We start from the raw sequence: 112,702 nt of genomic DNA, 5'->3' as shown, positions 1-112,702 counted from the left end.
CTCGCGTCACTGCGCCCGGCACCGGCACCCGCCTGAGTCGGCGGGCGCCCGTCCAGCGCTACGACCGTGCTCCTCCGCCCGCCGCGTCGAGCCGTTCAGGAAGGCGGCCTAGGCGCGGCGTTGCGCTTCCTCGCGGGCGACCTGCCGGGCGAGGCGAAAGATCCTGCGCCATCCGCTGATGAGATCGACTCCCGCCTGCCGATCACCCTGCTGTGCGTCTCACCACCTGCTGCGCTCGTCTACTGACTCGTCTCCCAACGTGGAACACGTCGAAGGGGCTCACAACTTCGAGCCCTGGAAGGTGGCACAACGGAGGCGGTGCCCTTCCGAACCTCGCCTGTCAGGGACGCGGACCGACAGGACCCGGTGACACACAAGCTGTCGCCATCTGCACCTCGCCCAGCGCGGACACTCACAACCCCACGCAGCCCAGGCAAGAAGTCACCCCGAAAGCAGTGGCCCTCATTTCGTTGCCGATCATGAACCAGCAAGGGTGACCATCGCGCGACTTTGACCCTTGCCATCCGACCGAGTCGTCGCAGATGAGCCGGTCGTGTCAGTGCCCGGTCGCATACTGACGCGCATGCAGATATCGGAGTACACACTCAAGCAGGCCTGGCACCAGGTGGTCGCGGGTTCTGACGTGCTCGACGACGCGATGCTCCCGCCCACCGGCACCTCGCCTGACCAGTACGAACAGCGCGTGGGTGAGCCGGACGGTCGTCTCTTCCTCGTCCTGGACGACGATGGCACGGTGCGCGGCCACATCGGTCCCTACCGGGAGGTCTTCGCCACCCAGGACCTGGACCAGGTGCTGTACTTCGCCGCCGAGGACGCCGTCCGTAAACTCGCCGAGCACATCGCAGCCCGCTCCCCGGGCCGCGGCCCGGTGGCCAATCTCGTTGCCGGGCAGGCCGAGTTGCTGGACCGGATCGACCCCGCCTGGGGCATCAGATTCCGCAACGGCGGCGTGGACGGTACGCAGCCCTCTCAGCCGTGCGGACGCGACCCGCTGGAGCGCCTCGCCTGGATCGCCGGCAGCTGGCGCGAGCAGGACCCCTACACTCACCTCGTCTTCTTCCGCGGCGAGAACATCAGCGCGGAACAGATCGCCCTGCTCCACGGAGCCGACCCCGCACAGATCGCCGCCGGAACCTGTCTTGCGGACCTGCGCAGCATGGACGGCGGGACTTTCGACTACTGGGACATCGTCTGGGAGACCTGCTGCTTTGGCCAGGCCGGCAGCTGGGCGTTCCTGATGTACCACGAGACACCCGGTTTCGGGCCCGATCTTCAGGCACTCGCCCGGCTCGGCGTCACCGAGACGGTGCATCTGAGCGCCACCTCAGCGAAGGCTATCTACACCTTTGACTACATGCGCGACGGCCGCCGCATCGACGACGACTGGGGCGTCCTGGAGCTGATCTGGTACGACCGCGGCCGTGCGCCCTACTTCCGAGGCGGTCAGCTCGACTTCCTCAACCAGGCCATTCGCCGCGCCGAACTGGATCATCCCGAACTCACCAGCGAGTTCGAGCTGTACTTTCACGCCCTGGAGGACGCTTTCGACCTCCAACTGCCCCGGCAGGACATTCAGGAGGGAACGGTCCGGGCTGTTCAGTGGGCAGGCCTCAAGAGTTGACAGTCCCGTCCTCAGACCTGCCGAGGGCCGTGGCAGCTCATCTACCCGCGTGCATGGCCCCACCTCGACAGCCACGCAAAGACGAAAGGCACAAGGCAGCAGTCCACATCCCTCACATCGCCTCCCATCAGTTGATGCAGAGCGAACGCCCCTGCGTCAGCGCACAGAAGCGAGCGCTCCCGCGCACCCAGGTCTGAGCCGTCACGCTCGGAACGATCCGTTTTGACAGCCAGCCCGGTCCGCGCACCTCGGAGATATCGACCGGACCAGGTTGGCTGTCAAGAGACATCTGCGGTGTTGCAGGTGGCGAGCTGAGCCGACTGGGTCGCGTTCTGTCGGCGTGTGGCAGTGTCGTCCGCATGTCGCTCCCCTTCTGCCAGCTCATTCGCGACGACGGCGCCCACTGGGTGACCCGGGGGTTGTCCGCCTGCGCGTTCGCCCCTCTCAACCCGCTCGCTCCAGGACACACTGCGGCGCGCCACCACCAACCCGGTCCGTCGTTCTGGGGTCCGAGAGGTCGGGACGGTGACGAGGATCCGGCCGCCAGGCATCTCAGGTCCTCGACGAGCCGGTCCAGCGCGGCGACCAAGGGCGTGCTGGCATTCCTGGGCTGTGGTGGACGTGCGTTCCTGGACTGTGGCGGACGCAGGGCCGTCATTCGATCCTCCCCTGTGCTCGGTGGCGGGGCGGCTCACGCCGCAGCAGGCGCGTGCGCCGGCCGTAACGGAGGCAGTCCCGCCACGCGTCACGCCGGTGCTTGGACTCCTGGGCAGAAGCGCAGTAGCGATACTGGCGATCGCCGTGCACTTCACGGGGCACAGGACCACATGCGGTGTCGCAACCGGTCCTCGGGGATGCCCGTGTCCTCACCTGCGAGCACCTGGCGTGCTGGGGGAAGCCGATGAGGACGGAAGGGGGGCTGATGGTGAACTGGGTGACGGGTGCGATGATGTGTGCTGCAATGCCGCGACGACGGGTCTTTTCAGAGGACTTCACGCCTCCTCGGCCATAACGCGCTACGCCGAACCTGGGGTTGAGTACCCAGATCGCAGTAAGCGGCCGAGACAGTAACAGGCCCCCCTTTCGCAGACCCTTCTGTCTGGAGCTTGTCGACCATGTTTAACCGGTTCCTCCGCCATCGGTCCGTCGCGGCGCTCGTCGTGTCGGCCGCCGTCACCTCGCTTCTTGCCGCCGCTTGTTCAAGCGACGGCAACGGCGATACGGGGAAGGCACCTTCCGCGACCGCCTCGCCCGGTGCGGACTCGCCGTCAAGGAAGCCGGCCGAGGGATCGAGCAAGGTGACGCTTCCGCCGGTGCACGCGGGCTTCGACTATCAGCTTCAAGAGCCCTACACCCCGCCTGCCGGGGTGTCCGTCGTCGTCCGTGATCACACCGCGCCGCCGGCGCCGGGGATCTACAACATCTGCTACGTCAACGCCTTCCAGGCCCAGCCGGGCGCACAGAAGGAGTGGGACGCCGATCTGCTGCTCCGAGACAAGGCAGGCAAGGTCGTCATGGACGAGCAATGGGGAGAGGCGATGCTGGACGTCCACACCGACGCCAAGCGCGAGCGGATCGGGCAGAAGGTGAACACGTGGATCGATCAGTGCGCGGCGAAAGGCTACAAGGCCATCGAGCCGGACAACTACGACACTTACGAGCGTGCCCCCGAGGGGCTGCTCACCGCGGGCGACGCGAAGGCGTTCCTGTCCCTGCTCGTGGCTCACGCGCACAGCAAGGGCCTGGCCATCGGCCAGAAGAACACCTCGGCTCTGGCCGCGGACCGCAAGAAGATAGGCGCCGACTTCGCCGTGGTGGAAGAGTGCGGCCAGTACGACGAATGCGGTGCCTACGCAGCCGCATTCGGCACCCACATCATGGACATCGAATACACGGAGATAGGCATGCAGAAGGCGTGCCAGGGCTGGGGCGACAAGATCAGCATCGTCCGGCGCGACCTGAACCTCGAACCCACCGGAAACAAGGACTACTACCGCGAAGCCTGCGGCAAGCCCTGATGGGAACCAGCTACTCGCGTAGTCAGGAGCGGCGTGTTCCCCAGCGTGTAAGGACTCGGGCTCACGCTTCAACGTAGGCCACGATCGTGATCTGACGAAGAGCGGTCACATAGCAGATCACGCTGCCCCATCGACGTTCATCCACGCAGTCGGGCACCAGGGTGTCGGGCACCGGGGTGCCCAGCTCGGGCTTGACGCTGATCACGGCGACCGAGTGGTCCAGGCAGTGCGTCTCGGCCGTCGTCAGCTTCGCCCCTGACTCAAACGGGCTACAGCAGGACGACTTGGAACCGGCACGGCCCGTGTTCAGGCGACACGGGGCTGCTCGCCGGCGCGGCGCTCCAGGCAGGCGTCGCGGGCTTCCTCCCACAGCACGCCGGACTCTGCGGCCGGGTAGCCGTGCTCCGCGAAACCTCGCGGTGGCCGTCTCCGGATCAAAGGAGTCGGCGGCCAGCAGTTCGGCGGCAGCCCGCGCACACCCGGTCACGACGGCGTCGCGGCTCGCGGCGGTGACCCACCCCTCCTGGAGCGGGAGAGAGCTCGGACCCGAGCGCCGGGCTTGCTCTGCCGGGCCCGCTCTGGGGTGTCAGCCGCAAGGTGCGTTCACCGCAAGGCAGTGTTGCCCTGGAGGAGAGTTTCTCCCAAGAGGCTGAGGGTGTGCAGAACGGCACTGCCGGTGCGGGTGGTGGTGACCAGGCCGGCGTTGCGCAGGACGATGATGTGCTGGCTGGCCGAGGGCACCGAGATGCCCGCGCGTTCGGCGACCATTGTGGTGGTTGCGTGGCGCATTAGCCGGGACCGAGTCCAAGACCGGCCAGATCGTCCGGCTGTGGCTGCCGACGCCGCGGGCGGCCCGACAGGGGGATTCCGACCCCGGGTAAAACGGCTCACCGCAAAGCACCTCGAGCCCGCTGATGCCTTCCCCTCACCGGATGGAACGGGCGCCGTCTGTGATGGTTGCTGTGCCTGTCAGTGGTGGCTGCGCCCGGCTCCGGTGAGGGTGCGCGGCGTGGAGTTCTCGGTACCGGGCGGGACGATGACGAACTGTCCCATCATGCCTTTGTCCTCGTGCTTGAGGATGTGGCAGTGGTACATGTACGGCGTCCATGGGTCGGTGTGGCGGCCGAATTCGACGGCCAGTCGGACCTTTTTCTTGCCGGGCACGTATACGGTGTCCTTGGGGCCGCGCAGGTGCTCCGGCGGTCGCTCGCCGTCGATGTCCAGGACGCGGAAGACGACTTCGTGGATGTGGAAGTTGTGGGAGAAGGTGATGTTGTCCACCTCCCACACCTCGCGGGCGCCGGCCGGCACCACCTCGTCGATGCGGGTCATGTCCATGTGGTGCTTGTTGATGTGGCTGCCGTAGAGACGGAAGGTGCGGGTCCGTTTGCCGGGGGGCGGTGGCACGAGGGACGTGAGGCGGGCGGGGAGGCCAGGCGAGGACGTAAGGCGGGGTGCCGCGGCCAGACGGAGCAGGTCGTACGTACCGTCCTCGATCTCGGTGTCGCCGTCGAAGGACTTGAGCAGCACCTCCTCGCCGGGGTCGAAGGCGGTGACGATCTCGAACCGTTCACCGGGACTGATCCGAAGCCGCCGGACGGCGACCGGGCGCTCCAGGAGGCCGGCGTCGCTCGCCACCACGTGGAACTCACGCTCGTCCGCGAAGCCCAGTGTGAAGACATGGGCGTTGGCGCCGTTGAGCACGCGGAAGCGGACCATGGTGGTGGTGACGCGGAAATACGGGCCGTACGTGCCGTTGATCAGGACGTCGTCGGCGAGCGGGCCGAACGTTCCGCCGAAGTCCTCGTCGAGTTCACCGTCGGACCGGAACTTACGGTCCTGGACGATGAGGGGGATGTCGTCCACACCGTAGGTGTGCGGCAGGCCGGGGTCGTGCGTGTCGTCGAGCAGGAAGAGTCCGGCAAGGCCCCGGTAGACGTGGAGGGCGGTCCGGCCGTGCGGGTGCGGGTGGTACCAGGTGGTGGCCGCGGGCTGGTCGACGGTCCACTCGGGGGTCCAGGTGGCGCCCGGTGCGACCATCTGGTGCGGTCCGCCGTCCATCGCGGCGGGCAGGCGCATGCCGTGCCAGTGCAGGGTGCTCGCCTCCTCGAGTGTGTTCGTCACGGTCATGGCGACACGGTCGCCGCGCCGGGCGCGCAAGGTGGGGCCGAGAAGGGTGCCGTTGATGCCCCAGGTTCTGGCGGTCTTCCCCGGCAGCAGTTCCGTGCGGCCCTGGCTCAGGCGCAGGCCGAACCGCTTCACGCCGTCCTTGCCCGGCGCGGGATCGAGGACCGGAGGTATGCGGAGCGGCGTGGTCAGGGAGACGGTGCCCTCGTTCCCCTGAGCGCCGCCGCACCCGCCCAGGGCGAGGCCGGTGGCCCCGGTCGTGGCGGTCATTCCGGCAAGGGCGAGGAAGCTGCGTCGTCTCATGGCATCAGCCTGCTGCTCCGAGGTGCCCTGCTGCGTCCGCCTGGAGCGGCAACTGCGGTGTACATCCCGGGCGGTAGCGTCATTCTCCGGTGGCAGGCGAAGGTGTCGCCGGGTGGCCGACGCGGCGCAGGGCGCCCGAGCGGCACATTGTCGTCATGAAGCGAACCCCGCGCTTTCTCGGCTTTCGTCCCTCCTCGCGCCCGTCCCCGGCCCGGCCCCTGGTACGCGCGGACGTGGCCGCCGGCCGCAGTCCGGATGGGGCGTCGTTCACCGGCGGGCCCACCGGTGTGGTGCCGCTGTCGCCCGGTCAGCCGATGCTGCTCGCCACCGAACTCCCTGGCACACGTCGCGCGTTGATCATCTGGGTTCGTGACCTGGAGACCGGCAGAATGTTCGCGGCGCACGCGATGCGCGCGCTGGTCACGGTGGTTCGGGGGTAAAGGGGTGCGGGTGCCGAAAGCGGCCGACATGGCATGGGGCACGATCTTGGTGCTGCTGGTGTTCGGGGGCGGTCTCCTGGAGTTGGGGCCGCCCGGGCCCACCGGGCGCCTGGACGGTGGCGCGCTCGCGCTCGCGGCGGTGGCCGCCGCGACGGTCGCGTACCGGCACCGTTTCCCCGTCCCCGCGCTGGTGCTCGCCAACGCGGCGACGACTGTGTGGTTCCTCCTCGACTACCACGGGCGGCTCATCACCCTCGCTCCGCTGCTCTGCTGTTACGCACTCGGGGCGGGCCGGGGCTGGCGGGCGGGTGCCGCCGGTGGTCTTCTCACGGCCGGATGCACCCTCCTCTGCGTACGGTTCGCGCTGGACGGGGGCTGGTTCGGCGATCAGGTGTTCAACGCCGTGCCCCTGGTTGCCGCCGCCACCGCGCTCGGTGCGGCGGTGCACTCCCACCGGGCGTTCGCCGCCGGGGCGCGGAAGAGCGCGGAGCGCCTTGCCCGGGCGCGTACCGACCAGGCTCGCCGGGAGGCGGCCGAGGAACGGCTGGAGATCGCGCGTGAACTCCACGACGTGTTCGGCCATACCATGGCGGCGATCAGCGTGCAGGCGGGTGTCGCCGTCCATGTGATGGGGCGGCGGCCCGAGCAGGCCGCCGAGGCCCTGGACACGATCAAGCGGATCAGCGACGAAGGGCTTTCCGAGGTGCGGCTGCTGCTCCGGGCGTTGCGCTCCGAGGGCCTGCGCACTGCCGCGGGTGGGCTGGCCGGGATCGACAAACTGCTGCCAACCGCAGGCGTTCCGGTCCAGGTGAGGGTACGGGGCGAGGACCGCAGCGTTCCGGTGGCGGTCGACCTCGCCGCGTACCGGATCGTCCAGGAGTCCCTGACCAACGTTCGGCGCCATGCCCAGGACGCCACGAAGGTGCGCCTGGAGATCGACTACGGTGCGCGCCTCGAGATCGTCGTCCGTGACGACGGGAAGCCCGGCGACGGGTCCACGACGGTCGGTGGACACGGTATCGAGGGGATGCGGGCGCGAGCCGGGAAGCTCGGCGGAACGCTCACCGCCGACCCGGTGGCCGGCGGTTTCGAAGTACGGTGTTCGCTGCCGATCGAGAAGGATCTCCCGTGATCAAAGTGCTGATCGTCGACGACCAGGCGCTCGTCCGCGGAGGCTTCCGCGTCCTGGTCGAGAGCGAGCCGGACATGACAGTCGTCGGCGAGGCGAGCGACGGCGCCGCCGCGGCCGAACTCGCCTCTCGGACCAGGCCGGACGTCGTCCTCATGGACGTCCAGATGCCGGGGGTGGACGGTATCGAAGGCATCCGCAGGATCATGGCGGACCCGGACCTCTCCTCCGTGCGCGTACTGGTCCTGACCACCTTCGACGAGGACAAGTACGCGATCGAAGGGATGACCGCGGGCGCAAGCGGGTTCCTTCTGAAGAACACGGACCCGGCCCAACTCCTGCACGGCATCCGGGCCGTCGCGGGCGGGGAGGAACTCCTCTCCCCCGGTTTGACGAAGCGTTTGCTTGCCCGGGTGCCCGCGGCGGGTGCCCGGCCGAACGACAATGTCTTCGCCAAGCTGACGACACGCGAGCGGGAGATCGTAGCACTGGTCGCGCAAGGCATGAGCAACACGGACATCAGCCGTGAACTGGTCATCAGCCCGGCAACAACCAAGACCCACGTCAGCCGGGCCCTGACCAAGCTCGGCGCCCGCGACCGCGCCCATCTCGTCGCCCTGGCCTACCAGCACGGCCTCGTCGACCCGGGCTGATCCCTCACGCAGCACCGGCGTGGGTCACGCCGGCAAGACTGCGACCTCGTCGAACTCGCTGCCGTGCACACCTCACAGAGTGCACACCTCGCCTTTCTCGCCCGGTAGCGGGGCTCGCCGGGCCGGGTGGGCGACCTGGTCGCCCACCCGGCCCGCGCGATTGGGTCCTCAACTCATCGAAGCCGGCGCTGTCTCACTCGCCCCCACCCTGCTCCAGCTCGCCGGCCGGCCCCTTTTTGCGAGCCCCCGCCGCGTGCTGGTGAGCGCGCACGATGGTGGAGTCGCCCGAGACAGCCCAGCAGAGGCCTTCTTCGGCATCCGCCTGCGCGATAAGCGCTGACGGGCGCGGCAGGTTCCGGCCGCGCACCGAGCGCGATGGCCGGCCGCCGTCGCGGGTGCGGATCGAGGCCGCCCGCGCCGGTCCCCCCTTTACATAAACTATGAATATAAAAATGTTATGCTTCGAGCATGAGTCGTCAAGACACCACTCCTGGCGCGTCCGCCGCCATCGGGGCAGCCCTCTACGGCCTGGCCACCAGGGCCGCGAGACGCCTGCCCCGGGACATGAGCCTGACGTCCGCCGCCACCCTGGCCACCCTGGACCGGACCGGCCCGCGGCGCATCACCGATCTGGCCGCGGTCGAGGGCGTCACCCAGCCCGCGATGACCGCCCTGGTCCGGGTGATGGAGGAGTCCGGCCTGGTCGAGCGGCGGGGCGACGCGTCCGACAAACGGGTCACGCTGGTGTGCCTGACCGAGGCCGGCGCCTCCTATGTCCGGACGCGGCGCCAGGCGGGAGTCCACGCGTTCGAGCGGTTGATCGGCGAGCTCACCGGCGACGAGATCGAGGCGCTGGTGGCGGCCCTTCCGGCGCTGAAGCATCTGGCAGAGCTCGAAAGCCAGGACCGCGAAGGGCCGAAGCAGTGACCGGGCAGCCGGTCAGCGGGGTCGCAGGGAAGGCGTTCCCGGTGGCGCGTTCCGAGGCGCGGCTGCTGGTCCCCGCCCTGATGTTCATCGCTCTGGTCGTGGCGGCGGTCGCCAGCCTCGGGACGCCGCTCATCACCAGCGTGGCGACCTCGTTCCACGTCTCGCTCGGCAGCGCGCAGTGGACACTGACCGTCGCGCTGCTCAGCGGCGCCGTCGCCACGCCGGTCCTGGGCCGACTCGGAGCCGGCCCGCACCGGCGGGCCACGATCCTCGCCACGCTGGCGGTCGTCGTCGCCGGCGGCGCGCTCACCGTGCTCCCGCTGCCGTTCGCGTGGCTGCTGGCCGGCAGGGCGGCCCAGGGCGTCGGGCTCGGGCTGACGGCGCTGATGATGGGCGTGGCCCGGGACCACCTCCCCGAGGAGCGCAGCGCGGCCGTGATCGCCCTGATCTCGGTGGTCTCGATCATCGGGGCCGGCGTCGGCTACCCGCTGGCCGCACTGCTCGCCGAGCTCGGCGGGGTACGGGCCGCCTACGGCCTCGGCCTGGTCGTCACCGCCGCCGCCCTCCTGACCGCGTGGCGCTCCATGCCCGAAGCCCCCGAAGGCCGCTCCGCCCACGTGGACGTGGCAGGCGCGGTCGTCCTGGCCGCTGCGCTGCTCCTGGTGCTGTTCCTCGGCGGCGAACGGAATCTGTGGAGCCGGCACCTCGCCGTGGCGGCGGGCCTCGCCGTCGTCGCGGCGGTGCTGCTCTGCGTCTGGGCCGTCATCGAGCTGCGCAGCACGACGCCCCTGGTCGATGTGCGGGCCGTGCGGCACCCGGCGGTCGCCGGGGCGAACCTCGCCATGTTCGTCGGCGGGATCGGCATGTACCTCCTACTCACGCTCATCACCCGGTACGCGCAGACGCCGCACGGCGCCGGCTACGGCTTCGGGCTGACGACCTTCGTCGCCGGGCTGGTCCTCATCCCGTTCTCGCTGCTGGGGTTCGTCGCCGGCAAGCTCATGCCGCGGGTCCGGACGCGGATCGCCGACCCCCTGCTCCTGGCCGGCAGCGCCGTCGTGGTCGGCGGCGGGTTCGCCCTGTTCGCGGCGGCCCGGTCGGACCTGGCCGAACTGTTCGCGGCGATGGGCGTGCTCGGCTTCGGCGTCGGCGGCTTCTCGGCCGCGATGCCCGGCGTCATCCTGGCCGTCACCCCCAAGAGCGAGACGTCGAGCGCCATGAGCTTCAACTACGTCGTCCGCAGCGTCGGGTACTCCCTGGGCAGCGCCATCGGCGGCCTGATCCTCGCCGCGGGCACCGGCCCCGGCCACCTCTTCCCCGACGACAGCGCCTACACCACCGCGGCGCTGGTCGGCATCGGCGCCATGGCGATCACGACGCTGACAAGCCTCGCTCTCGCCCGCCGACGCTCGTCCGAGACCAACCCGTAAGTCACATGCACTCATCCCAACACTGGAGGTTCCATGCCCAAGGGCTACTGGGTCAGTGCCTACCGCACCATTTCAGACCCTGAGAAGCTGGCTGCTTACAACAAGCTGGCCGGTCCGGCCGTCGCGGCCGGGGGCGGTCGGATCCTCGCCCGTGGCAGTCGGGTCGTGGCGCATGACGCCGGAATCGCCGAGCGCACCGTCCTGGTCGAGTTCGACAGCTTCGAGCAGGCTGTCGCGGCGCACGAGAGTGCGGCCTACCAGGAGGCGCTGGTCGCCCTCTCCGACGGCGTCGAGCGCGACTTCCGCATCGTCGAAGGCATCGACTGACCGAGGTCCAGTCGGAGCTTCACTGAAGCTGTCCGCGCTGCGGGACTGGGGCGCGGGCCCCCAACCGCGGCGGTGTTGGGCATCGCCCGCAGCATCATCCGGTTCACGGTGAACGTCATCCCGGACCCCGACCACCCGGACACCACCGACGCCCTGGAGGCGATGCGTGACGAGCACCTGGTGCTGGCGCACGCGGTGCACCACGCCCCCGGTGCTCACCGTTAGCCGCACCACCGTGGGAGTGGATACGCATCGGTGCGGTCGACGGCGCGGGAGTGAGCCTCCGCCAACTTGAAATTGCAGGTCAAAGCGCTGGTCTGACGGTCGTTCGGAGTGCCCATGCTGGTCAGTGGCGGCAGCCTGCGCAGTAGATCATCCGTCAGCCCGCGCCGCGGCCTGACGGGTGATCGGGGGCTGTAGAGCGAGGGTTGCCAGGGGCGCGGAGGTCTTGGTACTTCGGCTGCGTTGGGCCGCCACGGTCTCCCGCGCCCTGGTACGCACAGGTTCCGTACTCGGTCACCGCGACGGGCTTGCCGTGGGCGAGTTGCCCACGCAGCTCCTCCCGGAAGCTGTCGGCGTTGTAGCAGGCCCGGTAGGCATCGATGCCGACGAGGTCGAACGGACGCCAGTCGACGAACTCCCAGGGGGCCGAGGCGTAGGTGACCTGCCCGCCGAAGTGCGTACGGACGGTCGCGGCGATCTGGGAGAGGAAGTCGTTGAGGCGTTCTTGCACCGGTCCGAGGGAGGACCACCGGTGGATTCCAGCGGTCGTCGCAACACTTTGCCTGGCGCGATGAGCGTGGTGGTTCAGTCCGAATAGTGCTCACCAGCGTGCCTACGTCTCTTCCAGTGCTGCGGAGGCCGCGTCAACGAAGGGCCCAATCAGTCGGATGTAAGCGCGCAATGTCTCTTGGAACTCACGACGGTTGTCGCGGCTGGCACTCTCGGTCGTGGCCGCCAGAGCGGTGGAGAGTGTCCCCGACATGATCAACAGGTTCGATGCTGCGACTTTGACCGTGGAAGGGCCCTCCAGATCAATCAGTGTCACCGCCCGACGCAACTGCTGATGGCGGTCGCGGTGAGCGGCTAAGGCCGCTTCGCACTCGGGAGTCGAAAAACCATCGACTCCCCGGAGCCCGTCAGCGACGACCTGGGCCTGCTCAATGAGGCCCAGATAGGCGGCCCGTCGAATCTGACGGGTACCTTCACGGCGCTGCGCCTCAGTGGTGGCATCTACCTGGATCCGAGCAGTGTGGGCGCTGCCCCTGCTGGTCAGCCAGCTCGCCAGCGAGCTGGCCACGATCGCCGTCACACCAGTGAGGCCGGCGATGAACAGCGAGTCGTCAGGCATGCCGAGAAGTCTCTCCAAGAAGGCCCCACGGAAGCCACCGCTTCCTTGTAAATACCTGTGTGATCTCGGCGTTGTGTCCGCATGTCCTCGAACAACGCCCTGAGCGGGTTCGCTCACCAGGCAGTTCGACGCACGTGCTCCGGATGGTCTTCAGACGACGGGGCCTCGCGCCGGTGTTCCGCGCCTTCAGGCGCTGCAGCTCGTCCAGTCGGAGCGACGTCTGTCGCCAGGGTGCGGGCCGTACAGCGCGCTGGCCGCCAGGCCACGCGACAACTCGGTGGACAGGGCTACGTCGTCGTCGACTTCTTCCGGTCGCCAGCCGGTGACGTTCAGGAGCAGCCCGTGCAGCGGCCGGCCGTCTGCCACGGTCGTGGTTCCAGGTCGGGGTCGCCGTGGTCGTGGCCGTACACCCGGCCGCCTAGCAGCTGCATATCGCCGTTCAGCTGACCAGTGTTCCAGCCGCGTCGCACCAACAGGTGCGGCGCTCCAGCAGTCCCGCGTCCAGGCGCAGGGTGAGATGGTGCTCGCCGACCGCGGCCGTGTCCGGGGTCAGCCAGTCGGCGCCATCGGCCGTCGGCCCGAACCGTAGCGGGAGCCGGTTGGGCAGGTTGACCATGTCCTCGTTCTCGACCCGGCGGCCCCCGATCTCGGAGGTGAGCCGGTTGTAGCAGCCGGCCGCGTAGGTGCCCGGGTAGTGGATCTCGTCCGCGGTGCACTCGGGCAGCGCCCCTCGGGTAGCGAAGTAGCCGTTGTCCAGGGCGCACAGGGATTCCCGCAGGGTTTCTCGCGCGGGCTGGCATCCCTCGTACTCCCAGGTCGGATCCGCCACCGTCACCCCGCGGACAGCAGACCGGTGAGGATCCGGTCGGGGGTGAGGGGCAGTTCGCGGCAGCGGACGCCGGTGGCGTGGTGGACCGCGTTACCGATGGCGGCGGCGGTGCCGACGATGCCGATCTCACCGATACCCTTGGCGCCCATGGGGTTGAGGTGGGCGTCGTCCTCGTCGACCCAGTGGGCCTCGACCGCGGGCGCGTCGGCGTTGGCGGGCACGTGGTAGGAGGCGAGGTCGCACTCGGTGAAGTCGCCGAACGCCGGGTCCATGGTGCTGCTCTCGGTGAGTGCCATTCCCAGGCCCATGATCATCGCTCCGGTGAACTGGGAGCGCGCGGTACGGGAGTTGAGAATGTGCCCGGCGGCGAAGACGCCGAGCAGTCGGCGCACCCGGATCTCACCGGTGACGGTGTCGACGGCGACCTCGGCGAAGTGGGCACCGAACGCGTGCCGAGCGAAGGGGACTTCAGCGTCGGCTCGGCCCTCGGTGTCGGCTTGGACTTCGAGGCCAGAGGCGGGCAATGGGCCTTCGTGTGCGGCGAGTTGGGCGACGAGTTCGGCGCAGGCGTCGTGTACGGCCCAGCCCCAGGAGGCGGTGCCGGTTGAGCCGCCGGCCAGCCAGGCGGAGGGCAGATCGCTGTTCCCGATCTCGATGCACACCCGGTCCAGGGTGGTGCCGAGGACCTCGGCGGCGATCTGAGCGAGGACGGTACGGGCCCCGGTGCCGATGTCGGTCGCGTTGATGCGCACCGTGCAGGTGCCGTCGGGAAGGGCGCGCGCGGTGGCCGCGGCCGGGACTGCGGAGGCCGGGTAGGTGGCGGCGGCGACGCCGGTGCCGATGAGCCAGGGGCCTTCACGGTGGGAGCGGGGGTGCGGATCGCGGTCCTCCCAGCCGAACCGGCGGGCGCCCTCGCGCAGGCACTGCACGAGATGCCGACTGCTGAACGGCTTGCCGGTGCTCGGCTCGCGCTCGGGCTCGTTGCGGATGCGCAACTGGATCGGGTCCATGTCCAGCGCCTCGGCCAGTTCATCAACGGCGGACTCCAGGGCATACATGCCGGGCGACTCGCCGGGGGCCCGCATCCACGAGGGGGTCGGCACATCGAGGGCCACCACGCGGTGGACGGTGAGGAGGTTCGGCGTGGCGTACATGACGCGGGCGGGCACCGCGGCCTGCTCCACGAACTCCTTCACCCGAGAGGTGTGGGTGGTCACCTCGTGCACCAGCGCGGTCAGCCGGCCGTCCGGGGCGGCGCCGAGGCGCAGCCGGTGCAGGGTGGGGGCGCGGTGGCCGACGACGGTGGGCAGATAACGGCGGGGGTAGGCGAGGGTGACCGGGCGGGCGGTGCGCAGGGCGGCCATCGAAGCCAGGACGAGGTCGGGGCGCGGGGTGCCCTTGGAGCCGAAGCCACCGCCGACGTGCTCGCTGACCACGGTGATCTTGCCCTCGGGCAACTCGAACATCTGCGCAAGCACAGACCGGGCCGTGGTACCGCCCTGGCTGGAGGTGTACACCGTGAGCCGGTCGTCGTCCCAGTGGGCCGTGGTCGTGTGCGGCTCCATGGGGTGGTTGTGCAGCGGTGGCACCCGGTAGGTGACGTCGACACGGGTCGGTGCGGCGGCGAAGGCGCCCTCCGGGTCGCCGTACTCGATGCGGCCGGGCAGGCCGGCGTTGGCCTCCTCCGGCTCATACACCTCCGGGTGGTCCTCGGTCAGTTCGACGTCGTACGGCTCGCTGTCGTAGCAGACCCGGACCAGCCGGGCGGCTGCCCGTGCGGTCTCCAGGGTCTCGGCGACCACGAGGGCGACGCACCAGCCCCGGTGCGGGACGCGCGGGTCCTGGAGGACGGCGAGGGTGGCGTCCTCGAGTGCGGCGACCTTGGGTGCGTCGCCCGGAGTGAGGACGGCGAGGACGCCGGGCAGGGCGCGGGCGGCCGAGGTGTCCGCCTCGGTGACCCGGCCGCGGGCCACGGCGGCGGGCACGGGCCAGGCATGGGCGCGGCCGGGCAGCGGGTGTTCGGCGGCGTAACGGGCGGCGCCGGTGACCTTCTGCCGCCCTTCCAGGCGCTCGGCGGGAGCGCCGAGGGCGGCGCCGGTACGGGGCATCGGGTCTCCTCCTGTAACCGGTGGCGTGCGGGTCAGGCCACGGCCGGGGCCGGGGTGAGGCGGCCGAGGACATCGAGTGCGAGGCGCCGGGCGAGGGGCACCTTGTAGGCGTTCTCCCCCAGGGGCCGGGCCTCGGCGAGTTCGAGGTCGACGGCGCGTTCGAAGGCGGCCGGGGTGGGGGCCGCGCCGCGCAGGGCCTCCTCGGCCCGGCTAGCCCGCCAGGGCTTGTGCGCCAGCCCGCCGAAGGCGAGGCCCACGTGCTCGATCGTGCATTCCGAAAGCCGCAGCACGACGGCCACGGAGGCAAGGGCGAAGGCGTACGACGCCCGGTCCCGGGCCTTGCGGTAGGCGGAGGGCATCCCGGCCGTGGTGGCCGGCAGCAGCACGCCGGTGATGATCTCGCCGGGCCGGATCTCGGTGTCCCGCTCGGGGTGCTCGCCGGGCAGCCGGTGGAAGTCGGCCACGGGCACGGTGCGGGTGCCGTCGACACCGTAAAGCTCGACCTGCGCGTCCAGCGCAGCGAGGGCGACGGCCATGTCGGACGGGTGGGTCGCAATGCAGCTCTCGGAATGGCCGAGGACCGCGTGGTCGCGGTGGACACCCGCCAGAGCCCCGCAGCCGCTGCCGGGGTCGCGCTTGTTGCAGGGCTTGTCCACGTCCTGGAAGTAGGGGCAACGGGTGCGCTGGAGCAGGTTGCCACCGGTGGTGGCGGCGTTGCGCAACTGGCCCGAGGCGCCTGCGAGCAGGGCCTGGGAGAGCACGGGGTAGCGGTCGCGTACCCGCGGGTCGGCGGCGAGGTCGCTGTTGCGGACCGTGGCGCCGACCCTGAGGGAGCCGTCGGGCAGCTCCTCGATGTTGTCCAGGGGCAGCCGGCCGACATCCACGAGGAAGGCGGGGCGTTCGACGCCGAGCTTCATCAGGTCGACCAGGTTGGTGCCGCCGGCCAGGTAGCGGGCGCCGGGATGGGCGGTGTACGCCTCGGTGGCCTCCTGGAGGGTGGCAGGCCTGAGGTATCCGAAGCCGTTCACCGGATCACGTCCTCCAACGCCTCGACGATGCCCGGATAGGCGCCGCAGCGACACAGGTTGCCGCTCATGCGCTCGCGGATCTCGGGCCGGTCCAGCGGGACGGGGCGGCCGGAGGGGGCCGCAGGGTCGGTGACGTGGGAGGGGTGGCCGGCCGCGGCCTCGGCAAGCATGCCGACGGCCGAGCAGAGCTGGCCCGGGGTGCAGTAGCCGCACTGGAAGGCGTCGCGGTCGAGGAAGGCCCGCTGGAGCGGGTGCGGTTCCTCGCCGTCGCCGCCCAGGCCCTCGACGGTGGTGATCTCGGCACCATCGAGGGTCACGGCCAGCAGCAGACAGCTGTTGAGCCGGCGCCCGCCGACCAGCACAGTGCAGGCCCCGCACTGGCCTTGGTCACAGCCCTTCTTGGCGCCGGTGAGCCCGAGGTCCTCGCGGAGCAGATCCAGGAGGACGCGGCGGTGGTCGACATACAAGGTGTGCGGTTTACCGTTCACCCTCAGGGTGATCTCCGATCCCGGAGCGGGCGCGCTTTCGCTGGTCATGGCATGGGGCCTTCTGGGTGGACCGTCGTACCGTGCACTCCGCGTATCCAGTTTCGCGGGCCTCACACGTAGGCGGGGGTCGGCAACTGTTCGCCAGGGAGTGTGCACAAGGTCGCTTTAGACCGACCGGCAAATGGATCACTTGAGGCGGCGTGTGGTGGGGCGACCGTCCCAGCGGTAGTGGGTGGTGGCTCGGCGGATCAGCATGCGGAGCGTGACGAGCGCGGCGGCCAGGTGGAGGTAGAACTCCACGAGCGTGCTGTTCTTCTCGGTGCAGCGCCGCAGCTTGCCGTAGCCGTTCATCTACGAACGGGTTCGTTCCACGACCCATCGCTTGCCAGCCTGGATCGGGGCGGGCACTCCCTTGCGGGCGACCTCACCCGTGAAGCCCAACTCCTGTAGCAATATGCCTTGCTCAGCCCACTCCTTGACACGTCGACGGATGGTGCGGTCGGAGCATCCGGGGCTGGAGATCCGTTCGTAGCCCGAGCCGTGGACCAGGGCAAGCAGCACGTGCTCGAACACGGTCCGGTCGGGGATCCGGCGGCGATGGCAGCCGAGCGGGTGACCCGCGGCGAACTCCTCCCGGGCGGGAAGAAGCGCCGCGAACTGGTCCCAGAGGGGTTCGAGCAGGCAAGATCGCAGCGCGGGCACGGCCGTCCTTCGTGATCACTGAGCGTAGAGAACTCCATGATCACCTGGACCCGTGCCCGTTCTGCTGCCAGCCCCGCCACCCGAACGCCTATTGCCGGTCGGTCTTATCCGGTTCAGCCCGCGACAGCACGGCGTACAGATGTGCTACGACACTCGGGCCCCCGACGCCCTCGGAAGGCGCCGCCACACAGGGACCACGGAGCGGTCGCGCCGACCGCTCCGTCTCACCGGGATTTCCTGTCCTGCAATCGGATGTTGATAAGAACCGTGTCACCAGCCGTAAACCGCGGCGTTCCGGCGTGCGTACCGGTCCCACCGGAATCGGTGGGCCTGCCGCCCGCGCTACAGCGGCGCCGACGGTGAACTTGCTGGTCCCGGTGCGTGGGGCGTGATGAAGAGACAAGCACGGCAATCATGCGGATCTTGAAGCTTACACCTCCGTGATCCACATGTGCCGTGCTCGTTTTCCCCTCCCACCCCCCGTGATCAAAACGGGCGAAGCGGACTCTCCTCGGGGTCTTGAGCCGAGTTGAGTTAACGGGTCACGGCTTACTGCCCGTTGTTCGGCACCGCGTCCATGACGGTCAGCGTCATGCTGTTGTTCTTGTAGGACACCCGGAACAGGTAACCGCCCACGCTCAGGGCCCGGTTCTCCGGCAGCGCGTGGAAGGCGCCCTTGATCGAGCTACCGCTCATGATCGTGAACACGGTGCCCGGCGTCAGCTTGCCCCGCACGTGCAGGTCCAGCTCACCGTCCAGCACCAGGTTCCCCGCCGCCCGGACGCTCGTGTAGTCCCGGTCGCCGGAGATCGTGATGGCAACGCGACCCTGCTTGCCGATGGTCGCGTTCCCGCCGACGTTCAGGACATTGCCTGCGACGCCGGAGGCGCCGGTGATCTGCGCGGCCTCGTCGGCCGTGAGACCGGGCCGCAGTACGCCGCGGCCGACGTTGATGCTGTCACCCACAGTGCCGCTGCCGCCGAGCGTTCCGCCACGCACGTCGATAGCGCTCGCGTGCGAGCCGACGACCGAGAGTTTGCCGTCGAGGACGGTGCTCGTCCCGTGCCAGGTCTCGCTGCCGGTGAGGAACAGGGTGCCGGCGCCACGCTTCGTGAGGCTGCCCTCGTAGGCGCGGGCCTCGCGGGCTTGCTCACGGCGGACCCCGATGGCGTAGTCCGACTTGTCGGCGTCGCTCGCGCCGGCCGGCAGGCCCTTGGTCCAGCCCTTGGCGGCCTTGGTGGCCGCCCAGGCGGCCGCCTCGTCGGCGTCCTCCTGCTGGCGGGCCTGGATCGCGACGTCCGAGATGTCGTTCGACCACACGTCGTCGCGCCCCTGGGTGTCGACGACGAACGGCCCCAGGAACTGGCCAGGACCGTTCATCGCCTCCCGCAGGCTGACCGTGCCCCAGCCGTTGCGGCTGTCCGGCACCTGCACGATCTGGCCGCCGGTGGGGTTCAGCACGGCGTTGCCTGCCGCGTCATTGATCGTGTTGTTCTGCCGGCCGGTGGTGAACATCGTGTAGAGCGCCTGCTCGTTGGTCATGTACGGGAAGCGCTGCATGATCAACGACAGGGCGGCCGCCGAGTGCGGGCCGGCCATCGACGTCCCCGACGCACTGCCGTAACGGGGCTCGGGCACGCCGTCGACGACCGACACGGTCGTGCTGTTGATGCCGTTGGCCGGCGCCGTCACACAGGACCACTTCGCGACGCCACACTGGTTGAACGTCTGCTGGCCGGGGACCAGGACGGAGCCGTCAGGGTTGAACGTGCGCCCCACGGTGGGGTTGATCCCCGACGTCGTGTACCAGCTACCCTCCAGCTCAGGCATGAAGTACGGCGCGGCGCCTCGCGGCGACGGGTTCACGTAGCCGCTGTTACCGGCGGTGAACTGGACGACCGTGCCGGTACGCGCGGCCTCGATGGCACCGTTCAGCCAGCGGGCGGCGCTGCCGTTCGCGTCGACGACGCCGTCCGGAGTGGACCACAGGCGCCATGCCGTGTTCAGACCGAAACCCGCTGGGCTGCCGGACGGGGTGTCATACGTGTTGTAGTTTTCCGTGTTGGGCTGGCTACCCCAACTGCTGGTGATGATCCTGATGGGCTCGCCGTTCGCCGTCTTGGCGGAGTTCACAGCCCGGTAGACATTGCCGATGTAGGCGTCGTCCGGCTTCTGCGCGGCGGTCGCGTTCGCCGGCAGGAGACCGTAGAGCACGCCGTCCGTCTTGCCGGTGTTGCCCGTGTACACGTTGCTGTTGAACGCGACGCCGTGCATGTTGGCATCCGGCCCGGCCGGTTGCGTCTCGCCGACCCCGTCGCGGCTCGCACCGATGGTCCCGGTGACATGGGTGCCGTGGCTGTCGTTGATCGCCGGGTTGTAGAAACCCGGCGTGGGGCCCGTCTTGCCGCCCTGGGCCTCCACTGAGAAGTAGCGGTCCCCGACCGCGTAGTTCGTGTCCAGGCTTCCGTGCTCCCGGACGTGCCCGGCGAAGACGCCCGAGTCGACGACGCCGATGTTCATCCCGGTGCCGGAGTAGCCGGCGGCGTAAGCGAATTCGGCTCCCATCGACACCAGGCCGGCATCCCGGTTGAACTCAGGAGTACGCCAGCTCGCCGCGTCGCCGAGCCGGCCGGGATCTCCCTCGTAGGTCTTGATCGGCGGTGGCACAGCCACCTGCCCCATCGCCGGCTGCGCGGCGACGCCGAGCACCACTATCGGTATCAGCGCTGCTATCAGCACCGGCTTCACGCGTTTTGTGTGCGGCACTCCGACCCCTTTCAAGATCGATTGCGCCGGATGCTAATCCTCCTTTCGGATCGGATCAAGGCGTCGGCGGGCACGTTATCCACCTACGCTGGAAGTAGGCGCGATCAATCAACTTGGCTGGATCCGGGACGACTTGACTCCGAGGGCATGGTTTGTACAGGCTGACCTCCGATCCATCAGGGCGTTGCCATACGCATCTCCGACTGATCCACTACTCGCCGCGCCGCCGTCCGCGTCGAGGTGTTCTTCGGCGAGCTTGAACGACGTGTACTGGGCGGATGCAACTGATCGCCGCGACACCTCGATCGAGGAGGATTTCGTGGCGCAGGGAAGGGCGCGTGCGGAGATTGTGGCTGGTCGCCCGCCGTTTCGGTTACCGGCACGGCCCCGGTCAACCGGCGCGAGGAACGACAGCGTTTCTGGCGGCTGATCGCCAAGGGGCTGCCGAGCGAAAGAACCGCTGTCGCTTGCGACGTCTCGATGCCGTCAGCAAGCCGTCCGGGGATGTACCACGCCATGAAAGCCGCCAAGTCGCGACGTACCACCCTGTGTCAGCTAATCACCTTACGAACCGCCCTCCCAGACAAGGGAGCAGCACCCTTACGCCCGAAGGACCGCCGAAGTCACCACCACGCCGCGCTTTACCGAAAGCGTGGATACAGGCGCGCTTCAGTTGGTCGATCTGCTGCTCATGGACGCCCCGGCCATTTCACGAAACTGCGGGAAACGCTCGGCCTTTGGATCCAACACGTCGATCAGAGCGATGAGTTTCTGCTGAAGCTCGACGATTCGGGACATGGCCGGTGCAGTGTCCTCTGCGAGCCGGTCGACGTCCCGAAGGAGCGGGGCGAACCACCTTTGGAAGACCTCGTCCCCATCGAGCTTCTCGCAGAACTCGGCGTAACCCAGGCACCTGCGACGCCCAGGCTCTCCTTCCGGAAGCACCATCAGTTCACCGACGGCCCGTTGCTCGACGCGCCAGAGGCGTAATACATCGTTGGCCTCCGAAGTACGGTTCAGAACCGAGCCGATGGACGAGATCGCCGTCACGGCACGTTGGTTGACGCGTGACTGGCCAAGATCGAGGAACTGGATGTCCCGCCGCAGGATCTCCACCCATCCCAAGTACTCGGCGAGCACGAACACCGTGCTGCGGCGCACGTACTCCCGTTGCTCCGGTGTGCCCTGCACGTGAAAGGCGGTCACGAAACCGCGGCCAGGACCCGGTGAGAGATCGACCTGATGACCGCGCAAGATGTTGTACAACCTGGCCTGTAGGTCATACGCAGCCCAAGCCAGCGAGGCCCCGTAGGAGTCCATCAGGTTCCGCTGCTCCATCAAGCGCAGGCGCCGCTGGGTCCAGTAGCCGAGCACCACCGTCGTCGCCGCGCCGGCCAGCGCCACGAGCGCGGACACCACCGCCAGTGCATCCACCGTTCCGCCCCCTGAATTCAGCCCCGATCTCATGCTTGCGTCAGCCAACTCGAAGGGATGACGAGTGCCGAGGGTATCCCGGCCTGTCCCCGCGCTCCGGGAGCCCGCCTGACCCTTGTATCCGGCTCTTCCGGCCTCTGGCGCAACCGGGGGTCAGAAGTCCGCGGCCAAGCTTCCCGTTGCCAATAACCGGCTTCATCGGCACCTCATCCGGGAACCCCGAACGTCCGCGGCCCCTCGCGCGGCAGCAGCTTCGCCGCTCGCCGCGTGAGGGACTGCGACCCCTGCGCGGGCCGGCAGCCGCGGTCCAAGGCGGCAGCGAGGCTGCTCGCGACACGCAGCAACCTCGGGGCGCGGCTCACCGAGCGCGAACGCGAAGTACTCGCGATGGCGGTCACGGCTGCGGCTGATCGCGGTAGTACGTCAGGGCAGTGCCGCCCACGGTGGTGCCTTTCGCCGGCGGCCTGCCGGGGGGCAGCCCGGGGGTGAAAGGTGCGGGCGAGTGCCCCGCCGGTAGGCATCTGCATGCCGGTGCGCAGGTCGTTCTCGGTTCAGGCGCCTGCGAGGTGGCAGCCGACGGCTCCTTCGGCGCCTCACATGTTGATCATGTGGCCCGCCAGTCCGTGCACAGCCTCCTTGACAGCCTCGCTCAGGGTCGGGTGGGCGTGCACATTACGGGCGATCTCGTGCACGGTGAGGTCCCACAGCTGCGCCAGCGTCAACTCCGGTAGCAATTCGGTGACTTCCGGGCCGATCAGGTGGCCGCCGATGAGCTCGCCGTGCGTGGCGTCGCTGATGAGCTTGACGAAACCGGTGGTGTCACCGAGGCCGTGCGCCTTGCCGTTCGCGGCGAACGGGAACTTGGCCACCTTGACGTCGTATCCGAGGTCGCGGGCCTGCGCCTCGGTGTAGCCGAAGCTGGCGATCTGCGGCTGGCAGTACGTGGCCCGCGGGATCATCGCGTAGTCGAGCTCCATCGTCTCGGCGTCGGCGATCGTCTCGGCGGCGATGACGCCCATCGCCTCGGCCGCGTGCGCGAGCATCAGCTTGGCGGTGACGTCGCCGATGGCGTAGAGGTGCGGGACAGAAGTGCGACAGTGGCCGTCGACGTCGATCGCCCCGCGCTCGGTGAGCGTCACGCCCGTGTTCTCCAGGCCGTAGCCGGTGACGTTGGGGGCGAACCCGATGGCCTGGAGCACCTTGTCGGCCGTGAGGACCTGCTCAGCGCCGTCCTTGCCGATGACGGTGACGCGGACCTGGGGACCTGACTCGTCGATGGCGTCGACACGAGTGGAGGTCAGGACGTCGATCCCCAACCTTCGGTACTGGCGTGCCAGTTCGGCTGACACCTCGGCGTCCTCGAGGGGAGCCATACGGTCGAGGTACTCGACGATCGTGACCTTCACGCTGTAGTGGTGCAGCACGTAGGCGAACTCGACACCGATGGCTCCGGCACCCGCGATGACGATCGACCGCGGCAGTTCCTCGGCGAGGATCTGCTCCTCGTAGGTCACGACGCTTGCACTGCGCTTGGTGCCGGGCAGCAGCCTGGGGGTGGCGCCGGTGGCGATGATGCAGTGGTCGAACCCGATGGTGCGGGTGTCCCCGTCGTAGCCGGCCACCTGGAGGGTGTGCGGATCGAGGAAGGTGCCGCGCCCGTCCAGCTCGGTGATCTTGTTCTTCTTCATCAGGTAGTGAACACCCTTGACCCTGCCGTCTGCGGCCCTGCGGCTGCGGCGGAAAGCCTCGCCGTAGTCGAAGGTGACCTGGCCGTCGACCCTGATGCCGAAGGTCTTCGCCTCCCGCGTGAAGATGTGGGCCAGCTCCGCGTTGCGCAGCAGGGCCTTGGAGGGGATGCAACCCACGTTCAGGCAGACGCCGCCCCAGTACTTCTCCTCGACGACAGCGACGCTCCGGCCCAGCTGGGCGGCCCGGACCGCGGCCACGTAACCGCCGGGCCCGGCACCGAGTACCACGACGTCGAATCGCTCGTCCTGCTCGACCATGTCTCCGTCCTCCTCAACGACCTTCATCAGTCTTCATCGACTTCGTAAGTTTTGCCCGTTTCATCGGTTCGTCGGCTGCCCGGCTCGACATCCTGAGCTTGTTCAACGACCGCTGTGCCGCCGAGCGAGACCGATCGGCGGCCGTAGGGGGTCTGGCCCTTGCGGGGCCGGACCCCCACGGTGTGCTCGGATGATGCCGCCTCCATGGAGGAATTTCCTGGAGAACCGCAGGGGCATTCACACTTGCGTCAGGCCGATGTCGGCGCAGCCGCTGTGAAGCGCGTCGAGCCCGAACGCTTCGATCGGCCCGGCGACTCCAGGGGCCTGGCCGTTTCCAGAGGCCGGCGGGTGGCCTGCCCAGGCGATGAGTTCACCGGTCAGGCTGCAGACAGGAGTACGAGGGCAGCGTGCATGGCCGGGAGTGCCTCCGAGCACCCTCCGGAAAAGCGCCGGGCGGTGTCCAGCTCGCCTGCGATGGCCAAGTGCGCGTGGCCGTCCGGTGAGAGATCGGCCGACCGCGAAAGTGTGAGGCTGGCGACTGGCCTGCGGCGGGAGGAAGAATGCCGGAGCAGGGGGCGGGTTCCGGCGGTGAGGGGTGGAGCGCCGCCCGACACCGGAACGAGGAGGTCGCGGGTGCTGACTGCGCTGGGACTGGCAGACGAGGAGGACGTGGTCTACCGCGCCCTCGTTGCACACCCGGGAGTGCGGGCCGCCGAACTCGTACGGGCACTGGCCGCCGCGCCCGTCGACGCGACCCCTGCCGTCGCCTGGTCGGAGCACGAGGTGGCCGCGGTGCTACACCGGCTGGTCAGCACCGGCCTGGCTCTCGCCGACACCGACTCCGGCGAGGAGCCCCGCTACCGGGCCACACCACCGGCCCTCGCCCTGGAGCCGTTGCTCACCGCCCGGCGTGACGGCCTGCGGCAGGCCGAGAGGCTCATAGCCTGGCTCACCGAGCAGTACCAGGAGGCCCAGAGCAGCCAACCCGGGGCGCCCGTGGAGGTGGTCTCCGGGCGGGAAGCGGTGCGCCACCGGTTCCTGCAACTGCAGCTCGCGGCGCAGCGGGAGGTCCTGGGCCTCATGATGCCGGTCAGTCGGCGACAGAACGCCGTGGTACCGGTGGAGGAGAACGACGCCGAAGCCGAGGCCATGCGGCGCGGCGTGCATTATCGGGTGGTCCTGGAGCGGGGGTGGCTCGACGAGCCCGGGATCGGGGGACTCGTGGAGGAGTCACTGCGTGCCGGGCAGGAACTCACCGTGGTGGAATCCGTGCCCGTCCAACTGGCCATCGCGGACGGCAAGATCGCCATGGTCCGGCTCTCGCCCATGCCGGGCAGCCGCGATCCCGGAGCGTTGATCATTCATGAAACCGGGCTACTGGAAGCCCTGGTGGCGCTCTTTCACGCTTACCGGGAGCGCGGCTGGCGGCTGGTCGGCCCCGAGCAGACAGGGCCTGCCCCTGGTCCGGCGGACGGGCCGGACGAAGTGGACCGGTCGATCCTGGGGCTTTTGCACGTGGGGCTGACGGACGTCAGCATCGCCCGGCAGCTCGGCCTCGGTCATCGCACGGTGCAGCGCAGGCTCAGTCGGCTGATGCAACTGGCCGACGCCCGAACGCGCTTCCAGCTGGGCTGCCAGGCGGTGCGGACGGGCTGGCTGAGCAGCGATGCCCGCCTGTCCGCAGTGGCGCCGAACCCTGTGGTGGAGGTCGCTGACCCAGCAAAGCGGGCTGAGCCGCGCACCTGACGACCCCGGGTGCGGCCGACGGGCCACCTCAACCGCGCACCGGGACGCGGACGTTCGTTGCGGACGATCAGCGTATCCACGAACTCCTCGTCGAGCGTCCCTACAGCGAACGTGCTGCGTTGGCAGTCCAGTCGGTGGGCACTGCAGCGGAAGTGGCGTGCGCCCTCGACAGTTTGGTCGCGCACAGCCCGCCTGCGCTCCCCCACGAAGCAAAGCGACATGACCACGTGCTTCCAGCCGGGCCGGTGCACGGTCCGGCTGGCTCACGGTGACGACAGCCACCCAACCGGTCTGAATCCGGCATAGCTTGAGGCGTAATTACGCCAAGGCGCATTCACGCCTGTGATGATCCCTTGTCCGCGGAACGATGCGTACCGAACCATCGAGCCACCGAACGCGCAGGACCACGGACCCTGCATATCGGTGCCAGTCCACGTACCCGTGTGAGATGGGGAGAGTTCCCGTGTTCCCGACAAGAACAAGACGGCTCCGCCGGTCCCTTGCCGCCGCAGCGGTCGTTGCGACCGCGGTATCGGCACTGCCCGGCGCGACGGCCTGGGCCGAGGACGAGGTGCCGCAGCCCGCGAACGTCACCGCCGGCCAGGTGCCGGTCGCACCGGCCATGACCGAGGGCCTGGACAACGCCACCCGCAAGGGAACTCCCGCCGAGGCAGCCCGCGCGCATCTCAAGGCACACCAGGACAAGTACCGGGTCCCGGTCTCTGACCTGCAGACCCTGAAGACCACCAAGGTCGGCAAACAGTCCGCGGTCCGCTTCCAGCAGAAGCACAACGGGGTGCCGGTTCTTGGCGCCGAGTACGCGGTGCAGACGGAGCCGGCCGACGGCGGTCAGAAGGTCACCTCCGCCACCGGCACGCTGTACACCGGCCTCACCGTCTCCACCACCCCGAAGGTCACCGAGGCCACCGCCAAGCAGCGGATGTTCTCCCTGGACTCGCACCTGGGCACCGTCAAGGGTGCCAAGACTGCCGAGCACGGCCTGGTCGTCCTGCCCGACTCCCATGGCGGCACACTGACCTGGCACTTCACCGTGACCGGCGCCCGAGGTGACGGAAGTCCGGTGCGCCAGGAGGTGTACGTCGACGCGAGCGTCGGCGGCATCGCCCTGTCGTACAACAACATCGACGCGGCCGACGCTGCGCCCGTGACGGGGACGGGCGTACGCGTGGACGGCTCCGAGGTGCAGCTGAACGCCAATCAGGAGGCGGACGGCTCGTACACCCTGGTCGACTCCAAGCGCGACATGTACGCGCGGACCGGCGGCCAGATACGCACCTATGACGCGCAGCGCAAGAGCTACACGCTCGTCGCGGGCGGCCCGGTCACCGACGACATCCCGCTGGTGAAGTCCTCGACCGACCGCTTCGACGGCGCGAACACCAGCTCCGGCGCGGTCGACGCCCACGTCAACGCCGCCAAGGTCTACGAGTACCTCAAGGACCAGCTCGGCCGTGACGGCGTCGACGGCAAGGGCGGCAGCGTCTACTCCGTCGTCAACGTCGCCAGCAGCGGCAAGGACTACGCCAACGCCTTCTGGGACGGCTCCAAGATGGTGTACGGCCACATGAACGGCGTGCCGCTGTCGGTGGGTCTGGACGTGGTCGGCCACGAGATGACGCACGGCGTCACCGAGCACGCCGCCGGACTCGTCTACCTCAACCAGTCGGGCGCCCTCAACGAGGCGATCTCCGACTACTTCGGCAACGCCATGGAGACCGCCGACAAGGGCATCGCGATGAGCGACCCCACGTCCGGTCTGGTCGGCGAGTACCTCTGCAACGGCACCAAGCCGCTCGAGGACTGCGCCCTGCGCGACCTGAACGACGGCCGCAACGCGCAGAAGGACTACAAGCCCATCCCGCTCGACTTCGACAACGGCGGAGTGCACTCCAACTCCACCATCGTCGGCGGCGCGCTGTGGGACCTCCGCAAGAGCATCGACACCAAGCTCGCGGACCAGATCATCTACCGGGCTTCGGAGAACTACCTCACCCCGCTGTCCGGCTTCACCGACATGCGTAACGCGGTGACCCTCGCCGCGAAGTCCATGAAGGTCTCCACAGCCGACCTCGCCGCGATCGACAAGGCCTTCGGCGCCCACGGCATCGAGCAGGGCTGGGAGCAGAAGGGCGGCACGCACGACGGCACCACCATCGGCGCCGACGTCCTGCCCGCCTACGAGGTCTACGGCGGCGTCGACGAGCAGGCCGCCCAGATCAACGGCGACGTCTACGCCATCCCCCACGGCGACGCCATCGCCTGGGGCGAGGGCAGCGCCGCCTTCGGCATCACCGTGGGCCGCTTCTCCAAGCACCCGCAGCACGAGCTGGCCCAGAAGGACGCCTACCTGCTCGACCCGTCCCTCGACAACGACCGGATCGTCTTCACCCGGATCACCGCTGACGGCGTCGGCATCTACCAGTCCGGCGACAAGGGCCAAGGCGAGATCAAGAAGCTGGTCGACGAGCCGGGCGTGGACGAGACCGAGCCGGTCACCGAGAACGGCGCCCTCGCCTACATCCGCACCGCCTCCGACGGCGAGCAGGACGTCATGCTCCGCAAGGCCGACGGCACCACGGTCAACGTGACGCCCGAGCCCGGCACCAAGGCCTCCCACCTCGCCATGAAGAACGGCACCATCGCCTGGGCCGGCGGTGACGGCACGTACCTCTACCTCTACGACATCGCCACCGGCACCACGCAGAACAAGCGGATCACCGGCTTCCTGTTCAACTACATCTCGGACATCCAGCTCACCTCGGACCGCGCCTTCTACCGCGTGACGGGCGGCTTCCTGATCCCGAGCACCACCCTGGGCTCGACCCCGGTCAACGACGTGAACCAGATGGCCAACCTGCGCTACCCGGCAAGCCTCTACGTCGCCCAGTTCTCCGTGAACGACAACTACCTGGCGTACTCCACGTACGACATCTGGGGCGCCCTCGGCTCCTGGAACGGCCCCACCAAGGTGAAGGTCGCCAAGACCTCCGACGTGCTGGCCGGCCTGAACGACTTCAGCCGCGTCTCCTGCTCCTCGGGCACGCAGCTGGCTCCGTCCCTCGGTGACGGCCAGCGCGTCGTGTGGCTGGACACCACCGCCGCCGCAACGGACGTCGTGACCCGCTCGACGTTCGCGGGCACCTGCGAGTAAGCCGCGGCGGCACCGAACCCGAGAGCGATACGGCACCAAGGGCGGCCACCGTCGAACGGTGGCCGCCCGTGCCTTGCCGCGGCGTTCTGTCGCCCGCACCACGGCGAGGTCGGCCTTGGCCGCCAGGGGGTGGAAGGGGCACTTGCGCAGCCTCAGCAGGGTGGGGAGCATGCTCCGGCTCCTACCCGAAATCCGCGAGCGTGTCGGCGGCCAGTGGATGGGCCGGGCGGGCCTCTTATATGGCAGGAGTCCTGGGAGGGGTCGGTTCGCAGGCCATTCACTCGTTCACGCGAATCGGCTGAACGTATGACTGCGGGGCCTTCTTTGCTGGGTAACGTGCGTGCTCGACCGGCCTGGCAGGGCCGGTTCGGAGCGGGTCAGGGGGTGCGGGGATGACGGAGAGTCCTTCAAACCAGAGCGGCGGGCTGTCGCGGCGCAGGCTGCTCGCGTCGTCGGCCGCCGCGGGCGGCGCTGTCTGGTTGCTGCGAGGGCTGGTCCGGCCGGGCAGCGCCTACGCGGCCTCGGCGCCGCCACCGGGCTTCCCGGCCGGGACCTACGTCTATCAGCGCGCCTACGAGAACTGGGCCGGTGAGATTCGTACCGACCAGTTGTGGACGTGCGCACCGCGCAGTCCTCAGGAGGTGCTCGACGTCGTCAACTGGGCCTACAACGCTGGCTGGACGGTACGCGCGCAAGGGCGGCGGCATGGCTGGGCCCCTCTCACGGTGGCCGACGGGACACCCGCCGCGGCTCGGGTCGTGCTGCTGGACACCACCGCACACCTCACCGCGATGTCGCTGGGGCAGCGGGCCGCCGACGGGTCGGCGGGAGTCCGGGTCCAGGCCGGCGCCTCTCTGGAGACGCTGCTCGCTTTTGCCGGCGCGGCCGGATACGGGGTGGCCTCCGCGCCGGCACCCGGCGATCTATCGGTTGGTGGCGCGCTCGCCATCGGCGCGCATGGCACGGCCATCCCCGCCGTCGGCGAGAGACCGTCACCCGGCCACGGCTACGGCTCGCTGAGCAACCTGGTCACCGAGCTGACCGTGGTCGTCTGGGACGACGGCGCCGGCCGCTACGTCCTGCGGACCGTCGGCCGAGCCGAGCCCGACTGTGCTGCGCTCCTCACTCACCTCGGCCGCTCGCTCGTCACTGAGGCCGTCCTGCGGGTGGGCACCGACCACAATCTGCGCTGCCAGTCCTTTCTGAACATCCCCGCCACCGAACTGTTCGCCGCCCCCGGTGCTTCGGCCGGCGCGCGGACCCTGGCCGGCTTCGTGGACCGCACCGGCCGGGTGGAGGCGATCTGGTTCGCTTTCACCGACCGCCCCTGGCTGAAAGTCTGGAGTGTCTCCCCGAAGCGGCCGCTCACCGCCCGCGTGGCCGACGAGCCGTACAACTACCCGTTCTCCGACTCCCTCCCCGAGCCGGTGGCCCGGCTGGCCGGGAGCCTGGTCTCCGGGGCGTGGGCGAGTGCGCCGCTCTTCGGGCAGGTCCAGTACCTGATGACCAAGGTCGCGTTGACCGGTGACATCACCGACGTCCTGCTATCGGGGACCCTCGTGCGGGACGTGCTGACCGGCGACGTCCTCACCCACCTGCTGGCAAGCGGCCTGCGCTCGGACCTGTGGGGCGCCTCCCGCAACCTGCTGCAGTACGTGCGGCCCACCACGCTGCGCGAGACCGCCAACGGCTACGCTGTTCTCACCCGCCGCACCGATCTGCAGTGGGTGGTAAGCCAGTTCGCCGGTTTCTATCGCACGCTGCTCGCGCAGTACGCGGCGCGCGGCGAGTACCCGGTCAACGGCCAAGTGGAGATCCGGGTCACCGGTCTGGAGGACCCGTTCGTGTGCGGTGTCCCCGGCGCGCGGCCTCCGCTGCTGTCCGCCCTGCGGCCGCGTCCCGACCGGCCGGACGCCGACACCGCCGTGTGGATCGACGTCCTCTCGCTACCGACGACACCCGCCCTGCACCGCTTCTACCGCGACATCGAGCAGTTCCTCCTGGCCCTGGACGGGGACCGGGCAACGGTTCGCGTGGAGTGGTCCAAGGGCTGGGCCTACAGCGACACCGCCGCGTGGTCCGACCCGAACGTCCTCACCCACGCCATCCCCGCCAGCCAGCGCGCCGGGGGCGGCCCAGGCTGGGACGAGGCGGTCACGCGTCTCGATCAGTTCGACCCCCACCACGTCCTTTCCAGCCCGTTCCTCGACGCGCTGCTGCGCTGAGCGGGCGGTCATATGAGCTTCATCCTGCATTGCCCGTGACCCGCGCCTCCGGCAAAGCGTGGTGACCTTCCGGGGCGCTGACGCGAACAAGACGGCGCGGAGGGGCACGCGGGTGTGCGCATCCCTCGGCGCGGCCCACCCGAGACGCACCGCCAAGCTGCCCAGGAAGCCCGTCTGGTTCAGCCCTGGATAGTGGCAAGCCAGTCGGTCAGCAGGCTGTTGACCTCGTCTGGGCGTTCCTGCTGGACCCAGTGGCCGCAGCCGTCCAGGAGGTGGGAGGCGGACAAGGCGGGGAGAGTGGTGGAGAAGGCGTCGATGGCGTCGGCCATCCAGGTGGTGGAGGCGTCCAGTGCGCCGCCGACGAACAAGGCAGGCTTGTTGATCGGGGCTCCGTGGTAGGGGGCGAGGTCTTCCCAGTCACGGTCCATGTTGCGGTAGCGGTTGAGGGCGCCGGTCAGGCCGGTGCGCTCGAACTCCCCGGCATAGACATCGAGGTCGTCCTCGGTCAGCCAGGCTGGGAGCGGGCCGGCGGGGAAACGGTCGCGCAACTGGCAGCCCAGGGCGACGAAGTGCGGGTCGGGCTCGTCATGGGCGGGCATGGTGTCAGCGGACAACGCGGCGTAGAAGCCGGCGAGCCAGCCGCGTACGTCGGGCTCGAACTCTGTCTCGGCGCGGCCGGGTTCCTGGAAGTAGGAGACGTAGAACTCCTGCTCGGGGCCGCCGATCTGGCCGAAGATGTCGGTGGGTCGGGGGCCGCCGTGCGGCGCGTAGGGGACGCTCAGCAGGCCGACGGCGCGGACAATCTCGGGGTGGAGCAGGGCGGAGGCGGCGGCGATGTTGGAGCCCCAGTCGTGGCCGACGATCACCGCGCTTTCCTCGCCGAGGGCGCGCACGACGGCGACGTTGTCTTCCACCAGGTCGAGCATTCGATAGGCGTCGGTCGCGGCGGGCTTGGAGGAGCGGCCGTAGCCGCGTACATCGATCGCCACTGCCCGGTACCCGGCCGCGGCGAGGGCCGGGAGTTGGCGGCGCCAGGAGTACCAGGACTCGGGGAAGCCGTGCACGAGCAGGACAAGCGGACCGGAACCCTGCTCGACCAGGTGCAGGCGTCCGGCCGGGGCCTCGACGGTGCGGTGGCGGAGCGCAGCGGTCGGCTCGGATTGCATGGGGCTTCTCCTCGGTTCGGTGGGCAGACGCGGCTACCCATCGATCATGCGGTGCGAAGCCCGCCCGACGCGATCATCCTTGCCATTCTGGCAAACTCGCAGGTAGGACGGTGGGAGCGGTGCGGTCGGAAGGAACGGTCACGGTGGCAGTCGACGAGGTGGACGACACGTTGGCGGCGATGGGGCTCAGGCTGCGAGCCGCGCGCGAGCAGCACGGCGCCACGCTCGCCGGTATCAGCTGTGCGACCGGCATTTCACCGAGCACGTTGTCGCGGCTCGAGACCGGCCGGCGCAAGCCCACCCTGGAGGTGGTGCTGCGGCTGGCGAAGGAGTACGGCGTCTCTCTGGACGAGCTGGCCGGTACCGCAACCGTCCCAGCGGCCGAGCCGCGCACCTCGGCGCCGCTGAGCTTCGGCGACGGCAAGGTGGTGCTGCCGCTCACCCGGTACGTCGGCGGCCTGCACGCCCACAAGCATGTCCTGCCTGCCGTTGAAGGGCCGCCCGCGCGGCCCCGTCAGGTCTCCCACGAGGGCTACGAGTGGCTGTGCGTCCTGTACGGGCGGCTACGGCTCTCACTCGGTGACCAGGACCTCGTCCTGACTGCCGGAGACACCGCCGAGTTCGACACCCGCATCCCCCACGGAGTCGCGAACGCCGGATCCGCGGGACCGGTCGAGTATCTGATCTTGTTCGGGCCGCAGGGGGAACGTCTACGGCCGCGCAACCCTCCAGCCGCCGACCGCGGGACCGATGAGAGAAAGGCTGCTGAATGAGCATTTGCGGCAAGCCGCGTGCCTCATCGGTGACAACCACGCTGCTTCAGTCGGTCTCATCAAGCGCCGCCAACTGGCGTCCGGCCGTGCTGTTCGCCCGGGCCGGTGATGGTGCTGAGGCTTCCCTGATGCGATGTCTGCTATGAGCTTTATTGCCCCGGAATGGCCGATAGGCTCGTGCAGTGCGGAGTCGGCATGAGGCGTGACTGAGGCCCCCGGGGGTGAATCCGGAAGAGGCCGCGGAGCTACTGCTGCGCGATCTGCGCAGTTCGCGCCGGGGGCTGTCGAGCGCGGAGGCGCGGCGGCACCTGGTGCAGCACGGGCCCAACGAGCTGCAGCGCAGGCACGGACGGCGCTGGCCGCGGGAGCTGGCCCGCCAGCTCACCCATCCGCTGGCCTTGTTGCTGTGGCTGGCCGCCGCGCTCCTGTTCGCCGTCGGCTCGCATGTGGTCGCAGCCGCGGTGGGGCTGATCATCCTGTTGAACGCGGCGTTCGCCTTCGTCCAGGAGGTGCAGGCCGAGCGAGCGGTGGAGGCCCTGGCGCGGTACCTTCCACCGCGGGCCAAGGCGGTGCGTGACGGTGTCCAGGTGGAGATCGACGCGGCCGAGCTAGGCGGCGATGCCTTGCGGAGGGGCTTCAAGGCGCGCCCCGCTTCTCAGTGGGACCTACGGGCAGAGCCCTGTGCCACCACTGGTCCATGCCCTCGTCGCCTCTCGAAGCGGTGACGAGGGCCCAGTGCAGTCTGCGCACAGAAAGAGGAGGACCACCCGCTTCTCGCGGGTCCCGATTACGCGGCCCCAGGCGCCACCGGGCGCGGTGCCCGCAGCAGCTTTCTGTCCCGCTCTCCGCATCACCGCGGAATTCCACAGTCCAGAGTGAACGTTCCCATAAGTAGGAGGACAGAGAGACGCGAGGGAAACGGCGAGAGGCCGTGCAGGTGTCGCTGGCATCGGGGACCATCGGCCCCAGCAACGATCGGAGGAAGAAGGAGCACAGTAGAAGGAGGGGAGTCGGCGTCGGCGTTCATCGGCGCGACAGCTGCGGCCGCCCGCGCCTCCCCCGCAGCGGACACTGGCGCGGGTGGGAGGCAGCTATCGATGCCCTGCTCTCGCTGGGTGAGCAGCGGCCCGTCCCGGTGGTCATCGACGAGTTTCCCGACCTCGTACGGCAGAGCCCCGCGCTGCCCTCCATCATCCACAACGCCTACCGGCGAACTTCCGGCAGGCCGCACGGTTCTGGGGCATCGACGAACCCCGGCTCGCCCTTTTGGTCCACGCCGTCGTCGGCGGAACACCCGCCTACAGGCGTTACGTCGGCAACCACTCCCCCATCAGGCCGGACGACTTCGACGCCTGGGTGTGCAGAACCGTCCTCAGCCCCCGAACTCCTCTGTTCCTGGAGGCACACCACCTGCTGCAGGAGGAGGCCGACCACTGGGACCGTGCGCTGTGCCACTCCGTACTCGCCGCCATCGCCTCGGGCTGTTCGACACAGGGCGAAATCGCCGAGCGTCTCGGCGCGTCGCTCACCGACGCCTCCAGCTGTTTGGTGCTCCTGCAGGACAACGGCCTACTGGAGGGCGAGCCCGACGCCTTCCGGCCGAACCTGATCCGGCTTCGTATCGCGGAGCCGCTGCTGGCCTTCGAACACGCGGCAATCTGCCCCTGCCGCACGATGCTGGAGCAACAGGACGCCGCCGAGATCTGGCGACGCGCGCGTCCCGCCTTCGACTCCGCGGTGGCCGGCCCGCATTTCGCCCAGATCTGCCGGGACTGGGTGATGGACTTCGCCGACCCGGCGCTCTTCGGGGCGCACCCAGCGGCGGCAGCCTACGGCTCACTTCCCGACCCCGCACGCGGTGCCGGCGCGGACGCAGAAGCGGAGGTGGTCGTACGTGGCCGGGCTGACGCCCATTCCGGGCCTCTGTTGTCGGTGGGCGTGGCCCACTGGAACGAGGTAATGGACCTGCACCACCTGGAACGCCTCCGTCACCTCCTCGCCCTGCTCGCCACCCGTGGCGAGGACGTCACCCATACACTGCCCGCTTGTTACAGCGGCGTCGGCTTCACTCCCGAGCTCCGCGCGGCCGAAGCCGACGGACAGGTGGTGCTGGTGGGCCCGACCGGCTGTACCAGGGAAGGTAGCCCGGGCTGCAGCGCAATGAGCCGGTGCTGGACCGTAGTCCGGTTCGACCAGGGACGCCACCGGCCCCGGCGAACTGCAGCAGCGCCTCGACCACCGACTCGCCGGTCGTCTGGTGGTAGGTGCCGCCTGAGTGTGAGGCGCCTCGATGCGGTCGGGCGGGGAGACGTCGCCCTGCGCCAGGCGGCGGCGCACCACCTCGGGCGGTAGGTCGACGAAGAACTAAGAGGCTGCGCGGATAGGTGCGCCGAGTCAGGTCAGGGCAGCCGTTGTAGTGACACATCGTCCAGGCAGGATGAGGTCACGCGGACGGTGATGACTCTCGTAGAAGCTCCACGCGGCGGCTCTGTTGTACGGCCGCCGCAGTGCAGGTGCGCAACAGGTCGGCTATGCGGCCGCTGTATAAGGTGATCTTTCCCTTCGACGAGAGGAGTCAGGGTGGAGCCGCGATTGAGCATCGCTGTGGCGCAGCCGAGGTGCGTGGCTTACGACGTGACGGCTAACGCGGTGGCTCACGCGGAGGCTGTTCGGGCGGCGGACGCGCGGGTGGTGGTCTTCCCCGAGATGTTGCTGACGGGATACGAGTTGGACGCGGCGCCGGTCTCGCCGGACGATGAACGGCTGGCTCCGATCGGCGCCGCGTGTGCCGAGACCGGAACGCTCGCCTTGGTTGGTGCGCCTGTGTCGGGTCCACGCATCGGCATCCTGGCTGTGGACGGTTTCGACCGTACGTCTGGCCGCTCGGGAATCTGGTCGGCCGACGGAGAGCTGATCGCCGAGGCGAGCGTTACCCCTGATGATGTCGTGCGGGCGGTCTTCAGCAAGAGGTGGCACTGATTGGGGGTTTGTTCATCGTCGGCGTCGTGGGCGGTCGTCCCGGCGGCGGGTGGTTCACGCGCGTCGGATCAGGCTGCGGACGGTGATGCCGGTGTCGGCGAGGTCGAAGTCGGGCACCGGACCGGACGTCGGGCGGAGGCCGTCACACTCCCCGCCCGACGCCCGGAGCGTACGACTACCAGGGAAGAAGTCCCGGCAGCAGGCGTCAAGGTCACGGATTTCGGGTCAGGCCGTGGGGTCGGGCGCTCGACCCCACCGCCGTTGCTGCTTCAGCCTTCGGTGATCTCGATGTGGTGCGGCTTGGCTGCCTGAACCTTGGGCACGGTGACGGTCAGTACCCCGTCGGCCAGTGTCGCTGTGTTGTCTTCGGCTCTGACGTCGGCCGGCAGCAGCGCCTGGCATTCGAAGTGACCGGTGCGCCGGGTGCTGCGACGCAGGACGCCTTCTCGCTCGCGTTCCTTGAACTCTCCGGTGATGCTCAGCTCCCGGTTGCTGACCTCGCCGTCGATGTCCTCTCGCTTGATCCCGGGCAGCTCCGCCTCGACCACGTAAGCGTCGTCCGTCTCATGCAGGTCGGCCGGTGGTGACCAGGCCCCGACGGCGGGCGTGGTGCCGGCGGTTGCCTCCAGGAACCGGTTTATCCGCTCGAAGAGGTCGTCGAACTCGGCGGTGATCGGCTGACCCCAGCTCAGGGCTGGGAACGGCCGTTCCAGGAGTCGGCCGTGGTGGTGTACGGGCAGATTCACCTCGGCGAAACGACGGCATTCGGGTTCATTTCCATGCTGCGCGTCTCCGTATCGCCCCGCGAATCGGGCCGTCTGCGACCAGAGAAGGCCACGGTCACCTTTGGTGAAGATGTCACCGTTGCCGGTCTCATCAGCCAGCCCGGAGCCCTCGCTGTCAGGGTCGGCAGGACGAGGTGCCGGCCGGGGGTGGCGCCTCAGGTCGCTGGGCGTGTTCGGCGGCGGCGACGTTGCCTTTGACGAGCAGGAAGCTGTCGGGAGTCACCGAGACCGAGTCGATACCGGCTTCGACCAGAAGGCGCGCGAAGTCGGGGTCGTCGCTGGGGCGCTGACCGCACAAGCCCACCTTGCGACTCTTGAGATGAGCGGCGCCGATCAGGGTCCAAATGCTGGTGGTGACGGCCGGGTCGCGCTCGTTGAACAGCGCGCGCAGTTGTTCGGGGTCCCGGTCGACACCAAGGGTGAGCTGGGTCAGGTCATTGCTGCCGATGGAGAAGCCGTCGAAGCGGTCGCTGAAGTCTGCGGCAAGGATGATGTTGGAGGGGATCTCCGCCATCACATAAGCCTCCAGGTCATTGCGGCCACGGACGAGGCCGTGGCCGGCCATGGCCCCAAGGACCTGGTCGGCCTCTCCAAGGGTGCGGCAGAACGGGATCATCACGACTGTGTTGGTGAGCCCCATCTCGTCGCGGACCCGGCGCAATGCCCGGCATTCCAGGCCGAAGCCTTCGCGATAGCCCTCGCTGTAGTAGCGGCTGGCACCTCGCCAGCCCAGCATCGGGTTGTGCTCCGCGGGCTCGAACTGCCTGCCGCCGATGAGTCGTGCGTACTCGTTGGTCTTGAAGTCGCTCATCCGGACGATGACCGGCTTGGGCCACCAGGCGGCGGCGATGCGCGCTATGCCATGGGCCAGGCGCTCGACGAAGTATTCCGTCTTGTCGGTATAGCCCCGGGTCAGCTCGGCGATCCGGTCACGGGCGGCCTCGTCGACCAGCTCGTCGAAGCGCACCAGCGCCATGGGATGGATCTTGATGTGAGTGTTGACGATGAACTCCATCCGGGCCAGTCCGACGCCGTCGGCGGGCAGCTGCCACCACCGGAAGGCAGCCGAGGGGTTGGCGATGTTGAGCATCACCTTGGTCGCCGTGGACGGCACCTCGGCCAGGTCGATGTCCTGTTCGTCGTAGTCGAGCACGCCGTCGTAGACGACGCCTTCCTCGCCCTCCGCGCAGCACACGGTGATCTCCTGGCCGTCGGAGAGCACGCTGGTCGCGTTGGTGGCGCCGACGACGGCGGCTACGCCGAGTTCCCGGCTGACGATGGCCGCGTGTGAGGTGCGCCCGCCGTGGTCGGTGACGATGGCGGCCGCTCGTTTCATGATCGGTTCCCAGTCCGGGTCGGTGATCCCGGTGACGAGCACAGCACCATCCTCGAACCGCCCGATCTCGGCGGCGCTGCGCAGGTTGCACACCGGCCCGGCTGCGATGGCGTCACCGATGGCCAGGCCGGTCGTCAGCTCTTCGCTGCGTTCCCTCAGCCGGAAGGAGCGCAAGGTGGCGGCCTGTTTGCGGGCCTGCACGGTTTCTTGCCGCGCCTGCACGATGCACAGCTCACCGCTGTCGCCGTCCTTGGCCCACTCTATGTCCATCGGATGCCCGTAATGCTCCTCTATGAGCACCCCCCACCTGGCCAACTGCAAGATCTCGGCATCGTCAAGCACACACGCCGCCCGCTCCTCCTCGGTGGTCGCCACGGTCGCCGTCGGCTGCTGCGCGCCGCCGCCGTAGACGACTTTGGTCTGCTTGCCGCCGACCGCCTTGGAGATCACCGGGTTGGTGCCGGCCTGGTCGAGCAGCGGCTTGAACACCTGGTACTCGTCCGGGTCGACCCGGCCGCCCACGACGGACTCGCCCAGGCCGAACGCCGCGTTGACGAGCACCACGCGCGGAAACCCGCTGTCGGTGTCGAGAGTGAACATCACCCCCGCTCCGGCCCGATCGGAGCGGACCATCTGCTGCACGCCGATCGACAGGGCCACCATCAGGTGGTCGAATCCGTGGTGCTCCCGATAGCTGATGGCCCGGTCGGTGAACAAGGACGCGTAGCAGCGCTTGCAGGCCGCCATCAGGGCCTCCTCACCCGTGATGTTGAGGAAGGTCTCCTGCTGCCCGGCGAAGCTGGCCTCGGGAAGGTCCTCGGCGGTGGCGCTACTACGCACCGCCACGTCCGGGTCGGACCGCCGCAAGCGGTCACCCAGCTCCCGGTACCTGCAGCGGACGGCCTCGGCGAGGTCGGGCGGGAACTGGGCGTCGATGAACATTCGCCGGATCGCCTCGCCGACGTCGGCCAGGTCGGCGCCGCGGTGCAGCGCATCGATCCGCTCCGACAGCAGGGGGCGAAGGTCGTTGGCGGTGAGGAAGTACCGGTATGCGTGCGCGGTGGTCGCGAAGCCGCTCGGGATCCGTACGCCTCGCGGCGACAGGTTGCGGATCATCTCCCCGAGTGAGGCGTTCTTCCCGCCGGCCACGGCGGTGTCCGCCATCGAGAAGTCCTCCAGCCATCTGGCCAGGTCCTGCTCAGCCATCGCACCCTCCTTCCCAGGGCGGGCGCCGCCTGTTCGGGAGGTGGCACCCCGGGCGGGAGAGGCGTTCTCCGCAATTGGCGCGGCACCGCTCGCCGCTGAAGCGGTCGGCATCCGGCGCGGCCTCCCCATTGGCTGCAGGGCGTTCGCCGCGTAGCAACGGCGGCCGTTTTGGCGAGTACCGTCGGCCGGTGTGTCTCAAACGGGGCAGGACTCAGTGTGGCCCGGTAACCCGCCGGGACTGGTGCGCAGAACTACGGAATCCTGACCGGCTGCTTCGGTGTGTTCTGGAAGTAGGGAGTGACCGCCGAAGTCTCACCGTCCTCCGGCCAGGGGCACGGAGCTGTCATGAGCCAGTGCGTCCAAGTTGCCCGTTAGCGCGAGCGCAGCTGCGGGCTGCGGACCTCAGCGCGAGCGGCTCGAGCCCAGCGACAGCCAGGCTCACCTCCACCACCGTCTGCCGTCCGACGTCGGCATCAGCCGAACAGACGACGCACACGTAGGGTGTCGACACGTCGCCACCCGGTCTTGGGCAGCAAAAACTCTTCCCGGCTCGCAGGCGGCTGGTCACTGCTCTCCCGGCTTGGATGCCTGGGCGACGCATCGGGTGCCTGCCGGGTCTCGATCACGCATCCGAGACCGGGAAAGATCTACGCCTCGTGACCGTCGTCGTAAAGCACCCGGTAGGACGGTTCTCCGTTCCGGCCGAGTACTTCCACTGCGACCACCTACTGGTCGGCGGAGCCGATGCGGCGGCCTGTGAGGCGCGCGGGCTGGATCGACACCCACATCACGCGTCCGCCCCCGGCCCACGGCTCGGTATGGGCTCGATCGGCCAGCCGCAGCACGGCGTCGGGCTCCGAAACGATGCGCGCCGGGCCGACGACGAGCACGCTCCAGCCCTGACTCATGGCCTCGTCGACATGGTCGACTTCGAAGGCGATGTCCGTTCCCACAGCCGCCGCGGGAGCCGAGCCGGGGGCCGTACGGAAGGCAATCGCGCCGTCGACGACCTCGTAGTTCACCGGGATGATCGCCGGGCCGTCCGGAGTGGATACCGCAACGCGCCCCACACCATGGGTGGAGAGCCGGGCCCAGCACTCGTCAGGGCTGAGGACCTGCAGTTGCGGGTGGAGGAGCGCCTCGCCCTGGCCGGGCGGCGCCTCGATGCCGACTCCGCGAAGGGACGCAACGCTGGTACCAAGGGCGCCAGCCAGCCTGATGAGAGTCGGCAGGCTCGGGTCGGCCGGCCGCTCTTCAAGGTAGGCGAGGTAGTTGGGTGCCATGCCGGCCCGGTCGGCGATTTCCTCACGGGAGAGCCCCTGCCGCGTGCGTTCGGCGGCGACGCGCCGTCCGATGTCGCCAGCGTGAGCGGTCCGGTCGGGAGCGGTCGCGACGGGCACGGCTCCGGCCTCGCCCAGGCCGGGCCTGGGAGGCGCGTGGCGTCTGCCGGCCTCGTGCTCGAGGTGACGGACATGCGCGTCCGGCCCGGGGAACACGAGCGTCACCTCGCCCGTGTCCGACCAGCGCACGTCGTAGGGCGGAGTTCCGTCTTCGTGGTGGAGTCCGACGATCTCGCCGTCGCGCCGGGCAACACCGGTCGCCGGACTCTCGATGACGAGTTGGTCGCCGAGGTGAGCTCGCATGATCGCCACCATCTCCTCACAATGCTGCTGTAGCCAACGTGCCACGCGTAGCGCGCCGCTGCATGCGATGCCGCTTGGAATCCGAGGTGGCCGAATGGACCGCTCCGCATCCACGTCAGTCGGTCCTGAAGGAACGTGCCGACGCGGCCCTGATGCACGCGGTGGGCTCGCGGGCTGAGCTGGTCGTGGTGCCGAAACAGCAACTGCGCTGTGTGATGGGTAGGTGTCCTGATGCGCTACGCCGACCCCGCGCGCCGGGACATGGGCTACCGTTTCGTGCTCCGGCCTGAGGAGCCCCTTACTGGTGCGTCGCAGGCTACTGGTCGTACGGGACGGTGATGACCGGGCAGCGCGCGTGGTGCAGTAGGCCCTGACTGACCGAACCCAGCAGCATTCCGGTGAAGCCGCCGTGCCCTCGTGTGCCCAGGACCAGGCCGAGGGCGTGTTCGGACGCCGTGGCAAGGACCTGTACCGGGTGCCCCTGCACGACCTCATGGTGCAGTTCCACCCCCGGATGGGCAGCGGCACGCCCGGCCACCGTCTCCGACACCGGGCCGGCGTCAGCTGTAGTCGGCGGTGTTCCGCACCGCGCCGAAGCGCGCGAAGATCCGTTCTACGGTGAACTCGTGCTCGTCCGCAGCCAGTCCGGACATCGCGTCGGCTACGAACTCCAGTTGGTAGCCGTGGTCCGCCGCGACCCGTGCGGTGGACTCGACGCCCATCGTGATGACCAGCCCGGCGAACACCGAGTTGTCCGCACCCAGTTTGCGCAACTGCTCGTCCAGATCGGTGCCGTAGAACGCGCCGATGGCGCGCTTGACCACCACGACGTCGCCACCGTGTACCAGGCCGTCGGCGAAGCCGCTGCCCGGCGGCTGCTCGGCGACGTTCGGGCGCTCCACCCGGACCAGCACCACCGGCCGCCCGCTCACCCGGAACGACTTGGCCAACTCGCGGCAGCGCGCGAGGACTTCGTCACCGGTGTGCGGGGCGAGGGGAAGGGCGATGATGCACGGCATCAGGTCGATGAGGATCAGTGCGGAGGCCGTGACGAACGATCGTAGGGCGTCCGGCGCACCGGGAGCCGAGTCGCCCGTCGCCACCAGTGTGTGCTTGGCGGCGCGGACGGCACCGGCACCAGCCTGGGCACCGTGCATCACCGGGTGCGGGGCCACCCTCGCAGGCGCACGGAGCACAACGGACAGCCGGGCCCCCGGCGGGTACAGGAGACCACTTGTGGACCACCTCGGGGGTGGGATGATGCACTGAGGCGTCAATCGGCGATAACGGGAGGCCACTTGATGGGCGAGGAACGCGGTTCTCAGGCTGCGGCAGTGTTCGATGCTCTGGGAGCCGACTACGAGAAGGCGTTCGCCGGGTCGGCCGCGCACCGGTCGTCGCTTGAATGGCTTCTTGGTCGGCTCGTGCCCGGCAGTCGGGTGCTCGACGTGGGCAGCGGAACCGGCCGGCCCACGGCGGAGACGCTCGTTGGCGCGGGACATGAGGTGCTGGGCGTCGATGTCTCCCCGGGCATGGTGGAACTCGCCACCCGGCAGGTGCCCGGGGCTTCTTTCCGGTGTGCTGACATCCGTGAAGTCGCCCTGCGTGAAGCCTCGTTCGACGCGGTCTGCGTGTACTTCTCGCTCCTGCAGATGTCGCGCGACGACCAGTCTCGGCTCCTGCGGCGGCTCGTGCAGGCGCTGAAGCCCGGCGGCAGCCTGGCCGTCGCTACGGTGCCCCTGGATGTGGAGGGCGTCGAGGGTCTCTTCATGGGGCAGAAGGTAACGGTAACGAGCTTCGCCGCCGAGGACTTCATCGCGATGGTCACCGAGGCGGGCCTGTCTGTCGTGTCCGCGGAGAGCTTTCTGTTCACCCCGTCTCATCCGAACGCCGCGCCTGAGCCTCATCTCTTCCTCCACTGCCGCCGCGGAAAGATCGGAGCGGCCTGAGTCCGGTCGACGAGGCGCGCATCTGTTCAGGAACACAGGCGGAGCGGCGGTGGTGGCCGGCCTGACCAGGGAGGTGCCGAGCAAGACCGGAGTTGTGGCCTCCATCACACGCACGTGATCCACCCTCTGGTGAGGTGATCGAATGCGAAGACCTGCTTCCCTCCTGTCGACTCTCGCCGCGACCGCCCTGCTGCTCACGGCCTGCGGGACAGAACGCGCAGGCGTCGGAAGCACCGGCGGCGCCCGTGCGTCCGTACCGCCGTCCCAGACGCAGGTCGAGGATCCGGGCAAGGACGGTGTACAGATCACCTCACTGACCCTCCCGTCGGCCTCCCCCTCGCCCACCCGCAGCACTTCCGTCTCCGCCGACAGCCTCGCCACAGACTCGGGAGCCTTTGCCGCCTACGAGGTCACCAATGAGGGCACTGAGGCTCTGACCTACTCGGTCGTCTTCACCTTCATGAGCAGTGATGGCGGGGCGGTTGCCAATCAAACCGTGGCAGTGCGCGATGTCGGCCCCGGGAAGACAGTGCGGGGCACGGTGCAGGTCGGAGAACTACCGTCCGCCGCGCCGCGGGTGACACAGGCCAAGGTCCTCCGCGTGACCAAGGTGCCCGCGGGCGAGGCTCCGGCTGATCCGGGCACATGTCCCACCTCTGGGATCCGGGTCAGCGCCGACCGGGGTGACGCGGCAATGGGGCTGCGTGTCGTGGGCCTGCATCTCGACAACTGCGGCACACGCGACTACACCGTCGACGGCTACCCGCTGCTGGAACTTCTGGACGACGACCGCAAACCCGTCGGCGGTATCAAGATCCTCCGTGGCAGCGGTGAGATCACCACCGCTGCCGGGCCTGACGAGCAGCCCCGACCCGTCACGCTCGGGCCCGGCGAGTCGGCGACCGCCAGCCTGGTGTGGCGCAACACAACCGAGTCCGGTACGCCAGTGAACGTGCCCTACGTGCGGGTCCGGGCGAAGGCCGGCGCCGACCCGGTCACGGTCACCCCAGACCTCGACCTCGGAACCACCGGAAAGCTCGGCGTCAAACCGTGGGCAAAGGATGACACCGCGGGCGCAGGCGCCCACGATTGACGAGCGATCCTGACGGCTGGCTGAACACCTACAACCACCACCGCGGACACACCGCGTTGAAAGGGCAACCACCGGCCATTCGTGCCCCCGACCTGACAGTTCGACCCAGAGGACTACAAGGCCCGGCACGCGGTCGAGTGCGGCATCAATCGCCTCAAGAGACATCGAGCCGTGGCCACCAGGTATGACGAACTCGCGGTCCGCCAGGAGGTTACCGTCCTCGTTGCCGCCATCAACGAGTGGTTGTGACGTACTGGTCCGACGACAACTCGAACACCCGTACTCGACGACCGCAGGTGGGGTTGACGGTCTCACGGACCGGATGCATCCCCAGTTTGGTCATGATCCGTTCGGATGCGTCGTTGCCCACTTGAGTGATGCTGACGATCCGCTCCAGCCCTCGCTCTTCGAACCCGAACCGTACAGCGGCCGCAGCAGCTTCGGTGGCCAAGCCCTGCCCCCAGTGGGAACGTCCCAGTCGCCAGCCGATCTCAACCGCCGGCAGTACCTCCGGCAAGAAGTGGGGCACCGAAAGGCCGGTGAACCCGGCCATCTCGCCAGTGGACCGGATCTCCACGGCGAACAGGCCGAAGCCCTGTGACTCCCACTCGCTCTCCCATGCGTGGATCCCGTCGCGAGTCTGCTGTTCGTCACGGACGCTGCCGTCACGGATCCACCGCATGACCTCGGGGTCGGCATTGACGGCAGCCATGGGCGCAACGTCTTCCTCGCGCCAGCGACGCAGGACCAAACGGGGAGTCTTAAGCGTGACCATCCCATCATTCTGGATCACGAATGGTGGGCGGGACCATCCCCGCGCGTGCGAGGAGCACAGGCCGGCGTGATCAGTGCAGTGCCCGGTCGGCGGCCGGGCGCGTCGCCGGGCCGAATCCGGGGCGAGGCCCGACGCCGGCCCCGGGACCGCCCGTCGCCACTCTGGGGCGCGTCACGCGCGAAAAGTTGAGCAAGTGTCAGGAAAGTACGTCGCGGAGTCTTGCGATAGCGCACGCCTTTGGCCAGGATCGGCACCCGTCGGGCAATTCCGCCCCCTTTGCCGACCGCCCCGGAGGCACCATGCGTCTGCGTCGCATCGCCACCACGCTCGCCTTCGGCACCGCCGTCCTGTGCGCGCTGCCCGCAGCGGCTCAGGCTCAGGCTCACAGCACGCCCACCAGTATGGAGGCGCCTTGGGCCGCTGGGGACACGGGCCGGCCCACTGGCACCGTCGCCATGCCCGACGGCGTTGTCCACCTCGCCGACAGTCGGGGCCGTGTGTTGCGGCTGCACGGTTTCAACCTCGGCAAGAACGACACCGTCACCCGCGACCGCGTCGCCCGGCTCGCACGCGACGGATTCAATCTGATCCGGCTCGACATCCAGTGGGAGAAGGTGGAGCCCCGCCTGGGTCGGTACGACACCGCCTACCTGCGCTACCTCGACCAGGTGCTCGACTGGGCCGACCGGTACCACGTCCTGGTCCTCGTCGACTGGCACCAGGACGTCTTCGGCCCCGCCTTCGGCCACAACGGCATCCCCGCCTGGGCCACCCGCACCGACGGGCTGCCCTTCGAGTCCAACCCGGACGACTGGTTCTCCGACTACTTCCAGCCCGCCGTCCAGGCCGCCTTCACCCATCTGTACGACGACCCCGACCTGCGCACCGCCCAGGCCGCCGCCTACGCGAAGGTCGCCACCACCCTGCGCGGACACCGCTCGCTGCTCGGCTACGACCTGTTCAACGAGCCCTTCGGCCCCGTCCCCGGGGACCCGACCGACCCCGCCGACCAGGTCGCCGCCTCCACCGCGCTCGAACAGGGCCGACTGCCCGCCATGTACCGGCGCCTCATCCAGGCCGTCCGCGCTGTCGACCGCGACGCGTGGCTGTTCGTGGAGCCCACCGTCCTCGTCGGCCAAGGCGTCCCCACGAGCCTCCCCGGCTTCGCCGACCCACGTCCCGGCGCCGCCCGCATCGGCTACGCCCCGCACGCCTACGACACGGCCGTCGAGGCGGGGCAGGACTGGGACCCGTCCGGGCAGTTCATCGAGCGGTACGAAGCCGCCATCGGCGCCTACCCGACCGCGCACCGGCTGCCCGTCATCGTTGGTGAATGGGGGCCGCCCAAAGCCACCACGCCCGGCAACGCCCAGCTCGTACGCCGTCAGCTCCTGTCGATGCACGGCTTTGCCACCGGCTGGGCCATGTGGTACGACTGCGACGCCACGGACGGCGGCGGCTACTGCGCCCGTGACCGCAACGGCAGCCCCGCCCCCGGCAAGGAACCCGCCTTCGCGCCCTACGCCCGGGCCGTCGCCGGCTCTCCGGGAGCCGAGACCTACGACCCGTTCACCCGGACCTACACCCTGACCCTGACCGCCACCCGCGCGACCCGCGGCGCCTTGACGACGCTCGCCCTCCCCACCGCCGCGTTCCCCCGGGGCGCGCGCATCACGGCGGAGGGCACGCGCGCCGCGGTCGTCCACAGCGCCCCCGGCGAGGCGGACGTGCTGCTCCCCGCTGTGCGCCCCGGCACCGCGGTCACCGTGACCGCGACGGCACGCTGAGGCCACGCACCGTGGAGACGAGCGGTCCCCTCGGCCGTGCGCCTGCTCCTGGTGTCCGACACTCGTCTGCCCACCCGGGCCAAGGCCCTGCCGTCTGAACTCCTCGCCGATGCCCCGAGCCCCGACGTGGTCGTCCACGGGGCGACTGGGTGGACACCGCCACGCCGGACCTGCTGCTGGGCCGGTCGCGGCGGCTGATCGGCGTGTACGGCAACAATGACGGCCCCGTGTGCGCGCCCGGCCGGAAGGCACCCCGTCCCGAGGCACTCTTCAGAACACCGACAGGCCGGTGAGGGTCGTGAAGCGGTCCAGGGCCGCCACGCCGGCCACGGAGTTGCCCCGCTCGTCCAGGCCGGGGCTCCACACGCACAGCGCACACCGGCCCGGTACGACGGCAATGATGCCGCCGCCCACGCCGCTCTTGCCGGGCAGGCCCACACGGTAGGCGAAGTCGCCGGCCGCGTCGTACGTCCCGCAGGTCAGCATGACCGCGTTGACCTGCTTGGCCTGGCTGCTGGCGAGCAGTCGGGTACCGTCCGCCCTTATGCCGTGCCGGGCGAGGAACGTGGTGGCCAGCGCCAGGTCGGCGCAGGACGCCGCGATCGAGCACTGGCGGAAGTACTGGTCCAGCAGGACCGGCACCGGGTTGTCGACGTTGCCGTAGGACGCCATGAAGTGGGCGAGGGCGGCGTTGCGGTCGCCGTGCGCGGTCTCGGACGCGGCGACCTCCTCGTCGAAGTCCAGCTCCGGGTTACCGCTCTCGGCGCGCAGGAAGCTCAGCAGCTCGCCCGCCGCGTCGCCGGTACGGGTCTGGAGCCGGTCGGTGACCACCAGGGCGCCGGCGTTGATGAACGGGTTGCGCGGGATGCCGTTCTCGTACTCCAGCTGTACCAGGGAGTTGAAGGGGTTGCCGGAGGGCTCGCGGCCCACGTGCTCCCACAGTTCGTCGCCCTCGCGCGCCAGGTCGAGGGCGAGAGTGTACACCTTGGTGATGGACTGCGCGGAGAACGGCTCCTGCCAGTCCCCCACCCCGTACACCATGCCGTCCAGCTCTGCGACGGCCATGCCGAAGGCGCGGGCGTCACGGGCCGCGAGCGCCGGGATGTAGTCGGCCGGGCGCCCGCGGCCGGGCGTGTGCCCGATCTCCTCGGCGATGCGCTCCAGGACCGGCAGGTAGGTCGGGGACGGGGACGACATCATGATCACCATTCTGCCTCCGGGCCGGTCCCGGTGCGCAGGTTTGATGCTCGGCAACGGCTACTGCACACGCCCCGTCGAGGTGGACTGCCACTTCGAGCCGATCTGCGAGTCCTGCACGTTATTCATCACCGTGATCGAGTTCCGTTCCAACCTCCAGCTCCAGCTCCAGCTCCAGCTCCAGCGAGACGACTCGGCAGCCAAGGGGCAGGTGTCGCCGGAACAGATGCTCGAAACTCCTCCGCCGACTTGATGACGAAGCCTCCCTCGACGTTCAGCGACGCCGGTGAACAGCTCCCGGCTCTCGGCGGCGCAACCCGGACACCAAGCCCGAGCGCCGGCCGCACCCTCGTCGAGGCGGCCGGAGCGTGGGAGCCACCCGCCCCGATAGGGTTTCGCCCATGCGTGATCTAGGGGCGGGCTTCGGCTACTTGGTGAAGGGGCAGCGCTGGGCTGCCGGACACGGCAGAGCGTACGGCTTCGGGCTGTTGCCCGGGCTGATCACCGTTGCGCTCTACGCGGCGGCACTCGTGGCCCTCGCCGTGTACGGCGACGACCTCGTCACCTGGGCCACCCCCTTCGCCGACCACTGGTCGTCCCCATGGGGCGGCCTGTTCCGCGGGTTCCTGGCCGCCGTCCTCTTCGCGCTCGCGCTGCTCCTGGCAGTGCTCACCTTCACGGCGGTCACCCTCCTCCTCGGGCAACCCTTCTACGAGTCGCTGTCGGAGAGGGTGGACCGCTCGGTGTCCCCGGACGGCGGCGCCCCGCAGTCCCCGCACTCGCTCTGGCGCGAGCTGTGGATCTCGGCCCGCGACAGTCTCCGTGTCGTCGTCCGAGCGGCACTCTGGGGAATTCTGCTCTTCGCGCTCGGCTTCCTTCCTTTCGTCGGCCAGACCGTGATCCCGGCGCTCGGGTTCTTCGTCACTGGCTTCTTCCTGACCGAGGAGCTGACCGCGGTCGCGCTCCAGCGCCGCGGGGTCGAACTGCGCGAGCGCCTCGCGCTGTTGCGCGCCCGTAAGACCCTGGCCTGGGGCTTCGGCACCCCGCTCACAGTCGCCTTCCTCGTCCCGTTCGTCGCGGTCTTCCTGATGCCGGGCGCCGTCGCAGGCGCCACCCTCATGGCACGCGACCTGCTGGACGAGGACACGGCGGAGGAGACGACCGCGGGCGACGGCGACTCCCACGACAACAACCACACACAGGAGGCAACCGCATGACCGAAGTGACCGCCACGGTAGCCGGGTCCATGTCGCCCGCGCCGAACTGGAGAACCGGCGTGGGTGCACATGGTGACTGTTGTCACGAGGACGGGGTTCCCACAGTGAACGAAGTGCACCGCACGCAAGGCCCACGCGCCAGGGATGCTCCTTACGAGGAGGACCAGTGCACTTGTTCGCTCGACGCCGTCGGCCGCCCGCTTCTCACTGCATGAGGGACTCCACGTCGACCGCGCTCTCCCAAGCCGGGTTCGGGGCCTCGCCGGGCCAGGTGAACTTCGTGGAACTCGACTTGGCCAAGGCGCCCGTGGCGCCCTCCCTCACGAGCCGGGCCAGGCTGACGTAGGCGCCCTCCTTCTGCACGGAGGTATCGTCGGCCACCACGACGAGGACTTGATCACCCACCCGCGCGTGCTCGATCCCGTTGAATTGGTAGTCGACCGTCTCGGCCAACTCTTCATCGGTCAACTTGCGCCCCATCTTGCCCTCGAAGTCGGAGCGCACCTGTGCGACCGAGACGACACCGCCCTGTTCCCGCACCTCGACGGTGGCGGGGGCGTCGGCGTCCCGCTGCCGCTCCACGGAGATCGTCAAGATCGTCTCGACAGTCGTAGCCGGCTCGGTGACCAGCGGTCGGGTGGCGGTGACCGTGCCGCTGATCACGTTGGATGCCCCGGCCTGGCTGGCGAACGCGGCAAGACTGGGAGCGGCGTAGCTGCGGTTGAGAGCTCCGTCGAGGATGACTTTGTGGTCCGGAGTGTCACGCGAGCCGGTCGTCGCCTCGAGGCTCGGCGCCGACTTCGATCCGCGCACGGAGTCCTTCACAGCGGGGCCCCCGGCACCACTGGAGCAGGCCGACAAGGCCAGTGGCAGCACGAGCCCAGCCGCCAGGACGCCAAAGCTGACGCGACGCGAAGCCGACCTGTCAGTAGAGGTAGTTGATGCCATCTCTGTCATCCTTTATCGGAGCGTCGACACTCGTGCTGGATATGTAGGTGTTCATCAACGAACTTGAATTACTGTTGTGCGCCAAACCCATTGCGTGGCCCACCTCGTGCGCGATGATTCCGTCACGGTGAGTGTCGGGTCCGCAAGCTGATGCGTTGGCCAACAGCGGGTCGATAGTGACTTTTGCCCACACCCAGTTGGTGTTGGACGGGTTTACGGTCGCAGTATCGACGTACATTGCAGTGACCGCGCAGTAGGAGTTGCTGGAGGTCGACCGCCTGTAGAAATCCAACCGGCTCTTGCTCTTGTCAAGAGTATCGACGTACCAGACCTTTGTGTCCGTGGTATTGTTCCAGTGTGCCACGCCGGCCGGAATCGCACTGGGGTGTGAATTCTTGGCAGTGGAATCCAGCCAGTAGTACTCACCGTTGATGCCGTACTTCAGACGGTGGCTGTTGAACGTGTTGTAGGCATCCGCCGGTGCCCCCGCTGCCATCACCAACCCGAAGGCGATCAATGCAGAGGGCAGCGCTGACCACGCGGTGATGGATCGCCCCTTCCTCTTCGGTGTTGGATTCGGCGCGCCACCGGTGACACCCTCTGGTGCTTTCAGCACAATCTTGACTCCCCATCAACCTTGTTCATGCGTTACGCCTCCAACTGGCCGGGCATGCAGCAAACTTGCGCCGCCACCACTCCATGACTGAACAGCAGCTCCTCGCTACGATCCCCACCCATCGTGTGGAGAAATACAGTCGCTTGCTGCACGCCTGCACAGTAGATGTGAAGATCACGCAGAGGGAGTGCTTTACATCGGATGTGACCCGCGTCACAGACGGGGTCTCGTGATGTCAAAGCTTGCCCCAATTTGACCGACGCTCGAATTGCAAGTGCAGCTTCGGGAATATCCCGAACTTGGCCTGCGCCCCGGTGTGACCGGTCTGGCAAGAGACGTCGCCTCTGCCGGGAAGAATCACCGATGAGCATCAATGAAGGATTCGCTGCCCCACCCCCCAAACGACGCCGCCACCCACTCCTGCCAGACGAGGAAGCCGACAACCAGCAAGTGGGCAACCCGACCAAGGGTGTCGGGCAGTGATCACGCATATCCGCTCATACGACATATCCGCCCATCTCTCCGCTGGCCGTTCCACACCCCCAGAAGGATCAAGCGCAGAGACCAGCAGTGGTCAGCTACTGAGGCTGAACTCGTGATGTCGGCCTCGCGGAGCCAAGCGGCACTCAGCTCTCCTTGGGTGGATGCCATTCGTACGAAATAGGGCCTGTCTTGGGCCAGGTCTGCCGGACCTGCTCCAGTCGTTCGTGGTGCTCCTCTATCCAGTTCTCCTGCGGCCGGGTCCACAGCACCGTGCTGAGGCGGTCCGGATCGTGGATCGTTACATCCAGGGAGTGGTCCTCCTGCATGTGGAGAACGAGGTTCAGCCGCGATCCCCACCGATGCTCGCACCCTCACCAGTCACGCCCAGGCGGTGCTGCCGACCCAGCCCGAGCCGGTGCAGGTGCTCGGTATCGACGAGATCCACCGAGGCCGGCCGAGATGGATCCCCGACAAGGTCACCGGAGTCTGGCAGACCGCCGTGGACCGTTGGCGCGTCGGCTTCGTCGACCTGTCCGGCGAGCAGGGCCTGTTCGGGCAGGTCGAAGGCCGCACCGCCCAGGCGGTCATCGACTGGCTGGCCGACCGCGACCAAGACTGGCGCGGCGCGGTCCGGTACGTCGCGATCGACATGTGCACGATCTTCAAGTCGGCGATCTGCCGCGTCCTGACACAGGTGGCTCTGGTCGTGGACTACTTCCACTTCGTGCAGCTGGCGAACCAGACCCTCACCGAGGTCCGCCGCCGGCTCACTGTGACGCACCACGGCCGGCGCGGCCGCAAGGGCAACCGTGAGCGGGACCTGCGCAACCGGCTCACCCGTTCCGCCGCCCGGATGCGCGGCGAGCACTCGATGCTCTCCTCGACGGGCTGTCCAACCTGCCCAAGGCGATTGGCGAACCGATCACCGTGGCGCGGAACGCCAAGGAAGACCTCGTGGACCTGCTTGCCATCGCCCGGACCCGCCCGGACCGGGAACAGGTCCGCGATCTGCTGTACCGGTTCCACCGACGCTGCGCCGACGCCGGCCTTCCCGAACTGCACTGCAGCGCCTGGCCACAACCGTCGAGACGTGGTGGCCAGAGATCCTCGCGTTCCTGCACACCTGGATCACCGATGCCGGCTCCGAAGGCACCAACCAGGTCATCAAGACCGTCACCCGCGACGCCTACGGCTTCCGCAACCCCGTCAACCAGCGCTTACGCACCCGTCGCGCGACCACCCGGCGAGCCCGTGGGCACCTCGACGCCCGCTAATTTCGTTGAGCCCGCGCCCGTGATCGTGTTGGCTAGCGGCACCGAACTGTCAGTACCGCTGGTGTCCGCTTGGCTGTAGCAGGGAGTTAAACGTGCAGGACATTGTCGTCGACCCCGGTACCCATAATCGGGCAGCCTGGGACAAATATGTCCAGGAGGGCAACGAGTGGACGAGGCCGGTGAGTTCTGAGGATGTCGAGCGCGCCCGCATGGGCGACTGGTCGATTGTTCTCATCGGGCGTGAGCCAGTCGACCGCTCCTGGCTGCCGACGGACCTGACCGGCAAGGACGTGTTGTGCCTGGCCTCCGGCGGTGGCCAGCAGGGTCCGATCCTCGCCGCCGCAGGAGCGCGGGTCACCGTGTTCGACAACTCGCCCCGCCAGCTCGGCCAGGACCAGATGGTGGCGGCGCGCGACGGACTCGAGCTGCGCACCGTCCTGGGTGACATGCGCGACCTCAGCGCCTTCGGCAACGCAGCATTCGACGTTGTGTTCCACCCGGTCTCGAACCTGTTTGTACCCGGCTTGGCACCGGTGTGGCGTGAGTGCTTCCGTGTCCTGCGACCGGGCGGAACTCTGCTCGCGGGCTTCCTCAATCCTGATATGTACTTGTTCGACCACGAGGCCCTCGACGAGCGCGGCGAGCTGGTCGTCGTGCACAAGCTGCCCTACAGCGATGTCACGCAGTACTCCGCCGAGGAACGCGCCACGAAGTTCGGCGCGGATGCCCCTCTTGAATATAGTCACACCCTCACCGACCAGATCGGCGGGCAACTCGCCGCGGGGTTCGTCCTCACCGGCTTCGCAGAAGCACCGCACCAATCCGACGCATCCGCCCAATACATGTCGAACTATTTTGCGACGCTGGCGGTCAAGCCAGGCTGACCCAGCCGCGGCGCCGGCCGAGACGGCCGTGAACAACCAAATGCCATTCGAAGATTGGCCACCGATTTATTCGATGTGGCCGATCTCCGACTGGCCAAGTGGAGCGCTGCGCCGACCCCCACTAACTTCGCTGACCCGTGATCCCTGACGGGTCAGCGCGCGGGGTCAGATGCTGGGGAACCTGAGGTCTACGGGGCGCAGATCTTTGCGTGGGATCGTTTGACCGCCTGCTGGCCTGCGGATGGCCTCTCCATCCTGCCCCAGTAGAGAGTTCGGACCGTGCCCCCCGCACCGCGGTATGCCTTGTCCCCCCAGCACGACACGCCTGCTATCCCAGGGGCGCCGACGAGGTGCGGTCGTAGCCGAAGTCATAGCAGGCCACTGCAAGCGACCACGTCCTGGGCGGCGGCCGGTCGCAGTGCCGGCCTCGGGGGACGGCCCGGGCGGCCTCCCTTCGATGGACCGGTCATCCGTGGCCGCCGAGCCCCGCGTCGCGGGCCAGCAGGGCGGCCTGGACGCGGTTGCCGCAGCCCAGAGCGTTGAGGATCCGGCTGACGTGTGCCTTGACGGTGCTCTCCCGCATTCCCAGCGCCGCCGCGATCTCCGCGTTGGATTCACCTTGCGCGAGCCGCGCGAGGACCTCCGTCTCACGGGGCGTCAGTCTCCCGATGCGGGCACGTGCGTCCAGCATGTCGGGGCGGGCGGCGCGGTGGAAGTGGTTGATCAGGTGACGGGCGGCGGCCGGGTGCAGCATGCCATGGCCGTCTGCCACCACATGGACCGCACGGATGATCTCGCGCGGTTCGGCGTCCTTGAGGAGGAAGCCGTCGGCGCCGGCGGCGAGCGCGTCGTACACGTACTCATCCAGGTCGAAGGTGGTCAGGATGATCACTCGCGGTGGATCCGGGAGCGCGCGCAGTCGGCGGGTCGCGGTGATGCCGTCCATGCGGGGCATCCGCACGTCGACCAGGGCGACGTCGACCCGGTGCAGGCTCGCCTGTTCGACCGCGGCCAGGCCGTCCGACGCCTCGGCGAGGACGGTCAGTCCCGGGTCGGTGGACAGCAGGTCGACAAGACCGAGCCGGACCAGGGCATCGTCGTCGACCACCAGAACCTTGATCACGAGACGGACCCCGGCGGGGGCACGGGGGGCCGCGCGGGCAGCCGGGCGGAGAGCCGCCAACCGGCACCGGAGGCACCGGTATGCAGATGACCGCCGAGCGCCGCGACCCGCTCTGCCAGACCGATCAGACCGTAGCCGCCAGGCGTCGCGGAACCATCGGCAACCGCCGGCTGCCCGATGGGTCCGGCGGGTCCGTTGACAACTTCCACCGTGGTGACAGGTGGACCGTAGTGCACGCTGACCGCGACAGATGCATCATGGGCATGCCTGCGGGCATTGGTCAGGGCCTCCTGTACGAGGCGGTGGACCGCCAGCCGGTGACTGGTGGACGTGCTCTCCACATCACCGGACACCACTGACTCGATCACCTGGCCAGCGGTCCTGGCCTCAGCAAGCAGTTCTTCCAGGTCCAGCAGGGCAGGCGCCGGGACCGATGGCTTGGACTCGGCCCCGTGGGGCCGGTCGGACCTCAGGGCACCCAGCACCTCGCGCAGATCGTCCAGCGCCTGCCCGGCCGTGCCGCGCAACAGAGCCAATCGCTCCACGCCGGCCTGTGACATCCCCACCTCGCGCAACTGAAGAACTCCCGCGTGCAGTGCCAGCAGACTCAGCCGGTGTGCGAGCACGTCGTGCATCTCACGGGCGATCCGTGCCCGCTCGGCCAACCGTGCCTGCTCAGCGCGTAGTTCGCGCTCCACCTGCAGCTGTTCCACCTGGTCCCGTAACGCGCCCAGCAGTTTGCGCCGACTGCCCGCCCACATACCAAGAGCCAGGGCCAGGGCCACCAGTACGGCATTACCGACTCCCGAGCCGGTCCAGGTGCTCAGCCGTCCCCACGAGAGCGGGCGTCCCAGCGCGAAGGCGAGAGCCAGCCAGGGAAGCCCGGCGCACGATGCGATTCCCAGACACACCCACACCGCCCGCAACCGGCCCCGCGAGGCGAAGTGATAGAGGGTCACCAACAACGGGAACACCGAGCCCAGTACGACCGCGGCCAACGCCAGGCCCGCCACCGCCCGCGGGAACCGGTGGCGGCCGAGCGCCCCGGCCGACGCGGCTGCCGCAACCCACGGCGCCGGGTCTGCCAGGGTGTCACCGGCCGCCCGATAGCCCTCCAGCGTGGCCAGCAGGGCGAGCACCACCGCCAATGGCAACTCAACCCACAGCGACACCTCGCGTTCTGCTCCGCGTATCACCTTGCCATACTAGGGACGGCACTGCCCCTGCACCTCCGACGAACGGACATCGCCACCCCCGACTTTCGTCGGGTGCCGCCGCCGCACATCGGCCGATTCCATGGCGCTGGGCGCTGCTTAGCGTCCAGCACATGGTTCTCTCCCCGACCCGCACCTCACCCCTCCGGCGAGCTTCGGCAACCCGACGTCTCGCCGACCGCCGACTGTTCCTCACCGAAACACTCCGGACGTTCCGTACGACCGGGGCCGTGACCCCCAGCAGCCGTCACCTCGCCGAGGCGCTCGCCGCGCCGTTGACCCACCGCACCGGGCAGCCGCGAACCGTGCTGGAGGTAGGTGCCGGAACCGGCGCGGTCTCCCGGGTACTGGCGGAGCTGCTCGGCCCCGAGGACACTCTCACTTTGGTCGAGGCCAACCCCCGCTTCGCCCGTCTGCTCGCGGCAGACCTGCGGACCGACCCGCGGCTGGCGGTCCACGGGGAACGCGTATCGTTGTTCGCCGCGCCAGTTGAGGAACTCCATCCCAAGGCGCGCTACGACGTGATCGTCTCTGGGTTGCCGTTCGCCAACTTCGATCCCGCCGAGGTTTCCGGTCTGCTCGCGCGCTACCTGTCCGCGCTCAAGCCTGGTGGACACCTGACGTACTTCGGCTACCGCGGCACCACCCGCCTCCGCGCGTTGGTGGGCACCTCCCAGAGCCTGGCTCGACACAACGGCGTCACCCATGTCCTCGACACCTTCCAACGGAACCATGACACCAGCTGCCGCACCGTCTGGGGCAATGTGCCACCGGCACGCGTGTGGCACCTTCGCGCCCCTCGGTGACGCCTCATCCGCTTCTCACTGCGAGCATCCGCGTTACAGGGTGACTCTCAAGGGCGATTACCGGATGCCATTTCGTTGCCAACTCCTGCTGTAGAGCCACGATCAGAGCGGCCTCGTGTCTGAGGACCACCGACACCAGCTTGAGGCAGTCACGCCGGCAGCGGGCGGAGTCGGCCGCTCCAGCGTTCGTCATCGACCTCTCCGGGACCTGTCACAGGGACACCAAAAGCGTTCTCTGCGAGCGTCAACACACTGTGACTAGGAGCAGCTTGACCACAGACGAGCCCAAGCGCTGAAATATGCTCAATCCGGCGCGAAGAAGGCAATCCAGGACATCTACAACGCCGAAGACCGCGGCCCCGCCGAGGCGGCGGTCAGAATGTTCGCCCAGCTATACGGCGCGAAGTTCCCCAAGGCGGTCAAGAAGGTCAGCCGCGGCCTAGCCGATCAAGAAGGTGGCATCGGGAGCAGCGTAGTCAACGGGACCGTCGAACCGCGCCGAGGCACGGGCCACCGCTTGCTGCGGCGTGAGGAAGCGGCCGACGTGCGTGACGATCAGTCGGCCCGCCCCGGCCGTGCTGGCTGTGTCGCCGGTGTCCTCGGGCGTGTGGTGCACCTGTTCGCCCTCGACTGGTGCCTGTGCGCTCTCGGCTTCGCACAACAGCGCGTCGCATCCCTCGGCCAGCTCCGTGAGGCTCGGGCACGGTGCCGTGTCTCCGGAGTACACCAGCGACTTGCCCGCCGCCTCAATGCGTACGGCGAAGGCCGGAATCCCGTGCGACACCGCCCGGCTGGTCAGCCGGAGCGAGCCAACGGCCGCCTGATGCCCGTCGTGCAACTCGGTTACCGTGAAGGCGGATTCGATCGGGCTGCGAGCCGGAGTGTTGGTGAGAAAATTGGCCAGCCGGTCGGCGATTCCAGGCGGACCGTAGAGAGGGATCGGCGCTGCGAGGTGAATGTCCGCGTACAGGGCTCCGTAGTAGGCGGTGAGCAGGTCCGCGCTGTGATCGGCGTGCAGATGCGAGATCCAAATCGCATCAAGTTCGTCCAGCCGCACATGACGCTGGAGCGGGCCGAGCGTCCCGCTGCCCGCGTCCACCCAGATACGGGTGTCCCCGCTCGACACCAGATAGCCGGAGCACGGATTGTCCACGCTCGGGTAGGGCGTCGCGCAGCCCAGGACCGTGAGATGAAGAAGTTCGTCGCTCATTCCAAGATGCTAGAACACATGATCCACAAGCCTTGACGATTTCTCCCCCGTGGGCTGAGGTGAACAGTGCCGACCGTGCCCACATGCACGTCAGAACCATTCCGAGATGGCCTTCACCCTGGCGTAAACGCCGGAGCACTGGCCAAGATCAAAAAGAGTAGATGGGAAAGTCTCCGTACCGGAGCGTTTCCAGGCCGCGGCTCACACCTGTAGTCGTCATACGGCGGATGCTGCCACGCCCGGCCGACACCCCACCCAGACTGAAGACCTTGGCAGATCGACTGCATCGGGTGTCTCTCTCCCAGGTCCTGACGTCGCTGCCCGGCGTCAGCGTCAGGACTGCAGCCGTTCTGTTGGTCACGGTCGGCGACGGCACCAACTCCCCACCGCCGCCCGCCTCGCCTCCCACGCCGGTCTCGTACCGGCCACCAAGCAGGCAGGCACCAGCGCGGCAGGACTTTCGCGGTCTACCAACGTCCTCCAAGCCTCAGCCCCGTCATCGCGAAAGCCCTCGGTTACGCGGCGGGCGCAGCAGGACGGCCGCCATTGCGGCGGTGACGACCAGGCCTACGGCGGCGAATGTCAGCACGACGGTAATACCGTGGTCGTAGGCCCGTTGTGCCGCGCGCAGCAGTGCCTGGGCGGTGTCGGACGGAAGGTCGGCCATGAGGTCCTCGGCGTTCGCGAACGATTCTTCGGCCGTCGCCCGCCCGTCCGGGCCGAGCCCCGGTACCTGGGGCAGGCCGGTTCGGTACACGGCCGTCAGGACGGTGCCGAGGACGGCAACGCCGAGCCCTGCGCCGAGTTCGAACGACGTCTCCTGGATGGCGGCCGCCTCCCCGGAGCGTTCCGGCTGTGCGGCGCTCATGATGGAATCGGCTCCCAGGGTCATCACGATGCCGGCCCCGTATCCCGCGCCCAGCAACGGCACGAGTAGTAATCCGTAATGGGCGGTGTCGCTGACGACGGCCATGGCGGCGAGGGCGGTGGCGAAGAGGGCGAGCGCCCCGGTGAGCGCCCACCGGTTACCCCATCGGCTTGCGGCCCAGGGCGCGGTGACCGCGCCGACGGCGTTGGCACCGGCCAGTGGCATCAGCGCGAGTCCGGCGCGCAGCGGCGAGTACTCGCCCACCTGCTGCAGCCACTGAGTGAGGAAGAACAGTAGGGCGACGTAAGAGCCGAAGCAGCCGATGACGCAAAGGGTGGCGGTGGTGAAGCGGCGTTCACGGAAGAGGGAGAAGTCCAGCAGCGGCTCGGTGATGCGTCGCTGACGGCGCACGAAGAGGTAGAGAAGGACGCTGCCGGCGACGGCCGTGGTGATGACGATGCCGTTTGCTCCGGCGTGCTCGCCTGCCTGCTTGAGCGCGTAGACCACGCCGGCAAGGCCGGTGAGGGACAGCGCCACACTGGCCAGGTCCCAACGTCGAGGAGCGGGGTTCCGGGACTCGGGGATGACCCGGGCGCCGACGGCCAGGATGACGGCGATGACGGGCACGTTGATCAGGAAGACCGCGCCCCAGCCCCACTTCACGGTGACCAGACCGCCGACCAGCGGACCGATCGTGGCGCCGACGCTGTGGGCGGCTGTCCAGATGCCGATGGCGACAGCCCGTTCGCGTTCGTCGGTGAAGACGACCCTGATGATCGCCACCGTGGATGCCATGAACATTGCCGCGCCCACTCCGAGCGCGGCGCGCGCGGCGATGAGTTGCGCCGTCGACGTCGAATAGGCGGCCGCCGCCGAAGCGAAGCCGAAGGTGACAAAGCCGCTGAGCACCATGCGGCGCCGCCCGATCCTGTCACCGAGCGTGCCGCAGGTCACGAGCAGGGCCGCGAGCGTGAGCGAGTAGACGTCGACGATCCACAGCAGCCCGGCGGGAGAGGGCTCGAGCTCCCGGCTCATGCTGGGTACAGCGACGTGCAGCACGGTGAGGTCGATACCGCACAACAGCAGGCTGCCCGAGACCACGGCCAGTACCAGCCACCGCTGACTGGGTGGGGCGGCCGAAGGCTCCGTATGCTCCGTCTCTTTCATTGCTCGCACCGGTACGGGTGCCTCTCCACTTGACATGGTCTCAGTTTCAAGACGTATCAACCTGGGTCACAAGTACGGTCTTTGGTGTCCCTTAGTGCCACGCTGTATACCAATGGAGGTCAGTCGTGCGTTCCAACGTCGAAGAAGCCCCGGATCACTGCGCGATCGAGTTCGCCATGGAGATGCTCGGGGGTCGTTGGAAACTGGCCATTCTCAAGCAGCTGGTCGTGGGCACTCATCGCTTCGGTGAACTCAGGCGGGCGCTGCCGGGCATCACCCAGCGCATGCTGACTCGCCAGCTACGGGAACTGGAAGCCGACGGCCTGGTGACGCGGACCGTGTACCGCGAGGTGCCGCCACGGGTCGAATACGCGCTCACTGACGTCGGGCACAGCCTGGAGTCCATCACGGAGGAGTTGGACAAGTGGGGCCGCTGGTACCGCGAGACAGTGCGCCGCGAGGGCACATCCAGCCCTCGCCGACGCGCGTGACCGTGGAAGGCATGGTGGGGGAACCGGTCGGACCGCCGTCAGCGGCGGCGCAGGAGTCGTTTGGGGTGCATGCCGACGAAAGGCGGATAGATGCTGTAGCCGAGCATTCGACGGAGATCCTCCGAGACCTTACGGATGACATCCATGCTGGTGAAGAGCGTGAATGCATCCCGCCTTCGTAGCCAGGGCTGACAACATGGGGCGGTGGCGGCCAGGAGTGGGGCTGAGCTGCGATTGACGCTGCCGCCGTGCCAGAGGGCACCGACGAACAGCACACAGGAGCCGGGGGCATGACTACGGTCAGGCGGGGGGTCAGCGTCGAGGGGTCTGCCGTCCTCCCATTTTGGGCAGTGCCCTGGCGACGTTCCGGGGACGCAGGTAGATGTCATAGCCGTAGGTCAGCCCCATACTCCCCCTCTGCTGGGCCGAACCACACCGTCGCAGGGACCCGCCCCCGGCGGAGCCTGCCAGTTTCGGAGAGGCGCACCGACCCGGCGCCACAGTCTTCCAGTTGCTCATTGCCTGTGGTCCACACCGGGTCGCCGAGCTGTGCTACGGTCTAGGCGTTGCAGTTGTGGTACCCATGAACCTATGTGCGCCTGACGGGAATGTTTCTCCTGCAGGCGCATTATTCGTTTTCCGGCATCTCCGGATGGGGCCTCTGCCTACAGAAGGAGAAGATCGTGGCACAGGGAACCGTGAAGTGGTTCAACTCCGAAAAGGGTTTCGGATTCATCGAGCAGGACGGCGGCGGTCCGGACGTCTTCGCCCACTACTCGAACATTGCGACGCAGGGCTTCCGTGAGCTCCAGGAGGGCCAGCGGGTCTCCTTCGACGTCACGCAGGGCCAGAAGGGCCCGCAGGCGGAGAACATCGTCCCCGCCTGATCGCCGGACGCGTATCTGCTCACCGGGGCCCGCACCGTCATGGTGCGGGCCCCGGTTTGTGTTGTTGTCGAACACGGCCCCAAAAAAGTTCCAGGCGTGCAGTGCGGGCCTTGCCGACTGCGGCCTTGGTCCGTGTTCACGCTGGACGTCGGATGCGACGTCCCGGAGAGGAATGGCCATGAAAACGCTGGTGCTGGGAAGGGCGCCCGCCAGGGTGGCGGAGGTGCTGGCCACGTTGCGTGCGGACGGCTTTGACGCGGAGGGAGTGAGTACCGACGACGAGGCGCGGAAGCTGTTGGAGACCGAGGAGTTCGGGGTGGTGATCGTTGGCGGGGGTGTGGGGCCGGACTCCCGCGCGGCGCTCAAGGAGTTCGCGGCGGAGCACCGTGTGCGGAGGGTGATCGACGGCGTGCTGACGGAGCCGGTCGACGCCTACGTGCGACGGGAGTTCGAGCCGTTGATCCGGGAGTCCGCCTCCCAGGGGTGACGGCCGTGATCCGCCTGGGCGTTGATCTGCCAGGGGCCGAGGTGCAGAACACCTCGCCGCCGACACTCGCACTGCTCTCCCTGGCCGTAGCCCATACCGGGCTGGTGTCGGCGAGATCCCGAACCCGCACCCAACTCTCCTCCCTCGCGCGTCCGTCGAGCTTCGACCCCTCGGGCGCAGCCTCGAAACGTGAGGCACGGGTTCCATCCGGCAGTCCTTGAAGAAGGACTGCACCATGCCGTATCGGCGTATTCACGCAATCCGGTAATTCACCCGGCGCGCCCCATGAACGCATGCCGGTGTTCGCCCAGAGGCGCACCGCCCTGCGCACGTGAAGGTGCACACCGCGCCGCACATCACGGTGCCGGGGCGGCCGATGGAAGGGGCACGAAGTCCGGGCCGTGCTCATTCGGTCGTAACGAATGGCACCTGTTTCGACATACCTCGACACTGCGGGTATGCGCGAGTACGAGAGCCCGCCCACGATCCGGATTCCGCTGCAGGATCAGCTGGCCAACGCGGTGTTCCGAGGCGACCGCCCCGAGTCTGTCCTGTTCGAGCGGCCAACGGGAAGTGGCTGGGAGCCCGTGACCGCGGCGCAGTTCGCAACCGAGGTGCGCGCCCTCGCGGCAGGCTTCCTCGCCGCCGGAATCCAGGCCGGCGACCGGGTCGCCCTACTGGTCGCGACGCGCTACGAATGGACTCTTACCGACTATGCCCTCTGGACGATCGGTGCGGTGCCGGTGCCGATCTACGACACCTCCTCGCCCGAGCAGATCCGGTGGGTACTGGAGGACTCCGAGGCCGTCGCGACGGTGGTCGAGACGTCTGAACACCGCCACCGCCTGGAGGAGGTCCACGAGGACCTTCCCGGGCTGGAGCGGGTGTGGCAGATCGACGCCGGTGACCTCTCCCGGTTGCGGCAGGAGGGCGCCGGAGTACCCGCCGCCCAGATCGACGAGCGTCGCGACGCGGTCCGCGCGGACGACACCGCCACCATCATCTACACCTCCGGCACCACCGGTCGGCCCAAGGGGTGCGTGCTCACCCACGGCAACCTTCTCTATGAAGCCCGTGCAGCGATCGCGGCGCTGCGGGAGATCTTCGGCCACGACGCCTCGACGGTGCTGTTCCTGCCGTTGGCGCACGTGTTCGCCCGGGTGATTCAGGTGGCCTGCGTCGAGCACGGCATCCGCCTGGCCCACACCCCCGACCTCGCTCGCCTGCCCGACCACCTGGCCGCCTTGCGGCCGACGTTCCTCCTGTCGGTGCCCAGGATGCTCGAAAAGGTCTACAGCCGCGCCCAGCAGCGCGCGCAGGCGCAGCGCCGCGGCGGCGTCTTCAAGCGGGCCGAACAGGTCGCCGTCCGGTACAGCCAGGCACTGGAGCAAGGGGGCCCCGGCCTGTGGCTCACCCTGGCCCATCGCTCGTTCGACCGGCTCGTCTACCGCGAGCTGCGGGCGGCTCTTGGTGGGCGGGTCGCCTACACCATCATCGGCGGGGCCCCGCTCGACGCCCGGCTCAGCCACTTCTACCGAGGCGTCGGCGTGACCGTGCTCGAGGGCTACGGGCTGACCGAGACCAGTGCCGCCGCCACCGTCAACCTGCCCTCCGCGGTCAAGATCGGTACGGTCGGGCAGCCGTTGCCCGGTGTCACGGTGCGGATCGCCGACGACGGTGAGATCCTGCTCCGTGGCCCGGTGGTGTTCCCCGGGTACTGGCGCAACGAACCCGTTACGAGAGAGACGCTGAGCGCTGATGGCTGGCTGCACACCGGAGATGTCGGCGCCCTGGACGACGACGGATTCCTGACCATCTCGGGCCGCAAGAAGGAGATCATCGTCACCGCCGGAGGGAAGAACGTCCTCCCAGCGGAGCTGGAGGACCGTCTGCGCACCCATCCTCTGATCAGCCAGGTGGTGGCCGTCGGCGATCAGCGCCCGTTCATTGCCGGCCTGATCACCCTCGATGAGGAAGAGCTGGCGGCCTGGAGGAAGAGCGCCGGCAAGTCGGCAGACGCTACCCCCGCCCAGCTTCGCGACGACCCCGACCTGCTCGCCCGGCTGCAGGCGGCGGTGGACGAGGCCAACGCAACCGTCAGCCCGGCCGAGCGGATGCGCAGGTTCAGGGTCTTGTCCGGCGACCTCAACGAGGCCAACGGCTATCTCACCCCGACCCTGAAGGTCCGGCGCAGTCGGGTGCTACGGGACTTCGCGGCGGACATCGACGTGCTGTACCAGTCGTGACGCCCCACTCCCTCCGAGGGCCCGTACGAGCGTGAGACGTGGGTTTTGCCATCGAGCGTGCGGGGATGGCGGTGAGGACCGCTGCGGCCGGTATGGGCGCGAGGGCGACGGCGAGCAGCCACCATGCGGGGGCATGGTCGGAGTGCCGACACCAAATACCACGTACAGGCAGATGCCCAGGGAGTGCCGGGCTGCTCGGGCGTGTCGATTCTGAGACATTGCCCGCGGGCGCTGAGGGGCAAGGATCGTGTTGACCGTGGTTCTGACGGAGAACACCCGCCAGACCATTAAGCAAGGCAAGGACGTTCAGGATGCGAAAGAACCCGAAAATCGCCGTCGCCGTCGCCGCTGCTGCGCTCACCGTTGCTGCTGGTACACACGTCGCGCAGGCGTCGCCCGCAACGGCTGACAGCCTCGCCCCTTCGGCCTGCCGGCCGGCCAACCACACCGCGAAGATCACCGACGCGCCCGCCAGTTCAGGACACCGCCACTACCGCGTGACGCTGACCGCACCACGCGGATATCAGCCGTGCACGCTGGCCGGCTCGCCCACCAACGTGCAGTTCACGAACCACGGCTCGACGATCAAAGTCACCGCCGGCCGTTATGGCAACCAGACATCCGCGGTGACCTTCGGCCCGGGTCACCCGGCACACTTCGACATCCAGGTTCCCAGTAGCGGCCGCAGCACGGCAGCGGACGAGGCATCGTTCACGCTTCAGGCCCCGGACGGGGAGATTCCCGGCACGTCCGTGGCCCAGGGCAAGCTCAAGGTGGCCGCCGGCACCCTCGTCGGCCCCCTCCAGCGCGGCGCCTGACCTCCTTCCCACACCCCGGTGCATCCCACGCCAGTGTCACTATGGCGGGGCGTACCGGGGCTTTCCTGCGCACATATCGGGTCTTCGAGAGCAGCGGGCCGGAAGCGATCCTGAGGGTGGCGGGGCGAGCAAGAGGTGGACGACCTGGTCGGGGAGGACACCCGGACGGGGTCGTCGACGCCGCCTCACAACCCGTTGCCATCACCGGCGTTGAGGCCGCGGCGGCGGACAGGCCCCCTTGATGGCGGCGCGGGGACCGCCTCCGGCGGTGCCGCGTGTGCCCGGCGGACAGGTACGCCCCGTTGAGCGGAAGCAAGCACCCCGGATACCGTGCGCCGCACCATCCGCGACGCATGGGGGTCACACACATGTCCGCACCAACCGGACGGCCTCGCGGGTGCGGGATGTCCTCGCTCGGGCCCCCTACCAGGGCACCGTGACGGTGACGGCCGAGCCGTCCGCACTGCCGCCGGGCGGGAACGCGCGTCTGGCCGCCACCTTCCGGAACATCAACGGGCTACGCGCGACGGGCCGTGTCGATTTCACGCTCAAGGGCATCGACGCGGTGCCCGAGCAGGGCACGATGCTGCCGCGCGTGGCGGCGGCCGGCCAGGGCACGGTCTCCTGGCAGGCGAGCACACCGGCCGTGCCTCTCGACAAGCCACTGCGCCCACTGCCATACACGATCGACGTGCAGTACGGGCCGCAGGGCGAGAAGCGGATCACTTACCAGCACCGGGGTACGCTCTTCGAGGCGGTCCCACTGGCCGAGGGCTGGCGAACATACAGCAACAACGCGGCTGTCTTCGGGCAGTTGAAGGACCGGTTCGCGATCGACGGCGGCGGCACCGACCTGTGGAAGGCCACGACGGAGTTCGCCACCGCGTACCGCGAGGGCACCTTCCGCGACGGTTCATCGGTGGTGCTGCGGGTGGACACGCAGGCGGTGACCGGCGCGTGGGCGCGGTCCGGGATCGTCGTCCGCAACTCCCTCGACGTTCCAGGGTCGTTGGGCTTCCTGAACCTGGCCGTGACACCGTCGAACGGGGTGGTCCTGTCGCACGACACGAACGGCGACGGCACGCTGGACACGTACAAGCGGATCACCGGGATCAAGGCACCGGTGCTGCTGCGGCTGAGCCGGTCCGGCGGCGCGTACACCGGTGCGTGCTCCACGGACGGCGGGGCCACGTGGCAGACCGTCGCGACGGTGCCGGTGCCCGGCGCCGTGGCGGCGCAGGACGTGGGCCTGTTCATGACGGCGACCAACGGCGGAAGCGGGGCGCGCGGCACCGTCGAGTTCAGCGACTGGACGCTCAGCTAGGCGGCCGGAGGCGGTCGCCTTGGACCGTCAGCGGCAGCGGGCGCGGCCCCGCTGCCGCACGGCGACCACGCCCGCGGCTATCCCCGGGGCGGCGGGGACAGCCTGTCGTGGTGGCTTTCGTTTGGCGCGCGGGACCGGTTCGGCGCCTCGGCAACTCCGCGGGCGGCTCAGTTGTCACCCGACGTCCGCGCATCACCTTCGGGCTCGCTGCGGGCATGGTTGGGTCCCGGGGACCACTGGGGCGCGACGGATGGCGGTCGGATCCGCCTGGGGGAAATGAGCGGCAGAGTCCCAAGTCCCCTTGGTACGGTGCACCGATGTCAGCGATCAAGAAGTTCCAAGTCACCTTTGACTGCGCAGAACCTGAGCGCCTCGCTCGTTTCTGGTGCGAGGTGTTGGGATACGTCATACCGCCGCCACCGGAGGGGTTCGGCACCTGGGACGATTTCAAACGCACCCTCCCTCCTGAGGAGCAGGATTCATGGTTCGCCTGCAGTGATCCCTCAGGTGTGGGCCCGCGCCTGTACTTCCAGCGCATCCCCGAAGGCAAGATCGTCAAGAACCGGGTGCATCTCGACGTCCGGGTCGGCACCGGGCTCGTGGGGGACGAGCGCCTCGCCGCGCTCGAAGCCGAGTGCGCACGACTGGTCGCGCTCGGCGCCACCCACGTGCAAACGCTGTATGCCGATGAGGAAAACGAGTCGTGCATCCCGATGCTGGACATCGAGGGCAACGAATTCTGTCTCGACTGAGCATTCCCGGAGCGGGGGGGGCGGGGAGCCGCCTCCCCGGGGCCTCGCTGGTCCCGTATGGGGCGGGAGTTACCCCGTGAAGCGAAGGGACAGGCGCCCGGGCTCACATTCGAGGTACTCGTGGCAATTCTGACCGGCACGACTACAGGACGCGAAGTGAAGGGAACGCTCGACTCGATCCACGTGTGCAACGAGGGCGACGAGTTCATGGTCGCCGAGGCCACCGGTGCCATCGAAGACATCTCCCGTTACCTCAAGGACACCCGCGCAAGCGAGCCGAGCTATCCCACCCGCCCTGTCCTCGTTCCCGGAGACCGTGCGCTACGCACCCGACAGGACGCGGCCGCAGCACGGCGTCGGCGTCGCCCCCGGGGTCTGGGGACAATTCGTCGCCCTCGCCCCATGAACCGGCATCACATGGCGTCGAACTGCCGGTAGCTTCACGAGCCGCGACACGTGACCGAGCTGCACGCGCTACGCGGCCCACCGTACGGCCCTGCGCGTGACGCGCTCCTCGGGCACCCCGGCCCCAGCCCGCTCGGCAAGACCGAAAGAGCCTGCGGCAGCGCGCCGAAGTGCAAGCGGCACGATGACCGCTCCATACCTTGTCGGCGATCAGGCCTCTGGGTGGGCGCCACGTGCGGCGCCCGCCGATGCGGCCACCACGCACAGCACCGCGACCCACTGCAACCAGTGCAGTGACTCCCCGAGCACGACAAGACCGATGAGGGCCGCCATCGCCGGTTCGAGACTCATGAGAATGCCGAACACGCGCGGTGGAACCTTGCGTAGCGCTTCCAGATCCAGCGAGTACGGGATCACTGACGACAACAGCGCCACACCTAGCCCCGCAACCAGGACCCATGGCTGCAGCAGCGCCGTTTTGCTGTCAGCCACCCCGAACGGCACAACCACCAGTGCTGCGACCGCCATTCCCAAAGCCAGGCCATTGCCTTCAGTGGTATGGCGGCCCAACGCCGCGCCGACCAGGATGTACATGCCCCAGCACGCTCCTGCGGCGAGGGCGAGCAGCAATCCTGCGAGGTTGAGGTCGCCGCGTCCCTCCATGAGCAGCACCACACCGCCTGCCGCGAGCACGGCCCAGAAAGCGTCCAGCCATCGCCTCGACGTGGCCAGAGCCACCCCGAGCGGCCCGAGGAACTCGATGGTCACCGCGATCCCCAGCGGGATCCGGGCCAGCGCCAGGTAGAAGCACAGGTTCATCAAACCGAGAATCACGCCGTAGCCGAGCACTACCGTCCACGCGCGACCCTTCATGCGCAACGATGGCCGCCACAACAGCATCAGCGCCACCGCCGCGAAGGAAAGCCGCAAGGCGACCGTCCCGAAACTCCCCACCGCGGTGAACAGGTGCTTGGCCAATGCCGAGCCCACCTGAACGCTGACGATGCCCAGTAGTACCAATGCGGTCGGCGGGATCGTACCGAAGGTACGTCCGGCCACCGCGGTCAGGGAATCCCGTGGGGGCCGGCGGCGTTCAGCCCTGTCGACGTTCATGGTGACCATGCGTGGATTCTCGACCGCCGGTCGCCGTGCGTCACATGATTTTCCACGACTCCGCAACGCGAACCTGCCTACGCACGCGTTTACTTCGAGTCGGCCCACTCAGGAACGCCCGGGTCGGGAAGCGGACCGAGGTACTTCACGTGCCCGTCCAGCTGGCACGGACAGCGGTACCAACGGCAGACGCCAGTAACCAGCGCCCCGGGCTTCCCACCCTGTTTGGCCACCGGAACTGTAAATCGTGCCGTCCCGATCTTGCCGTGTGGGTCACGAAAAACGGCTTCGCCAGACGGGTCGCCGGAAGTACGGCGTGGCGTCCTTACAGCTCGACACTCTCGCCGGGGCGAAGCCGCCGGATGTCGGCACCTGCCCGCTTGGCCTCCATCTCAAGAACGTCGTCCAGAACCATCAGGCCCCACTCATTGATGAGCCCGTCATGAATGGCGTAGGCACGGCGCGGTGCCATCCGACGCAGGTAGTCGATCATGTCAGGCACCGTCAGCCACGGTGCCTGACCAGGCAGCAAGAGCGTCGGCACGTCGACCACCGTCAGTGCGTCGCCCGGGTGGAAGACCTCTCCGTCGATCAGGATCCGACGTTGTCGACCGGCGGCACATCCGGGTGGCTGAAGTGATGCTTGTCACCCGCCACCGACACCTCGAAACCCGCGACGGAGAACCTGTCACCGTCACTGACCACCCGCACGTTCTGGCCGAACCCGCTCAGACGCCGGGCGACCCCGGCACAGGTGTAGATGGGCGACTCGCATCCGTGCAGGCGTTCCGGGTCGAAGTGATCGAAGTGTTCATGCGTGATGAAGACGGCCTCGACCCCCGCCAGCGCGTCAGGCTCGACAGTCATCACACCAGGGTCGATGACGATCGCCCGGCCGTCTTGCTGGAGCCGTACGCATGCATGCCCGAACTTGGTGATCCTCATGGCCTTCACCCTGCCGAAAAACCGGCAGAGCGATACCTGCGTTCACGGCTGGCTGAAAGCTCCAAATGGCTTGGTGGCGAAGGTCGTTGCCCTTGTCGCGGGCAGGTGCGGGACACGACGAACACCCCACGCCACAGATACAGGGCCGCGAGCCGCCCCCGCCGAGTCCATGGCCATCTTGGCGATTGACGCCAGATTCGTGCGGGCCGACCGCGGTAACCAGGACCTCGTGGTGACGCTCGGCGGCACAACGGGCTGCGGCATCAGGATGAGGTCGCGTGACCGTCACCACAAGAAGTCAAGGCGGCCAGGTAGTCGTCAAGGAGCTCTGTCTGGCGGTCGGGCGGGAACGTCTCGGGGGCGAACAGGGCCTGCACGACCAGGCCGAGCACGAAGGACTGGGCACCGGATGCGATGCGGGCCGCATCACCGGGGGGCAGTTCACCCAGCTGCTGGGCTGCGGCGACCAGGTCGCGCAGCTTGTCGCGGCTTCGCGCGTACTTGCGGGCATAGTCGGCGCTCAGCTCGGGGTCGGCGAGCGCGGTGTCCCAGGAAGACACCCAGATCCGGTTGCTGACGGTGGCCTCGCCTGTCAGCGGCAGGATGTCCAGCAATGCCGCTCTCACGGCCGACAGGCCTGGGCCAGCGGTACGCCGGGGACGGGAGGCACTGCGCGCTTCGAGCAGGTCGAGGGCGTATGCGACCAGGTCGCGCTTGGCGGGGAAGTAGTGGGTGAGCAGGCCGGTGGTCGCGCCGAGTTCTGCGGCGACGGCGCGCATGGTCAGTCCGCCGAAGCCGTGCGCGGCCAGCACTCGCCAGACCGCCTCGGAGACGTCGCGCCGTCGGGCTTCGTGGTCCCCCTTGGTACGTGGCATGCTGCTACCGTACATAACCATAACGCTTGTTGTGTGAATGGGGTCATCATGTTCTCCCTCCCGCTGCGGGACGACGCCTTCCTGCGTCCCCTCGAGATATGGCACGCCGAGGAGTTCGCCGCCCACATGGACCGGGCCCGCGAGCACATCCGGCCATGGGTCGGGCCGGCGTTCGTCACCGACGACCTCGAGGGTGGGCGGGCCACGTTGCGCCGCTACGCCGAGCGCCAGGCCGCGGACGGCGCCCGCATCTACGGCATCTGGCTCGACGGCGCGCTGGTCGGCGGCGTGATGTTCGTGGACTTCGACGCCGCCTCGGGTTCGTGCGAGATCGGTTGCTGGCTGGAGCCGGCCGCCGAGGGCCACGGCCTGATCACCCAGGCGTGCCACACCTTGCTGGAGTGGGCGTTCACCTCCCGGGGCGTGCACCGTGCCGAGTGGCACTGCAGAGCCGACAACGAGCGCAGCTCCGCTGTGGCCAGGAGGCTGGGCATGACTTGCGAGGGCGTGCGGCGCGAGTACTGGCCTTATGACGGTATCCGTCACGACAAGGAGATCTGGGCCATCCTCGCCCCCGAGTGGCGCGCCTGTCGCCAGGTGACCCCGGCCCCCCTGCCCGCGTAGGCCGGTGACCACCGGTCACCGCGGTGGGCCGTGACGTGAATGCGGCGGGGAAGCCCGTGGCGGCCGGGATGCCGCCTCCGCCCCGCGGGCGACCGCTGAGATTCCGCGCCCTTGAGGCGGGGGAGAAAGTCAATCCGTGGTGGCTGCCCGGGGACCGCAGTTCGGGCGGCGCAACAGAGCCCGCTTCGAACGCGGCCAGCTCGTCTAACGCCCCGCCGCCGTGGCAACATGACCCGCCTCAGCCAAGCGCCCATGGAGACATCTGCCATGTCCGACCTCGACAGCCAGGTTCCCTACTGGGATGCCGCCGCGGCCACGAAGACGTTCACCCACCCGCTCCATCTGCCCTGGCTCGACGGGATCAGCAGGCACGCCGCGATCCTCGACTACGGATGCGGATACGGCCGCATCATGAAGGAGCTCGAACAGCACGGCTTCGGCAACCTCAGGGGCGTCGACGCCTCACCAGGCATGATCAGTCGGGCACGCGACCTGCACCCCACCATGCGGTTTGCCGCCCTGGACGCACCACCAGGCTCGCCCTATCCAGACGCAGGCTTCGACGCCGTTCTGCTGTTCGCCGTGCTCACCTGCGTCCCCGGCGATGAAGCCCAGCACCGGTTGATCGCCGAGCTGAACCGCATCCTCAAGCCCGGCGGCATCCTCTACATCAGCGATCTTCTGCTGCAAGACGACGAGCGCAACCGCAACCGTTACGGCCGCCATGCTGATCACTACGGCAGCTATGGCGCGTTCGAAACCGGCGACGGTGCGGTCTGCCGCCACCACCCCCGAGAGTGGCTCTCCACCCTGCTCGCCAGGTTCCAGACCCTCGACACCCGGACCATCACGGTGCCCACCATGAACGGTCACGAGTCAACCGGGATCCAGATCCTCGCCGGCAAGCCCACAACGCCATGAGCGCAGCTCAGATCCACAGGCATTGACAATTACTCCCTTGAGGCGCTGAACGTACAAGGAGACCCTGTACTTCACTTGCGCTGGTGCAGCGGCGAGAAAGGAGGCCGGACCTGGGCGGGAACCGAATCAGTGGTGACACCGTTGAAGGCCCAACTGAGCTACTGGAAGGCACTTTCATGAGGAAAGCCCGCACGTACCTGCTCATCGCCTCCGCTGGGCTTGTCCTCGCTGCGGTCAGCTGCGAGGCAGGGTCCGCACCGAGCGCCGGAGGGGGTGCCAAGGCAAGGGCGGCTCGATGGTCCGAACCGGACCGGTACTCCTTCCGGCTTCTCTCCGAGTCCGGCGAACGGAGTGGCCTCGGGCAGTACCGGATCACGGTGGAGGACGGAAAGGTCGTCAAAATGATCGGCCTCGATGAGCAGGCCCGGCGTACCGTCGAGGAGAATCCACGGGACGTCCCGACACTCGGCGGTCTCCTTACCAAGGTTCAGGAGGCACATGCAGGCCAGGCCGATGTCGCCCATGCAACATTTGCCGCAGACGGGCACCCCACTGAGGTCCACATCGACTGGCAGAAGAATTCCGTCGATGACGAGGCGGACTACTTCATCACTGAGTACCGTGAACTCCCGTGATCACGCGAGCTGCGGACATCCGTACTCTTCGCGTAGTCCCCTGCCACTGTTGATCGTGACTCTTGGTGTGGTGTAGTCGATCAATCGGCGGTCAAGTTGAGGGCGTTGGATAGCGCGGGGGCACTTTCGCCCGGCTCGGCGCCGGTGTTCACCGGGTGGGCAGCTTCGCGTACACCCGGCGATCGTGCACGGGCACTTGCGGTCCCGTCGTACTTCGCAGCGTCGGGCGGGTCAGCCAGGGGTGCGAGGTCAGCCAGGAGTCGGGAGGGCAGGTTGTTCGTCAGCGGCAACTCGGGGCACACGGCCCGCCGGGGCGCCCTGGAGTCGAAGGAGACAGCGACCGACGGCGACGCGTCGAGACCGTCGATGTCCACCACGTGCCGCACCGGCGTGCCGGCGATGGGCGGCGGTCACCAAAGCCGAGGCCCACTGCGGGCCGCCTGCCATCTGCTCCAGTCCTCCACCATCAGCAGCATCTGCGGGCTCAGCTCGAGGCTGTTGGGGTACTCGGTGATCGCTTCCGGTGCCAGCACGCACGGCTCCGGCAGATAGCCGTCATCGTTCACCTCGTACGGTTCGGGCGGTGTGGCGAGGATGTCGACGACCTCGGCGGCGGACCGCCAGAACAGTGCGGTCGACGGTTTGTGATGCGGATCGTGGTCGTAGGGGCACCAGAGGACCTGGAGCAGATCGGCCTGTCCGGGCGGCTGCAGCAGGGGTATGTCGCGCAGATACAGCTGGGCCACGGGCAGCATGGGGACCGGGCAGTCCGCGGACGGAGGGTCGGCGTCGAGCCGCTCCGTGAGCCTCGCGGCGTTCCGCTCCTTGATCGCCTCCTCCTCGGGCGTCATCCCACCACGACCATCGTGATCACGGTGCCACCGGGCCTGCCTGCGCCTCATGAGCCGCACGTCGGCAGGCGACTGGCGGAACCCGCTGTCCACGTGCAGGTGCGAGGCTTCGCAGTGCGGCCATGGCTCCTGCGCCGGCCACAGCAACGGCCCCCCGACCGAGCTCTCCCTGGCCGAAGGCGACCCGGGACGAGGGTGCAGCCGAATCGCAGGACGTGCCAACGGCGCCAGCTCGGGAAAGACTGCGGTCACGTCCACGGGCCGCGGCGGAGTAGTGCGTACGAAAACCATGTCGGTGATCCTGTCACCAGTCACTGACAACCCCTGGCCGCCTCAACCAGCTTCGGTGGCATCGGTGTTCAGCCGGTCAAGTCCAACGCATGCAGCCTCGGCCACATCGACAGTAAGCCTGCCCATGTGGCAACTAGCGTGCTTCGGCCCAGCCATCACTCGATCAGTGGTCACCCTGAAAAAGCTCACTGCATCTACCAGGACCCACGCGCGGACACACAGCAGCGACAGCTTCTGCGGGTATCGCAAAGGTCAATGGTGCCTGGTTTTCAGCAACATGACCACGAGGGCCACAAACAGAATCGCGAGCATGATGGCGTACCACGTGAAGAGGTCGCGAATCGGATCGGCGAGTTCTTCCGCTCCGGCCGCCGCACAGAGGATCTTTCCGCATAGGAAGTTCATGGGGTCGCCTTCTTCTGGAACGGCCGTTTTGCGGCTCCTGCCGGAGGAAACAGCAGATTCCGAAATTCCGGGTGACTAACGCCCTCACTGTCATTGAACACCCGGGAACCCCCGCGCGCTCGCACGGTCGGGCATTGCCCCTCCCCCGACCTCGTCGTCGCCCGTCTCGTCGTCGCTGCGCGGATCGCGCGCGGACCGCCTGGTCACCGACATCGTCATCGAGTCCGTCGCCGGGCCCCCGCGAGGGCTGAGTCGGCGGTCGAGCAGGTGCCACCCCGCAACCAAGCTGGACCGGCAGCGGTTTCGACCGGGACGACCGGCTCACGGGGTGGCCGATTTCCATCACATCCCGGGACGAAATCCCAGGCGACCGGTTGACGCAGGCAACGACATGACGCCGTTACCGGCGGCACGGACCTGGGGGTCGTCCAGGCGCCCCCGGCCCGAGCCGATGCCGACGAGGACGTCGCCTCCCCTGTGGAGCCCGATCCGCTCGGATCTCGAAGTCCATCGCACCCCTTGAGCTGGGGGACCGTAGACGGCTACGGCCCAGCTCCGCATCGATCGCCCGGATCGTGGACCGTCCTCGCCGCGCTGACCACCACCGTCCAGACGCTGCCCGCCCAGCCGAAGCGGTCGCTGACCTGGGCAGGGCAGCGAGATGGCCCGGCACTGCGATTTCACCCTCGCCACCGACATCCCGGTCTACTTCTGCGACCCCGCCAGCCTCTGGCAGCGCGGTGTCGCGCACGCGCCAAAGTCACTGGTATGACACCTGGACCTCACAGGCTCAGAGGCTGACCGGCCGTGCCCGCACCGCCTGGCCGCATCCGGGCCCGACCGGAGGGGCTCAGCTGGTGGCGGCCTTCGCGACCAACTCGCTGATCTGATCGACCGCGGCGGAAGGACCGGGGAAGAACCGGTTCTTGGTCAGCGCGAAGGAAATGCCGGTCGCGGTGTCGGCATACGCCGCGCTGCCTCCCATGCCGGGCATGCCGAAAACGCTCAGCGTCTCCTGCGGGTTGGCTCCTGGCCGGCCGAGGTTGTAGCCCAGCGCGCGCGGCATCGGGAAGCCGACCATTTGGTCGACATCGGCCGTGGCCAAGGCTGTGACCTCACGCAGCCGCTCGTCCGAGACCAGCCGGACACCATCCACCTCACCAAGCAGCGCGGCGTACATCCTGGCCACCGCGCGGGCGGACATCGTGCCGCCCGAGGGAATGTCCGAAGCGAGCACCACGGGGTTGTTGCCGTATTCGGCGCTGGGGGTCACTGCGGGCGGCGTGGCCTTCAGCATCGGCATGTCGGCGGGCATCGCTGCCATCATCGCTGCGGTACCGGGCGCCTCCTGGAGTCGGGCGAGCCGGCCCAGCTCGGACTCCGGGACGCCGAAGAACAGCTCGTCGGCGATGCCCAGCGGAGCGGCCACCTCCTGGCTGAGTACTTGCGAGATCGTCTTGTCGGTGGCCCGGCGGACGATTTCGCCCATCACGAAGCCCCAGGTCATCGCGTGGTAGCCGGTCTTGGTCCCGGGCTCCCACCAGGGCTCGGAGCTGGCGATCAGCGCACACATCCTGTCCCAGTCAGCCAGGTCCTGCACCGTGAGATCGGACGGCACTGCCGGGACGCCGATCGAGTGGGTCAGGGCGTGGCGGATGGTCGCCTTGTTCTTGCCGTGGGCGCCGAACTCGGGCCAGAGCTCCACGATCGGCGTGTCATAGTCAAGGGCGCCGCGGTCTGCGAGGACGTGCACCACCGTCGCAGTCACGCCCTTGCCGGTGGAGGCGCTGTAGAACGGGATGTCCGAGGTGACCGGACGGCCGCTGTCAGGGTCGGCGACGCCCGCCACCGCGTCCACCACCAGCTCACCGTGCTGGTACACCGCGACCTGGATACCCAGCTCGGCCCCCGACTCCACCAGCTGGTCAATGGCCTGTTGCACAAGCTTCTGCATGATGTTCATGCCCTCTCGATCTTTGGCTACGGCGCTTGTGGGCGCCGTTCACTCGAGAGTCGGTGCCAACGGTGAGATCTCGACATCTCCACAGCGCTACTCGGCGCTGCCCAACCACCAGGCCGACCAAGCTCGGCATGATCCGGGACGAGAACCCAAACGAATGGGCGCATGCGCCCGCCCATTCGCGGCCCGCATCGGGGCACCACCCCCGCGACATCGGCTCCGGAGTCAATCCCCCGAAGGACTTGGATGTCCAATGGGACTCCTGTGAACCGACTTTGAACTCACTGATGACAAAGTATGGACGCGCTCGGCAGAAGTCCCCTAGCGTGACGGCGAAACCGTAGGAGTACCGACTCTTCGGCATCAGCATCCGCGTTTCCGTATAGCTCGACCGGAGTGCGATCCGGCGGCCTCCGGTCCCGTCCTGGAGGACCGATGCATCCATACCCCTTCCGCCTCGCCCGAAGACAGCTCACCGCTCTGCTCGTCGGCGGCTTCCTCGCGAGCGGAATAGCGGCCGCGCCTCCGTCCACCGCCGTACCCGCCGACATTCCACCCCAGGAACCCGGTGTCACCCTGCGCGTCTTCGACACCCAGATCCCACTCAGCAAGCTCTGCACGCTCAAACCGGGCCAGACACCCAACCACGACAAGCTGATGCCGACCGTGGACTGGTCCTCGACCGAAGACTTCGGCGGATTCGTCGACAACTTCTCGGCCCAGGCCTCCGGTTACCTCGTCATCCCCGCCGACGGGACGTACACCTTCCGTCTCATCAGCGACGACGGGTCACGTCTCACCATCGACGACCGTGAGGTCATCGACCACGACGGACTGCACGCCGCCGAGCCCAAGGACGGAGCCGTCGAACTCACCGCAGGCTCCCACCCCTTCCGCGTCGACTACTTCGAGCGCGGCGGCGAGCAGCAGCTCACGCTCGCCTGGAAGCCGCCGGGCGCCACCGACTTCACCGTCGTGCCGCGCGAGTCACTGACCACCGACGCCGGGGTCGTACGTGTCACGGCGCCGGGTCGCAAGGAGTGCGAGGCCGGCGCGGACAGCCCCGGTGACGGACTACCGCTCACCGATGTGCGCCCCGACCTCACCCTCACCGACCTGCGCCCGGACGGGTTCGAGCCGCAGGTCACCGGCATGGACTGGCTACCCGACGGGCGGCTCGCCATCAGCACGTGGGGCGGCTCCCAGAACAAGGCGGGCGAGGTGTACCTCCTCGACCATGTCACCGGGAACACCAGCCGCGACAGGGTGACCGTCAAGAAGATCGCAAGCGGGCTGCGCGAGCCCATGGGCATCAAGTACGTCGACGGCTCCCTCTACGTTTCGCAGAAGCACGAGTTGACCCAACTCGTCGACACCGACAAGGACTCCGTCACCGACGAGTACCGCACCGTGGCCACCTGGCCATACAGCGGGAACTTCCACGAGTTCGCCTTCGGACTGCTCTACCGCGACGGCTACTTCTACGTGAACCTGTCCGTCGCCATCAACTACGGCGGGGCGACCACCACCCCGCAACCGGCCCCGGGCCGCGGCACCACGTACCGGGTCAGCAAGAAGACAGGGAAGATCCATCCGGTCGCAGGCGGTCTGCGCACGCCCAACGGGATCGGCTGGGGTCCGGGCGGTGGCCTCTTCACCACCGACAACCAGGGCGGCTGGCTGCCGGCCAACAAGCTCGTCCAGATCAAGCAGGACCGCTTCTTCAACCACTACACCGAGCCGTCTGGCCCGTTCGACGACCGTCCCGTCACCCAGCCGGTGCTGTGGCTGCCGCAGAACGAGATCGCCAACTCCCCCAGTACTCCTCTTTACTTGACCAAGGGCCAATTCACCGGGCAGATGCTCTTCGGTGACGTCACGTACGGTGGGCTCCAGCGCGGCTTCCTGGAGAAGGTGAAGGGGCAGTACCAGGGAGCCGTGTTCCGCTACACGCAGGGACTCGAAGCCGGCGTCAACCGGATCACCATGGGCCCCGACGGCGCGATCTACGCGGGCGGTCTGGGCGCCGACGGCAACTGGGGTCAGGAAGGCAAGCTGAAGTTCGGCCTGCAGAAGCTGACACCGAACGGCGGCAACACCTTCGACATCAAGGAGATGCGGGCCGTGGCCGGCGGCTTCGACCTGGAGTACACCCAGCCGGTGTCCGAGGCCACCGCCGAGAAGCTGGCCTCCCACTACCAGGCCGAGCAGTGGCGCTACACCCCGACATCGGATTACGGCGGGCCGAAGATCGCCGAGGAGCCGCTCGCCGTACGCTCGGCGACGCTCGCCGACGACGGGCGCACGGTCCGGCTGCGCCTCGACGGACTCAAGCCCGGCCGCGTCGTGCACGTGCGCTCGCCGCGCCCCTTCGCATCCGCGTCCGGCGAGACGCTGTGGAGCACGGAGGCCTGGTACACGCTCAACGCGATGCCAGGCCAGCAGCCGCCGCCCGCCACACTGTACGAGGCCGAGGAGGCGCGCCTGACCGGCACGGCGGGCGTCAACACCGACCACTCCGGGTACTCGGGCAGCGGCTTCGTCGACCGCTACAGCACCCCGGGCAAGGTGGCCACGACGTTCGACGTGACAGTCCCCAAGGCCGGCGAGTACGACGTGAACCTGCGCTACTCGAACGGTCCCAACCCATTCCAGGGCACCAAGTCCCTCTCCCTGTACGCCAACGGGGAGAAGCTACGCCAGACGAAGCTCCCCTCCACAGGCACGTGGGACGCCTGGTCGACCAGGACCGAACGCCTCAGCCTGCGCGCGGGCCACAACACCCTCGCGTACCGCTTCGACGCCGGAGACACCGGTCATGTCAACCTCGACCTGATCACCGTGCGTCCGCACGACGCCCCGGTCACCCTCTTCGACGGCACCACCGCCTCCCAGACGCAGTGGCAGCATCCGGACGGGCGGCGCGTGGAATGGCCGCTCGCCGCCGAGCAGTCGATGGAGGTGTGCTGCGGCGACATCCGCACCAAGGAGGCCTACCAGGACTTCGAACTGCACGTGGAGTTCCGGGTTCCGTTACTGCCGGACGACGTGACCGGCCAAGACCGCGGTAACAGTGGCGTCTATCTTCAGGACCGCTACGAGGTGCAGATCCTCGACTCGTACGGTGACACCACGCTCGACACCAACGAAGCCGGGGCGATCTACCTGAAGAAGGCCCCCGACGTGAACGCGGCGACGGCGCCGGAGACCTGGCAGACGTACGACATCACGTTCCGCGCGGCACGGTTCGACGAGAGCGGCCGTAAGACAGCCGACGCACGGGTGACGGTCGTGTGGAACGGCAAGAAGGTCCACGACGACGTCGCGATCGACGGGCCGACCGGCGGGGGTGCGCCGGAGGGGCCGTCGGCCGGGGCGATCCGTCTACAGGACCACGGGAACAAAGTACGGTTCCGCAACATCCGGATAGAACAGTTGAGTTGACGCGCCCAGTCCACTGTCGCCCAGCCGCGGGGCGCGCCCACCAGGTCGTGGGCGCGCCCCCTTTCCCGTTCTTTGCGAACCAAGCGGTGCAGGCGTTTTGACGTGCTCACTGCCCTTAGGGCTGTCCCGTAATCGCCGTCCGGTAGGGCAGCGACTGTGAAGGCCGGGAATCGACGGCGACGTTCTGTCGGGTCTGATCCTGACAGCGGTCGAGGATCAGCCTCTGGCTGAGGTGAGCCGCTCGCCGCGGACGGGCGGCCCCGGCAACGGGCCTTCCCGTCAGGACGCCGGCTCCATCCGTGAGTGGGGCTTTGCCCGAACGTGCATGCGTTCACCTTGGGGGCCGAACAGGCTGAGGATCTCCACGGGTGACTCGCCCGTGGGGCCGAACCAGTGCGGCAGGCGGGTGTCGAACTCGGCGGCCTCACCCGGCCCCAGGATCAGATCGTGGTCGGCCAGGATGAGCCGCAGGCGTCCGGACAGGACGTACAACCACTCGTACCCCTCGTGCGTGACAGGCTCAGGCCGGTTCTGGTCCGCCGGAATGATCGACTTCCAGGCTTGCAGCCCCCCGGGCTGGGCCGACAGCGGGATCACCGTGCGCCCGTGGTGCACGCGGGGTCTGCAGCGGACCCGTGGGTCGCCGACCTCGGGCGCCCCGACGAGTTCGTCCAGGGGTACCTGGTGGGCCTGGGCGATGGGTAGCAGCAGTTCCAGGCTCGGGCGGCGCTGGCCCGACTCCAGCCTCGACAGAGTGCTCTTGGAAATGCCGGTGGCCTCGGCCAGCGCCGACAGGGTCACACCCCGCTGGGCGCGGATGCGCCTGAGGCGGGTGCCGACCTGGGCCAGCGTGGCGGCGATCGGTGATTGCTCGTCCATACCCTCATTTCACCTCCAGCGTCCCAGAAATGGCAACCAAAGTTGTCACTTCAAGACCTCACGCGCACTATCGCGTCAGGAGGTTCTTCACATGATCAATACGACGAATGACCAGAACAGCAAGGCACAGCGCGGCGACTTCGACGGGGTCCACGACGTGGTGGTGGTCGGTGCCGGAGCGGCCGGTCTGAACGCCGCCCTGCTCCTGGGCCGCGCTCGCCGCAAGGTAGCGGTGATCGACGCCGGCGAGCCGCGCAACGCGCCCGCCACGCACATGCACGGCTTCCTGTCCCGCGACGGACTGCCCCCGGCGGCCCTGCTCGACCTCGGGCGTGCCGAGATCGCCCGCTACGGCGTCCAGCTCATCCGCGGGCAGGTGGACCAGATCGACCACGGCTACTACGTCCGTATGGCGGGCGGGGTGGTGCTCAAGGCCCGCCGCGTCCTGATCGCGACCGGGCTGCGCGACGAGCTGCCCGACATCCCCGGCGCGCGCGAGCGGTGGGGCAAGGACCTGCTGCACTGCCCGTACTGCCACGCCTACGAGGTCCGCGACCAGCCGCTCGCCGTCCTCGGCACCCACCCGGGAGCGGTGCACCAGGCACTGCTGCTGCGCCAGTGGAGCGATGACGTCGTCTTCTTCCCACACACCCTGGACCTGACCGCGCAGGACCGGGAGCAGCTGGCGGCGCGCGGCGTGCGCTTCGCCGAGGGGGAGGTCAAACAGCTCGTCATCGACGGCGGCCGGCTGCGCGGCGTCGAACTCTGCGACGGCCGCGTCGTCCCCCGCGCCGCCGCCTTCGTCGTTCCCCGCCCCGTGCCGCACGACGACCTGCTGACCTACCTGGGCTGCGACAAGGACGACAACGGCTGGGTCACCACCGACCGCACCGGCCACACCAGCGTCACCGGCGTCTGGGCCGCCGGCAACGTCATCGATCCACGAGCCCAGGTCGTCACCGCCGCCGGCATGGGATCCGCCGCCGCCTTCGCCATCAACGCCAACCTGCTGGACGAGGACGTCGACCGCGCCGTCGAACACCACCGCCACACGGCCGCCGCCACCCAGTAGCCCAAAACACGGCACCGCCGGGCCCATCACTCCCCCACCCGCCCAAGACAAGGAGCCCACACATGCCCACACATGCCCCACGCCCGGTGGACAGCGTCACCGAGCAGACATTCACCGTGCGCGTCCTCCAGGCGGAGCGGCCTGTCCTGGTTCAGTTCTGGGCCACCTGGTGCCGCCCGTGCCGGATGGTGACCCCCATCGTGGAGCAGTTGGCCGCCGAACAGTCCGGCGACCTGGACGTCGTCCGGGTCGACCTGGACGAGGAGCCAGGGCTGGCCGTCCAGCACGGCATCACCTCGGTTCCCGCCTTCGTCGTCTACACAGGCGGCCGGCCCGCGGGCTCGTGGGTCGGCGCGGCGCCCCAGCACGTCCTGGAGGAGAAGCTCACCTCGATCCTGCGGGCCGGGGGCGATGGCCGGTGAGTGCCGAAACCGGAACAAGCCCCGGGCTCGGCACGACCTGCTGAATCGCTCACCGACCGGGCTCCGGAGCAGCACGTAGCTCAGGCGTCGACGGCCCGTCGCACGATATCGGCTGCGATGCCGTCCAGCGCGCCGGCGAGACCGGCGTGCTGCGCGCCTGGCGGCTGTCAAGCATCACGTCGACATTAGTCAGCGACGCAGCCAGCTGGTAGCCGCGTCACGCGGCCGCGCTCCCGCTGACCCGCACGAGCTCCGCAACCCAGTCCATCTGGTCGTCCATGACGTTCCACAGGCCGGCCGGGTGTGCCGGAGGGGTTGTGGGCGCTGTTTCGGCGGGTCGTGCCGCCAACTGAGGTGATTCGTCCGCAGGGTGGGGCTGGCGGCGGGCAGGTGACCGAGAGGTCCTGGCCGCGGTCATCTTCGTGGCCACCTCGGGCTGCACCTGGCGGCAGGTCCCACCCGTGTTCGGTCCAAGCTGGCAGACGGTCTACCGACGGTTCGCTCAGTGGAGCCGGGCCCGCGTCTGGGCCAGGCTCCACCGCGTCACCCTCGACGAACTCGGCATCCGCGGCGAGCTCGACTGGTCGCGGTGCGCGATCGACTCCGTAAGCCTCCAGGCCGCAAAAATAGGGGACTTCTGGCCGGACCCAATCCGACCGACCGCGGCAAGTTGGGATCGAAGATCCACCTGATCACGGACGGGAACGGATTCCACTGTCGCTGGGCATCTCGGTCGCCACAGATGGGTAGTTGAGAGGACCGTGTCCTGGCTCGCCGGCTGCCGTCGGCTCCACCGCCGCTACGAACGCAAGGCAGAACACTTCCTCGCCTTCGCCGGCATAGCCGCAGACCTCATCTGCCACCGCCGACTCGTCCATGCGGACGAGCAGGACCAATCAGTGTGAGGCTCCGACACTGCTGACCCAGACGTCGAAGGGCGGGGTCTCGGTCTGCTCCGAGAAGCTCTGCACGTCGTCAAGGTCCGACCAGGCGATGCAGCCCGGCTCGCTGTCGGTCAGAAATGCACCGCAGCAGTATCCCTGTACAGCTCGACCCGAGAACCACCAAGAGAACAACGTCCAAGCGTCCAACCGCCAGTGGGAACCATCGAGCCACTGGTCGGTTTCCATTGAAAGCCGCCGCGTTTATGACGATCGCGGGCAGGACTGTATCGGCTGAGGCACGAGGGCGGAGCTATGGCCAGATACAGCACCAGAAAGCCCAGCCGACTTCAGACCTCGTCGTCCAGACCAATGAGTCAGCTCATAGGTTGCCAGCGAGACTGGCGGCGATGGCGGTCAATCGACCCATTTCGTGGGCGACGCCCAACCCATCCATATAGTCGCGGACGTGCACGATCAGGCCCATCCGGACCCGGATCACCAAGAGGCCTGGGAAGTTGAACGGTTGGCCGGTCGTGGTCACGGTCCCCGTGACGACCTGCTCGACGGTGATCACTTCGGGGTCGGTGCTCTGGTGCACCGCGACTTCGCGGATCTGCTGCGGCTGCGCCGGGCTGCCCCCCCATACCGTCCGGTAGCCCGCTCGAACCTCTTCGCGGCCCCGGTAAAGCGCAGGCATGCCGGGGAAGAAAAAGGGGAACTCATGGATGGCGTCGACCGCGTACAGGTCGGCCAGGTCGTCCGCGGACTTGTCGAGCACCGCCCGCTGGTAGCGGGCCAGAACCTCGCGGGGGCCAAGATTGCCCGAGGTCATGTCCGGCATGAGATGGGGCTCCGTTCGATCACCGACTGGCCGAGCTCAAGCGTGTGAGGGGCCGGGATTTCAGGGTACGGACACGGGGAAAGCCTCCAAACTCCGGTCGAATCAAACGACTTGGAGACTCCCGCGACCGCACTCTACGTGAAGATCGGTGATGAGAGCGGAGGAAGCGATGGATGGAACGTTCGCCCCTGCTCAGCAATTCCGAACTCGTCTGTCTGACGGTGGCGCAGGCTCTGCTCGGGTACCGTGCCGAGGCCTGGTGGCTGCGATTCGCCCGCGAGCTTCTGGCCGACATGTTCCCGTACCTGTTGCCACAGCAGTCCGGCTGCAACAAGCGTCTGCTGACGGCCTTGCCCCTGGTCAAGGGAAGCACCAGGAGTCGGTCCGGAGGGGCAGGCCCGACCCAGCCGTCTGCTCAGGTTTCGATGACAAGCGTTTGGCTTTCGCTGGCACAGAACAGTGTCCGGTGACAGCGACGCTTGATCAATGGCCATCGAACATTGACCATCAGTAGGTTCGTGCCTTCTGGGCGGCACAACGTTCTGGTGTACCAGGCGGCAGGGGGACTCACGGATGCGCGCGCGGATCTTGATCACGGAGTGTTTGACCTGGGCTTCCGGTAAGAAGGCGGACAGGTTCGGTGGTCGATCGCGGCTCGCTGTGGTGTCCGCCGCTCTGCGCCACCGCGCTGCCGCATGCCTGCTCGCCGTCGCTGTCGTGGTGACCGCCGGGACTGGGTGCGATGTCGTCAAAGGTTCGAGTTCGGATTCGGGTCCGTCCGCATCGACCGAAGGCGGCGAGGCGACCCGCCGGGTCGAGGCCAAGGCGACAAACCCGCCACCGGGGCTGCCGACGGCCTTAACCGCCGGCCAGCGGCTCGACTGGTCGGCCTGCCCGGCACCGTCCGCGGCGCAGGGTGACGGTGACGCTCCGGGCGACGGCTGGGAGTGCGCCACGATGAAGGCGCCGTTGGACTACCGGCGGCCAGGCCACGACACGATCGACGTCGCCATGATCCGGAAGAGGGCCACCGGACCGGAGCGGAAGCGGATCGGCTCGCTCCTGTTCAACTTCGGAGGCCCCGGCGAGTCCGGCGTCATGGGGCTCCCCAGGTACGCGGGCGACTACGCACTGCTGGGCGAGCGCTACGACCTGGTCAGCTTCGATCCGCGAGGTGTCGGCGGGACCGCCCCCGTCAGCTGTGGAAAGAAGAAGTTCGAGGGCAGCGACGCCTGCCGGAAGTACTCCGGTGGGCTCCTGCCCTACGTCGGCACCTCGCAGACGGCGCGCGACCTGGACCTGATGCGCTATCTCCTCGGTGACGAGAAGCTGAACTACTTCGGCGTCTCCTACGGCACCGAATTGGGCGGTGTCTACGCCCACCTGTTCCGGAAGAACGTGGGCAGACTCATACTCGAAGCCCCTGTCGACCCGACTCAGGACCGGCTGCAGCAAGACCTCAGCCATATCAAGGCCGTCCAGCTCGCCTTCGACCACTTCGCTCAGCACTGTGCGAACACCTATGACGACTGCCCCACCGGCAGCGACCCCAAGAAGGCCGACCACCGCGTCATCGAACTGCTGGACAAGCTCAGAAAAGAGCCCGCCCCCACCGACGGCGACGAAAAACTCGACGGAGATCTCGCCGCTCTCGCCATCGCCAACTACCTGGACCTCGGCGAGGAAGGCCGCAGGCCTCTGGTGAAGGCGCTCAACGAGGTCATTCAGCGGGGCACCGGCAGCAAGCTGCTGCAGAAGGCATACGACCACGCCCCAGACGCGCGGGTCCGGCCCCTAGCCGGCGTCAACGCCCCCAGCAAAGCCTCGGGCGACAACAGCGTGTCCGCCCTTGTCGCGATCACCTGCGCCGACTCCAACCTGCGTCCCGGGTTCACCCAAGCCGAGGAAATGATCAAACGGGCCAAGGCGGCCAGCCCCGTCTTCGGTGAAGCCTTGTCCTCGAGCGTCTACCTCTGCTACGACTGGCCGTTCAAAGGTGAGCGAGCCGCTCCCGACGTCAGCGCGGACGGCGCTTCCCCGATCCTCGTCGTCGCCAACACCGGCGACCCGACAACGCCGTACGCGGGCGCCAAGCGCATGGTGGACGAGCTGGGCGAGGAGGTCGGCGTCCTGCTGACAGTGCGGGCCGAGGGCCACGGTTCCTACCCCTACAACCGCTGCGCGACCAGGGCCGTCAACACGTACCTCATCGACGGCACGACCCCCAAGCGTGAATCGACGTGCTCGTAGTACGTACACCCTCCGGGGCGCACGCCCCATTCCACCACTGCTACGGCAGCATTCAAGCTTCGCTGTCACAGGACACCGCTTTGTCCTGTCCTACCGAAGTCTGTGCAGTCTCGTCAACGTGTGTGTGGACGGATGCGCCGCTTCGAGGAGGAGTTCACGCCTCCGTAGCGAGGAACTGGTGGCGCGGCTGTCGAGGCGGACGTCGAGCGGCCCGGGGAACGGGCTGTCGGCCCGCAGGCACGTGGGCAGCCGGGAGGGGTCGAGCCCGTCGCGCTGCGCGATGAGGATGCCAAGTTCCTGACGGCTTATGGCGTCGGCTCCTGCCACATGGTGAACGCCGACCGCGCCGCAGGACGCGAGTTCCAGCAGGGCGGCAGCCAGGTCGGTGACATGCACCGGGCAGCGGATGTCGTCGGTGAACAGGACGCCGTCCCGGATACCTTCCGCGAGGTCGTGCACCATGCGTACGTGTGACACGCTAGTCCGGCGCCGCTCAGGCTTCACTGAGCAGAACAAGACCGTTCCGGTCCACAAAGCCTCCAGCGCCCTGCCGTCAGCAGCCAGCCGTGTCTGGGGAGCGACCGAAGGCCATCGGTCCGAGCGGGCCGCCGCCGTCCACCAACGGAATCAGTTGACCGAACAGGATTTCGACGTTGCCTTCTTGCGTAGCAATGCGAGCAGGTCGCCCCGCATGATCTCGACGGAGCCCGAGTCGCGGTGTCGCCGCGGGCGACGGCCCGATCGGCGACGTCCAAGAACTCACCGTCCCGAGGTCTCCTCTCCGCCCGGTCCGGACGGGCAGGGCGTGCATGACGTTACGGGGGCTGCCGCGGGCAGAGTCAGCTCGCCGGGTCGCCGGTACGCAGGGTAGATGCCCAGGCCAGCGGCTGAGGCGCCCACACCGGTGAGGACTGCCTGATAGATACCGGCGCCGGAGCGATGGGGCCGCCGGCATGTGGTGATCGCGCCATGCGTCGCTGGGCTACCCCGCCGGGCACTGCCTCCGGGCCGCAGCGCGCTGCGCGGCCGCTGTTGGCCGCCGCACCGGATGTCGCCACGCAGCCCGCCCGGTAGGCTCGCCGAAGGCAGGTGACCACGATGAGCGCACCCCCACTGCCGGGCATATTCGCCGACCTGGCGCCGGTCCTTGATCACTGGGGCTACTCGGCGGTCGGTGTACTGCTCTTCCTGGAGGACTTCGGCGTTCCGGTTCCCGGGGAGACCGTACTGATCGCCGCCGCCATATATGCCGGGGCAGGGCGGCTGAATGTGATCGCTGTTGCCGTGATCGCGGTGGGCGCGGCCCTCTGCGGCGACAACGTCGGCTTCCTCATCGGCCGTTACGGCGGCCGCCGCCTTGTTGCACGGTTCGGCCGCTACGTGCTGCTGACCCCGGCGCGGGTCGCCAAGGCCGAGGCATTCTTCACCCGGCACGGCGGCAAGGTCATCACCGTTGCGCGTTTCATCGAGGGCCTGCGCCAGGCCAACGGCATCATCGCCGGACTCAGCAAGATGCCCTGGCGCCGTTTCCTCGCCTTCAACACGCTCGGCGCCGTGCTCTGGGTGGGCAGCTGGGTGACCCTCGGAGCACTCGCCGGCGATCACATCAGCACCCTGTATCCAGCCATTCAGCGTTACGAGATGTACCTGCTGGCCCCAGCGGCGCTTGTCCTGGCCGCCCTGGTCACGCGCCACCTGATGCGCCGCCGTACCACTTCGGCATCACCGCCGCCCTCCCCGGACGACCAGGACGCTTCGGCTCCTTGATCCTCTGAGAAACCTGGCTACTGCAGTGTGATCGTCAGTGACGCACGACACGACCTCCTACGCGGTGTCCGGTAGGCGCACCGCGTGCGGGACGCCGCCGGCCACGGCTTGGGGACGGGTCGAAGCCGTCGCCAGTCGTACGGGAATGTCCGAGCTTCTCAGAGCGTCCGCCAGTAGGCGTGGAGTCCGGGGTGTTTGATGGCGTGGGGGCAACGGAGTTGAGCACGGGGTTCTATTTGCTTCGTGATCTCCGGGGGTGCCCGCCCCGCAGCCACCGCATCCGATAGTCTCGCCCCCGTCCTCCAAGGGGGCCTATGGACACGATCGGCAGCGGGACTCCACGATGGGGCGCATGCTGAGCACCCTCTTCGCCTTTCTCGGCGCCTGCACCCTGATCGCGGCCTCACCCGGCCCGAGCACAATGCTGATCATCCGAGAGTCCCTGCGCAGCCGGCGTGCCGGTTTCCTCACTGTGCTGGGCAATGAGACTGGCGTCTTCATTTGGGGTGTCATTGCGGCACTCGGGCTCACCGCACTGCTCGCGGCCTCCCAGTTGGCGTACGACATCATGCGGATCGCCGGTGCCGTGACTCTGGTCGGCTTCGGTATCAAGACGCTGCTGGACGCCCGTGGCGAGCAGGGAGAAGAGGAGAGCCAGGACGCACAGGCAGTGCACTCGGGCTGGGCTTCGTACCGCTCGGGCCTACTGCTGAACCTCGCCAACCCCAAGGCCGCAGTGTTCGCGATGTCCTTCCTCCCACAGTTCGTTCCCGCAGGCGCCCCTCATCTGCCCACCATGATCGGCCTGGCGGCCCTCTGGGCCGTCTTCGAGGTCGGCTACTACGGACTGTATGTATGGTTCGTCGGCCGAATGAAGAAGATCATCTCCCGAGCCAAGGTACGCCAGCGCCTCGAGCGGGTCTCCGGCACTGTGCTGGTCCTTCTTGGTGTTCGGATGGCTATCGAGAGCTGACGACGGCTGACGCCGTGGGTCAAGTCTGACCAGACCGCCGAGGCGTAACGTGCTCAACCGTTCTTCCTGCCACTACCTACTGGCGGAGACGCTAAGTAGTGTTCGACGACCAAGGAACGAGTGGCCTGGTTCTCGCGAGGCGATGTAGGTGACACCCACGCGAGGGCGACGCTCGAGGTACCAGGCAATAACAACATTCGGAAGACTCACTGGGTGCGGCTCACCCCCGGCCTGCCGGTTGGTGGCTCATAACCGCCGTTCCTCATCACCAGTTCCCGAGCGAGGTCGAGCCGGGCACGAACACGGACCTCGCAAGGCGCTGATCGGCTGGCGCTTCCACCTGACCTAAACGATCCACGCCGTGCGGAAGCTGCTGATACGCGACGGCTGGTACTGCCAACTACCCACCCGACATGCCATGGAGCGGAACGACGACACGGTGGCCGGGGGGTCAAGGAGGTGTGGCCCTGCGCTGAAATCTCGCGACGACCCGTGGCGCCGAGATACGGCAGTGAGCAGCCCGGAAGTGGCTGCCCGTCAACCGCCTGCCACGCTATGCGCACGACCTGGTTCCCTGCACCGATCACCGAGGGCCCCTCGCACGGCCCATGGTGTTCACCATGACGACGTGACGGGTGCAGGGCTGGGCCCGCTTCCCGCACGCGAGACGGCATCGCCGTACGCGGCCACGGGTGCGGAGCGCCGAGGCCGGTCGCAGTTGTGCCCTGGACATGGCCGCGTGTGAGGTGAGGCGCCGTCATGTTCACTGGATACCACCGCAGTTCGCTGGCGGTGAGAGGAAGGTCGAAATTAGTCTCGGCTCACAAGGCCGCAACCATTGATGACGAAAATGCGAGGAGAGACGTGAAAGAACAAACGTTACAGGACCAGGTCAGCCCCGAAGTGCAGGCCCGCATTCAGGCCAGCTTCGACCGGCAAGGACTCATGCGTCATCTGGGCGCCCGCATCACGCACATCACTCCTGGCCGTGTTCATATCGCGCTGACCAGACGAACGGAAGTCTCCCAGCAGCACGGCTACATCCACGCCGGCGCCACCAGCGCCATCGCCGACAGCGCGGGCGGCTACGCGGCCTTCACGCTCTTCCCGGAGAACTCCACGGTGCTCACGGTGGAATACAAGATCAACCTCTTGGCCCCGGCCGCGGGCGACCACATCGAGGCTGTGGGAACCGTCCTCAGGTCCGGCCGAACATTGACGGTTTGCCAACTGCAGGTATTCAGTCACGAAGAGGGGCAGAAGACGCTCATCGCCACCGGGCAGCAGACACTCATCTGTCTCGAATCACGGCCGGACCAGTGAGGACCTGACGCGACGAGCTTGCCGCGACCGCCGCCGGACTGCTGCTGGGGCTGCGGCAGGGGCAGAGGCGGGACCGGCGGTCCCTGCGGTGCTGAGTGCACGCGACCCCGTCCCACCAGCGTTCGGAGGACGGGACCTTGGGAGCCCGGGTACCAGCCGGGCGGCGGCGACATGCTCCTCCGGGGAATTCAGGCCGCCGCCCGGAAGATCAGCACTCCGGAAAAGAGCCGTGCTCCGAAAAGCAGGGCCTGCGGCTCAGACTCCGTGGACCGAGTCCGTCTGGTCGGGCACGACGGACCCGTCGTCACGCAGGAGCGGGCCGAAGCCGCCCTCAGGCCGGTTCCAGGCGGCCGTGGAGCACGGGTAAGTGCCCTGCTTCTGCGGGAGCGGCTCGATGAACATGGGGTTGGCGACCCAGCGTCCGTCGGCGTTGTCGTAGGCGCGGCACATGATCTCGTTCTTGTTGCGGTTGAGGACGAGGTGCGCGCCGGTAGCGTCGCCGACGAAGGTCACGTCGGTGTCGGCGTCACCGCCGCCGAGCGCGATCCGCTTGTCCCAACGCTGCTTCTCCCAGGCCGCTTTCCCCTTGATATGGAAGATGTCCTGGTTGATCCAGCAGCGCTTGCCGTCGATGTACGGGATGGCCTCGCCCTTGTTGATCGGGACACCGCCGCAGCCCTCGTTGTACGGGGTGATGCGGCCGCGCTCGTCGAGGACGGAGCGGATGGCAATGGTGTGCTTGCGGTCGATACCGACGCCCTTGGACCACACCTCGGCGACTGGTTCGGAGCCGGCGGAGACGATGTAGACGTCGAACCCGGCCTGCTGGAGCGTGCGGATCAGGTCGCGCTGCTGCTCGTAGTAGCGGACGTAGCCGGGGATGGTGTGCGTGCCCAGCTTCTGGGTGGCGCCGACGGGTGCGGCGAGGGCCTCCTTGCGGGCGGCTGCCGCGTACGACTCCAGTTCGGGGACGGTGTGCCCAGCGAAGAGCTGCGGGACCCAGGCGTACTGGGGCACGGTATGCCGGTGGTCCCACTCGCCGGAGAAGGCGGCGGCGCCGCTCATGGTCTTGCCGGACTCACGGATGTTGAAGATCTCGTCCGTGCAGTCGGTGTCGGTGGAGGTGGGCAGGGGTGCGCCGACGGGGACGTCGGTGCCGCAGGCTGCGGTGAGCGCCCGGTCGGCCTCATCGGTCATCCACTTGCTGGAGTCCTTCCAGCGCGCGGGTCGGAGGATCTTGTCGTGGCGCAGTGCCCAGGCGATGGTCGCGTCGGTGACGTCATTCTTGGAGACGGTGTTGTCCCAGTCGAACGCGGCGACAGGGCGCGGGCCGTGATGGCCGTTGCAGGTTCCGCGTTCGTCGATCATGCGCTGGAGTTTCGCCCGGTTCTCCCCGTACCAGGGCAGCTTCGTCGAGAGTTGCGGGCAGTCCCGGGAGACGGTGGGGGCGGACGGTGCGGACGTGGCGGCGGCCGCAGGAGTGGTCAGGGTCGCAGCCGCCATGAGTGCGGCGGCCACGGCCGAAGTCCACGCGGCAACATGTCTGTTACGCATGTGAGTGGACCGTACATCAACCTCCGGGACTCAGGCACTATCCTGACGATCTTTGATGTCAGTAGCCTGCGGCGGAGACCGTTCGCCAATGCCCCATCCGGCTTGAACGATCCGGAGAGTAATGCGAGTCGAGTACGACGCCTCGGCGAACACGGCGAACATCTACCTCGTCGACAGGATCGGCCCAGGTGAAGCTGTCCGGATTGACGGCATGGGTCGGCCTGAAACCGAGGATGGCCTCCTGAGCGGCCGGAGTACCATCCGGACCATCCGCTCGGCTGCCACCGCCGGCGGATCAGCGACCGGATCATCTTCGACAAGCTCCTCCAACTGCGGACTGGGCCGAGGTCGCCCGCGATCTCAACCCCGATACACCGCCGTGAACGAGGAAGAGGCCCGGACACGGCTCGCGGACTTCGACGCCACCTGGGGCAAAAAGCACCTCCTGATACAAGCGCGCTGAAACCCCTCAGGCGAATGGGCCCGGATGCGTGAAGGCGATTTCGGCGAACCGTTTGGCGATGCGGCGATGGCCTGCGGTGTTGGGGTGAAGGCCATCAGGGAGGTCAGGGATGTCGTCTGTGCCGAACAGGTCACGGCCGTCAAGGTAGTGCAGGTTCGGATCGTGCACCTGGCGAGCGGTCACGATGCGGGTCAGCTCATCGCGTACGACGTTGAGAGTGAGCGCCCCGCTCGGGATGTCAGCGGGCGTGCCGAGCGCGGTGAAGCATCCGTCGGTGGTGAGCGTCACCGGGCCGGGGGTGTCCTCGACCGGGGGACAGATCACCGGGGAAACCACCAGCAAGGGGGTGTCCGGGTGGCCCTCACGGATGGTGTCGAGAAACCCGTGCACCGCTGGTCCGAAGGAACGCCGCCGGAATGATGCGCCAGTCACGACGTTGAGACCCAGCTTGAGGCTGATGAGGCTGACCGGCTCGTCTCGGATCGCACGGGCCACGAACGGATCGAGCCGGGCATTACCAGCCAGCGAGAGGTTGACGAGTTCCACCCCGCCAAGGGCCGCGGCGATCACCGGCCAGGTGTCGGCAGGTGAGTCAGCCTCCGGGAAGTGGCTGACGGAACTGCCGTGATGCAGCCAGCTGCGGCGACCGGTGGCTGGCGGCGGTACAACCGCGGCGTCAGCCCACAGGCCGACAAGCTCGGTACGAGACTGCTGCGGCAACCACAGCTCGATCTCCTTCTCTCCCGGCGGCAGCTGACCGAACGTGATGCGGCAGGAGGGACCCGGGACCGTCCTGCGGCGCCCAGCCGACACATGCAACACGTTGCCCGCGGCCAGAGGCTCCCTGCGCAACAAGTCTCCGTCGACTACGAGCTCCAAGGCTCCGGGCCCAGAGTGTTCGGCACTGCCCTCGTACTGCGTGACGGTCGTGAGCGCTTCGACTTCCAGCAATGTCGCGGTCGTTACGAAGGCCAGCCGTACCCCCGACGACAACGTAGCCATCCGCTCGACGGAGTCATCCGGGAACTGCACCCGGGCCCAAGTAGGCAACCGCCATGGCAGCACGCCAGTCTCGGTTCGCTCCAGATCCAGCACTCCGCGGAACCTCACCGGACCGCCCAATAGTGGGATCTCACGTAGTTCGCCAGTCACATCCGCTCTTCTCTCTGCCGCATCAACGGCCAACCTGACGACCCTATGATGCGGCCAGAGCACTAGCTAGCTAGGACTCCGGAGCCGTGTACTTCAGGGCGGTATCCAAGCTGGAGCCTCAACTGTTGGCCAGGGTGCGGTCCAGGAGGAGGAGCAGGCATTCCCAGTTGCGCTTCAGCCCGGGGCGCCACAGGCGTCGGTGTCGGACATGGTGAAGCCGTGAATGGTGCGGGGATAGATCGTCGTGGGTATTCAAAAGGCATGTTGATCAGGGTTCCTTGGTCGAATGCATGCATGGCGCTGGTGGTTCAGCTGCTGGCCCTGCTCGGCTTGGGCGGTACTGAGGGTGCGCCTTCGGCGATAAGGCCTTGGCTCTATGGGGCGGTGGCGGTGGCTTGGGCATCGCTGACCTGGCGGGCTGTCGCCAAGCGGATCCGGGTGTCCTCGGAGGGCATTCACAGCTACGGACTGTGGCGCACGCGGTTCGTGCCATGGGATGACGTGGTGACGGTCGAGACTGAGATCGCGTCCGCGAGAAGTCTGCTGGAGTACCCGACCGCGATCCTGTTGAACGGGAGCCGGGTGAGGCTCGACGGCGTGTACGGGCTGCGCGGCTAGGGCGAGTCGCGAGGGGCCGGAGCAATGCTCAAGATCTGTGGATCGGCCTCGGGTTGGACGTGAGAGGGCGTACCTTCCCGAGTGATCGATAGGTCACCGAGTAGGCCCGCGCTGGAACGCGGGTTGGGAAGGCACGCCCACGCTCAGCGTAGTCAACGAGGACGGCACGACGCAGCCCGGCTCCTTGATCGACGAGATTGTCCGTGAGGGCGCGAGGCGGATGCTCGCCGCGGCGCTGGAGGCCGAGGTCGACCAGTACATAGCCGAGCTGGCCGCCGAGCGTGACGAGGCAGGCCGCCGTCTGGTCGTGCGCAACGGCCGCCACCGGCCCCGCACCGTGACCACGGCCGCCGGTCCGGTCGAGGTCACCGCACCCCGCGTCAACGACAGGCGCGTCGATGAGGCGACCGGTGAGCGGATGCGGTTCTCGTCGAAGATCCTGCCGCCCTGGTGCCGCAAGTCCCCGAAGATCAGCGAGGTGCTGCCCCTGCTCTACCTGCACGGACTATCCTCCGGCGACTTCGTTCCTGCGCTGGAGCAGTTCCTCGGCGGCTCGGCGGGCCTGTCGCCGGCGACGGTGACCCGCTTGACGAAGCAGTGGCAGGCCGATCATGCCGCCTTCCGACCGTGACCTGTCGGCGAGCGACTACGTCTATGTGTGGGTCGACGGCGTCCACCCCAAGGTTCGCCTCGGACAGGCCCACTCCTGCGTCCTGGTCCTCATGGGGGTGCGCGTCGACGGCACGAAGGAGCTGATCGCCCTGGCCGAGGGACTGCGGGAGTCGACCGAGTCCTGGGCCGACCTGCTGCGCGACTGCCGCAGGCGCGGCATGAGGGACCCCGAACTGGTCGTCGGCGACGGCGCGATGGGCCTGTGGAAGGCTCTGGCCGAGGTGTTCCCCGCCGCCCGCCATCAGCGCTGCTGGGTCCACAAGGTCCGCAATGTTGCGAACGCGCTTCCGAAATCTGCGCAGCCCGGCGCGAAGAAAGCCCTGCAGGAGATCTACAACGCCGAGGACCGCGACCACGCCGAGAAAGCTGTCAAGGACTTCGCGAAGACCTACGGGACGAAGTGGCCGAGGGCGGTCAAGAAGATCCTTGACGACCAGGACGAACTACTGGCCTTCTATGACTTCCCCGCCGAGCACTGGGTCCACCTGCGCACGACAAACCCGATCGAGTCGACCTTCAGCTCCGTGAAACTCCGGACCAAGGTCACCCGCGGCGCCGGCAGCCCGGCCGCAGCTCTGGCCATGGTGTTCAAACTCGTCGAGTCCGCCCAGGAACGCTGGCGCGCGGTCACCGCACCCCACCTCGTTGCCCTCGTCCGAGGTGGCGCCCGCTTCGAGAACGGCCACCTCGTCGAGCGACCCGAGGCTCACGCGGCCTGAACAACCCCACGATCCATAGGAATGACAATTGCTCGCCGCCCCCTGGTAACTCTACTGGGTAGCGGGGTGCGCCCACTTTGTTCTGCCTGAGCCAGTGCGTGATGGAGTCGGGCACGCTGGCCGGGGCCGGGTCCCGCCGTTCTATCTCCAACCTGTGTTGTTCCTAGAATGGCCGGGTGAAGGACATCGACGCGATCGCGGTGTTGCGGGATCCGGTGCGGCGCCGCTTGTACGAGTACGTGGCGGCGCAGGGCCGCGAGGTCGGCCGCAACGAGGCCGCCGAGGCGGCCGGGGTGGCGCGCACACTCGCTGCCCATCATCTGGACAGGCTGGCCGAGGCCGGGTTGCTGGAGAGCGGCAGCCGCCGCCTGACGGGCCGCTCGGGGCCGGGGGCGGGCCGTCCCGCCAAGGTGTACACGCGGGCGCGGGCTGAGCGGGCGGTGTCTCTGCCCGCCCGCGACTACCGCACCGCCGCCGAGCTGCTCGCCGAGGCCGCCGAGCAGGCCGGTCTTGACGCCGGGCTGTGCGCGGCCGCGCGCCGCCGGGGCGAGGCCCTGCGCGGCTCGGCGGCACCCTGCGGCGGCCTCGAAGAGGCCATGGAGATGCTGGCCGCCCGCGGCTACGAACCACACCTGGAAGACGCCGAGGGTACGACCGGGGCGGCCACGGGCGTCGTCCGTATGCGCAACTGCCCCTTCCATGCCGTCGCCGAACGCTTCCCGCCGCTCGTCTGCGGCATGAATCTCGCGCTGTTGGAGGGGCTGCTCGGCACGGACGGTCCCGTCCGCGCCCGCATGGACGCCCGAGCGGGGGAGTGTTGCGTAGTGGTCGAGATTTCTAAAAACAATCATGATTGACATAGAAAAGCGGGCCGTGCTGGGATGAGGCCATGACCGAATCCGCGCATGCCGCCCACCTAGCCGAGCTCAACGTCGCCACGCTCCGCCATCCCCTCGACGACCCGCGCATAGCGCCGTTCGTCGAGATGCTCGACCCGGTCAACGCCGCCGCCGACGGCGCGCCCGGCTTCGTGTGGCGGCTCGTGGAGGAGGGGGCGGCCGACGCCACCGGCCTGCGCCCGGCGGGCGAGGACGTCATCGTCAACCTGTCGGTGTGGGAGACCCAGGAGGCCCTGTGGGACTTCGCCTACCGCAGCGGACACCTGGAGGTGATGCGGCGGCGCCGCGAATGGTTCGAGCGGCACGTCGAGGCGCACCTGGTGCTCTGGTGGATCCCCGCCGGTCACCTCCCGACCGTCAGCGAGGCCCTGGAGCGGCTGGCGGACCTGCGGGCGCACGGGCCGTCCCCGCGCGCGTTCACCTTCGCCTCCTCCTTCACCGCAGCCGAGGCCGCCCAGCACCTTCAGACCGTGCCGCCAACGCAGCCTGAAGCAATCAGCTGATCCACAGGTCTTGACGATTACTCGGGCCGGATGGCAGAGCAGCTCAACACGCTGCGCGACCAGACGTGATCAGCTACGCGTGGGAAGACATAAGTCCCGCCAGGTTCACGTCTGATCGCGCCGATGCGACCTTGTTCCGTTGCGTACCGATCGACCCGAACAGCACCGAACCACGAAGATGACTCCACTGAGAAAACCCCAGTGAATCCCCGGCCGACAGGTGACGTCCGCGCGACCGAGCAGATGTGCTCGCGCACGTAGAGGCTGCCGGCGTCGAACCGCGTACCCCCGAGCCAGCACTGGTCCCGGAGGCACACCACGAGGAGGACCAGTCACGCCTTGGACTTCTCAGGGTTGACCGAGCCCGGCGCTGACGCCACAGGGGCGGGCGTGGCTGGGCGACGCGCGGTTCCCAGGTGCCAGAGGAGGGTCAGGACGGTGACGCCGGCAGCCACCAGTCCCAGTCTGGCCGGAGCCAACCCGAACCACTCTTGTGCCAGCCCGCCGAAACCGCCGCCGAGGGCCATCCCGACGTAGAGCGCGGAGGAGTTGAGACCGAGGAGGACAGGCGCGGCGGCGGGGCTGAGGGCGATGAGCCGGTGCTGCTGCGGGACGACGATGACGCCGACACTCACGCCCCAAACCGCCGCCCAGACCAGGGTGGACACGAGGGCACGGGTCGCCAGCGGGGTCAGCGCCAGAGCGAGCGCGGCAAGGGCGAGGGAACCGGTGAGGACGCGGGCGGAGTCGTGACCGTCGACCAGGCGTCCGGCGGTAATGTTCCCGGCAAGGATGCCGATGGCCCAGGCCAGCAGGATCAGGATCAGTAGCGACTCGTTGCCGTCCGTGGCGCCCCGCAGGGCCGGGGCGATGTAGGTGTAAAGGGTGTAGGCACCCAGAAAGGCCAGTGAAGTTACCGTAGAAGTGCAAGTACGCGGCCCTGCTTGAGCGGACGCAGGCGGTCAGATAGCGAGGCGGCGGGGAGCGTCACCCGGGGAAGGCCGACGGCGATTCCGACGCCGCCAGCAGACCGACCCCGGCGACGGCCCACAGGGTGACGTGCCAGTCGGCGCGACCGATCAGCGTGCCGAGCGGCAGCCCCAGCGCGGTCGCCAAGGTCAGGCCACCCAACACGAAGGCCAGCGCCCGGCCACGGCGTTCCGGCGGAGCGATGGCCGCCGCCGTGCTGGAGGCGGCGGAGTTGATGGTGCCCGCTCCCACGGCAGTAGCGATGCGGGCGGCCATCACCACCTCGTAACTGGTGCCCAACGCGGTGACGGCGTTGCCGATCACGAACACGCCCAATGCAATCAGTAGCGCCGACCGCCGATCCAGGCCACTGGTGAGGGCCCCCATCACTGGCGCGGACAACGCCGTCATCAGGGCGAAGACCATCACCAACTGACCGGCTGCCGGTGTGGATACCCAGGTCGGCGGCGATGGCGGGGAGCAGGCCCGCGATGACGTAGCTGTCGGTGCCGACGGCGAACGTCGCCAGCGCCAAGGGAAGGAGTCGTTTTAACAAGGATGGTGCCGCCTTTCCGGAGCGCCGCACTAGGCTGCGGTCATGGCAGGACGGCGGGAAGCGATGCGTGTCGCCCTGGTTCTCAGAGCGGGAAGCCATCCGTGAGTTGAGCCGGGGTCCGGTAAGCAGGCTCACTGACCTGAGGTGTCGTCGTCAGGGGGTTGCTCGCGCCGAGGCTTCGGCGGCGGCCCGAAGTCCACCCGGATCTTCTGAAAGCCTTTGAACGCCTCGGTAACAGCGTAGGACCGGTAGGCACGACGGTCACCAACGCTGAGGTCGACCCGGTCCGTGAACGGCGTCAGCAGGCTCCGCGGCCACAGCCGCAGCAGCCGGACGGCTCCGACCTCCGCCGCCGCGATGAAGATGAGTGCCCCCACATACAGCCAGGCGAGCAGCCCCAGGACGACGCCGAACATGCCGTAGGTGGCTGTGGCGCCGCGCAGGACATGGCTGACGTAATAGGTTCCCGCCCACTGCAGCCCCTGCCACGCGCAGGCAGCGCCGAGCGCGACCACGACGAGCCCGCGCAGCGGCAGCGTCCGCTGCGTCAGCAAGCGGTAACTACCGAGGATTAGAAACATGTTGAAGAACACAGAGGCCACCGTAGCGGCGAACCAGGCCCCGCCCCGCAGCCGTGCGCCGAACAGGAACGTCTGCGAGGCTGCCACGGGGAGCAGAGTGAACGCGCACAGTCCGAGTGCGAGGATCAGCAGGAACAGCAGTCCCTTGAGCCGTGAGCGGAGCGGGTCCGGCCGGGCGTGCCGGGGCACTGCCCAGATCTTGTTGAGGACATACTGCGCTGCTTGGGCCACGCCCAGAGAGCCGTAGAGGCTGCCCGCGATGCCCACCGCGAGTGCGACTCCGCTGCCGTGGAAGGAGTGGATGTTGCGGACGAGCTGGTCACCGATGACGGGGAAATCGCTCAGGGCCGAGTCGAGGACCCGCTGCCGGAGGACCGGGTCATCACTGAGGAAGGTACTCAGGACGGCGACGAGGATAAGAAGGAGCGGGAAGAGGGAGAGGAAGCCGTAGTAGGTGAGGAGGGCGGCGAGGTACAGCGCTTGGTCGTCATAGAACTTGTACAGCACGGCGAGCGGCAGCCCCACCCAGCGGTGACTTCTCTGATAGCGGTCCAGACGCTCGTGGAGTCTCATGGTTCGCGCCTACCCCGAGGCCCGGGGCGTACGTTGTGCCAGGCGATGGCGCGTCTGATCTCCGGTTCGTGCAGTCCGGTCCGACATCCCAGTTCCTCAATGGTGAGGACGGGCGGGCCGGTGGTCAGGGCCCGGGTGATCTTCGCCACCCACAGTTCCTCGTACGTGAACGGGCGGTGCCGGTAGATCTCCTGCACGACCGCGAAGTGCGGCTCGCTGCACGCCGTGATGAGCCGGAGGCCGTCGAACCAGTCGCTGTCGGAGTTCACGGAGGACGAGTCGGGCACGTATCCACGCATCGCCTCGCTCTCGGCGAAGGTGGCACCACACAGGTCGCACAGCTCCAGCCGGATCCCCTCGGTCCTTCCGTTCTTCCTCTTCCACATCTTCATCGGGTCTCGCCACACGTACTGGGAAAACGCACCGCGGGTCGGCTCCTGCGCCTTCGCGCCCTGCGGCGACAGTCAGCCACGCCAATAGTTGTTGGCTGCGGCAATGGTCCGGAATTCGAGAGCCACAACCTGCGCCGCGTGGAGGAGACTGTCCGGGGTAGTGGCGTAGTTGGGCCGCCCGCCCTTGAGGACATCCAAGTCGGGCTGGATGTTGTGAATGGTGTGCCGAGCCAAGGTGAGGGCCAGAGCGCGGCCTTCCTCCGAGGACTTGGTGATCAGGGAGTTCCCGGGGATGAGGGCCAGGTCCTCGTCGGTTACGCGGCTCATGAACGCAGTTTCGCCTGGACCTCTACTCCCGCGTGCCCGTGACACACGGCGCTGAGCCGTGAGCGTGATCCGATTGCTGCGCACGCGCACGCCGCGGCGCGCACATGGCCGGGACGGGCAGTTCGGCTATCCAGATGGCGCCTTCTACTCGGATGCGTTCCGGGATTCACGCAGCCGTGCCTGCCGTGCCCCCACCACAAGAGCCGCGAGAGCCCCGGCGGCGGCAAGCGCCGCAGGGGGCATCCAGGGGCGGTCCAGGCGATACCCGCACGCGTGGTCCGCGGAGAGACGTCCCGGTCCGGTCAAAGCGATACCGGCAGCGGCAATGCCGTAGATGGTGTTCAGTTCGTAGCGGGGTCCCGCCGCCCGCTTCAGAGACCCCGGCGGCGATAGCGCTCAACTTCCCGGGCTTGTAGCCCTGCTCCTCCATGAACTCCGCCGTGCCCTTGATGCCGGAACCCCCGAATCAGCCGAAGAGTTTCTGTGTTCCATGGGCAAACATCGGCCCGCCCACCCCGAGACGAAGAAGGAACAGCCCGATGTCTCGACGATCCACACATGTCACAGCGATACACCTCCAGCAGATCGCTGTTTTAACAGACGCGCTCGCTCTGACCCTCGCGACGAGGGCGTGGCTGTCGCGGGTAAGCCGCCTGTCTGGCGTAGTGATGTGACGCAGCGCACGGCGTCACGCGAGGAACGCATACGCATTGGTGAACCTCGCCGTGCTCTGTAGCGGCGGCACCGTTCTCGGTCATCGAGAAGCCAGTTGTCGAGAAGCCCTATTCGACGTCCTCCGCGAAGCGGCGGCGCCACCGGCGCTCCGCCTGCGAGCACAGCGGTATTGTGCGTCGCTGCAAGCGGTTGCCATCAGTGGCCCCAGCCGTGTCTGCACCGACACACTGACCGTACACGCATCGTACGCTTGGCCCGACTCCGTTGCTCAGCATGTAGCCGGTCAACGGCTGCGCTCAGGCGCCTCACACGCCGCGCTCAGCTACAGGTGGGCAGCCCGGCAATCGCTGCGGCCCGAAGCAACGCTTCGCGGAGCATGGCGGGGGTGAGGGTGCGGGTGGACATGTTGCGCTGGCTGGGGTGGTAGGCGCCGATCAGGCACACCTCCCGCTCGCCCAGTGGGTCGACGACCAGCGCTTCGGCGCCGTGCCCGAAGACCGGGCGCGGTCGGGGCAGCCGCCATCCGGCGCTGGCCAGCACGGGCAGCAGTGCCTGCCATGCGAACGCGCCGAGGGCCACGAACGTCCGCAGGGTCGGGCGCAGCAGTTCCAACTCGTGGACGAGCCAGGGGCGGCAGGTATCGCGTTCAATGGTGGTGGGCCGGTTGTCCGGAGGAGCGCAGTGCACCGGAGCGGTGATCCGTACCCCGTACAGTTCCATTCCGTCGTCGCGGTGGGTGGCGGTCGGCTGGGAGGCCAGCCCGATGTCGTACAGGGCGGCGTAAAGAGCGTCGCCGGACGGGTCACCGGTGAAGATGCGCCCGGTGCGGTTGCCACCGTGCGCGGCCGGTGCCAGCCCGATGATCACAAGTGGTGCGTCCGGGGGTCCGAAGCCGGGCACCGGACGCGCCCAGTAGTCCCAGCCCATGAAGGCCCTGCGCTTGACCCTGGCGACCTCCTCCCGCCAGGCCACCAGTCGCGGGCAGGCCCGGCAGGTCGCAACCACCGAGTCCAGATCCCGCACTGTATGGGCCCGAGGGGCCGTCACCAGGGGAAATTCCTGTTGTTCCTCCCGGCGTCTGCTGCTGCGCATGCCGTGTTCCTCTCCCGACGGTCAGGCACCACGCCTGCTCACACCAGCTATCCCGCCGAAATAGCTAAAATGTCCAAATTGGGCATGCCATCGGTGTCGTTGCAGCGCCAGCCATCGACTGGCGCCCTGGTCGGGCTGACCGATGGGTCCGGAGGTTCCGTCATGGCCAAGCAGATCACCTGCCAGCGAGTCTACGAAGAGACCTCCCCGCAGGACGGCAAGCTGACGCTCGTCGACCGCATCTGGCCGCGGGCGTGCCAAAGGAGGACGCCCCCTGGGACGCAGGCCCAGCCATGATGCGCCCTAAATCAGCAGAGACGGCCCTCGTGACTTTGCTGACGTTCGGGCATGGCACTGCGGAACGTGAGCAGTTGGCCGTGCTTCTGCACGGTGCTGACGTACGGGCCGTCGTCGACGTGCGGACCGCGCCCGGCAGCCGTCGCAACCCCGATGTGGGCCGGGAAGCGCTCAGACGGTGGCTGCCGGATGAAGGGATCGGTTACCGGTGGGAGCAGCGGCTGGGGGGCTGGCGAAAAGTGGCCCCGGACTCCCCCGACATCTTCTGGGAGAACGCCTCCTTCCGGGGGTACGCCGGTTACACCCGCAACCCGGACTTCGTGGCTGCCATGGACGAGTTGCTGCAGCAGGCGGCAGACGTCCGTACAGCCGTGATGTGCGGTGAGTCCGTATGGTGGCGTTGCCACCGGCGGATCATCGCCGACTTCGCCGTCCTCGCGCGCCATGCCCGCGTGTTGCACCTGGCCCACGACGGCCGACTCACCGAGCACCGACCGACGGCGGGCGCCCGGTTGCGCGCCGACGGGCTGCTCGTTTATGACCGCGTGTCATCCACCAGTGATGGAGCTCATGAACGGAATGCCAGACGGGACGAGCGTGGTGATCCGTAGACCGCAACGGAAGCTGAGGCCTGCACAAGTGCCTCACCGCACAGATGCATTCACCTGGCTAAACTTTCGTCAGGACTCCTCCCTTATGCATAGCGATGTGATCCGTTTTGTCGCTCTTGATCTCGTATTGTGGATCACTTTCAGAGCGGTGATGCACATGACCTTTGTAATCAACGTCGCGTGTGTGCTTCTTAATGACAACACCTTCGACTTATCCGGCTTCGGAGTTCCATCTGACATGGTCTCCAACAGCGAATTGCTTCACCATTCCGGTTCCTTTCAGGACACGGCCCGACCAGGAACTTGATCAGGGAAGTGCCGGATCGTACGTAGCCTCGGCCATCGTCGATCCTTACCTTCCAGCGTAGATCTTCGATCGCCAGTAGTCCGCACAGGCGGGACTCATCCTTAACGGCTTCCACACCGTCCCCCGGGCGTCCCCCTCCCATGACGAGCAAAACGATCGGCCGGAGGTAATACTGGAGGTAATCACGCACTAGGACCGCGTCACCTGGCGGGCCAAGGCGCGGGCGGAGCGGTCGTCGGGGACTCGAGAAGAGGTGACCGTGTCATGCGGGAGGTGCGCGCGCGCCGCGTTTATGAGCAGGCCGGACCGTCCGACGGCAGGCGGGTGCTGGTGGACCGGCTGTGGCCTCGTGGCCTGTCCAAGGAAAGGGCCCATCTGGACGAGTGGCTCAAGGCGGTGGCGCCATCCAATGAGCTGCGCCGTTGGTATGGCCATCAGCCTTCCAAGTTCGCCGAATTCAAGCGCCGCTACGAAACCGAGCTGACGGAACCGGACCGGGCCGAGGCCTTGCGTCACCTGTGTGAGGAGGCCCGGACCGAGCCCGTGACGCTGCTGACCGCGACGAAGGATCTGGAGCACAGCGAGGCAGAGGTTCTCGTAGAGCTAATACGTTCGGAGTAGGACGCGCGGACCGCGGCAGGGGCCGAGCAAGCCAGAAACCGGGCGCGCCTGACGCCAGCCGTGCTGCTGTAGCCAATCCTGCCGGCGGTGGCTGTCGGTCGGTATCGACTACCGGGAAGCATCGACGCGGTAGCGCAAGCGGCAGATAACGGCGTCCGTGTGACGGCGGACGCCGCGGTCAAGGATGATCTCCCTGCGCTCTTCAAGTCCGCATTCACGGGCGAAATCACAGAGCAAACGCACCGTCTCGTCGGTCACCCTGTTCTTGGAGTAGTCCAGGTACAGCCCCGACGCTTCCGCGCACATGCGCTCACCGCGGCCCGGGTCCTGGGCGAACAACTCACGCAGATGGATCGTTCCCATCTCCGAGTGATGCTGTTCGAGCGCCTTCCAGGATGGCTGTTGCCGGAGGGGGGTGATTGACATCTGTCGGTCCCACGTCGCTCAGCCCTTCGCGTCGGCTGGGCGACGGGGCAGGTCACCGTCAGGTCGGACAGGCGAGGGGCGTCCCGGGCGACGTCCAGGGGGTTGGGAGGGCTCCGGCAGGGCGGCCAGGTGTTTGACGGGCCGTGACTGTGAGGCGCCGCGGGATATGGTCATCAACTCCCCGCAGTGACTGATCTGCAGCGGCTCTCCCTCCACCATGGTGTACGTGGCCTGAGAACTGGTGATCTCGACTCGCAGACACCGCTGCCGCATATGGACGGAAAAAGCCAGCCGGCTGAGGTTCTCGGGCAGTCTGGGAGCGAAATGCAGGGTTCCCTCGTGGCATCGCAGCCCGCCGAAACCGGCGACCAATGCGATCCAGGAGCCCGCCAGGGAGGCGATGTGCAGGCCGTCGCGGGTGTTCTTCTCCAGATCGTCCAGATCCATCAGCGCCGCCTCCCCGAGGTAGTCGTAGGCGAGGCGTAGATGTCCCACCTCGGCGGCGATCACCGCCTGGACGCAGGCGGACAGGGACGAGTCACGGACGGTGAGCGGCTCGTAGTAGGCGAAGTTGCGTGTCTTCTGCTCCTCGGTGAAGGCGTCGCCACGCAGGTACATCGCCATCACCAGGTCCGCCTGCTTGATCACCTGCTTGCGGTACAGGTCGAAGTACGCGGAATGCAGCATCAGCGGATAGTCGTCGGGACCGGTGGCAGCGAAGTCCCACACCTCATGGCTGGTGAACCCCGCTGACTGCTCATGGATGCCCAGTGCGACGTTGTAGGGCACCGTCATCGCCTTGGCCGCGTCCCGCCAGGCTGCGGTCTCCGCCTCGTCGACGTCGAGGGCGGCCGCCTGCTCGGGGTGACGCTCGGCAGCATCGGCGGCGGCCTGCAGGTTCTCCTGGGCCATCAGGTTGGTGTAGGTGTTGTCGTCGGCGACCGCGCTGTACTCGTCGGGCCCGGTGACCCCGTCGATATGGAATCGGCCGTTGGAGTCGTGATGGCCGAGCGAGTGCCACAACCGGGCGGTCTCCACCAGCAGTTCCACGCCGGTCTCGCGCTCGAACTCCACATCATCGGTGAGGGAGAGGTAGCGCAGCACGGCATGGGCGATGTCGGCGTTGATATGAAAGGCGGCGGCGCCGGCGGGCCAGTATCCGGAGCACTCCGACCCGTCGATGGTCCGCCAAGGGAAGGCCGCGCCGCTCAGACCCAGTTGACGAGCACGAATACGGGCCGCGGGCAGGGTGTCCTGGCGCCAGCGCAGGGCATCGGCGACGCAGCCCGGGTAGACGAAGCTGAGCAACGGCAGGACGAAGATCTCGGAGTCCCAGAAGACGTGCCCGTCGTATCCGGAACCGGTCAGACCCTTGGCCGGGATCGCCCGCTGCTCAGCCCTCGCGGCGGCCTGCAACACGTGGTACAGAGCGAATCGGACGGCCTGCTGGATCTCCGCGTCACCGTCGACCTCGACATCGGCGTGCTCCCAGAAGTCGTCCAGGAACGCCCGCTGCTGGTCGACCAGCCCCTGCCAGCCGCTGCTGCGAGCGCCAGCAAGCGCGGCCTCCACCTGGTCCCGCAGGGCCGGCAGCGAGCGCGCGCCCGACCAGCCGTAGGAGACGAACTTCTCAAGACGAAGCGTCTGACCGGGCTGGAGATCGGTGATCACGTTGAGCCGGGCCACGTCACCCGCACTCTCGGCGGCTGTCTGGGTAGACGGCGGGCCCTGCACGATGTGGTCGGCGGCAGCGGCGACCCGCAAGCCACTGGAGCTGGTGCAGTGCACCAACCGCAACCGTCGGTCATGAGTGCTGTGCTCCTCCGACCGCAGCGGGGATTCCAGGGCGTCGGCGACCCGCGGATCACCGCTCAGGGTGGGCAGTTCCTCGTTGGCGACGAGTTCGGACTGGATAACGAGTTGCACCTCGTCGTCCAGCGGTTCCACCTCGTAGGCGATCGCGGCGATGGCCCGCTGGGTGAAGGAGACCAGCCGAGCGGAGCGCACCCGTACGGTCTTGCCGGCCGGTGAGGTCCACTCGCAGGTCCGGTGCAGCAACCCGCTACGCAGATCCAGCACCCGCTCGTGCGAACGCAGCACTCCGTAGCGCAGGTCGAACGGCTCGTCGTCGACGAGCAGACGGATCAGCTTGCCGTTGGTGACATTGATGACCGTCTGGCCGGACTCCGGAAAGCCGTAACCCCCCTCCGCGTACGGCAGCGGATGCCGCTCGTACAGGCCGTTGAGGTAGCTGCCGGGCAAGCCGTGCGGCTCGCCCTCCTCGAGGTTGCCGCGCCAACCGATGTGACCGTTGGACAGGGCGAAGACCGATTCGCTCTGCGCCAGAACGTCCCAGTCGAGCCCGCTCTCTCGCACACACCAGGGTTCGACCACGTAATCGGAATGAGTAATCACATTCTGTTCCCCAGCAGCTCGGCGAGATCACCCACCACGGTGTCGGCGCCGTGCTCGCGCAGCGCGTCGGCCTGACCTGCCCGATCGATTCCGACGACGTATCCGAAGTGGCCGGACCGTCCGGCGTCCATTCCGGCCAGCGCATCCTCGAAGACCGCGGCCGCACTGGGTTCGACACCCAGGTCGTGTGCTGCTTCGAGGTAGGTGTCCGGGTGCGGTTTGCCGGGCAGTTTGCGCTCGGCGGCGACGATACCGTCGATCCGTAGGTCGAAGAGCGCCTCAATCCCGGCCGACGTCAGGACGTCTTGGGCGTTGGCGCTGGAGGAGACCACGGCGGTGGACAGCCCTGCCGCCCGCACGGCCTCGACGTAGCGGACGGAACCCGGGTACGCCTCGACCCCCTCGGTACGGATCTTCTCCAGCAGCAGTGCGTTCTTGCGGTTGCCGAGACCGTGGACCGTGTCGAGCTCCGGAGGGTCGTCGTCCGAGCCCTCGGGCAGTTCGATCCCGCGCGAGGCCAGGAAGGCCCGTACGCCATCGGCGCGCGGACGACCGTCGACGTACTCGTCGTAGTCGGCGCCCGCATCGAAAGGCCGGAAATCGGGGCCCTCCCGGCGTCGCAGGAAGTCGTCGAAGGTTTGCTTCCAGGCCACGTCGTGCACTGCCGCAGTCTTGGTCAACACCCCATCCATGTCGAACAGACAGGCACGTACGGCATCTGGAAGACCCAGTTTCCGCATGCCTTCCGATTGCCCATTTTGCTGCCTTTTATCCCGTCGGCTCGCAAAGAGTGAGACCGGCGGGTTGGCGGTCCGAGCAGGCCCGCACAAGGCGTCGGCTCGTTGCAGTGGCGCTACCTGCATACGCCAGGTGAGCATGGGAGTGGCGGTTTCTTCGTCACGGAACGCACTCAGTCAGGAGGCGGTCATGACCACGGCCAAGGACATCATGCATCCCGGGGCTCACTGGATATACCGGGAGGAAACACTCGAACAGGCAGCTCAGCGTATGCGGGACTTCCAGGTGGGTGCTCTACCGGTCAGCGATCAGAACGAGCGGCTGTGCGGCATCATCACCGACCGCGACATCGTGGTGAAGTGCGTGGCCAGTGGCCGCGCCCCGGCCGACACCACATGCGCCGAACTGTGCGAGGGGACCCCACGCTGGATCGACGCGAACGCCGACATCAGCGACGTGCTGGAGCAGATGGAGGGCTACCGGATCAGGCGACTTCCAGTGATCGAGAACAAGAGACTGGTCGGCATGATCAGCGAGGCGGACCTGGCCCATCACCTCACCGACCACCAGGTCGCGGAGTTCGTCGGGCATGTCTATGCCTAGTAGCTCCCTGTAGGCCCGTCTCAATCTCGGTGTCATGTGTGGCCTGCTGGGGAGGGGCTGGTAGTGCCGGTGCCTGCCCAGTACCTCCGAACGTCCTGTGGCTGAGGCCGTGTTTGGCTCCGCGGTCTTCGTGCTCGATGCATCAGCGGACCTTGGCCAGACAGACGGGACCGGCGATCGGAATCGTCGGCCGGCAGGCCAGTACATCGATGTGTCACATTTCGAAGGGGTCGCCTCGTCTCCCTGGTGAGATGGCTGACCGGGACGGACGAGTAAGGGCAACTGTCATGCAAGCCATCACTGTTCGAGACCGTGACACCGGTATCGCGGGGTTGTCCCTGACGGACGACATGCCCTATCCCTACGCGGCCGAGAATGACGTCGTCGTGCGCGTGCACGCCGCGGGCTTCACCCCTGGAGAGCTGGAATGGCCCGGTACGTGGACCGACCGCGCAGGCCGTGACCGGACGCCGAGCGTGCCCGGGCACGAGCTGTCGGGAGTCGTCGCCGACTTGGGCTACGGCACCACCGGGTTGAGTGTCGGCCAGCGGGTGTTCGGCCTGACCGACTGGACCCGCAATGGCACACTCGCCGAGTACGCCGCGGTAGAGGCCCGCAACCTGGCTCCACTGCCGGCGGACATCGACCACACGGTGGCCGCCGCGGTGCCGATCTCCGGGCTGACCGCATGGCAGGGCTTGTTCGACCACGGCCGCCTCACCGCAGGGCAGACCGTGCTGATCCACGGCGCCGCAGGGAGCGTCGGCTCGATCGCGGTGCAGTTGGCCCGCGAGGTCGGTGCCCGAATCATCGGCACCGGTCGGGCCTCCGCCCGGGACAGGGCGCTCGCGCTCGGCGTGGACGCGTTCCTCGACCTGGAGGCCGAGAAGCTGGAGCATGTCGGCGAAGTCGACGTCGTGTTCGACGTGATCGGCGGCGATGTCCTCGACCGCTCGGCCGCCCTGGTACGCGCCGGCGGCACCCTCGTCACCATCGCCATGCCGCCCAGGATCCAGCCCCAGCAGGGGCGGGCCGTCTTCTTCGTCGTCGAACCAGACCGCGCTCGGCTCACCGACCTCGCAACACGACTGAGGGACGGACGGCTCAAGGCAAGCGTCGGCGTCGTACGGCCGCTCACCGAAGCACCCGCCGCGTTCGTCCCCGACAAACGCACCCCCGGCAAGACGGTCATCCGAGTAGTCACCGAAGACTGACGGTAGTCGGCGAAGCGTCGCCCGCGCCGCGACGACGTCGCAGCCGAGAAAGTCGAACGTCTGGAGGCCGGGCCCCCGAGCACTGATGCGGTGTCCGGATGCGAGCCGCACACGGGTCAGCAGACGGCTGTTCGGCCACCATCCACAGGCATCAGAACGCCTTGGACGAAGCTCGCCGCGTCGCTGGCCAGGTAGGCGATTGCCTCGGCGATCTCCTCCGGCCCGGCCGGTCGACCGGCCGGGGCCTGGGCGGCCAAGGCGTCGAGGTACTCCCCCATGCCCGCCGTGCCCTCGGTGCGCACCGCCCCAGGACGGACGGCGTTGACCCGTACCCCGCGCGGGTCGTACTCCGCGACCCACGCCTTGGTCATCAGCTCCACGGCAGCCTTGCTCGACCCGTACAACGCCAGGCCTGCGACCCCACACGCGGCAACGATGGTGCTCACATTGACGATCGCACCACCGCCCCGCCCTGCCATCGTCGGCGCGAGTTCCGCCACCAGGTGAAACGGCGCCTTCATATTCAACGCGTAGACGGTGTCGATTTCGCTCTCCGATACATTCTCGGTGAGGGCGAAGGGATAGATGCCCGCGTTGTTCACCAGGCTGTCGACCCGGCCGCCGCCCAGGTCCAGGGCTCGCCGCGCCATCTGCCGCACCGACCGCGACTCACGCAGATCGGCAGCGGTGAAGTCGGCACTGCCGCCGCGGGTATCTCTTCATCAGCGACTCCCGGGGCCGCCATGAGTTCGAGGTCGGGCTGAACTCTTCCTGGTGGATCAGTAGGGCCGCTGGTGGGCGACGACGTCCGTCTTGCCGGGCCAGGGCGTCTTGCACAGCTCGGTAGAAGGTGGGGAAGGTTTAGATCATGTGTCGCAGGTCCCGCACCGGACACGGCCCGCAGTACCTCGTCACCGGTTCCGCCTGAAGCCGCCCGCACACGATTCTGGAGTTCCCATGTCCGTCGAGGACCTCAACAAACAAGCCTGGACCGTCTACGGACAGCGCCAGCTGACCCGCTCATACATGCCGCCCGTCCCCAAGCAGCTGAACTGGGCTCTGTGGGAGGGCGTCGGCCCCGGGGCCGAGGTCCTCGGTGACATCGCCGGCCGACGGGTTCTGGACATCGGTTCGGGGGCCGGCCACCACGCCGTGCACCTCGCCCGGGACCACGGCGCGCACGTGACAGGGATCGAGCTGTCGCCCACTCAGTACGAGCGCGCTGCTTCCACCCACGGGGACGTTCCACGCGTGGAGTTCGTGCAGGGCGACGTGGTCGACCACCTCGCCGGCGCCGAGCCTTTCGATGCCGCGTACGCCATCGGCACCCTGGCCTTCATCGACCCCTACCGTGCTCTGCCCGCCCTGCGTGAGGGCCTGCGCCCCGGTGCACCGCTGATCCTCTCGCTCCTGCACACCGACCTGCACGGCCGCGGCCCGTCTGCCGTGGTCGAGCCGCGCGAGCAGATGATCCGGCTCAGGGACGACCCACCCTTGCCCACCCGGATGTGGGTCCTGGCACCGCAGCTCTGGGAGGACCTGCTCACCGAGCACGGCTTCCGAGTCGAGGCCATCGACCTGCTGCATCATCCAGGCGAGAGCGTGCCCGTCGTGCAGCAGCTGATCCGGGCCCGCCGCCTGCCCCACCAGCCCGCACGCCGCTCCAGCCGCCCCCGCACCACGCGCCCTCCCGCGCCGCACGCAGCCATCGGCGTCGGCTCCATCGTCCTCAGCGATCGCGGCGTACTGCTCGGCCGCCATCACCGCGGCACCCTCGAACTTCCAGGCGGAACCGTCGAGCCCGGCGAATCCCTCGAACAGACCGTGATCCGTGAACTCGCCGAGGAGACCGGCCTGCGCGCCCGGATCGAGGACATCACCCTCCTGGGCACACTCGTCGACCACGTCGAGGACGTCGTCCGCCTCACCGTCGGCGCCCTGGTCAACTCCTGGCAGGGCCGGCCGGCCACCCAACCGGACGAGAAGGTCGGCGACTGGGCGTGGTACCCGCTCGACCAGCTGCCCGACGGCCTGTTCGTGTGCAGCGCCCAGATCCTCACCGCATGGCGCCCCGACCTGCCCATCGACCACACCCCCGCGCATTTCACGCCCTACTCTCGTACAGCATCCCTTCAGCGACGACCACAGCGGACGGAATCGTGACGGCCCACGCGTGGCGCGGCCGTCGCTGACCCGGCAGGAGACGGACGGCGAGTACGGATGCGTCGGAGTGGACGGAGACAGGGCCGCCCCACTTCTCGTCCCAGGCGAGCCGGGACGGGTGCGGCGGATGCGTGCAAGGGCGTGGCCGCGCTGCTGAAGTCCGCGCACCCGAACGGCTCCGGCGCAGCTCCAGGCGCTCGCGCTCGTATGCCGGGCCTCGCGAGCTGACAGCGCGGCAGTCGTCGCGGCTGCCGGGAAGTGGCAGGCCGTGGCCACGACCAGGCAGCTGTTGGCGTCGACGACGACCTGAAGCTTGCACACAGCCGAGTCTTAGGGAAGTCCGTAGGCTTGGCGCAGCGCCTCCTGGTCGGCCACGGCGTCGAGGCGGAGCGAGTCGAAGGCACTGCCGGCAAGGAGTGGCGTCACACCTCCGACAGATTGGACCAGCGTGTGGTTGATCCTTGGTCGGTGAGAACGGGAACATCGAGACGCTCGCGCCTGCTGATCCACCGCTCAGCCGGACCCGCAGACCAGCACGCCCCGAGATCAATCGTGGGTCCCTCCGTAGGGGGCTCATGGGCTGTCCTGCGGAACTTGGCCGCTTGGCGGTCACATTCCGATGAAGCTCACTGTTTCCGTCATGTCCGCTCGTCCGGTACGCAGCCGGGGCACGTCGTCCTTCTCGAATCCCACCGAAACCCCGCAGAACAGCACGAGATCGTCATCGGCTCCGACTGTCTGGCTGACGGTCTCGCGATACATCGTCCACATCACCTGGGGACAGCTGTGCAGCCCTTCCGCCCTCAGCAACAGCATGACCGTCTGCAAGTACATCCCCGCATCCCCCCACTGTCCGGGCCCCATCGTCCGGTCGAGGTAGCAGAACAGCACGACCGGCGCCCCGAACGCCCCTGAGTTCAAGGCGGCGATCTTCGTGGGCCTGTCGGGGTCGTCGCGCTCGATCCCCAGCGCTTTGTACCGCTGGGCGGCAGCGGCGGAGAAGCGACCCAGATACGGTGAGGTCAGTTCGGCCGGATACATCGGGTACTCCCGCTCATCTCCCGGGTCTCCCGCCAGTGCCCTGGCCGTCGCGCGCTTCTTCAGTTCGGCCAATGGCTCGCCGGTCACGACATACACATGCCATGGCTGGAGGTTCCCGCTCGACGGAGCCCGCGTCGCTGCCGCCAGCACTCGTTCGAGTACCTCTTTGGGTACCGGCTCATCGCTGAACGCCCGCACGGCCCGGCGACTGTCCACGGCTTCATACACATCCACGTGGTTCTCGTCCTCCCACTCAACGACAACCACATCTCTACCATTTTGAGCACGCGCCAGAGGGTTCATCGGCGGGGCGGAGGGACGACGCCCGCAGGATCGGTGGGACTGATCCAGCTCAACTGATGGCAGAACCGCGCGAGTTCGTCGTCTTCGGCGGCCAGCGCCGACAAGGGCAGTTGGTGACACTCCTTGAGTGGGGTGAGTTCGGGCCTCCCGCGGGTCGGGCTGCTGGCCAACCGCCCGGGCAGCGACGACAACCCCACCACGGCCAACAACCTACCGATGCAAATGAGATGACGTCTTAAGGCCCAGACGGACAACCCGACCTGCCGACGGACCTCTACGACTACAACGGCGACGGCGTCGCGGACGCGACCTGCGCGGGCAACAAGCGCGTGAACGGGCTCTACGGCTTCTGCCGGCAACGCCCTGCGGACGGTCAAGTAACCCCGTCGATCAACTCGTTGAGCCCTGGCGCGCGTCATACCATCCGTACCGCGAACCAACTGGAGACCTCTATGACAGCGCTGCGCACGCGTTCCCGTCGCCTCGTCGCCCTTCCGCTGGGGATGGTCACGGCGACCGCCCTCGCCGTCTTACCCAACGTCACAGCGTCGGCGGCCGAGGCTGCCCCGACGGCCACGACGGCCGACGCGACCTCCCTCAGCTACATCGTCAACCTTGCCACCGGACAGGGCCCGTCGGCGTCCGTGAAGAAGGCCATCGCCGACGCGGGCGGCAGCATCGTGATCGCGTACGACCAGATCGGCGTGATCGTCGTCCACTCCTCGAACCCGGACTTCGCCCGCACCATCCGGAAGGTCCCGGGCGTGCAGTCGGCCGGTGCCACCCGCACCGCGCCCCTTTCCGCGCAGTCGACGACCGATGTCGGCGCGCCGAAGGTGCTCAGCGCCGAGGAGGTCGCGAGCGCCCAGGCGGCCGCGGCCGACGGCCAGGACCCGCTGGAGTCGTTGCAGTGGGACCTGCCCGCCATCAAGGCGGACAAGGCGCACGAGAAGACGCTCGGCAGCCGTGACGTCACGGTCGCC

98 protein-coding genes and 21 pseudogenes (1 of these 119 cut by a window edge) are annotated in these 112,702 nt (G+C 68.1%); 62 read left to right on the top strand and 57 right to left on the bottom strand.

Features of this window, described 5'->3' with window-relative positions:
- From ACWDEX_RS14280 to ACWDEX_RS14270, 3 genes are all read left to right on the top strand, one after another.
- Window positions 1–36: the end of a hypothetical protein gene (locus tag ACWDEX_RS14280; RefSeq protein ID WP_450463594.1), read on the top strand. It extends 639 nt beyond the left edge of the window; 36 of the gene's 675 nt are visible here — the last part of the coding sequence; the start codon falls outside the window, past its left edge; the stop codon is at window positions 34–36.
- 547 nt (window positions 37–583) lie between these two features.
- A complete protein-coding gene (locus tag ACWDEX_RS14275) occupies window positions 584–1,642 on the top strand; it encodes a hypothetical protein (RefSeq protein ID WP_450463593.1) in 1,059 nt (352 codons plus the stop codon).
- A 1,115-nt stretch (window positions 1,643–2,757) separates the two neighbouring features.
- On the top strand, window positions 2,758–3,660 hold the full coding sequence (locus tag ACWDEX_RS14270; protein ID WP_450463591.1) for an endo alpha-1,4 polygalactosaminidase: 903 nt from the start codon (window positions 2,758–2,760) through the stop codon (window positions 3,658–3,660).
- Window positions 3,661–3,721: 61 nt separating this feature from the next.
- On the opposite strand, the gene ACWDEX_RS14265 is transcribed toward ACWDEX_RS14270, so the two are convergent.
- The 3 genes from ACWDEX_RS14265 to ACWDEX_RS14255 form a co-directional block, all read right to left on the bottom strand.
- Window positions 3,722–3,865 carry a hypothetical protein gene (locus ACWDEX_RS14265; protein WP_450463590.1) on the bottom strand — a complete coding sequence of 48 codons (144 nt, stop codon included), beginning with the start codon at window positions 3,863–3,865 and terminating at the stop codon, window positions 3,722–3,724.
- Between the two features lie 398 nt (window positions 3,866–4,263).
- Window positions 4,264–4,449: an ArsR/SmtB family transcription factor gene (locus tag ACWDEX_RS14260; protein WP_450463589.1), complete on the bottom strand. Its 186-nt coding sequence runs from the start codon at window positions 4,447–4,449 to the stop codon at window positions 4,264–4,266.
- Between the two features lie 180 nt (window positions 4,450–4,629).
- Window positions 4,630–6,090 carry a multicopper oxidase family protein gene (locus ACWDEX_RS14255; protein WP_450463588.1) on the bottom strand — a complete coding sequence of 487 codons (1,461 nt, stop codon included), beginning with the start codon at window positions 6,088–6,090 and terminating at the stop codon, window positions 4,630–4,632.
- A gap of 155 nt (window positions 6,091–6,245) precedes the next feature.
- Between ACWDEX_RS14255 and ACWDEX_RS14250 the strand changes: the two genes are divergently transcribed.
- Genes ACWDEX_RS14250 through ACWDEX_RS14240 form a run of 3 tightly spaced genes read left to right on the top strand, consistent with a single transcriptional unit; the run spans window position 6,246 to window position 8,312 of the window.
- A complete protein-coding gene (locus tag ACWDEX_RS14250; RefSeq protein WP_450463586.1) occupies window positions 6,246–6,530 on the top strand; it encodes a hypothetical protein in 285 nt (94 codons plus the stop codon).
- 10 nt (window positions 6,531–6,540) lie between these two features.
- On the top strand, window positions 6,541–7,662 hold the full coding sequence (locus ACWDEX_RS14245; protein WP_450463585.1) for a sensor histidine kinase: 1,122 nt from the start codon (window positions 6,541–6,543) through the stop codon (window positions 7,660–7,662).
- Complete coding sequence (locus tag ACWDEX_RS14240) at window positions 7,659–8,312, top strand: response regulator (RefSeq protein ID WP_450463584.1); 654 nt, start codon at window positions 7,659–7,661, stop codon at window positions 8,310–8,312. Before ACWDEX_RS14245 ends, ACWDEX_RS14240 begins: the two co-directional genes overlap by 4 nt.
- A 220-nt stretch (window positions 8,313–8,532) precedes the next feature.
- Here the strand turns inward: ACWDEX_RS14240 and ACWDEX_RS14235 are convergent.
- Window positions 8,533–8,646, bottom strand: a pseudogene (locus tag ACWDEX_RS14235) (IS5/IS1182 family transposase); the annotation flags it as partial.
- Window positions 8,647–8,876: 230 nt separating this feature from the next.
- On the opposite strand from ACWDEX_RS14235, the gene ACWDEX_RS14230 reads away from it, so the two are divergent.
- The 3 genes from ACWDEX_RS14230 to ACWDEX_RS14220 are packed head-to-tail and all read left to right on the top strand — an operon-like array spanning window position 8,877 to window position 10,996.
- Window positions 8,877–9,239: a MarR family winged helix-turn-helix transcriptional regulator gene (locus ACWDEX_RS14230; protein ID WP_308015619.1), complete on the top strand. Its 363-nt coding sequence runs from the start codon at window positions 8,877–8,879 to the stop codon at window positions 9,237–9,239.
- Window positions 9,236–10,669, top strand: a complete 1,434-nt coding sequence (locus ACWDEX_RS14225) for an MFS transporter (protein ID WP_450463583.1) — start codon at window positions 9,236–9,238, stop codon at window positions 10,667–10,669. The genes ACWDEX_RS14230 and ACWDEX_RS14225 overlap by 4 nt, the downstream gene beginning before the upstream one ends.
- 33 nt (window positions 10,670–10,702) lie before the next feature.
- Window positions 10,703–10,996: a DUF1330 domain-containing protein gene (locus ACWDEX_RS14220; protein WP_450463582.1), complete on the top strand. Its 294-nt coding sequence runs from the start codon at window positions 10,703–10,705 to the stop codon at window positions 10,994–10,996.
- A 379-nt stretch (window positions 10,997–11,375) separates the two neighbouring features.
- On the opposite strand, the gene ACWDEX_RS14215 is transcribed toward ACWDEX_RS14220, so the two are convergent.
- The 12 genes and pseudogenes from ACWDEX_RS14215 to ACWDEX_RS14160 all read right to left on the bottom strand — a co-directional run bounded on the left by ACWDEX_RS14215 (window position 11,376) and on the right by ACWDEX_RS14160 (window position 23,914).
- Window positions 11,376–11,729 carry a hypothetical protein gene (locus ACWDEX_RS14215; RefSeq protein WP_450463581.1) on the bottom strand — a complete coding sequence of 118 codons (354 nt, stop codon included), beginning with the start codon at window positions 11,727–11,729 and terminating at the stop codon, window positions 11,376–11,378.
- A 102-nt stretch (window positions 11,730–11,831) separates the two neighbouring features.
- Window positions 11,832–12,347, bottom strand: a complete 516-nt coding sequence (locus tag ACWDEX_RS14210) for a hypothetical protein (RefSeq protein ID WP_450463579.1) — start codon at window positions 12,345–12,347, stop codon at window positions 11,832–11,834.
- Between the two features lie 186 nt (window positions 12,348–12,533).
- Window positions 12,534–12,713, bottom strand: coding sequence for a hypothetical protein (locus ACWDEX_RS14205; RefSeq protein ID WP_450463578.1), 180 nt, complete (start codon window positions 12,711–12,713; stop codon window positions 12,534–12,536).
- Window positions 12,714–12,822: 109 nt separating this feature from the next.
- Window positions 12,823–13,182 (bottom strand): annotated as a pseudogene (locus ACWDEX_RS14200) (glycoside hydrolase family 65 protein); the annotation flags it as partial.
- Complete coding sequence (locus tag ACWDEX_RS14195) at window positions 13,179–15,284, bottom strand: xanthine dehydrogenase family protein molybdopterin-binding subunit (protein WP_450463577.1); 2,106 nt, start codon at window positions 15,282–15,284, stop codon at window positions 13,179–13,181. The gene ACWDEX_RS14195 and the pseudogene ACWDEX_RS14200, both read right to left, overlap by 4 nt.
- 32 nt (window positions 15,285–15,316) lie before the next feature.
- Complete coding sequence (locus ACWDEX_RS14190) at window positions 15,317–16,312, bottom strand: FAD binding domain-containing protein (RefSeq protein ID WP_450463576.1); 996 nt, start codon at window positions 16,310–16,312, stop codon at window positions 15,317–15,319.
- Window positions 16,309–16,848: a (2Fe-2S)-binding protein gene (locus ACWDEX_RS14185; RefSeq protein WP_450463575.1), complete on the bottom strand. Its 540-nt coding sequence runs from the start codon at window positions 16,846–16,848 to the stop codon at window positions 16,309–16,311. The genes ACWDEX_RS14190 and ACWDEX_RS14185 overlap by 4 nt, the downstream gene beginning before the upstream one ends.
- Before the next feature lie 138 nt (window positions 16,849–16,986).
- Window positions 16,987–17,502 (bottom strand): annotated as a pseudogene (locus tag ACWDEX_RS14180) (transposase).
- Window positions 17,503–18,051: 549 nt separating this feature from the next.
- Window positions 18,052–20,268, bottom strand: a complete 2,217-nt coding sequence (locus ACWDEX_RS14175) for a S8 family serine peptidase (RefSeq protein WP_450463574.1) — start codon at window positions 20,266–20,268, stop codon at window positions 18,052–18,054.
- Between the two features lie 669 nt (window positions 20,269–20,937).
- Window positions 20,938–21,702 carry a hypothetical protein gene (locus tag ACWDEX_RS14170; RefSeq protein ID WP_450463573.1) on the bottom strand — a complete coding sequence of 255 codons (765 nt, stop codon included), beginning with the start codon at window positions 21,700–21,702 and terminating at the stop codon, window positions 20,938–20,940.
- 593 nt (window positions 21,703–22,295) lie between these two features.
- Window positions 22,296–23,708: a dihydrolipoyl dehydrogenase gene (gene lpdA / locus ACWDEX_RS14165; RefSeq protein WP_450463673.1), complete on the bottom strand. Its 1,413-nt coding sequence runs from the start codon at window positions 23,706–23,708 to the stop codon at window positions 22,296–22,298.
- Window positions 23,709–23,734: 26 nt separating this feature from the next.
- The gene (locus ACWDEX_RS14160) at window positions 23,735–23,914 is read right to left on the bottom strand and encodes a hypothetical protein (protein ID WP_450463572.1); all 180 of its coding nucleotides are present in this window, start codon (window positions 23,912–23,914) and stop codon (window positions 23,735–23,737) included.
- Between the two features lie 427 nt (window positions 23,915–24,341).
- Between ACWDEX_RS14160 and ACWDEX_RS14155 the strand changes: the two genes are divergently transcribed.
- The 3 genes from ACWDEX_RS14155 to ACWDEX_RS14145 all read left to right on the top strand — a co-directional run bounded on the left by ACWDEX_RS14155 (window position 24,342) and on the right by ACWDEX_RS14145 (window position 30,851).
- Window positions 24,342–25,454 carry a hypothetical protein gene (locus tag ACWDEX_RS14155; protein ID WP_450463570.1) on the top strand — a complete coding sequence of 371 codons (1,113 nt, stop codon included), beginning with the start codon at window positions 24,342–24,344 and terminating at the stop codon, window positions 25,452–25,454.
- 463 nt (window positions 25,455–25,917) lie between these two features.
- On the top strand, window positions 25,918–28,626 hold the full coding sequence (locus ACWDEX_RS14150) for a M4 family metallopeptidase (RefSeq protein ID WP_450463569.1): 2,709 nt from the start codon (window positions 25,918–25,920) through the stop codon (window positions 28,624–28,626).
- Between the two features lie 392 nt (window positions 28,627–29,018).
- Window positions 29,019–30,851, top strand: coding sequence for a cholesterol oxidase substrate-binding domain-containing protein (locus tag ACWDEX_RS14145; protein ID WP_450463568.1), 1,833 nt, complete (start codon window positions 29,019–29,021; stop codon window positions 30,849–30,851).
- Window positions 30,852–31,030: 179 nt separating this feature from the next.
- Here ACWDEX_RS14145 and ACWDEX_RS14140 read toward each other — a convergent pair whose 3' ends face one another.
- Window positions 31,031–32,017 carry an alpha/beta fold hydrolase gene (locus ACWDEX_RS14140; RefSeq protein ID WP_450463567.1) on the bottom strand — a complete coding sequence of 329 codons (987 nt, stop codon included), beginning with the start codon at window positions 32,015–32,017 and terminating at the stop codon, window positions 31,031–31,033.
- Window positions 32,018–32,160: 143 nt separating this feature from the next.
- Between ACWDEX_RS14140 and ACWDEX_RS14135 the strand changes: the two genes are divergently transcribed.
- From ACWDEX_RS14135 to ACWDEX_RS14120, 4 genes are all read left to right on the top strand, one after another.
- Window positions 32,161–32,790, top strand: a complete 630-nt coding sequence (locus tag ACWDEX_RS14135) for a helix-turn-helix domain-containing protein (protein WP_450463566.1) — start codon at window positions 32,161–32,163, stop codon at window positions 32,788–32,790.
- A 221-nt stretch (window positions 32,791–33,011) separates the two neighbouring features.
- Window positions 33,012–33,515 carry a cation-transporting P-type ATPase gene (locus tag ACWDEX_RS14130; protein WP_450463565.1) on the top strand — a complete coding sequence of 168 codons (504 nt, stop codon included), beginning with the start codon at window positions 33,012–33,014 and terminating at the stop codon, window positions 33,513–33,515.
- 541 nt (window positions 33,516–34,056) lie between these two features.
- Complete coding sequence (locus tag ACWDEX_RS14125; protein ID WP_450463564.1) at window positions 34,057–35,142, top strand: AAA family ATPase; 1,086 nt, start codon at window positions 34,057–34,059, stop codon at window positions 35,140–35,142.
- A gap of 228 nt (window positions 35,143–35,370) precedes the next feature.
- Window positions 35,371–35,769: a nitrilase-related carbon-nitrogen hydrolase gene (locus ACWDEX_RS14120; protein ID WP_450463563.1), complete on the top strand. Its 399-nt coding sequence runs from the start codon at window positions 35,371–35,373 to the stop codon at window positions 35,767–35,769.
- Window positions 35,770–36,038: 269 nt separating this feature from the next.
- On the opposite strand, the gene ACWDEX_RS14115 is transcribed toward ACWDEX_RS14120, so the two are convergent.
- The 5 genes and pseudogenes from ACWDEX_RS14115 to ACWDEX_RS14095 all read right to left on the bottom strand — a co-directional run bounded on the left by ACWDEX_RS14115 (window position 36,039) and on the right by ACWDEX_RS14095 (window position 41,896).
- On the bottom strand, window positions 36,039–36,515 hold the full coding sequence (locus ACWDEX_RS14115) for an Hsp20/alpha crystallin family protein (RefSeq protein WP_450463562.1): 477 nt from the start codon (window positions 36,513–36,515) through the stop codon (window positions 36,039–36,041).
- Window positions 36,516–36,669: 154 nt separating this feature from the next.
- Window positions 36,670–39,207, bottom strand: a complete 2,538-nt coding sequence (ppsA, locus tag ACWDEX_RS14110) for a phosphoenolpyruvate synthase (protein WP_450463561.1) — start codon at window positions 39,205–39,207, stop codon at window positions 36,670–36,672.
- 614 nt (window positions 39,208–39,821) lie between these two features.
- Complete coding sequence (locus ACWDEX_RS14105) at window positions 39,822–40,739, bottom strand: pyridoxamine 5'-phosphate oxidase family protein (RefSeq protein WP_450463559.1); 918 nt, start codon at window positions 40,737–40,739, stop codon at window positions 39,822–39,824.
- Window positions 40,740–41,055: 316 nt separating this feature from the next.
- Window positions 41,056–41,289 (bottom strand): annotated as a pseudogene (locus tag ACWDEX_RS14100) (universal stress protein); the annotation flags it as partial.
- 10 nt (window positions 41,290–41,299) lie between these two features.
- The gene (locus tag ACWDEX_RS14095; RefSeq protein WP_450463671.1) at window positions 41,300–41,896 is read right to left on the bottom strand and encodes an isochorismatase family protein; all 597 of its coding nucleotides are present in this window, start codon (window positions 41,894–41,896) and stop codon (window positions 41,300–41,302) included.
- Window positions 41,897–42,040: 144 nt separating this feature from the next.
- Between ACWDEX_RS14095 and ACWDEX_RS14090 the strand changes: the two genes are divergently transcribed.
- The 3 genes and pseudogenes from ACWDEX_RS14090 to ACWDEX_RS14080 form a co-directional block, all read left to right on the top strand.
- Window positions 42,041–42,688 (top strand): class I SAM-dependent methyltransferase, encoded by a 648-nt coding sequence (locus ACWDEX_RS14090; protein WP_450463558.1) that lies wholly within the window; start codon window positions 42,041–42,043, stop codon window positions 42,686–42,688.
- 142 nt (window positions 42,689–42,830) lie between these two features.
- Entirely contained in the window at window positions 42,831–43,781 is a 951-nt protein-coding gene (locus tag ACWDEX_RS14085; protein ID WP_450463557.1) for a DUF4232 domain-containing protein, read from the top strand.
- 96 nt (window positions 43,782–43,877) lie between these two features.
- Window positions 43,878–44,030: pseudogene (locus tag ACWDEX_RS14080) on the top strand (IS5 family transposase); the annotation flags it as partial.
- Here ACWDEX_RS14080 and ACWDEX_RS14075 read toward each other — a convergent pair.
- On the bottom strand, window positions 44,014–44,556 hold the full coding sequence (locus ACWDEX_RS14075) for a GNAT family N-acetyltransferase (protein ID WP_450463555.1): 543 nt from the start codon (window positions 44,554–44,556) through the stop codon (window positions 44,014–44,016). The pseudogene ACWDEX_RS14080 and the gene ACWDEX_RS14075 overlap by 17 nt on opposite strands.
- 299 nt (window positions 44,557–44,855) lie before the next feature.
- Here ACWDEX_RS14075 and ACWDEX_RS14070 point away from each other — a divergent pair, with 299 nt between their 5' ends.
- Window positions 44,856–46,343: a cellulase family glycosylhydrolase gene (locus ACWDEX_RS14070; protein ID WP_450463554.1), complete on the top strand. Its 1,488-nt coding sequence runs from the start codon at window positions 44,856–44,858 to the stop codon at window positions 46,341–46,343.
- 36 nt (window positions 46,344–46,379) lie between these two features.
- Window positions 46,380–46,570 (top strand): annotated as a pseudogene (locus ACWDEX_RS14065) (metallophosphoesterase family protein); the annotation flags it as partial.
- 43 nt (window positions 46,571–46,613) lie between these two features.
- Here ACWDEX_RS14065 and ACWDEX_RS14060 read toward each other — a convergent pair.
- Complete coding sequence (locus tag ACWDEX_RS14060; RefSeq protein ID WP_450463553.1) at window positions 46,614–47,552, bottom strand: glutaminase; 939 nt, start codon at window positions 47,550–47,552, stop codon at window positions 46,614–46,616.
- On the opposite strand from ACWDEX_RS14060, the gene ACWDEX_RS14055 reads away from it, so the two are divergent.
- Together ACWDEX_RS14055 and ACWDEX_RS14050 are read left to right on the top strand one after the other, a co-directional pair.
- Window positions 47,542–47,793, top strand: a complete 252-nt coding sequence (locus ACWDEX_RS14055; protein ID WP_450463551.1) for a hypothetical protein — start codon at window positions 47,542–47,544, stop codon at window positions 47,791–47,793. The two genes, ACWDEX_RS14060 and ACWDEX_RS14055, sit on opposite strands and share 11 nt — an antisense overlap.
- A gap of 148 nt (window positions 47,794–47,941) precedes the next feature.
- Window positions 47,942–48,757 carry an EI24 domain-containing protein gene (locus ACWDEX_RS14050; protein ID WP_450463549.1) on the top strand — a complete coding sequence of 272 codons (816 nt, stop codon included), beginning with the start codon at window positions 47,942–47,944 and terminating at the stop codon, window positions 48,755–48,757.
- A gap of 204 nt (window positions 48,758–48,961) precedes the next feature.
- Here the strand turns inward: ACWDEX_RS14050 and ACWDEX_RS14045 are convergent, their stop codons facing one another.
- The 3 genes from ACWDEX_RS14045 to ACWDEX_RS14035 form a co-directional block, all read right to left on the bottom strand.
- Window positions 48,962–49,570, bottom strand: a complete 609-nt coding sequence (locus ACWDEX_RS14045) for a hypothetical protein (RefSeq protein WP_450463547.1) — start codon at window positions 49,568–49,570, stop codon at window positions 48,962–48,964.
- Window positions 49,571–49,682: 112 nt separating this feature from the next.
- Window positions 49,683–50,321 (bottom strand): matrixin family metalloprotease, encoded by a 639-nt coding sequence (locus ACWDEX_RS14040; RefSeq protein ID WP_450463546.1) that lies wholly within the window; start codon window positions 50,319–50,321, stop codon window positions 49,683–49,685.
- Between the two features lie 626 nt (window positions 50,322–50,947).
- Complete coding sequence (locus ACWDEX_RS14035; protein ID WP_450463544.1) at window positions 50,948–51,130, bottom strand: DUF5959 family protein; 183 nt, start codon at window positions 51,128–51,130, stop codon at window positions 50,948–50,950.
- 65 nt (window positions 51,131–51,195) lie between these two features.
- Here ACWDEX_RS14035 and ACWDEX_RS14030 point away from each other — a divergent pair.
- The 3 genes and pseudogenes from ACWDEX_RS14030 to ACWDEX_RS14020 all read left to right on the top strand — a co-directional run.
- Window positions 51,196–51,561, top strand: a pseudogene (locus ACWDEX_RS14030) (transposase); the annotation flags it as partial.
- 52 nt (window positions 51,562–51,613) lie between these two features.
- A complete protein-coding gene (locus ACWDEX_RS14025) occupies window positions 51,614–52,078 on the top strand; it encodes a transposase (RefSeq protein WP_450463669.1) in 465 nt (154 codons plus the stop codon).
- 92 nt (window positions 52,079–52,170) lie between these two features.
- Complete coding sequence (locus ACWDEX_RS14020; RefSeq protein ID WP_450463543.1) at window positions 52,171–52,962, top strand: class I SAM-dependent methyltransferase; 792 nt, start codon at window positions 52,171–52,173, stop codon at window positions 52,960–52,962.
- A 194-nt stretch (window positions 52,963–53,156) separates the two neighbouring features.
- Here the strand turns inward: ACWDEX_RS14020 and ACWDEX_RS14015 are convergent.
- From ACWDEX_RS14015 to ACWDEX_RS14005, 3 genes and pseudogenes are all read right to left on the bottom strand, one after another.
- Window positions 53,157–53,291 (bottom strand): annotated as a pseudogene (locus tag ACWDEX_RS14015) (IS5/IS1182 family transposase); the annotation flags it as partial.
- Between the two features lie 137 nt (window positions 53,292–53,428).
- Window positions 53,429–54,085, bottom strand: a complete 657-nt coding sequence (locus ACWDEX_RS14010; RefSeq protein ID WP_450463542.1) for a response regulator — start codon at window positions 54,083–54,085, stop codon at window positions 53,429–53,431.
- The gene (locus tag ACWDEX_RS14005) at window positions 54,082–55,281 is read right to left on the bottom strand and encodes a sensor histidine kinase (RefSeq protein WP_450463541.1); all 1,200 of its coding nucleotides are present in this window, start codon (window positions 55,279–55,281) and stop codon (window positions 54,082–54,084) included. The genes ACWDEX_RS14010 and ACWDEX_RS14005 overlap by 4 nt, the downstream gene beginning before the upstream one ends.
- A gap of 248 nt (window positions 55,282–55,529) precedes the next feature.
- Here ACWDEX_RS14005 and ACWDEX_RS14000 point away from each other — a divergent pair, with 248 nt between their 5' ends.
- On the top strand, window positions 55,530–56,105 hold the full coding sequence (locus ACWDEX_RS14000; RefSeq protein ID WP_450463540.1) for a class I SAM-dependent methyltransferase: 576 nt from the start codon (window positions 55,530–55,532) through the stop codon (window positions 56,103–56,105).
- 295 nt (window positions 56,106–56,400) lie between these two features.
- Window positions 56,401–56,538, top strand: a pseudogene (locus ACWDEX_RS13995) (IS256 family transposase); the annotation flags it as partial.
- A gap of 6 nt (window positions 56,539–56,544) precedes the next feature.
- On the opposite strand, the gene ACWDEX_RS13990 reads toward ACWDEX_RS13995, so the two are convergent.
- On the bottom strand, window positions 56,545–57,315 hold the full coding sequence (locus ACWDEX_RS13990; RefSeq protein ID WP_450463539.1) for an MBL fold metallo-hydrolase: 771 nt from the start codon (window positions 57,313–57,315) through the stop codon (window positions 56,545–56,547).
- A gap of 296 nt (window positions 57,316–57,611) precedes the next feature.
- Between ACWDEX_RS13990 and ACWDEX_RS13985 the strand changes: the two are divergent.
- A pseudogene (locus ACWDEX_RS13985) lies at window positions 57,612–57,772 on the top strand (transposase); the annotation flags it as partial.
- Between the two features lie 39 nt (window positions 57,773–57,811).
- On the opposite strand, the gene ACWDEX_RS13980 reads toward ACWDEX_RS13985, so the two are convergent.
- A complete protein-coding gene (locus ACWDEX_RS13980) occupies window positions 57,812–59,350 on the bottom strand; it encodes an MFS transporter (protein WP_450463538.1) in 1,539 nt (512 codons plus the stop codon).
- A 125-nt stretch (window positions 59,351–59,475) separates the two neighbouring features.
- Between ACWDEX_RS13980 and ACWDEX_RS13975 the strand changes: the two genes are divergently transcribed.
- The 7 genes from ACWDEX_RS13975 to ACWDEX_RS13945 all read left to right on the top strand — a co-directional run bounded on the left by ACWDEX_RS13975 (window position 59,476) and on the right by ACWDEX_RS13945 (window position 66,355).
- Window positions 59,476–59,841, top strand: a complete 366-nt coding sequence (locus ACWDEX_RS13975) for a winged helix-turn-helix transcriptional regulator (protein WP_450463536.1) — start codon at window positions 59,476–59,478, stop codon at window positions 59,839–59,841.
- 683 nt (window positions 59,842–60,524) lie between these two features.
- The gene (locus ACWDEX_RS13970) at window positions 60,525–60,728 is read left to right on the top strand and encodes a cold-shock protein (protein WP_007502648.1); all 204 of its coding nucleotides are present in this window, start codon (window positions 60,525–60,527) and stop codon (window positions 60,726–60,728) included.
- 178 nt (window positions 60,729–60,906) lie between these two features.
- The gene (locus ACWDEX_RS13965) at window positions 60,907–61,215 is read left to right on the top strand and encodes a hypothetical protein (protein ID WP_450463535.1); all 309 of its coding nucleotides are present in this window, start codon (window positions 60,907–60,909) and stop codon (window positions 61,213–61,215) included.
- A gap of 458 nt (window positions 61,216–61,673) precedes the next feature.
- A complete protein-coding gene (locus tag ACWDEX_RS13960; RefSeq protein ID WP_450463534.1) occupies window positions 61,674–63,461 on the top strand; it encodes an AMP-dependent synthetase/ligase in 1,788 nt (595 codons plus the stop codon).
- Window positions 63,462–63,772: 311 nt separating this feature from the next.
- Window positions 63,773–64,279 carry a DUF4232 domain-containing protein gene (locus ACWDEX_RS13955; RefSeq protein WP_450463532.1) on the top strand — a complete coding sequence of 169 codons (507 nt, stop codon included), beginning with the start codon at window positions 63,773–63,775 and terminating at the stop codon, window positions 64,277–64,279.
- A gap of 397 nt (window positions 64,280–64,676) precedes the next feature.
- Window positions 64,677–65,603, top strand: coding sequence for a hypothetical protein (locus tag ACWDEX_RS13950; protein ID WP_450463531.1), 927 nt, complete (start codon window positions 64,677–64,679; stop codon window positions 65,601–65,603).
- A 317-nt stretch (window positions 65,604–65,920) separates the two neighbouring features.
- Entirely contained in the window at window positions 65,921–66,355 is a 435-nt protein-coding gene (locus ACWDEX_RS13945) for a VOC family protein (RefSeq protein WP_450463530.1), read from the top strand.
- A gap of 615 nt (window positions 66,356–66,970) precedes the next feature.
- On the opposite strand, the gene ACWDEX_RS13940 is transcribed toward ACWDEX_RS13945, so the two are convergent.
- The 4 genes from ACWDEX_RS13940 to ACWDEX_RS13925 all read right to left on the bottom strand — a co-directional run bounded on the left by ACWDEX_RS13940 (window position 66,971) and on the right by ACWDEX_RS13925 (window position 69,693).
- Window positions 66,971–67,882, bottom strand: coding sequence for an EamA family transporter (locus ACWDEX_RS13940; RefSeq protein ID WP_450463529.1), 912 nt, complete (start codon window positions 67,880–67,882; stop codon window positions 66,971–66,973).
- A gap of 316 nt (window positions 67,883–68,198) precedes the next feature.
- The gene (locus tag ACWDEX_RS13935; protein ID WP_450463528.1) at window positions 68,199–68,366 is read right to left on the bottom strand and encodes a hypothetical protein; all 168 of its coding nucleotides are present in this window, start codon (window positions 68,364–68,366) and stop codon (window positions 68,199–68,201) included.
- Between the two features lie 98 nt (window positions 68,367–68,464).
- Entirely contained in the window at window positions 68,465–68,818 is a 354-nt protein-coding gene (locus ACWDEX_RS13930; RefSeq protein WP_450463527.1) for an MBL fold metallo-hydrolase, read from the bottom strand.
- Between the two features lie 263 nt (window positions 68,819–69,081).
- A complete protein-coding gene (locus ACWDEX_RS13925; RefSeq protein ID WP_450463525.1) occupies window positions 69,082–69,693 on the bottom strand; it encodes a TetR/AcrR family transcriptional regulator in 612 nt (203 codons plus the stop codon).
- A 48-nt stretch (window positions 69,694–69,741) separates the two neighbouring features.
- On the opposite strand from ACWDEX_RS13925, the gene ACWDEX_RS13920 reads away from it, so the two are divergent.
- The 3 genes from ACWDEX_RS13920 to ACWDEX_RS13910 all read left to right on the top strand — a co-directional run bounded on the left by ACWDEX_RS13920 (window position 69,742) and on the right by ACWDEX_RS13910 (window position 71,873).
- Complete coding sequence (locus tag ACWDEX_RS13920; protein ID WP_450463524.1) at window positions 69,742–70,317, top strand: GNAT family N-acetyltransferase; 576 nt, start codon at window positions 69,742–69,744, stop codon at window positions 70,315–70,317.
- Window positions 70,318–70,584: 267 nt separating this feature from the next.
- Window positions 70,585–71,238 (top strand): class I SAM-dependent methyltransferase, encoded by a 654-nt coding sequence (locus ACWDEX_RS13915; RefSeq protein WP_450463523.1) that lies wholly within the window; start codon window positions 70,585–70,587, stop codon window positions 71,236–71,238.
- 83 nt (window positions 71,239–71,321) lie between these two features.
- Window positions 71,322–71,873, top strand: coding sequence for a DUF6174 domain-containing protein (locus ACWDEX_RS13910; protein WP_450463522.1), 552 nt, complete (start codon window positions 71,322–71,324; stop codon window positions 71,871–71,873).
- Between the two features lie 410 nt (window positions 71,874–72,283).
- On the opposite strand, the gene ACWDEX_RS13905 is transcribed toward ACWDEX_RS13910, so the two are convergent.
- Together ACWDEX_RS13905 and ACWDEX_RS13900 are read right to left on the bottom strand one after the other, a co-directional pair.
- Complete coding sequence (locus ACWDEX_RS13905; RefSeq protein ID WP_450463520.1) at window positions 72,284–72,724, bottom strand: hypothetical protein; 441 nt, start codon at window positions 72,722–72,724, stop codon at window positions 72,284–72,286.
- A gap of 543 nt (window positions 72,725–73,267) precedes the next feature.
- Window positions 73,268–73,420: a hypothetical protein gene (locus ACWDEX_RS13900; protein WP_450463518.1), complete on the bottom strand. Its 153-nt coding sequence runs from the start codon at window positions 73,418–73,420 to the stop codon at window positions 73,268–73,270.
- 603 nt (window positions 73,421–74,023) lie between these two features.
- Here ACWDEX_RS13900 and ACWDEX_RS13895 point away from each other — a divergent pair.
- Window positions 74,024–74,162 (top strand): annotated as a pseudogene (locus ACWDEX_RS13895) (IS30 family transposase); the annotation flags it as partial.
- 108 nt (window positions 74,163–74,270) lie between these two features.
- On the opposite strand, the gene ACWDEX_RS13890 reads toward ACWDEX_RS13895, so the two are convergent.
- The gene (locus ACWDEX_RS13890) at window positions 74,271–75,383 is read right to left on the bottom strand and encodes a serine hydrolase domain-containing protein (RefSeq protein WP_450463517.1); all 1,113 of its coding nucleotides are present in this window, start codon (window positions 75,381–75,383) and stop codon (window positions 74,271–74,273) included.
- A 432-nt stretch (window positions 75,384–75,815) separates the two neighbouring features.
- On the opposite strand from ACWDEX_RS13890, the gene ACWDEX_RS13885 reads away from it, so the two are divergent.
- Window positions 75,816–78,824, top strand: coding sequence for a family 16 glycoside hydrolase (locus ACWDEX_RS13885; RefSeq protein WP_450463515.1), 3,009 nt, complete (start codon window positions 75,816–75,818; stop codon window positions 78,822–78,824).
- A gap of 279 nt (window positions 78,825–79,103) precedes the next feature.
- Here the strand turns inward: ACWDEX_RS13885 and ACWDEX_RS13880 are convergent, their stop codons facing one another.
- Window positions 79,104–79,703 (bottom strand): helix-turn-helix domain-containing protein, encoded by a 600-nt coding sequence (locus ACWDEX_RS13880; protein WP_450463514.1) that lies wholly within the window; start codon window positions 79,701–79,703, stop codon window positions 79,104–79,106.
- A 91-nt stretch (window positions 79,704–79,794) separates the two neighbouring features.
- Between ACWDEX_RS13880 and ACWDEX_RS13875 the strand changes: the two genes are divergently transcribed.
- The 3 genes and pseudogenes from ACWDEX_RS13875 to ACWDEX_RS13865 all read left to right on the top strand — a co-directional run bounded on the left by ACWDEX_RS13875 (window position 79,795) and on the right by ACWDEX_RS13865 (window position 82,102).
- Window positions 79,795–80,775, top strand: a complete 981-nt coding sequence (locus ACWDEX_RS13875) for an NAD(P)/FAD-dependent oxidoreductase (RefSeq protein WP_450463512.1) — start codon at window positions 79,795–79,797, stop codon at window positions 80,773–80,775.
- A 62-nt stretch (window positions 80,776–80,837) separates the two neighbouring features.
- Entirely contained in the window at window positions 80,838–81,197 is a 360-nt protein-coding gene (locus ACWDEX_RS13870) for a thioredoxin family protein (protein ID WP_450463511.1), read from the top strand.
- A gap of 303 nt (window positions 81,198–81,500) precedes the next feature.
- Window positions 81,501–82,102 (top strand): annotated as a pseudogene (locus ACWDEX_RS13865) (transposase).
- Between the two features lie 358 nt (window positions 82,103–82,460).
- On the opposite strand, the gene ACWDEX_RS13860 reads toward ACWDEX_RS13865, so the two are convergent.
- Window positions 82,461–82,922 carry a nuclear transport factor 2 family protein gene (locus ACWDEX_RS13860; protein ID WP_450463509.1) on the bottom strand — a complete coding sequence of 154 codons (462 nt, stop codon included), beginning with the start codon at window positions 82,920–82,922 and terminating at the stop codon, window positions 82,461–82,463.
- A 57-nt stretch (window positions 82,923–82,979) separates the two neighbouring features.
- On the opposite strand from ACWDEX_RS13860, the pseudogene ACWDEX_RS13855 reads away from it, so the two are divergent.
- Together ACWDEX_RS13855 and ACWDEX_RS13850 are read left to right on the top strand one after the other, a co-directional pair.
- Window positions 82,980–83,287, top strand: a pseudogene (locus ACWDEX_RS13855) (hypothetical protein); the annotation flags it as partial.
- Window positions 83,288–83,525: 238 nt separating this feature from the next.
- Entirely contained in the window at window positions 83,526–85,172 is a 1,647-nt protein-coding gene (locus ACWDEX_RS13850) for an alpha/beta hydrolase (RefSeq protein WP_450463508.1), read from the top strand.
- Window positions 85,173–85,262: 90 nt separating this feature from the next.
- On the opposite strand, the pseudogene ACWDEX_RS13845 reads toward ACWDEX_RS13850, so the two are convergent.
- Window positions 85,263–85,643, bottom strand: a pseudogene (locus ACWDEX_RS13845) (hypothetical protein); the annotation flags it as partial.
- Window positions 85,644–86,270: 627 nt separating this feature from the next.
- Here ACWDEX_RS13845 and ACWDEX_RS13840 point away from each other — a divergent pair.
- From ACWDEX_RS13840 to ACWDEX_RS13825, 4 genes and pseudogenes are all read left to right on the top strand, one after another.
- The gene (locus ACWDEX_RS13840) at window positions 86,271–86,939 is read left to right on the top strand and encodes a DedA family protein (protein ID WP_450463507.1); all 669 of its coding nucleotides are present in this window, start codon (window positions 86,271–86,273) and stop codon (window positions 86,937–86,939) included.
- Window positions 86,940–87,291: 352 nt separating this feature from the next.
- Complete coding sequence (locus tag ACWDEX_RS13835; protein ID WP_450463506.1) at window positions 87,292–87,912, top strand: LysE family translocator; 621 nt, start codon at window positions 87,292–87,294, stop codon at window positions 87,910–87,912.
- 313 nt (window positions 87,913–88,225) lie between these two features.
- A pseudogene (locus ACWDEX_RS13830) lies at window positions 88,226–88,385 on the top strand (IS630 family transposase); the annotation flags it as partial.
- A gap of 391 nt (window positions 88,386–88,776) precedes the next feature.
- Window positions 88,777–89,235 (top strand): PaaI family thioesterase, encoded by a 459-nt coding sequence (locus tag ACWDEX_RS13825; protein ID WP_450463505.1) that lies wholly within the window; start codon window positions 88,777–88,779, stop codon window positions 89,233–89,235.
- A gap of 255 nt (window positions 89,236–89,490) precedes the next feature.
- Here the strand turns inward: ACWDEX_RS13825 and ACWDEX_RS13820 are convergent, their stop codons facing one another.
- Window positions 89,491–90,789, bottom strand: a complete 1,299-nt coding sequence (locus ACWDEX_RS13820; protein ID WP_450463504.1) for a haloacid dehalogenase-like hydrolase — start codon at window positions 90,787–90,789, stop codon at window positions 89,491–89,493.
- Window positions 90,790–91,029: 240 nt separating this feature from the next.
- On the opposite strand from ACWDEX_RS13820, the pseudogene ACWDEX_RS13815 reads away from it, so the two are divergent.
- Window positions 91,030–91,122, top strand: a pseudogene (locus ACWDEX_RS13815) (IS5/IS1182 family transposase); the annotation flags it as partial.
- Window positions 91,123–91,258: 136 nt separating this feature from the next.
- Here ACWDEX_RS13815 and ACWDEX_RS13810 read toward each other — a convergent pair.
- Together ACWDEX_RS13810 and ACWDEX_RS13805 are read right to left on the bottom strand one after the other, a co-directional pair.
- Window positions 91,259–92,347, bottom strand: a complete 1,089-nt coding sequence (locus ACWDEX_RS13810) for a GDSL-type esterase/lipase family protein (RefSeq protein ID WP_450463503.1) — start codon at window positions 92,345–92,347, stop codon at window positions 91,259–91,261.
- 175 nt (window positions 92,348–92,522) lie between these two features.
- Window positions 92,523–92,644, bottom strand: a pseudogene (locus ACWDEX_RS13805) (dienelactone hydrolase family protein); the annotation flags it as partial.
- Between the two features lie 54 nt (window positions 92,645–92,698).
- On the opposite strand from ACWDEX_RS13805, the gene ACWDEX_RS13800 reads away from it, so the two are divergent.
- The 4 genes and pseudogenes from ACWDEX_RS13800 to ACWDEX_RS13785 all read left to right on the top strand — a co-directional run bounded on the left by ACWDEX_RS13800 (window position 92,699) and on the right by ACWDEX_RS13785 (window position 95,815).
- Window positions 92,699–93,022, top strand: a complete 324-nt coding sequence (locus ACWDEX_RS13800) for a hypothetical protein (protein ID WP_450463501.1) — start codon at window positions 92,699–92,701, stop codon at window positions 93,020–93,022.
- Between the two features lie 184 nt (window positions 93,023–93,206).
- A pseudogene (locus ACWDEX_RS13795) lies at window positions 93,207–94,413 on the top strand (IS256 family transposase).
- Between the two features lie 176 nt (window positions 94,414–94,589).
- A complete protein-coding gene (locus ACWDEX_RS13790) occupies window positions 94,590–95,270 on the top strand; it encodes a helix-turn-helix transcriptional regulator (protein ID WP_450463499.1) in 681 nt (226 codons plus the stop codon).
- Window positions 95,271–95,302: 32 nt separating this feature from the next.
- A complete protein-coding gene (locus tag ACWDEX_RS13785; RefSeq protein WP_450463497.1) occupies window positions 95,303–95,815 on the top strand; it encodes a DUF3291 domain-containing protein in 513 nt (170 codons plus the stop codon).
- 332 nt (window positions 95,816–96,147) lie between these two features.
- Here ACWDEX_RS13785 and ACWDEX_RS13780 read toward each other — a convergent pair whose 3' ends face one another.
- From ACWDEX_RS13780 to ACWDEX_RS13755, 6 genes are all read right to left on the bottom strand, one after another.
- Entirely contained in the window at window positions 96,148–96,675 is a 528-nt protein-coding gene (locus ACWDEX_RS13780; RefSeq protein WP_450463668.1) for a hypothetical protein, read from the bottom strand.
- Window positions 96,676–96,802: 127 nt separating this feature from the next.
- A complete protein-coding gene (locus tag ACWDEX_RS13775; RefSeq protein ID WP_450463495.1) occupies window positions 96,803–97,210 on the bottom strand; it encodes an MFS transporter in 408 nt (135 codons plus the stop codon).
- Window positions 97,211–97,471: 261 nt separating this feature from the next.
- Window positions 97,472–98,494: a YihY/virulence factor BrkB family protein gene (locus tag ACWDEX_RS13770; protein WP_450463493.1), complete on the bottom strand. Its 1,023-nt coding sequence runs from the start codon at window positions 98,492–98,494 to the stop codon at window positions 97,472–97,474.
- Complete coding sequence (locus tag ACWDEX_RS13765) at window positions 98,491–98,880, bottom strand: hypothetical protein (protein ID WP_450463666.1); 390 nt, start codon at window positions 98,878–98,880, stop codon at window positions 98,491–98,493. Before ACWDEX_RS13765 ends, ACWDEX_RS13770 begins: the two co-directional genes overlap by 4 nt.
- A gap of 78 nt (window positions 98,881–98,958) precedes the next feature.
- Window positions 98,959–99,213 carry a hexameric tyrosine-coordinated heme protein gene (locus ACWDEX_RS13760; RefSeq protein ID WP_450463492.1) on the bottom strand — a complete coding sequence of 85 codons (255 nt, stop codon included), beginning with the start codon at window positions 99,211–99,213 and terminating at the stop codon, window positions 98,959–98,961.
- Window positions 99,214–100,206: 993 nt separating this feature from the next.
- Window positions 100,207–100,980: a uracil-DNA glycosylase gene (locus tag ACWDEX_RS13755; RefSeq protein ID WP_450463490.1), complete on the bottom strand. Its 774-nt coding sequence runs from the start codon at window positions 100,978–100,980 to the stop codon at window positions 100,207–100,209.
- On the opposite strand from ACWDEX_RS13755, the gene ACWDEX_RS13750 reads away from it, so the two are divergent.
- Window positions 100,915–101,277 carry a DUF488 family protein, N3 subclade gene (locus tag ACWDEX_RS13750; RefSeq protein ID WP_450463488.1) on the top strand — a complete coding sequence of 121 codons (363 nt, stop codon included), beginning with the start codon at window positions 100,915–100,917 and terminating at the stop codon, window positions 101,275–101,277. The two genes, ACWDEX_RS13755 and ACWDEX_RS13750, sit on opposite strands and share 66 nt — an antisense overlap.
- Entirely contained in the window at window positions 101,274–101,888 is a 615-nt protein-coding gene (locus tag ACWDEX_RS13745) for a DUF488 domain-containing protein (protein WP_450463486.1), read from the top strand. The genes ACWDEX_RS13750 and ACWDEX_RS13745 overlap by 4 nt, the downstream gene beginning before the upstream one ends.
- A gap of 58 nt (window positions 101,889–101,946) precedes the next feature.
- Here ACWDEX_RS13745 and ACWDEX_RS13740 read toward each other — a convergent pair.
- Window positions 101,947–102,156 (bottom strand): annotated as a pseudogene (locus tag ACWDEX_RS13740) (DUF2945 domain-containing protein).
- A 303-nt stretch (window positions 102,157–102,459) separates the two neighbouring features.
- On the opposite strand from ACWDEX_RS13740, the gene ACWDEX_RS13735 reads away from it, so the two are divergent.
- Complete coding sequence (locus ACWDEX_RS13735) at window positions 102,460–102,816, top strand: DUF488 domain-containing protein (RefSeq protein WP_450463485.1); 357 nt, start codon at window positions 102,460–102,462, stop codon at window positions 102,814–102,816.
- 108 nt (window positions 102,817–102,924) lie between these two features.
- On the opposite strand, the gene ACWDEX_RS13730 is transcribed toward ACWDEX_RS13735, so the two are convergent.
- Genes ACWDEX_RS13730 through ACWDEX_RS13720 form a run of 3 tightly spaced genes read right to left on the bottom strand, consistent with a single transcriptional unit; the run spans window position 102,925 to window position 106,397 of the window.
- On the bottom strand, window positions 102,925–103,242 hold the full coding sequence (locus tag ACWDEX_RS13730; RefSeq protein WP_450463484.1) for a hypothetical protein: 318 nt from the start codon (window positions 103,240–103,242) through the stop codon (window positions 102,925–102,927).
- A gap of 18 nt (window positions 103,243–103,260) precedes the next feature.
- On the bottom strand, window positions 103,261–105,657 hold the full coding sequence (locus ACWDEX_RS13725; RefSeq protein ID WP_450463483.1) for a glycoside hydrolase family 65 protein: 2,397 nt from the start codon (window positions 105,655–105,657) through the stop codon (window positions 103,261–103,263).
- A complete protein-coding gene (locus tag ACWDEX_RS13720; protein WP_450463481.1) occupies window positions 105,654–106,397 on the bottom strand; it encodes an HAD family hydrolase in 744 nt (247 codons plus the stop codon). Before ACWDEX_RS13720 ends, ACWDEX_RS13725 begins: the two co-directional genes overlap by 4 nt.
- A 187-nt stretch (window positions 106,398–106,584) precedes the next feature.
- On the opposite strand from ACWDEX_RS13720, the gene ACWDEX_RS13715 reads away from it, so the two are divergent.
- Both ACWDEX_RS13715 and ACWDEX_RS13710 read left to right on the top strand, forming a co-directional pair.
- Window positions 106,585–106,998, top strand: coding sequence for a CBS domain-containing protein (locus ACWDEX_RS13715; RefSeq protein ID WP_450463480.1), 414 nt, complete (start codon window positions 106,585–106,587; stop codon window positions 106,996–106,998).
- Window positions 106,999–107,285: 287 nt separating this feature from the next.
- Complete coding sequence (locus tag ACWDEX_RS13710) at window positions 107,286–108,212, top strand: NADP-dependent oxidoreductase (RefSeq protein WP_450463479.1); 927 nt, start codon at window positions 107,286–107,288, stop codon at window positions 108,210–108,212.
- 116 nt (window positions 108,213–108,328) lie between these two features.
- Here ACWDEX_RS13710 and ACWDEX_RS13705 read toward each other — a convergent pair.
- Window positions 108,329–108,907: pseudogene (locus ACWDEX_RS13705) on the bottom strand (SDR family NAD(P)-dependent oxidoreductase); the annotation flags it as partial.
- A gap of 262 nt (window positions 108,908–109,169) precedes the next feature.
- Here ACWDEX_RS13705 and ACWDEX_RS13700 point away from each other — a divergent pair.
- Window positions 109,170–110,375 (top strand): bifunctional class I SAM-dependent methyltransferase/NUDIX hydrolase, encoded by a 1,206-nt coding sequence (locus ACWDEX_RS13700; protein WP_450463477.1) that lies wholly within the window; start codon window positions 109,170–109,172, stop codon window positions 110,373–110,375.
- A gap of 609 nt (window positions 110,376–110,984) precedes the next feature.
- Here ACWDEX_RS13700 and ACWDEX_RS13695 read toward each other — a convergent pair.
- Window positions 110,985–111,650, bottom strand: coding sequence for a nitroreductase (locus ACWDEX_RS13695; protein ID WP_450463665.1), 666 nt, complete (start codon window positions 111,648–111,650; stop codon window positions 110,985–110,987).
- Window positions 111,651–112,171: 521 nt separating this feature from the next.
- On the opposite strand from ACWDEX_RS13695, the pseudogene ACWDEX_RS13690 reads away from it, so the two are divergent.
- A pseudogene (locus tag ACWDEX_RS13690) lies at window positions 112,172–112,702 on the top strand (peptidase S8); the annotation flags it as partial.

The organism is Streptomyces sp. NPDC001020, assembly GCF_053599115.1.
The sequence above is the reverse complement of the archived record's forward strand: the minus strand, read 5'-3'. Positions and strand labels throughout refer to the sequence as shown.

Bases quoted from the DNA above. Each gene is read 5' to 3' on its own strand.
- ACWDEX_RS14275 (WP_450463593.1), top strand. From the start codon at position 584: ATGCAGATATCGGAGTACACACTCAAGCAGGCCTGGCACCAGGTGGTC.
- ACWDEX_RS14270 (WP_450463591.1), top strand. From the start codon at position 2,758: ATGTTTAACCGGTTCCTCCGCCATCGGTCCGTCGCGGCGCTCGTCGTG.
- ACWDEX_RS14260 (WP_450463589.1), bottom strand. From the start codon at position 4,449: ATGCGCCACGCAACCACCACAATGGTCGCCGAACGCGCGGGCATCTCG.
- ACWDEX_RS14255 (WP_450463588.1), bottom strand. From the start codon at position 6,090: ATGAGACGACGCAGCTTCCTCGCCCTTGCCGGAATGACCGCCACGACC.
- ACWDEX_RS14250 (WP_450463586.1), top strand. From the start codon at position 6,246: ATGAAGCGAACCCCGCGCTTTCTCGGCTTTCGTCCCTCCTCGCGCCCG.
- ACWDEX_RS14230 (WP_308015619.1), top strand. From the start codon at position 8,877: ATGAGCCTGACGTCCGCCGCCACCCTGGCCACCCTGGACCGGACCGGC.
- ACWDEX_RS14220 (WP_450463582.1), top strand. From the start codon at position 10,703: ATGCCCAAGGGCTACTGGGTCAGTGCCTACCGCACCATTTCAGACCCT.
- ACWDEX_RS14210 (WP_450463579.1), bottom strand. From the start codon at position 12,347: ATGCCTGACGACTCGCTGTTCATCGCCGGCCTCACTGGTGTGACGGCG.
- ACWDEX_RS14195 (WP_450463577.1), bottom strand. From the start codon at position 15,284: ATGCCCCGTACCGGCGCCGCCCTCGGCGCTCCCGCCGAGCGCCTGGAA.
- ACWDEX_RS14185 (WP_450463575.1), bottom strand. From the start codon at position 16,848: ATGACCAGCGAAAGCGCGCCCGCTCCGGGATCGGAGATCACCCTGAGG.
- lpdA (WP_450463673.1), bottom strand. From the start codon at position 23,708: ATGGTCGAGCAGGACGAGCGATTCGACGTCGTGGTACTCGGTGCCGGG.
- ACWDEX_RS14160 (WP_450463572.1), bottom strand. From the start codon at position 23,914: ATGGAGGCGGCATCATCCGAGCACACCGTGGGGGTCCGGCCCCGCAAG.
- ACWDEX_RS14145 (WP_450463568.1), top strand. From the start codon at position 29,019: ATGACGGAGAGTCCTTCAAACCAGAGCGGCGGGCTGTCGCGGCGCAGG.
- ACWDEX_RS14140 (WP_450463567.1), bottom strand. From the start codon at position 32,017: ATGCAATCCGAGCCGACCGCTGCGCTCCGCCACCGCACCGTCGAGGCC.
- ppsA (WP_450463561.1), bottom strand. From the start codon at position 39,207: ATGCCGACCGCTTCAGCGGCGAGCGGTGCCGCGCCAATTGCGGAGAAC.
- ACWDEX_RS14105 (WP_450463559.1), bottom strand. From the start codon at position 40,739: ATGCGAGCTCACCTCGGCGACCAACTCGTCATCGAGAGTCCGGCGACC.
- ACWDEX_RS14095 (WP_450463671.1), bottom strand. From the start codon at position 41,896: ATGCACGGTGCCCAGGCTGGTGCCGGTGCCGTCCGCGCCGCCAAGCAC.
- ACWDEX_RS14090 (WP_450463558.1), top strand. From the start codon at position 42,041: ATGGGCGAGGAACGCGGTTCTCAGGCTGCGGCAGTGTTCGATGCTCTG.
- ACWDEX_RS14085 (WP_450463557.1), top strand. From the start codon at position 42,831: ATGCGAAGACCTGCTTCCCTCCTGTCGACTCTCGCCGCGACCGCCCTG.
- ACWDEX_RS14075 (WP_450463555.1), bottom strand. From the start codon at position 44,556: ATGGTCACGCTTAAGACTCCCCGTTTGGTCCTGCGTCGCTGGCGCGAG.
- ACWDEX_RS14070 (WP_450463554.1), top strand. From the start codon at position 44,856: ATGCGTCTGCGTCGCATCGCCACCACGCTCGCCTTCGGCACCGCCGTC.
- ACWDEX_RS14055 (WP_450463551.1), top strand. From the start codon at position 47,542: ATGATCACCATTCTGCCTCCGGGCCGGTCCCGGTGCGCAGGTTTGATG.
- ACWDEX_RS14060 (WP_450463553.1), bottom strand. From the start codon at position 47,552: ATGGTGATCATGATGTCGTCCCCGTCCCCGACCTACCTGCCGGTCCTG.
- ACWDEX_RS14050 (WP_450463549.1), top strand. From the start codon at position 47,942: ATGCGTGATCTAGGGGCGGGCTTCGGCTACTTGGTGAAGGGGCAGCGC.
- ACWDEX_RS14035 (WP_450463544.1), bottom strand. From the start codon at position 51,130: ATGCAGGAGGACCACTCCCTGGATGTAACGATCCACGATCCGGACCGC.
- ACWDEX_RS13990 (WP_450463539.1), bottom strand. From the start codon at position 57,315: ATGAGCGACGAACTTCTTCATCTCACGGTCCTGGGCTGCGCGACGCCC.
- ACWDEX_RS13980 (WP_450463538.1), bottom strand. From the start codon at position 59,350: ATGAAAGAGACGGAGCATACGGAGCCTTCGGCCGCCCCACCCAGTCAG.
- ACWDEX_RS13965 (WP_450463535.1), top strand. From the start codon at position 60,907: ATGAAAACGCTGGTGCTGGGAAGGGCGCCCGCCAGGGTGGCGGAGGTG.
- ACWDEX_RS13960 (WP_450463534.1), top strand. From the start codon at position 61,674: ATGCGCGAGTACGAGAGCCCGCCCACGATCCGGATTCCGCTGCAGGAT.
- ACWDEX_RS13955 (WP_450463532.1), top strand. From the start codon at position 63,773: ATGCGAAAGAACCCGAAAATCGCCGTCGCCGTCGCCGCTGCTGCGCTC.
- ACWDEX_RS13945 (WP_450463530.1), top strand. From the start codon at position 65,921: ATGTCAGCGATCAAGAAGTTCCAAGTCACCTTTGACTGCGCAGAACCT.
- ACWDEX_RS13940 (WP_450463529.1), bottom strand. From the start codon at position 67,882: ATGGTCACCATGAACGTCGACAGGGCTGAACGCCGCCGGCCCCCACGG.
- ACWDEX_RS13935 (WP_450463528.1), bottom strand. From the start codon at position 68,366: ATGATCGACTACCTGCGTCGGATGGCACCGCGCCGTGCCTACGCCATT.
- ACWDEX_RS13930 (WP_450463527.1), bottom strand. From the start codon at position 68,818: ATGAGGATCACCAAGTTCGGGCATGCATGCGTACGGCTCCAGCAAGAC.
- ACWDEX_RS13925 (WP_450463525.1), bottom strand. From the start codon at position 69,693: ATGCCACGTACCAAGGGGGACCACGAAGCCCGACGGCGCGACGTCTCC.
- ACWDEX_RS13920 (WP_450463524.1), top strand. From the start codon at position 69,742: ATGTTCTCCCTCCCGCTGCGGGACGACGCCTTCCTGCGTCCCCTCGAG.
- ACWDEX_RS13915 (WP_450463523.1), top strand. From the start codon at position 70,585: ATGTCCGACCTCGACAGCCAGGTTCCCTACTGGGATGCCGCCGCGGCC.
- ACWDEX_RS13905 (WP_450463520.1), bottom strand. From the start codon at position 72,724: ATGACGCCCGAGGAGGAGGCGATCAAGGAGCGGAACGCCGCGAGGCTC.
- ACWDEX_RS13900 (WP_450463518.1), bottom strand. From the start codon at position 73,420: ATGAACTTCCTATGCGGAAAGATCCTCTGTGCGGCGGCCGGAGCGGAA.
- ACWDEX_RS13890 (WP_450463517.1), bottom strand. From the start codon at position 75,383: ATGAACATCATGCAGAAGCTTGTGCAACAGGCCATTGACCAGCTGGTG.
- ACWDEX_RS13885 (WP_450463515.1), top strand. From the start codon at position 75,816: ATGCATCCATACCCCTTCCGCCTCGCCCGAAGACAGCTCACCGCTCTG.
- ACWDEX_RS13880 (WP_450463514.1), bottom strand. From the start codon at position 79,703: ATGGACGAGCAATCACCGATCGCCGCCACGCTGGCCCAGGTCGGCACC.
- ACWDEX_RS13875 (WP_450463512.1), top strand. From the start codon at position 79,795: ATGATCAATACGACGAATGACCAGAACAGCAAGGCACAGCGCGGCGAC.
- ACWDEX_RS13870 (WP_450463511.1), top strand. From the start codon at position 80,838: ATGCCCACACATGCCCCACGCCCGGTGGACAGCGTCACCGAGCAGACA.
- ACWDEX_RS13860 (WP_450463509.1), bottom strand. From the start codon at position 82,922: ATGCCGGACATGACCTCGGGCAATCTTGGCCCCCGCGAGGTTCTGGCC.
- ACWDEX_RS13840 (WP_450463507.1), top strand. From the start codon at position 86,271: ATGAGCGCACCCCCACTGCCGGGCATATTCGCCGACCTGGCGCCGGTC.
- ACWDEX_RS13835 (WP_450463506.1), top strand. From the start codon at position 87,292: ATGCTGAGCACCCTCTTCGCCTTTCTCGGCGCCTGCACCCTGATCGCG.
- ACWDEX_RS13820 (WP_450463504.1), bottom strand. From the start codon at position 90,789: ATGCGTAACAGACATGTTGCCGCGTGGACTTCGGCCGTGGCCGCCGCA.
- ACWDEX_RS13800 (WP_450463501.1), top strand. From the start codon at position 92,699: ATGGCGCTGGTGGTTCAGCTGCTGGCCCTGCTCGGCTTGGGCGGTACT.
- ACWDEX_RS13785 (WP_450463497.1), top strand. From the start codon at position 95,303: ATGACCGAATCCGCGCATGCCGCCCACCTAGCCGAGCTCAACGTCGCC.
- ACWDEX_RS13775 (WP_450463495.1), bottom strand. From the start codon at position 97,210: ATGGTCTTCGCCCTGATGACGGCGTTGTCCGCGCCAGTGATGGGGGCC.
- ACWDEX_RS13770 (WP_450463493.1), bottom strand. From the start codon at position 98,494: ATGAGACTCCACGAGCGTCTGGACCGCTATCAGAGAAGTCACCGCTGG.
- ACWDEX_RS13765 (WP_450463666.1), bottom strand. From the start codon at position 98,880: ATGTGGAAGAGGAAGAACGGAAGGACCGAGGGGATCCGGCTGGAGCTG.
- ACWDEX_RS13760 (WP_450463492.1), bottom strand. From the start codon at position 99,213: ATGAGCCGCGTAACCGACGAGGACCTGGCCCTCATCCCCGGGAACTCC.
- ACWDEX_RS13750 (WP_450463488.1), top strand. From the start codon at position 100,915: ATGGGCCCGAGGGGCCGTCACCAGGGGAAATTCCTGTTGTTCCTCCCG.
- ACWDEX_RS13755 (WP_450463490.1), bottom strand. From the start codon at position 100,980: ATGCGCAGCAGCAGACGCCGGGAGGAACAACAGGAATTTCCCCTGGTG.
- ACWDEX_RS13745 (WP_450463486.1), top strand. From the start codon at position 101,274: ATGATGCGCCCTAAATCAGCAGAGACGGCCCTCGTGACTTTGCTGACG.
- ACWDEX_RS13735 (WP_450463485.1), top strand. From the start codon at position 102,460: ATGCGGGAGGTGCGCGCGCGCCGCGTTTATGAGCAGGCCGGACCGTCC.
- ACWDEX_RS13730 (WP_450463484.1), bottom strand. From the start codon at position 103,242: ATGTCAATCACCCCCCTCCGGCAACAGCCATCCTGGAAGGCGCTCGAA.
- ACWDEX_RS13720 (WP_450463481.1), bottom strand. From the start codon at position 106,397: ATGCGGAAACTGGGTCTTCCAGATGCCGTACGTGCCTGTCTGTTCGAC.
- ACWDEX_RS13715 (WP_450463480.1), top strand. From the start codon at position 106,585: ATGACCACGGCCAAGGACATCATGCATCCCGGGGCTCACTGGATATAC.
- ACWDEX_RS13710 (WP_450463479.1), top strand. From the start codon at position 107,286: ATGCAAGCCATCACTGTTCGAGACCGTGACACCGGTATCGCGGGGTTG.
- ACWDEX_RS13700 (WP_450463477.1), top strand. From the start codon at position 109,170: ATGTCCGTCGAGGACCTCAACAAACAAGCCTGGACCGTCTACGGACAG.